The organism is Bradyrhizobium manausense, assembly GCF_018129685.1.
Classification (GTDB): domain Bacteria; phylum Pseudomonadota; class Alphaproteobacteria; order Rhizobiales; family Xanthobacteraceae; genus Bradyrhizobium; species Bradyrhizobium manausense_D.
On record NZ_JAFCLG010000006.1, the window covers coordinates 225,691 to 333,235 of the forward strand.

The following is a 107,545-nucleotide window of genomic DNA, read 5'->3' on the forward strand; positions in this document are numbered from 1 at the left end:
GCGCTTGGACCGGGCGGTCTGACCCGCGAGCGCGCCGGCTTCGAGGTGCGCGACGTGCATCCGACGCATTACGGCCGGATCTGCCCGATCGAGACGCCGGAAGGTCCGAACATCGGTCTGATCAACTCGCTCGCCACCTTCGCGCGCGTGAACAAGTATGGCTTCGTCGAGACCCCTTATCGCAAGGTCAAGGACGGTCGCGTCACCGACGAGGTCGTGTACCTCTCGGCGATGGAAGAAGGCCGCTATTCGGTCGCCCAGGCCAACGTGCCGGTCGATGCCAAGGGCCGCTTCACGGAAGATCTCGTGGTCTGCCGCGCCAGCGGCACCCGCGACGTCGTGCCGCTGGCGCCCGACAAGGTCGACTACATGGACGTGTCGCCGAAGCAGCTCGTTTCGGTCGCAGCAGCCCTGATCCCGTTCCTCGAGAACGACGACGCCAACCGCGCGCTGATGGGCTCGAACATGCAGCGCCAGGCGGTGCCGCTGGTTCGCGCCGAGGCGCCGTTCGTCGGCACCGGCATGGAAGGCGTGGTTGCGCGTGACTCGGGTGCTGCGATCGCGGCGCGCCGTTCGGGCGTGATCGACCAGATCGACGCGACCCGCGTCGTCATCCGCGCTACCGAAGATCTCGATCCGACCAAGTCGGGCGTCGATATCTACCGGCTGATGAAGTACCAGCGCTCGAACCAGTCGACCTGCATCAACCAGCGTCCGCTGGTGAAGGTCGGCGACATCGTCAAGAAGGGCGACATCATCGCCGACGGTCCGTCGACCGATCTCGGTGAACTCGCTCTGGGGCGCAACGTGCTCGTCGCGTTCATGCCGTGGAACGGCTACAACTTCGAAGATTCGATCCTGCTCTCCGAGCGGATCGTGAAGGAGGACGTCTTCACCTCGATCCACATCGAGGAATTCGAAGTGATGGCGCGCGACACCAAGCTCGGACCTGAGGAAATCACCCGCGACATTCCGAACGTCTCGGAAGAAGCGCTGAAGAACCTCGACGAAGCCGGCATCGTCTACATCGGCGCTGAAGTGCGCGCCGGCGACATCCTGGTCGGCAAGATCACGCCGAAGGGCGAAAGCCCGATGACGCCGGAAGAAAAGCTCCTGCGCGCCATCTTCGGCGAAAAGGCCTCCGACGTTCGCGACACCTCGCTCCGCGTGCCTCCGGGCGTGCAGGGCACGATCGTGGAAGTCCGCGTGTTCAATCGCCACGGCGTCGACAAGGACGAACGTGCGCTGGCGATCGAGCGGGAAGAGATCGAGCGTCTGGCCAAGGACCGCGACGACGAACAGGCGATCCTGGACCGCAACGTCTACAACCGTCTTGCCGAGCTCCTCGAGGGACGGCAGGGCATTGCCGGTCCCAAGGGCTTCAAGAAGGACACCAAGATCACCCGTGCGGTGCTCGAGGAGTACCCGAAGTCGCAGTGGTGGCTGTTCGCCTCGCCGAACGACAAGCTGATGGCCGAGATCGAGGCGATGCGGAAGCAGTACGACGAGTCGAAGAAGGGGCTCGAGCAGCGCTTCCTCGACAAGGTCGAGAAGCTTCAGCGCGGTGACGAATTGCCGCCAGGCGTGATGAAGATGGTCAAGGTCTTCGTCGCCGTGAAGCGCAAGATCCAGCCCGGCGACAAGATGGCCGGCCGTCACGGCAACAAGGGCGTGGTGTCGAAGATCGTGCCGATCGAGGACATGCCGTTCCTCGAAGACGGTACGCACGCCGACATCGTGCTCAATCCGCTGGGCGTGCCCTCGCGCATGAACGTCGGACAGATTCTCGAGACGCATCTCGGTTGGGCTTGCGCCGGGCTCGGCAAGCGTATCGGCCAGACGGTCGATGCCTATTTGTCGAGGCAGGACATCAAGCCGCTGAAGGAAACCTTGAAGAAGGTCTATGGCGAGGACGAGACCATCAAGTCGCTCAACGACAACGAGCTGCTTGAACTCGGCCACAATCTGAGCCGCGGCGTGCCGATTGCGACGCCGGTGTTCGATGGTGCCAAGGAGAGCGACATCGAGGAGATGCTGAAGCTCGCGGGTCTGGACGCTTCGGGCCAGTCGACCGTCTATGACGGCCGTACCGGCGACGCGTTCGATCGCAAGGTGACGGTGGGCTACATCTACATGCTCAAGCTGCACCATCTCGTGGACGACAAGATCCACGCGCGTTCGATCGGTCCGTACTCGCTCGTCACCCAGCAGCCGCTGGGCGGCAAGGCGCAGTTCGGCGGACAGCGTTTCGGCGAAATGGAGGTGTGGGCGCTCGAAGCCTACGGCGCGGCCTACACGCTCCAGGAAATGCTGACCGTGAAGTCGGACGACGTCGCCGGCCGTACCAAGGTGTACGAGGCGATCGTGCGCGGCGACGACACCTTCGAGGCCGGTATCCCGGAATCGTTCAACGTGCTGGTCAAGGAAATGCGCTCGCTCGGCCTCAACGTCGACCTGCACAATTCCAAGGTGGGCCCGGCGCCGACGTCGGAAGCGGCCGAGTAACACGACCTTTCATGCCCGGCCTTCGCGGCCGGGCATTGGCGCCCCTCCCGATGCCTTGAGGGCAGGGCGCCCCGCTCAAGTGATTTTCGAATTTGCGGCCGGAGGCGACCGGCACGCGAGGAGAAGACGATGAACCAAGAAATTATGAATCTCTTCAACCCGACGACGCCGGCTCAGGTCTTCGACCAGATCCGGATCTCGATCGCGTCTCCAGAGAAGATTCTGTCCTGGTCCTACGGCGAGATCAAGAAGCCGGAGACCATCAACTACCGCACGTTCAAGCCCGAGCGCGACGGCCTGTTCTGCGCCCGCATCTTCGGGCCGATCAAGGACTACGAGTGCTTGTGCGGCAAGTACAAGCGCATGAAGTACAAGGGCATCATCTGCGAGAAGTGCTCGGTCGAGGTCACGCTGTCGCGCGTCCGGCGCGAGCGCATGGGCCATATCGAGCTCGCGGCTCCTGTCGCCCACATCTGGTTCCTGAAGTCGCTGCCCTCGCGCATCGGCCTCCTGCTCGACATGACGCTGAAGGATCTCGAGCGGATCCTCTACTTCGAATATTACGTCGTGCTGGAGCCGGGCCTCACCGCGCTGAAGGACCGTCAGCTGCTGTCGGAAGACGAGTATCTGAAGGCGCAGGACGAGTACGGCCAGGATTCCTTCACCGCCATGATCGGCGCCGAAGCGATCCGCGAGCTGCTCAAGGGCATGGACCTCGAGAAGCTCGAGCTGTCGCTGCGCGCCGAGATGCAGGAGACCGACTCCGACATCAAGCACAAGAAGCTCGCCAAGCGCCTGAAGATCGTCGAGGCCTTCCGCCACTCCGGCAACAAGCCTGAATGGATGATCCTGACCGTCGTTCCCGTGATCCCGCCGGACCTTCGTCCGCTGGTGCCGCTGGACGGCGGCCGCTTCGCGACCTCCGACCTCAACGACCTCTACCGCCGCGTCATCAACCGCAACAACCGCTTGAAGCGGCTGATGGAGCTGCGCGCGCCGGACATCATCATCCGCAACGAGAAGCGCATGCTTCAGGAAGCGGTCGATGCGCTGTTCGACAACGGCCGCCGCGGCCGCGTCATCACGGGTGCCAACAAGCGCCCGCTGAAGTCGCTCGCCGACATGCTGAAGGGCAAGCAGGGTCGTTTCCGTCAGAACCTGCTCGGCAAGCGCGTCGACTATTCGGGCCGTTCGGTGATCGTGGTCGGTCCCGAGCTGCGCCTGCATCAGTGCGGCCTGCCGAAGAAGATGGCGCTCGAACTGTTCAAGCCGTTCATCTACTCGCGGCTCGACGCCAAGGGCCTGTCCACCACCGTGAAGCAGGCGAAGAAGCTGGTCGAGAAGGAGCGGCCCGAGGTCTGGGACATCCTGGACGAGGTCATCCGCGAGCATCCGGTGCTGCTCAACCGCGCGCCGACGCTGCATCGTCTGGGCATCCAGGCGTTCGAGCCGGTGCTGATCGAGGGCAAGGCGATCCAGCTTCACCCGCTGGTCTGCTCGGCCTTCAACGCCGACTTCGACGGTGACCAGATGGCCGTGCACGTTCCGCTGTCGCTCGAAGCGCAGCTGGAAGCGCGCGTGCTGATGATGTCGACCAACAACATCCTGCATCCGGCGAACGGTCAGCCGATCATCGTGCCGTCGCAGGACATCGTGCTTGGTCTCTACTACGTCTCGATCATGCGCGAAGGCCTGCCCGGCGAGGGCAAGCTGTTCGGCGACATGGCCGAGCTCGAGCACGCCCTGCATGCGAAGGTCATCCACCTCCACACCAAGATCAAGTATCGGTGGGAAGGCATGGACGAGACCGGCAAGATCTCCAAGCGCTGGATCGAAACCACCGCTGGCCGCGTCATGCTCGGCAATCTGCTGCCGAAGAACCCGCGCATCTCGTACGAGATCATCAACAAGCTGATGACCAAGCGCGAGATCTCGGGCGTCATCGACCAGGTCTACCGTCACTGCGGCCAGAAGGAGACTGTGATCTTCTGCGACCGCATCATGGCGCTCGGCTTCTACAACGCGTTCAAGGCCGGCATTTCGTTCGGCAAGGACGACATGGTCGTGCCGCACGGCAAGTGGAAGATCGTCGACACCACCCGTACGCTGGCGAAGGATTTCGAGCAGCAGTACAATGACGGTCTGATCACCCATGGCGAGAAGTACAACAAGGTCGTCGACGCCTGGTCGAAGGCCACGGAGGAAATCGCCAAGGCGATGATGAAGGAGATCTCCGCCACCAAGAAGACGGCGAGCGGAGCCGATGCCGACATCAACTCGATCTACATGATGGCTCACTCCGGTGCCCGCGGTTCGCCGGCCCAGATGCGCCAGCTCGCCGGCATGCGCGGCCTGATGGCCAAGCCCTCGGGTGAGATCATCGAGACGCCGATCATCTCGAACTTCAAGGAAGGCCTCTCGGTTCTCGAGTACTTCAACTCGACCCACGGCGCCCGTAAGGGCCTCGCGGACACCGCGTTGAAGACCGCGAACTCGGGCTACCTGACCCGTCGTCTGGTCGACGTCGCGCAGGACTGCATCATCACGCAGTCGGACTGCGGCACCAAGCTCGGCATCAAGATGCGCGCCATCATCGATGCCGGCACCGTGGTCGCTTCGCTCGGTTCGCGCATCCTCGGACGCACGGCCTGCGAAGACATCCGCGACAGCTCGGGCAAGGTGATCATCAAGCGCGACACGCTGATGGAAGAGAGCCATCTGGACGCCATCCATCAGGGCGGTGTGCAGGAGGTGAAGATCCGCTCGGCGCTGACCTGTGAACTCGTCAACGGCATCTGCGGCAAGTGCTACGGTCGCGACCTCGCCCGCGGCACGCCGGTCAACCACGGCGAAGCGGTCGGCGTCATCGCGGCGCAGTCGATCGGTGAGCCGGGTACCCAGCTGACCATGCGCACCTTCCACATCGGCGGTGCGGCGCAGCTCAACGAGCAGTCGTTCGTCGAAGCCAATTTCGACGGCAAGATCGTGATCCGGAACAAGGCCATCTCCCGCAACAGCGAAGGTCACCTGATCGCGATGGTGCGCAACATGGTGGTGGCGGTGGTCGATGCCGATGGCACCGAGCGCGCGACCCATCGTGTCCAGTACGGCTCGCGTCTGCACGTCGATGAAGGCGACATGGTCAAGCGTGGCCAGCGCATCGTCGAGTGGGATCCGTACACCCGTCCGCTTCTCACCGAAGTGGAAGGCACCATCGGCTTCGAGGATCTGGTCGAAGGCCAGTCGATCTCGGAAACGCTGGACGAGGCGACCGGTATCGCCAAGCGCGTGGTCATTGACTGGCGCTCGACCCGCGGCGGCGCGGATCTGCGTCCGGCCATCGTGGTGAAGGGCAAGGACGGCAAGGTGCTCAAGCTCGCCCGTGGCGGCGATGCCCGCTACATGCTGTCGGTCGACGCCATTCTCTCGGTCGACGTCGGAGCCAAGGTCAATCCGGGCGACATCCTCGCCCGTGTCTCGACCGAAAGCGCCAAGACGCGCGACATCACCGGCGGTCTGCCGCGGGTGGCGGAACTGTTCGAGGCACGGCGTCCGAAGGATGCGGCGATCATTGCCGAAATCGCGGGCACCATCCGTTTCGGACGCGACTACAAGAACAAGCGTCGCATCTCGATCGAGCCGATGGACAAGACCGACGAGCCGCGCGAGTACCTGATCCCGAAGGGCAAGCACATCCACCTTCAGGACGGCGACGTCGTCGAAAAGGGCGACTTCATCGTGGAAGGCAACCCGGCGCCGCACGACATCCTTGCGGTCAAGGGCATCGAGGAGCTCGCGGCCTACCTGGTCAACGAAATCCAGGAAGTCTACCGGCTCCAGGGCGTGCTCATCAACGACAAGCACATCGAGGTGATCGTCCGTCAGATGCTCCAGAAGGTGGAAATCACCGATCAGGGCGACACGGACATGATCTCCGGCGAGCAGGTCGACAAGATCGAGTTCGACGCGCTCAACGAGAAGGCCAAGGAAGAGGGCAAGAAGCCCGCCACGGGTACGCCGGTTCTGCTCGGCATCACCAAGGCGAGCCTGCAGACCCGCTCGTTCTTCTCGGCGGCCTCGTTCCAGGAGACCACCCGCGTCCTCACGGAAGCGGCGGTCAACGGCAAGGTCGACCCGCTCGAGGGTCTCAAGGAGAACGTCATCGTCGGCCGGCTGATCCCGGCGGGCACCGGCGCCTCCATGGCCAAGATCCGCGAAGTCGCGATGAAGCGCGACAAGCTGATCCTGGACGAGCGCGAGAAGCAGCAGTCCGTCGTGGCGCCCGCGCCGGAAGCCGAGCTTCCCGCGCTGCCGCCCGCGGAATAATGGTTCATCCGTAGGAATACCGAGGACAATGAAAAGGCCGGCGAAAGCCGGCCTTTTTGCTGCTTTGTTTGCTTGCTGCGGTGCAGAACCAACCTTTGTTCATCTTCCCTTCAGTCAGAAAAGCGCTTCTGCTAGGGGAGCTTAGACCGGTGGTCCCGTGACGGGGGCAGGGCCGGAGACCACGGAACTGACATGCTTGATCTCGCAATCGTAGGCGGCGGCCCCGGCGGGCTGATGAGCGCCTGGTATCTGAAGCGTAAGCTTGGCGACCTCTGCCGCATCACCATCTATGAGGCCTCCGATCGGCTCGGCGGCAAGATCGTCACGCGCAAATTCGATTCGGCGCCGGCGATGTACGAGGCCGGCGTCGCGGAGATCTACGACTACTCGATGACCGGGCCGGACCCGCTGCGCGAGCTGATCCAGCATTTCGGCCTGCAGACCATTCCGATGGACGCCGAGCAGGTTCAGTTCGGCGGCGAACTGCTCGATGACGTCGCCGGCATGCGCCGCAAATACGGCGCCAAGACCGCGGCCGCGATCGAAGCGTTCCGCAAGCGGTGCGCCGACGAGTTGACGCCGATCGAATATTACGAAGGCGTCGGCGCCCACGACAACGAGAACCCCTGGGCCTACAAGACCGCCGAGCAGGTGCTCGACGAGGAGGTCAAGGACGAGATTGCAAAGCGCTTCTTCAAGGTGATGGCGCGCTCGGACATCGCGACCGAGAGCCACAACACCAATGGCCTGAACGCGCTCAAGAACTATCTGATGGATGTCGACGGCTATATCGGCCTCTATTCCATCCAGAACGGCAACGAGCAGCTGATCGAATGCCTGCAGTCGGAGGTCAACGCCGATATCCAGCTCAATCATCGCGTGCTCACCGTCGGCAAGGCGCCGACCGGTCGCTATCAGCTCAAGATGATGAACGGCAAGGGGCCGGAGACGCGCGATTTCGATCTCGTGCTGGTTTGCCTGCCGCACTCCTGGCTTGCCACGATGGGATGGGAAGGCGAGCAGCTGCGCAAGTCGATGGTCAAGCACGTGGCGTATTTCGACCGTCCGGCGCATTATCTGCGCGTCTCGATCCTGTTCGACGCTCCGTTCTGGGGCGACAAGATTTCCGGCGCCTGGTTCATGTCGGAAGCCTTCGGCGGCTGCTGCGTCTACAACGAGGGCGCGCGCCACGACGTTGGCAAGCACGGCGTCCTGAACTGGCTGATTCCAGGCTCGGATGCGCTGGCGTTCGCCAATCTGTCGGACCAGGAGCTGATCGACGCCGCGCTGAAATCGCTGCCGGCCTCGCTTGGGGATGCGCGTGCGCATTTCATGGAAGGCAAGATCCACCGCTGGCTGTCGTCGGTGAACGCGATCCCGGGCGGACTGCCGGTGCGCGACGTCATGACCAACCACCGGCCCGAGCCGAAGGAACATCCCGGCATCGTCGTGGTCGGCGACTATTTGTTCGACTCCACGCTGAACGGCCTGCTCGACTCCTCGGATGCCGCGACCGACATCATCCTCACCGAGATGATGCGGCTGCGCCGCGAGCAGGAAGGCAAGCCGATTTCCAACAAGATCGACCGCGACTATTTCGAGAATTATCGCGGCCTCGGTCCCTATAGCGAAGCGTGGAGCCACTTCACCGACCCCGACTATTTGACCAAGCTGATCGGCATCGTCTGGGGCAATGCGAAGGGCACCAAGCTCCTGGTTGCGGGCTCCGCCAGCGGCGAGCTGGTCGGCGCGTTGCGTGATCGGGGCATCGATGCCTGGGGCATCGAGAACAATCGCGCGATTCATGCCAAGACGCCGAAGCCGCTGAAGAAGTACAACAAGCTCGGCTCGATCACCGACATGCCGTTCAAGGATGGCAGCTTCGACTACGTTTTCGAGACCAGTCTCTGCCACATTGCCCCGAAACAGGTGGTCCGTGCGATTTGCGAGCTGAACCGCGTGGTCAAGACCGGCCTTGTGTTTGGCTCGATCACGTCGGACATGGCACCAGCGGTGATCGACCGCTATGACCTGTTGCGCGGCGTCAAGAAGCTCGGCACCTGGTGGGAATGGTCCGAACTGTTCTTCGGCAATGGCTTCGATCTGTCGATGCATCGCAAGGACTGCGCCGACGCGCTCTGGACCGCGACGCTCGCCGCCAACAAAGGTCCGGGCCAGTGGTATGCCGACGCCGACAGCCTGCGCTATTCCTTCTTCGACAAGGTCGAGAACGAAGACGACGACTAGCATCCGTGGAGCGGATGAATTCGCCAATTGTTTTGCCGAATTCATCCTGATCGCATAGACTCGGCGGCAGTAGCGACGTTCCGCTATTTCCCTGTTTCTTCTGCGGTCATGCCGGCCGTCAGCATCGGTTGGTTTCATGGCGTCCAGGCCTCTTTCTCCCGACAAACAGAAGCTCGCCGCGCAAGAGGCGGCAGAGCTCGAGGATAAGCTCGCCGCCGGAACCGAGCCCGAGTTGGAAGACGAGGAGGAGGACGAGGACGACGACGAGCTCGGGCTCGACGACGATGATGACGAGGACCTCGTCGTCTTTACGGCGCGCGAAGCCGCCGGCGCGCTTGCGACCATTCTTGGTTTCGTCAAGCCCTTCCTGTCCAACTACAAGCGCATCATGGGTTACGTGGCCTTCGGCGTTCTGGTCGAGACGCTGTTCAACGTCATCATGCCGCTTAGCCTGAAATACCTGATCGACGACGCGCTCGGCGAGGAGGATTTCCAGGCGCTCTACAAGATCCTCGGCGTGCTCGCCACCGCCGGCATCTTCACCTCGATCGTCGCGGTCTGGTATGAGCGCTGGGACGCGCGGCTGGCTGCCTGCATCGTCTCGGACGTCCGCAGGCGCCTGTTCGAGCACGTCCAGGACCTGCCGGCGGCCTATTTCGGCCGCACCAAGCGCGGCGAGATCCTGTCGCGTTTCTCGGTCGACCAGGCCGCATTCGAAGGCTCGGTCAAGACCTTTGCCAACAGCGCTGCGCTGCCGTTCCTGGAATTGATTGCCGGCATCATCCTGATGCTGTTCCTCAACTGGCAGCTCGCGGTGGTCGCGCTGCTGGTGTTCCCGATCACGCTGATCGGCCCGCGTATCCTGACGCCGAAGGCGGTGCAGGCCAATTACGAGCAGAAGCTCAACGAAAGCGCGCTGCTCGGCATGGTGCAGGAGAACGTCGCGGCACAGGCGGTGATCAAGGCGTTCAGCCTGCAGCGCAGGATGTTCGGCTTCTTCAAGTTCCGCAACGACGAGACCCGCGACAGGATCGCCCTGGCCGGGTTCCTGTCGACCATGGTGGAGCGCACGGTCACCATCTCGGTGCTCTTGCTGCATCTCGTGGTGCTGGCGATCGGTGCGTATCTCGCGACCAAGGGCCAGATCACGATCGGCACCTTCGTCACCTTCGAGAGCGCGTTCTGGGAGGTCTCGTACAACATCGCTCACGTGATGCACTTCATCCCGGTGTCGATCTCCTCGGCCGCCGCGATCCGTCACATGCAGGAATTGCTGGACGAGCCCACCCGCGGCGCCGATCGTCCGGGCGCGCCAGATCTGCCGCGCATCACCCACGACATCACCTTCGACCATGTGACGTTCCAGTACGAGGGCGCCCAGACGCCAGTGCTGGACAATCTCAGCCTCAAGCTCAATGTCGGCAAGAGCATTGCCATCGTCGGTCCTTCTGGCTCCGGCAAGAGCACGCTGCTGAATCTGATCCTGCGGCTCTACGTGCCGGACGAAGGGCGCGTCACCATCGACGGTGTCGACGTGCGCAAGGTGACGCTGGAATCGTTGCGGCGGAGCATGGCGGTGGTGTTCCAGGAGAACATGCTGTTCAACATGTCGATCCGCGAGAACATCCGGCTCGGCAAGGAAGGCGCGAGCGACGAGGAGGTGGAGGAGGCCGCAAAGAAGGCGGAGATCCACCGTTACATCATGGGTCTGCCGCAGCGCTATGACACGCCGGTGGGCGAGCGTGGCGACACGTTGTCGGGCGGCCAGCGCCAGCGCATCGCGATCGCGCGCGCGATCATCCGCAATCCGTCCGTGCTGCTGCTCGATGAAGCGACGTCGGCGCTCGATCAAACCACGGAGGCCGCGATCAACCGCACGTTGCTCAAGGTCGCCAAGGGCCGCACCATGATCTGGTCGACCCATCGATTGTCCTCGGTGGTCGAGATGGACGAGATCATCGTGATTTCAGGAGGCCGGGCGATCGAGCGAGGCTCGCATGCCGAATTGCTCGCCAAGGACGGCACCTATCGCAAACTGTGGAACGATCAGACCCACCAGCCTCACAGTGCCGTTGCTCAGGCCGACGACGACAGCGATGATGACGAAGACGATGAGGACGATCTCGACGAGGATGATGAGGACGAGGACGACGAGGAGGAGTGACCGAGGAAGTTCGGCTCCAGCTGGAATACCCCTCCCAACCTCCGCAATAATCCCTGGGTCGACCACGCCATGAAGCGCGCCCAGCGCTGTGCGGTCCAGTAGGGGCTCGTCGCAATCGACACCGATCGGAAGCCGAAGGCTTTCGCCGACGACCATTCGTCGCAGGCCCGCTTGACTGGATCGGCGTAGAAGGCCGCGATCTTGTCCGCATCCATCCCGTCGGACGCAAGCCATTGCGGGATGTGGACGTTGCAGAGCCGCTCGACGTCAGTGAAGACCTTGTCGCAGCCGGTGCCCGCGACCGGGCAGGAGGTGGCGAAGGCATCGCCTGCCAGCACCAGGCCCGGCTGATGGCTGGCATCATTCACATAGAGATCGACCGGGCGGATCTTCACCTCGCCGATGATGTCGAAGGCGCCGGTGATGCGCTTGAGGCGCGGCAGTGCGGCATCCAACGTTTCGGCCGGCGCGCGGCGGAATTCGCGTAGCCAGGGATCGTCGAAGTTGCGATACACGAACAGATTGGCCCGCATTCGCGTGCCGATCGGAAACAGTGTGATGTACGGGATTCGGTCGCTCGGCCGCTCGGAGAAATAGGTCAGCGCCGGGAAGTCGAACGCATTCCGGCCGGCCGGCGCTATGTCGAACCCGATCGCGATCGAATGGCATGCGCTGACGATGTTTCTGATGATGCCGAGCTGATGGCGCAGGCCGACGTTCAGGCCGTTGGCGAGTATGACCAGGCGCGCCGAAATCGTCTCGTCATTGGCCAGCGTGATTCTTTGGCGCTCCCGACTTGTTTCGAGCGATACCGCCTTTGTCCGGACGCACTCGACCGCGTCGGGAATCTCGTCGCGGATCGCATTAACAAGGGAATCGTAGCGGATGTTGAACTGCCGGCTCGGCGCCTTGTCGAGGAGGCGGCCAAATCGTGCGATCCAGTTCTCGCTGGAGAACGTCGCGCGGCGGAGCACTGAGTCGGCGATTCCCGTCCGCTGGAATCGCTCGACCTGGTCGTGACCGCTGAGTTTTTCGACGCGAAAATCGGCCGGATAGGTCTCGTGCGGGTCGATGAGCACCGTTGAAATGCCGGCGCGCCCGAGCATCGCGGCGGCGGTCGAGCCGGCAAGTCCCCCGCCGATGATGGCAATATCGGTGTACCGCATGGCGCTTGTCTCTGCCGGTGGTGGCAGACTGCCGCATCAACAGGAAAAAAAGCCTTAGCGCGAGTTATAAAAGTACATTTTACCCGGGTATAAATTGGTTTTGGGCTGGCGGAGCGGGCGCTTCATTCCCATATCCCGGAGGCGTGGTGAGGCGCCCGGCGGGCAAATTCCAGAGGCGCGCGAAGCGCTTTGTGACTGTGGTTTCGCCTTGACTTGAGCGATTCTCACTTATAGAAAGCGCCTCACTTAACGACAGGCGGTGAGCATCGCCAGCGTCGGAACGGGCCACCCGTTATATCCCAGGGGTCAGATCTCCCAGGGGTCGCAAAGACGGGCACCAACCTCGACGAATGCCGCTCAAACGCTGTCGATCATAGCTAGGCAATGCCAGTGCGATTCTAGTTCTCTTGAGCTTGTTCTCTTGAGATCGAATTCGGATGCATGACCTCAGTGCGCGGGCTGCAGCTTTTTATGCTGGTTGGCCTGAAAACTGCGGTCCTCTGTGGCGTCGTAACGCTTTCCGCTCGGTGATGGAGCGGTTGGCGCAATTTCGCTTTGTGCGGATTGTTCCGTATGAGGTGGCCCGGTCGGGCGGGTAGCACGACAAGAATTTGCGGTCCCGGCAACGGGCTGCGGCAAGACAGCGGATCCGCAAGGGGCCGCGATAACAAAGGGTAAGGCCAGGATGCCGACGATCAACCAGCTGATCGCTCAACCGCGTGAAGTGCAGAAGTCGCGCAAGAAGGTGCCAGCGCTGCAGCAGTCGCCGCAGAAGCGCGGCGTTTGCACGCGTGTCTACACCACGACCCCGAAGAAGCCGAACTCGGCGCTTCGTAAGGTCGCCAAGGTGCGTCTGACCAACGGTTTCGAAGTGATCGGCTACATCCCGGGTGAAGGCCATAACCTTCAGGAGCACTCGGTGGTCATGATCCGCGGCGGCCGCGTCAAGGACTTGCCCGGCGTGCGCTACCACATCCTCCGCGGCGTTCTGGATACCCAGGGCGTCAAGAACCGTAAGCAGCGTCGTTCGAAGTACGGCGCAAAGCGTCCGAAGTAAGCGGGAACCAGCTCCATGTCTCGTCGCCACTCAGCGGAAAAGCGCGAAGTTCTTCCCGATCCGAAGTTCGGGAACATCATCGTCACGAAGTTCATGAACTCGGTGATGTACGCCGGCAAGAAGTCGGTCGCGGAAGGCATCGTCTACGGTGCGTTCGGCATCATCGAATCCAAGACCAAGCAGAACCCGCTCGGCGTGTTCGAGCAGGCGCTCGAGAACGTCATGCCGACGATCGAAGTGCGCTCCCGCCGCGTCGGTGGCGCGACCTACCAGGTTCCGGTCGAAGTTCGCTCGGTGCGCCGTCAGGCGCTGGGCATTCGCTGGCTGATCTCGGCTGCGCGTGAGCGCAACGAGAAGACGATGACGGAGCGGCTTTCGGCGGAGCTCCTGGACGCGTCGAACAACCGCGGGAACGCCGTCAAGAAGCGCGAAGACGTGCACCGGATGGCGGAAGCCAACCGCGCCTTCTCGCACTATCGCTGGTAACGGCGAAACAAACGGACTCGCAAGGAACACCCCCATGCCCCGCCAACATGCCATCGAGGACTACCGTAATTTCGGTATCATGGCGCACATCGACGCCGGCAAGACGACGACGACCGAGCGCATCCTCTATTATACCGGCAAGAGCCACAAGATCGGCGAAGTGCACGAAGGTGCCGCGACGATGGACTGGATGGAGCAGGAGCAGGAGCGTGGCATCACGATCACCTCGGCTGCGACCACCGCGTTCTGGAACGGCAAGCGCCTGAACATCATCGACACTCCCGGCCACGTCGACTTCACCATCGAAGTCGAGCGTTCGCTGCGCGTGCTCGACGGCGCCGTTTGCGTGCTCGACTCGAACCAGGGCGTCGAGCCCCAGACCGAGACCGTCTGGCGCCAGGGCGACAAGTACAAGGTTCCGCGCATCGTCTTCGCCAACAAGATGGACAAGACCGGCGCCGACTTCTTCAAGTGCCTGTCCGACATCGTCGACCGCCTCGGTGCCAAGCCGATCGCGATCCAGCTTCCGATCGGCGCCGAGAACAATTTCAAGGGTCTCGTCGACCTCGTGAAGATGAAGGGCATCGTCTGGAACGACGAGTCCCTCGGCGCGAAGTTCGACTACGTCGACATCCCGGAAGATCTGGTCGAGCAGGCCAAGGAATATCGCGAGAAGATGGTGGAAGCCGCCGTCGAGCTCGACGATGACGCCATGGCCGCCTATCTCGACGGCAAGGAGCCGGACGAGGCGACCCTCAAGCGCCTGATCCGCAAGGCGGTGCTGACCGGCGCATTCTACCCCGTGCTGTGCGGCTCGGCCTTCAAGAACAAGGGCGTGCAGCCGCTGCTCGACGCCGTCGTCGACTATCTGCCGTCGCCGATCGACGTGCCGGCGATCAAGGGCACCGACGACAAGGGCAACGAGGTCGTGCGCAAGGCGGACGACAAGGAGCCGCTGGCTCTGCTCGCGTTCAAGATCATGGACGACCCGTTCGTCGGCACCATCACCTTCTGCCGCATCTACTCCGGCGTTCTGCAGAGCGGCACCGGTGTCGTGAACTCGACTCGCGAAAAGAAAGAGCGCATCGGGCGCATGCTCTTGATGCATGCGAACAACCGCGAGGACATCAAGGAAGCCTATGCCGGCGACATCGTCGCGCTGGCCGGCCTGAAGGAAGCGCGCACCGGTGACACGCTGTGCGATCCCGACAAGCAGGTGATCCTCGAAAAGATGGAATTCCCCGAGCCGGTCATCGAGATCGCGATCGAGCCGAAGTCCAAGGCCGACCAGGAGAAGCTGGGCGTGGCGCTGGCCAAGCTCGCCGCGGAGGATCCGTCCTTCCGCGTGTCGACCGACCAGGAGTCCGGCCAGACCATCCTCAAGGGCATGGGCGAACTCCATCTCGACATCAAGGTCGACATCCTCCGCCGCACCTACAAGGTCGACGCCAACATCGGCGCGCCGCAGGTTGCGTTCCGTGAGCGCGTCACCAAGAAGGCCGAGGTCAAGTACACTCACAAGAAGCAGACCGGCGGTACCGGCCAGTTCGCCGAAGTGTCGATCGTGGTCGAGCCGAACGAGCCCGGCAAGGGCTACGAGTTCGAGTCCAAGATCGTCGGTGGTGCGGTTCCGAAGGAATACATCCCCGGCGTTGAAAAGGGCCTCAACAGCGTGATGAGCTCTGGCGTGGTCGCGGGCTTCCCCGTGGTCGACGTCAAGGTTCAGCTCGTCGACGGCAAGTATCACGACGTCGACTCGTCGGCGCTCGCCTTCGAAATCGCATCGCGCGCGGCTTTCCGCGAAGCGCTGCAGAAGGGCAAGTCCGTCCTGCTCGAGCCGATCATGAAGGTCGAAGTGGTGACCCCGGAAGACTACACCGGCTCGGTCATCGGCGACCTGAATTCGCGGCGCGGTCAGATCCAGGGGCAGGACATGCGCGGCAACGCCAACGTCATCAACGCGATGGTGCCGCTCATGAACATGTTCGGTTACGTGAATAATCTGCGCTCGATGAGCCAGGGTCGCGCAACCTTCACCATGCAGTTCGACCACTACGCAGAAGCGCCGGCCAACGTGTCGGCAGAAGTCCAGAAGAAGTTTGCCTGATTGTCGTCGGTCCAGAGCTGACGATTGAACGGAGAGTCAAATGGCCAAAGCAAAGTTTGAACGTAACAAGCCGCACTGCAACATCGGTACCATCGGTCACGTCGACCATGGCAAGACGTCGCTGACCGCGGCGATCACCAAGGTTCTCGCCGAAGCCGGCGGTGCGACGTTCACCGCGTACGACCAGATCGACAAGGCGCCGGAAGAGAAGGCGCGCGGCATCACCATCTCGACCGCTCACGTCGAGTACGAGACGCCGAACCGTCACTACGCCCACGTCGACTGCCCCGGCCACGCCGACTACGTGAAGAACATGATCACCGGCGCCGCGCAGATGGACGGCGCGATCCTGGTCGTGTCGGCCGCTGACGGCCCGATGCCGCAGACCCGCGAGCACATCCTGCTCGCCCGCCAGGTCGGCGTGCCCGCGTTGGTCGTGTTCCTGAACAAGTGCGACATGGTCGACGATCCGGAGCTGCTCGAGCTCGTCGAGCTCGAAGTCCGCGAGCTGCTCTCGAAGTACGAATTCCCGGGCGACACCATTCCGATCGTCAAGGGCTCGGCGCTCGCCGCTCTCGAAGATTCCAACAAGGCGCTCGGCCACGACGCCATCCTCGAGCTGATGAAGCAGGTCGACGCGTACATCCCGCAGCCGGAGCGTCCGATCGACCAGCCGTTCCTGATGCCGGTTGAAGACGTGTTCTCGATCTCGGGCCGCGGCACCGTCGTGACCGGCCGTGTCGAGCGCGGCATCGTCAAGGTCGGCGAGGAAATCGAGATCGTCGGTCTCCGTGCGACCCAGAAGACCACCGTCACCGGCGTCGAAATGTTCCGCAAGCTGCTCGATCAGGGCCAGGCCGGCGACAACATCGGTGCACTGCTCCGCGGTACCAAGCGCGAAGACGTCGAGCGCGGCCAGGTGCTGTGCAAGCCGGGTTCGGTCAAGCCGCACACCAAGTTCAAGGCTGAGGCTTACATCCTCACCAAGGAAGAGGGCGGTCGCCACACCCCGTTCTTCACCAACTACCGTCCGCAGTTCTACTTCCGCACCACCGACGTGACCGGTGTCGTGCACCTGCCGGAAGGTACCGAGATGGTGATGCCGGGCGACAACATCGCGATGGAAGTGCACCTGATCGTGCCGATCGCGATGGAAGAGAAGCTCCGCTTCGCGATTCGCGAGGGTGGCCGTACCGTCGGCGCCGGCGTCGTCGCTTCGATCATCGAGTAATTACGAGAATAGGGACGGCGAGTAGCGAATGGTCAAATTCGCTATTCGCTATTCGCCACCCAACGAAGAGAGACAACGGCAATGAACGGCCAAAATATTCGCATCCGTCTCAAGGCGTTCGACCATCGTATCCTCGATACGTCGACGCGCGAGATCGTGAACACGGCGAAGCGTACCGGTGCGCAGGTCCGCGGACCCATTCCGCTGCCCACCCGCATCGAGAAGTTCACCGTCAACCGTTCGCCCCACGTCGACAAGAAGAGCCGCGAACAGTTCGAGATGCGCACCCACAAGCGCCTGCTCGACATCGTCGATCCGACCCCGCAGACCGTCGATGCTTTGATGAAGCTCGACCTTGCCGCCGGTGTCGACGTCGAGATCAAGCTCTAAGATTTTGGATCACGTTCGCAGCTTGCGGACAGAAAGAACAGGAAGCACGCCGATGCGCTCCGGAGTGATCGCACAAAAGGTCGGGATGACGCGGGTCTTTACAGAGGCCGGCGAACATATCCCCGTGACCGTGCTGAAGCTCGGCAATTGCCAGGTCATAGGCCACCGCACTGAAGAGAAGAACGGTTACGTTGCCCTCCAGCTTGGTTCTGGCAGCCGCAAGACCGTGTACATGCCCAAGGCAGAGCGCGGCCAGTTCGCGGTCGCCAAGGTCGAGCCGAAGCGGCAGGTCGAGGAGTTCCGCGTCTCCGCGGACGCCATGATCCCCGTGGGTGCCGAGATCCTCGCCGACCACTTCGTCGTCGGCCAGTTCGTCGACGTCACCGGTACTTCGGTCGGTAAGGGCTTTGCCGGCGGTATGAAGCGCTGGAACTTCGGCGGCCTGCGTGCCACGCACGGTGTGTCGGTGTCGCACCGTTCGATCGGTTCGACCGGTGGTCGTCAGGACCCCGGCAAGACCTGGAAGAACAAGAAGATGCCCGGCCACATGGGTGTCGATCGCATCACCACGCTCAACCTGCGCGTCGTTCAGCTCGACGTCGAGCGTGGCCTGATCCTCGTCGAAGGCGCCGTTCCCGGCTCCAAGGGCGGCTGGATTCGTGTGCGCGACGCCGTCAAGAAGCCGCTGCCGAAGGAAGCTCCGAAGCCCGGCAAGTTCAAGGTTGCGGGCGGCGAAGCCGAGGCTGCGGCCCAGCAAGAGGGTGCGTGAGATGGAATTGAAGGTCACCACCCTCGAGGGTAAGGAAGCCGGCTCGGTCCAGCTGTCCGACGCCATTTTCGGTCTCGAGCCGCGCCAGGACATCATTGCACGCTGCGTGCAGTGGCAGCTCAACAAGCGCCAGGCCGGTACGCACAAGGCCAAGGGTCGCGCCGAGATCTGGCGCACCGGCAAGAAGATGTACAAGCAGAAGGGCACCGGCGGTGCGCGTCACGGCTCGGCCCGCGTGCCGCAGTTCCGCGGCGGCGGTCGTGCCTTCGGTCCGGTCGTGCGTTCGCACGCCACCGACCTGCCGAAGAAGGTCCGTGCGCTCGCTCTCAAGCATGCGCTCTCGGCCAAGGCCAAGGACGGCGATCTGCTCGTGATCGACAAGGCCGCGCTGGAAGCCGCCAAGACCAAGGCGCTGCTCGGTCACTTCTCGGGCCTCGGGCTCACCAACGCGCTCATCATCGACGGCGCCGAGCTCAACAATGGCTTTGCAGCTGCGGCCCGCAACATCCCGAACATGGATGTGCTGCCGATCCAGGGCATCAACGTCTATGACATCCTGCGCCGTCAGAAGCTCGTTCTGACCAAGGCCGCCATCGATGCGCTGGAGGCGCGCTTCAAATGACGAAGAACATCGAGGCTCGCCACTACGACGTGATCGTCGCCCCGGTCGTCACCGAAAAGGCGACGCTGGCGTCCGAGCACAACAAGGTTCTGTTCAAGGTGGCCGCGAAGGCGACCAAGCCGCAGATCAAGGAAGCGATCGAGAAGCTCTTCGACGTCAAGGTCAAGAGCGTCAACACGCTGGTCCGCAAGGGCAAGACCAAGGTCTTCCGCGGCAATCTCGGCTCGCAGTCGAACACCAAGCGCGCGATCGTGACCCTCGAAGAGGGTCATCGGATCGACGTGACCACCGGTCTGTAAGGTCGCACGACGATGGCACTGAAGAAATTCAATCCCACGACACCGGGCCAGCGCCAGCTGGTCATGGTCGATCGTTCAGCCCTCTACAAGGGCAAGCCGGTCAAGGCGCTCACCGAAGGCAAGCACTCTTCGGGCGGTCGCAACAACACCGGTCGTATCACCGTGCGCTTCCGCGGCGGCGGTCACAAGCAGACCCTGCGCATCGTCGACTTCAAGCGCGACAAGGTCGATGCTCCCGCGACCGTCGAACGGCTGGAATACGATCCGAACCGCACCGCGTTCATTGCGCTCGTCAAGTACGAAGACGGCACCCAGGCCTATATCCTGGCGCCGCAGCGCCTGGCGGTTGGCGATTCCGTGGTCGCCGGCAACTATGTCGACGTGAAGCCGGGCAACGTCATGCCGCTCGGCAACATGCCGGTCGGCACGATCATCCACAACATCGAGGTCAAGATCGGGAAGGGCGGCCAGCTCGCCCGTTCCGCCGGCACCTACGCCCAGCTCGTCGGTCGCGACCATGACTACGTCATCATCCGCCTGAACTCGGGTGAGCAGCGCCTGGTGCACGGCCGTTGTCGCGGCACGATCGGCGCGGTGTCGAACCCCGATCACATGAACACCTCGATCGGCAAGGCCGGTCGCAACCGCTGGCTCGGCCGCAAGCCGCATAACCGCGGCGTTTCGATGAACCCGATCGACCATCCGCACGGCGGTGGTGAAGGTCGCACCTCGGGCGGTCGTCACCCGGTCACTCCGTGGGGCAAGCCGACCAAGGGCAAGAAGACCCGCTCCAACAAGTCGACCAACAAATTCATTCTCCTAAGCCGCCACAAGCGGAAGAAGTAAGGAACGACGGACATGGTTCGTTCAGTCTGGAAAGGCCCGTTCGTCGAGGGTTCTCTGCTCAAGAAGGCAGATGCCGCCCGTGCGTCCGGCCGTCACGACGTCATCAAGATCTGGAGCCGTCGCTCGACGATCCTGCCGCAATTCGTCGGCCTGACCTTCGGCGTCTACAACGGTCAGAAGCACGTGCCGGTGGCCGTCAACGAGGAAATGGTCGGTCACAAGTTCGGCGAGTTCTCGCCGACCCGGACCTTCCATGGCCACTCCGGCGACAAGAAAGCCAAGAAGGCTTGAGGATTAAACGATGAGCAAACCTAAGCGCGAACGGAGCCTCGCCGAGAACGAGGCCAAGGCGGTCGCCCGGATGCTGCGGGTGAGCCCGCAGAAGCTCAACCTGGTCGCCCAGCTCATTCGCGGCCGGAAGGCTTCCGCTGCGCTCGCCGACCTGCAGTTCTCCCGCAAGCGGATCGCGGTCGACGTGAAGAAGTGCCTGGAATCGGCGATCGCCAACGCCGAGAACAACCACGATCTCGACGTCGATGATCTCGTCGTGGCGCAGGCCTTCGTCGGCAACGGCCTCGTGATGAAGCGTTTTGCCGCCCGCGGCCGTGGCCGCTCGGGCCGTGTCTACAAACCATTTTCGCAGCTGACGATCATTGTTCGTCAGGTCGAAGCCGAAGCAGCAGCGGCTTAAGGGTCGCAGGAGAAAACGATGGGTCAAAAGATCAATCCGATCGGTCTGCGTCTCGGCATCAACCGGACCTGGGATTCCCGCTGGTTCGCCGGCAAGCAGGAATACGGCAAGCTGCTGCACGAGGACGTCAAGATCCGTGAGATCCTGCACAAGGAGCTCAAGCAGGCGGCCGTGGCCCGCATCGTCATCGAGCGCCCGCACAAGAAGTGCCGCGTCACCATCCACTCGGCCCGTCCGGGCGTGGTGATCGGAAAGAAGGGCGCCGACATCGACAAGCTTCGCAAGAAGGTTGCGGACATCACCTCGTCCGACGTCGTCATCAACATCGTCGAAATCCGCAAGCCGGAGCTGGATGCGACGCTGGTGGCCGAGTCGATTGCGCAGCAGCTCGAGCGCCGCGTGGCGTTCCGCCGCGCCATGAAGCGCGCCGTTCAGTCGGCGATGCGTCTTGGCGCCGAAGGCATCCGCATCAATTGCTCGGGTCGTCTGGGCGGTGCGGAAATCGCGCGCATGGAGTGGTACCGCGAAGGTCGCGTGCCGCTGCACACGCTGCGCGCCGACATCGACTACGGCGTTGCGACCGCGTTCACGACCTTCGGCACCTGCGGCGTCAAGGTCTGGATCTTCAAGGGTGAGATCCTCGAGCACGATCCGATGGCCCAGGACAAGAGAATGGCCGAAGGCGAGACCAGCGGCGGTGGTGATCGTGGTGGCCGTGGGCGCCGCGACAACGCTGCGGCCTGATGCCAGCACAGAGAATTTGAGGGCTTAAAGCCATGATGCAACCTAAGAAAACGAAGTTCCGGAAGGCGCATAAGGGCCGCATTCACGGCGTTGCGACTTCGGGCGCGACGTTGGCCTTTGGCCAGTTCGGCCTGAAGGCGACCGAGCCTGAGCGCGTCACCGCGCGCCAGATCGAAGCCGCCCGCCGCGCGCTGACCCGCCACATGAAGCGGGCCGGCCGCGTCTGGATCCGCGTGTTCCCCGACGTTCCGGTGTCGAAGAAGCCGGCCGAAGTCCGCATGGGCTCCGGCAAGGGTTCGCCGGAATTGTGGGTCGCCCGCGTCAAGCCGGGCCGGGTGCTGTTCGAGATCGACGGCGTCAACACCCAGACGGCGCGTGAAGCGCTGACGCTCGCGGCCGCAAAGCTGCCGATCAAGACGCGTTTCGTCGAGCGCATTGCGGAGTAATGGCCATGGCCCAGATGAAGATCGAAGACATCCGCGCGATGAGCCCCGACCAGCAGGACGATGCCGTCCTGAACCTGAAGAAGGAGCGTTTCAACCTGCGCTTCCAGCGTGCCACCGGGCAGCTCGAGAACACCTCGCGCCTGCGCGAGGCCCGGCGGGACATCGCCCGGATCAAGACCGTCGCCGCGCAAGCGCGCGCGAAGAAGAAGTAAGGGGCTAACGGATATGCCGAAACGTACTTTGCAAGGCGTGGTCGTCAGCGACAAGACTGCCAAGACCGTCGTGGTGCGCGTCGATCGCCGCTTCACGCACCCGATCTACAAGAAGACGATCCGCCGTTCGAAGAACTACCACGCGCACGACGAGAACAACGAGTTCAAGCCGGGCGACATGGTCTGGATCGAAGAGACCAAGCCGATTTCGAAGTTGAAGTGCTGGATCGTGATCCGGGGCGAACACAAGAAAAGCGCCTGATCTGTTGGCCTTGGCCGACCGACTTCAGGGAAATGTTGAGCGCCGGCTAGGCTGGCGCAAAGAGAAAGAGGACGAGGTGCATCAATGATTCAGATGCAGACCAACCTCGACGTGGCCGATAATTCTGGCGCACGCCGTGTCATGTGTATCAAGGTGCTCGGAGGCTCCAAGCGCCGCTACGCGACGATCGGCGACATCATTGTCGTCTCGATCAAGGAAGCCATTCCGCGTGGCAAGGTGAAGAAGGGCGACGTGATGAAGGCCGTCGTGGTGCGTGTCCGCAAGGACATCCGCCGCGCTGACGGTTCGGTCATCCGCTTCGACCGCAACGCCGCCGTCCTGATCAACAACCAGGCCGAGCCGGTCGGAACCCGTATCTTCGGGCCCGTTCCGCGCGAGCTGCGCGCGAAGAACCACATGAAGATCATTTCGCTGGCGCCGGAGGTGCTGTGATGGCTGCGAAGATCCGCAAGGGCGACAAGGTCGTCGTGCTGACCGGCCGCGACAAGGGCCGCAGTGGCGAAGTGTTCGAAGTGCGCCCCGAGGCCGGCACGGCGCTCGTGCGCGGCATCAACATGGTCAAGCGTCACCAGAAGCAGACGCAGGCCCAGGAGGGCGGCATCATCTCGAAAGAGGCGCCGATCCAACTGTCCAACATCGCGTATGTCGGCAAGGACGGAAAGCCGACCCGCGTCGGATTCAAGATTCTGGCGGACGGCAAGAAGGTTCGCATCGCCAAGAGCTCGGGAGCTGAGATCGATGGCTGAGACCGCTTACACCCCGCGCCTGCGCGCGGAATACGATGCGAAGATCCGCACGGCGATGACCGAGAAGTTCGGTTATCAGAACGTGATGCAGGTTCCGCGTCTGGACAAGGTCGTGCTGAACATGGGCGTTGGCGATTCCGTCAACGACCGCAAGAAGGCCGAGACCGCCGCTGCCGAGCTGACCCTGATCGCCGGCCAGAAGGCGATCGTGACCTATTCGCGTATCGCGATCGCGACCTTCAAGCTGCGTGAAAACCAGCCGATCGGCTGCAAGGTGACGCTGCGCAAGGCCCGCATGTACGAGTTCATCGATCGCCTGGTGACGGTCGCGCTGCCGCGCGTGCGCGACTTCCGCGGCCTGAACCCGAAGAGCTTTGACGGACGCGGCAACTATTCGCTCGGCATCAAGGAACACATCATTTTCCCCGAGATCGACTTCGACAAGGTCACGGAAGCCCGCGGTATGGACATCACCGTCTGCACCACGGCCAAGACCGACGAAGAGGCGAGGGCCTTGTTGACCGCTTTCAATTTCCCGTTCCGGCAGTGAGACGCTGACCTAAAGCCTCTCAAACGCGGATACCCAGGAGCCAAGCATGGCAAAGAAGAGTTCAATCGAGAAGAACAACCGGCGCAAGCGGATGGCGAAGAACGCCGCCCCGAAGCGCGCGCGGTTGAAGGCGATCATCGCCGACAAGTCGCTGCCGATGGAGGAGCGGTTCGCCGCCACCCTGAAGCTTGCGGAAATGCCGCGCAATTCGTCGGCGACCCGCATCCGTCTGCGTTGCGAGCTGTCGGGCCGTCCGCGCTCGAACTATCGCAAGAACAAGCTGTCCCGTATCGCGCTCCGCGAACTTGGCTCCAAGGGCATGGTCCCGGGCCTCGTGAAGTCGAGCTGGTAAGGAGGGTCGTTTAGATGTCCACGCACGATCCAATCAGCGATCTCATCACCCGCATCCGCAACGCGCAGATGCGCGCCAAGAGCAAGGTCTCGACGCCGGGCTCGAAGATGCGCGAGAACGTCCTCGAAGTGCTCAAGAGCGAGGGCTACATCCGCGGTTACGCGACGCTCGAGCACGCCTCGGGCCGCAGCGAGATCGAGATCGAGCTGAAATATTTCGACGGCGAGCCCGTCATCCGCGAGATCGAACGTGTTTCCAAGCCCGGGCGTCGTGTTTACGCCTCGGTGAAGAACCTGCCGCGGGTCAATAACGGACTCGGTATTTCGGTGTTGTCGACGCCGAAGGGGATCATGGCCGACCACAGTGCGCGTGAAGCGAACGTGGGCGGTGAAGTCCTCTTCACGGTGTTCTGAGAAGGATTTTTGATCCATGTCACGAGTTGGCAAAAAGCCTGTGGCGGTGCCGTCCGGTGTGACCGCGACCGTCGATGGGCAGACCGTCAAGATGAAGGGGCCGAAGGGCCAGCTTCAGTTCGTCGTCCATGACGACGTCGAGGTGAAGCTCGAGAACGGCCAGGTCAAAGTGAACCCGCGGTTCGAGACCAATCGCGCGCGCGCTTTGTACGGCACCGCTCGCGCCCAGGTCGCGAATCTGGTCGAAGGCGTCACCAAGGGTTTCGAGAAGAAGCTCGAAATCACCGGCGTCGGTTACCGCGCCGCGATGCAGGGCAAGAACCTGCAGCTCGCGCTCGGCTACAGCCACGACGTGGTCTACGCGATCCCGGAAGGGATCACGATCACCGTGCCGAAGCCCACCGAGATCACGGTCACCGGCAGCGACATCCAGCGTGTCGGCCAGGTTGCCGCCGAGATCCGCTCCTACCGTCCGCCGGAGCCCTACAAGGGCAAGGGTGTGAAGTATGTGGGCGAATTCATCTTCCGCAAGGAAGGCAAGAAGAAGTAACGGAGCCGGTCATGTCCAAAGCCAAGGTTACCAATGCCCGGCGCAAGCGGAGTGTGCGGCTGAAGCTGCGCCGCTCTGCTGGTGGTCGTCCGCGTCTGTCGGTGTTCCGCTCGTCCAAGCACATCTACGCTCAGGTCATCGACGACCTGAAGGGCGAGACGCTCGCCTCCGCCTCCTCGCTTGAGAAGAACATGCGCGATGGTGGCAAGACCGGCGCCGACATCGATGCAGCAAAGGCGGTCGGCAAGTTGCTGGCCGAGCGCGCCGCCGAGAAGGGCGTCAAGGAAGTCGTGTTCGATCGCGGCAGCTACCTCTACCACGGGCGCGTCAAGGCACTGGCCGACGCTGCGCGTGAGAGCGGGCTGAGCTTCTAACAGAATTTGAGGATTGAGGCGCAAGCCTCTGAAGGATTGGAAAAATGGCAGAACGCGAACAACGTGGTGGACGCGATCAACGCGGCGGCGGGCGTGAGCGCAAGGAGCGCGAGGAGCGCGACAGCGAGTTCGTCGACAAGCTCGTCCACATCAATCGCGTGGCCAAGGTCGTCAAGGGCGGTAAGCGCTTCGGTTTCGCAGCGCTGGTCGTGATCGGCGATCAGAAGGGCCGCGCCGGCTTCGGTCACGGCAAGGCGCGCGAAGTGCCCGAGGCGATCCGCAAGGCCACCGAGTCCGCCAAGCGCAACCTCACCCGCGTGTCGCTGCGCGAGGGCCGCACCCTGCATCACGACATCGCCGGCCGTCACGGCGCGGGCCGTGTCTACCTGCGTGCAGCTCCTGCTGGTACCGGCATCATCGCCGGCGGTCCGATGCGCGCCGTGTTCGAGACGCTCGGCGTCCAGGACGTGGTTGCCAAGTCGATCGGCTCGTCGAACCCGTACAACATGGTTCGCGCGACTTTCGATGCGCTGAAGCACCAGGACTCACCGCGTTCGGTCGCGGCGCGCCGCAACATCAAGGTGTCCACCCTTCAGGGTCGTCGCGTCGGCGGCGATGCCGAGGCGGCTGCGGACTAACCAACGCTTTTCGGAGTAGACCACGATGGCCAAGGCCGCAAAGACGATCAAGCTCGAGCAGACTGGCAGCGCGATCCGCCGCCATCACTCGCAGCGTTCGACGCTGATCGGGCTCAAGCTCAACAAGATCGGCCGCGTTAGCGAACTGCCGGACACCCCGGCCGTCCGCGGCATGATCGAAAAGGTTCACCATCTCGTCCGCATCGTCGACGAGAAGTAAAATTACGCGCATGATCCAGATCATGCGCAAAACACAAGGAGCAGGGCGATGAAGCTCAGCGATATCGCCGACAACGCCGGCTCGCGCAAGAAGCGCATGCGCGTCGGCCGTGGCATCGGTTCGGGCAAGGGCAAGCAGTCCGGCCGCGGCGGCAAGGGCCAGACCGCGCGTTCGGGCGTCCGCATCAAGGGTTTCGAAGGCGGCCAGATGCCGTTGCATCGCCGTCTGCCCAAGCGCGGCTTCAACAATATCTTCCGTGTCGAGTTTGCCGAGATCAATCTCGACCGTCTCCAGGATGCGGTCGATGCCAAGAAGCTCGACGCCGGCAGCGTCGTGAACGTCGAGGCTCTGGTGAAGGCCGGCGTGCTGCGCCGCGCCAAGGGCGGCCTGCGGCTGCTCGGCCGCGGCGAGCTCAAGGCGAAGCTCACAATCGAAGCCCACGGCGCCACCAAGTCCGCGATCGAAGCGGTGGAGAAGGCCGGTGGTTCGGTGAAGATCCTCGCCCCTGCAAAGGAAGAAGGCGAGGCGGCGTAACAACTGCGTCATTGGCCCGCGTCTTGCGGGCCTTTTTCGCATGCGGGACGATGGACTTATCGAAGCCGAAGCCCCAGATAATGTCCGGCGTCCGCTAGAATAGCCCGGCCGCGGGTATCACGGCGCAAAAGGCGGCGGGAGAAAGTCCAATATGGCCTCTGCAGCGGAACAACTGGCAGCCAATCTCAATTTCGGCGCGTTTGCCAAGGCCGACGAACTGAAGAAGCGCATCTGGTTCACCCTGGGTGCGCTGCTCGTTTATCGGCTCGGAACCTACATTCCGTTGCCCGGCATCGATCCCAATATCTGGGAGCAGGTGTTCAAGTCGCAGGCGGGCGGCATCCTCGGCATGTTCAACATGTTTGCCGGCGGCGGTATCCACCGCATGGCGATCTTCGCGCTGAACATCATGCCGTACATCTCGGCCTCGATCATCATCCAGCTCCTCACCACCGTCTCGCCGCAGCTCGAGGCGCTGAAGAAGGAAGGTGAGGCGGGCCGCAAGACGCTGAACCAGTACACCCGCTATCTGACGGTGATCCTGGCCGCGTTCCAGTCCTACGGCATCGCGGTCGGCCTCGAAGGCGCCGGCAACGTCGTCAGCGACCCCGGCATGTTCTTCCGTCTCTCCACCGCGATCACGCTGACCGGCGGCACCATGTTCCTGATGTGGCTGGGTGAGCAGATCACCTCGCGCGGCATCGGCAACGGCATCTCGCTGATCATCCTCTCCGGCATCGTCGCCGAGCTGCCTGCGGCGCTCGCCAATATGCTCGAGCTCGGCCGCCAGGGCGCGATGTCGACCGGGCTGATCCTGGTCGTCATCGTGATGGCGGTCGCCGTGATCGCCTTCATCGTGTTCATGGAGCGCGCCCAGCGCCGGCTGCTGATCCAGTATCCGAAGCGCCAGGTTGGCAACAAGATGTTCGAGGGCCAGTCCTCGCATCTGCCGCTCAAGCTCAACACCTCGGGCGTGATCCCGCCGATCTTCGCGTCGTCGCTGCTGCTGTTGCCGACGACGGTCGCGAACTTCAACGCGGGCAAGGGACCGGAATGGTTCCAGTGGATCACCACCCAGCTCGGCCATGGCCGTCCGCTGTTCCTGGTGCTCTATCTCGCGCTGATCGTGTTCTTCGCCTTCTTCTACACCGCGATCGTCTTTAACCCGACCGAGACCGCGGACAATCTGAAGAAGCATGGCGGCTTCATCCCGGGCATTCGTCCCGGCGAGCGCACCGCGGAATATATCGACTACGTGCTGTCGCGGATCACCGTGCTGGGCGCGATCTACCTGGCGATCGTCTGCTTGATTCCGGAAATTCTGATCTCCTACGCCTCGGTGCCGTTCTACTTCGGCGGCACGTCGCTCTTGATCGTTGTCAGCGTGACCATGGATACGGTGGCGCAGGTTCAGGGCTATCTGCTGGCGCACCAGTATGAAGGCCTGATCCGGAAGTCGAAGCTGCGGGGCCGCCGTAGGTAAGCGCGGCGTCCTGTCGGGCTTCGGGTCCACATCGCCGATTCGCCGCGCGCGCAGCCGCGCGGCGTCCGCGAGGCTCAGGACCATCCGTTCGGTCGCATCGGCAGAACTGCTCTGACCTCGACGCAATCACTGATTTCAAAGGGGTTCTTGGCGTCCGGGCATTTGCTCCCCTATGATATGGGTGGCAGTGCGGCGCTGATTGTGGTTTGCACTATTCTCGATCTTCAAACACAGGTGCGCGACGAATCGCTCACCAATCCGGGGGGCGTACGCCGATGAGAATTATACTTCTGGGACCGCCGGGATCGGGCAAGGGGACCCAGGCGCAGCTGCTGGTGCAGCGCTATGGCATCGTCCAGCTCTCGACCGGCGAGATGTTGCGTGCAGCCGTCGCGGCGGGGACGCCGGTCGGGCTGAAGGCCAAGGAGATCATGGCCAGCGGGGGCCTCGTGCCCGACGAGATCGTGGTGGGAATCATCTCGGACCGGATCGACCAGCCGGACGCGCGGCAAGGCTTCATCCTCGACGGTTTCCCGCGCACCGTGCCGCAGGCCGAGGCGCTGGATGAGCTGCTCAAGCACAAGCACATGAAACTCGATGCCGTGATCGAGCTCCGCGTCAATGAGAGCGCGCTGCTCAGCCGCGTCGAGACCCGTGTCGCCCAGATGCGGGAGCGCGGGGAGGAGGTCCGGGTCGACGACACCCCGGAGGTCCTGACCAAGCGGCTCGCCAGCTACCGCAGCCAGACCGAGCCGCTGATTCACTACTATTCCGAGCGCCGGAAGCTCTCGACCATCGACGGTATGATGGCCATCGACGAGGTGACCCGCGCGATCCACCGCCAGTTGCTGGCGCTGGGCGCTGTCGAGCCCAAGTCGCACGGCAAGTCCCAGGCCAGCGCGGCGAAGCTGGGACCGGCCAAGAAGGGGACCAAGAAGGCCAAAGCGGCCAAAAAGGCGGCGAAAACAGCCAAAAAGGCTGCCAAATCGGCTAAATCCGCCAAAAAAGCCGTAAAGGGCGCCAAGAAGGCCGTCAAGAAGTCAGCCAAGAAAACGGTCAAAAAGACCGTCAAAAAAGCTTCGAAGAAGGGTTCAAAAAAGGTCACGAAAAAGCGAGCCAAACGCTAGCGGCGGTTGACGACAGGCCCCTGAATCCCCTAATAAGCCCCGCATCCAAGTCGGATAGTTTCAAACGATGCCGGGCCCCAGGAAGACCGGGGGTGGGCGTCGTGTTCGCGTTTGTGAACACCTGCCCGAGAAACACAAGCACTTAAAGCCCGATTCCTGACGAGGGATCGGCAACAGGAGAGAAGGCCGTGGCCCGTATTGCCGGCGTGAACATTCCGACCAACAAGCGCGTGCTGATCGCGCTCCAGTACATCCATGGCATCGGCCAGAAGATCGCTGGTGAGATCCTCGAAAAAGTGAAGATCCCCGCGGATCGTCGCGTCAATCAGCTCAGCGACGCTGAAGTGCTCCAGATCCGCGAAGTGATCGACCGCGACTATCTCGTCGAGGGCGATCTGCGTCGTGAAGTCGGTATCAACATCAAGCGTCTGATGGACCTCGGCTGCTATCGCGGCCTGCGTCATCGCCGCGGTCTGCCGGTGCGTGGTCAGCGGACCCACACCAACGCGCGTACGCGCAAGGGTCCGGCCAAGGCCATCGCCGGCAAGAAGAAGTAATTCGCGCGAATGGGTGAGTGGCGAATGGCGAGTGGTCATCCACTCGCTATTCGCCACTCACCATTCGCTTTTTCACAGGTGTAGCCGCTGGCATTACGGCGGCGTTTGAGATCTCTAGGAAAGGTACTCTATGGGCAAGGAAGCCACCCGCGTTCGTCGTCGTGAGCGCAAGAACATCGCCTCCGGCGTCGCGCACGTGAACTCGTCCTTCAACAACACGACCATCACCATCACCGATGCGCAGGGCAACACCATTGCCTGGTCTTCCGCCGGCACGATGGGCTTCAAGGGCTCGCGCAAGTCGACCCCGTATGCCGCGCAGGTCGCCGCTGAAGACGTGTCCAAGAAGGCGCAGGAACACGGCATGCGCACGCTGGAAGTCGAGGTCGCCGGTCCCGGTTCGGGCCGTGAGTCGGCGCTGCGCGCGCTGCAGGCCGCGGGCTTCACCGTCACCTCGATCCGCGACGTGACCACGATCCCGCACAACGGTTGCCGTCCGCGAAAGCGTCGGCGCGTCTGATACGAAGTTGCGGGCGCCGTGTTGCCCGCGATGGTTTTTTAGAAGCCGCGGGTTTGATCTGCGGCCTTTCTCCAACGCCGGTATTTGAATTTTCAAATCGACTGGCCTGTATGGGTGAAACAGTGACGATCCAGAAAAATTGGCAAGAACTGATTCGGCCGAACAAGCTCCAGGTTCAGCCCGGCAGCGACCCCTCGCGCTTTGCGACCATCGTTGCCGAGCCGCTCGAGCGCGGTTTCGGCCAGACGCTCGGCAACGCGCTGCGCCGCATCCTGCTCTCCTCGCTCCAGGGCGCGGCGGTGCAGTCGGTGCACATCGACGGCGTGCTGCACGAGTTCTCCTCGATCGCCGGCGTCCGTGAGGACGTCACCGACATCGTGCTGAACATCAAGGACATCGCGATCAAGATGCAGGGCGAAGGCCCCAAGCGCATGGTCGTGAAGAAGCAGGGCCCTGGCTCGGTCACCGCCGGCGACATCCAGACGGTCGGCGACGTCACCGTGCTGAACCCGGACCTGCAGATCTGCACGCTCGACGAGGGCGCGGAGATCCGTATGGAGTTCACGGTCTCCACCGGCAAGGGCTATGTGCCCGCCGAGCGCAACCGGCCAGAGGACGCGCCGATCGGCCTGATCCCGGTCGACAGCCTGTACTCGCCGGTCCGCAAGGTCTCCTACAAGGTCGAGAACACCCGCGAGGGCCAGATCCTCGACTACGACAAGCTGACCATGACGATCGAGACCAACGGCGCGATCTCGCCGGATGACTCGGTGGCTTACGCCGCCCGCATCCTGCAGGATCAGCTCAACGTGTTCGTCAACTTCGAAGAGCCGCGCAAGGAAGTCGCCCAGGAGATCATCCCGGACCTCGCCTTCAACCCGGCCTTCCTCAAGAAGGTGGACGAGCTCGAGCTGTCGGTGCGTTCTGCCAACTGCTTGAAGAACGACAACATCGTCTACATCGGCGACCTCGTGCAGAAGAGCGAAGCGGAAATGCTCCGCACCCCGAACTTCGGCCGCAAGTCGCTGAACGAGATCAAGGAAGTGCTGGCCCAGATGGGTCTGCACCTCGGCATGGAAGTGCCGGGCTGGCCGCCGGAGAACATCGACGAGCTCGCCAAGCGCTTCGAGGATCACTACTGAGCGAATGGCGAGTAGGGAGTGGCGAATGGGCAGGAACCGTTCGCTACTCACCATTCGCCACTCGCCGACTTGGGCGAACGCAGGCAGCCCACCTGAGCAACATGTCCGACGAACCGTCGCGGCAGTTTCAAGTTAAGGACTAAACACATGCGTCACGGCAAGGTTCATCGGAAGCTCAACCGCACGGCCGAGCATCGCCGCGCGATGTTCGCCAACATGGCGGCTGCGCTGATCAAGCACGAGCAGATCGTCACCACGCTGCCCAAGGCCAAGGAGCTTCGTCCGATCGTCGAGAAGCTCGTCACCCTCGGCAAGAAGGGCGGCCTGTCGATGCGCCGCCAGGCCATCTCCGAGATGCGTGACAAGGACCAGGTCAGGAAGCTGTTCGACGTGCTGGCGCCCCGTTACAAGGATCGCCAGGGCGGCTACACCCGCATCATCAAGGCGGGCTTCCGCTACGGCGACAACGCCGCGATGGCCGTCATCGAATTCGTCGACCGCGACGTCGATGCCAAGGGCCAGGACTCCGGTCCGGTGCAGGCGAAGGAAGCCGAGGCGGCATAAGCCAAATCGCATAGCGTTTCAAAAGCGGCGCCCTCGGGTGCCGCTTTTTTGTATTCTGCAGCCGTGGGGTGAACCATCTCGCCCAACATTGCATCGGATCCCGTGGCGGCCTCGGGCAGTTGAGCGACGACGAAATCAAACGTGCGATTACGCAAGGCGTCGCACGTGACGGTCGCAAGCCCAAGCCGCCGATGGCTTATGCTGGTTACGCCACCATGACGGCCGAGGATCTCGATGCCATCGTCGCGTTTGTCCGAACGCTGCCGCCGCGCGACCAAGGGGTCACGCGTCGGTGAAGGACGATTGAAGCTGCTTCGCAGCGCACGATATCTCCGTCAACATCAATGGAGATAACTCATGAAGATCGACCTTTCCGGCAAGACGGCCCTCGTGACCGGCTCGACCGCCGGCATCGGCCACGCCATCGCCAAGGGCCTTGCCGGTTCCGGCGCGAGCGTCGTGATCAACGGGCGCAGTCAGGACAAGGTCGATGCGGCCGTCCGCAAGCTTGAAGGGGCGGGTGCCAAGGCGCGGGGCATCGCCGCCGATGTCTCCACCGCAGCCGGCTGCAACGCGCTCGTCGCGGCCCTGCCCGAGGTCGATATTCTCATCAACAATGCCGGCATCTTCGAGCCCAAGGGCTTTTTCGAAATTCCGGACGAGGACTGGAGCCGCTTCTTCGAGGTCAACGTGATGAGCGGCGTGCGGCTGTCGCGCGCCTACATGAAGGGCATGCTCAAGCGCAATTGGGGCCGCATCGTCTTCATCTCCTCCGAGTCCGGGCTCAACATTCCCGCCGAGATGATCCACTACGGCATGAGCAAGACGGCCCAGCTCGCAGTCGCTCGCGGCCTCGCGCAGCTCACCCGCGGCACCGGCGTCACGGTGAACTCGGTGCTGCCTGGCCCGACCATGTCCGAGGGTGTCGAGACTTTCGTGAAGGATCTCGCCAGGCAGAACGGCCAATCGTTGGATGAAGCCGCCGCCAATTTCGTCAAGCAGCACCGGCCGAGCTCGCTGATCCAGCGCTTTGCCAGCGTCGATGAGATCGCCAACATGGTGGTTTACGTTGCCTCGAAGGAGGCGTCGGCGACCAATGGCGCGGCGCTGCGCGCGGAAGGCGGCATCGTCAACACCATCGCCTGAGCACCGATGTCAGCCTATGTGATTTCCGAAGTCGAGATGCGCGATCCGGATGGGTTCGAAGCCTACCGTACGCTTGCCGCCAAGACGATCGAACAATATGGCGGCCGCTATCTCGTTCGCGGCGGCAAGCCTGAGCTGGCGGAAGGCAACCTTCCGCCGAAGGCGATCGTCATCGTCGAATTCCCCTCGATGGCGAGACTGAAGCAATGGTATGCCTCGCTGGAATACGCCGAGGCGTTGAAGATCCGCGCCGGCGCGCTGGAGCGGCGGCTGTTGTTCGTCGAGGGCGTGGCTCCGGTCTAGCTGCTCTGCCCATTTGCCACTTCAATTCGAGGCCCGACCGGCTAGAACGGTGGCTCCATGCTCAGGCCGCTCTCGACCCGCCACAAACGCCTGTTCAGGCTGACGTCCGCGCGATGGCAGCGACGGGCGATCTTTCTGCTCGGCGGCATCGGGGTCGGTGCCGCCGCGGTGGCGCTGGCGGAGCTGGCCGATCTCGCGCAGCACGCCTTTACGCTGCTCCTGGCCAGATCGCGCTATGCCGTGCTGGCGGTGACGCCGCTCGGCTTCATGCTGTCCGCCTATCTGACCATTCGCCTGTTTCCGAACGCGCAAGGAAGTGGCATTCCGCAGGCGATTGCCGCGCGGCATCTGACCGATCAGGCGGCGCGCGAGAGCCTGGTCTCGATCCGAATCGCAATCGGCAAGATGATCCTCACTCTGTTCGGGTTGCTGTGCGGAGCCTCCGTCGGGCGGGAGGGGCCGACCGTTCAGGTGGGCGCCTCTATCATGTTCGCGCTCGGCCGTGTCTCGCCACGCCGCCAGCCCGGGTTGATCCTCGCCGGCGCGGCTGCCGGCGTCGCCGCGGCGTTCAACACGCCGCTCGCTGGTATCGTCTTCGGCATCGAGGAGATGAGCCGCGCGTTCGAGACCCGCACATCCAGCCTCATCATCGCAGCCGTCATCGCGGCCGGCCTGACGTCACTCGCGCTGGCCGGCAATTACGCCTATTTCGGCAGCAGCGCGATGTCGCTTTCGCGTGGCACCGACTGGCTGGCCGTTCCGCTCTGTGGCGTGGTCGGCGGCTTCGCCGGCGGCCTGTTCAGCCGCATCGTTATCGCCATGGCGCGCGGCTTCAAGAACCCGCTCGGTCGCGCGATCAAGGGCCATCCGCTCTGGTTCGCCTTCGCCTGCGGCCTCGCTGTCGCGATCTGCGGTCTTGTGTCGGGCGATACGATCTACGGCACCGGCTATGAGCAGGTGAAGACGGCGCTGGAGCATGGCGCTCCGCTGCCGCGCGACTTCGGCCTGCTCAAGCTGCTGGCGACGACCTTTGCTGCGATCAGCGGCATACCGGGCGGCATTTTCTCGCCGTCGCTGGCCGTTGGTGCGGGCATCGGCAGCAATATCGCCGCGTTCTTCCACGACGCGCCGCTCGGTGCGATCATGCTGCTTGGCATGGTCTCGTATTTCGCCGGCGTCGTGCAGGCGCCGATCACCGCCTTTGTGATCGTGACCGAGATGACCGACAATCGCGGCATGGTCGTGCCGTTGATGGCGGCCGCGCTGATCGCGCATTTCGTCTCGCGGATGATCTGCGAGGAGGGCATCTATCACGCGCTTGCAAAGGGCTTCGTCGAGCGGGCAACGCATCCGCGCGAAGGGGAGGTAAGATGAGCCGTTTCTGGAGCAGCTTGACGCATGATCTAAAACCCTACGTTCCGGGCGAGCAGCCCCGCATGGCGGATCTGGTCAAGCTGAACACCAACGAGAATCCGCTCGGTCCGTCGCCGCGTGCGCTGGCGGCGATCCGCGATGCGGCTGCCGATACGCTGCGGCTTTATCCGGATCCGCAGGCAACGGCGCTGCGGGCGAGCCTGGCCGCCTATCACGGCGTGAGACCTGAGCAGGTGTTCGTCGGCAATGGCTCGGACGAGGTGCTGGCGCATGCCTTCGTTGCCCTGCTGAAGCATGATGCGCCGCTGCTGTTTCCCGATATCACCTACAGCTTCTATCCGGTCTATTGCCGCCTGTTCGGCATCGCCCACGAGACCGTGCCGCTCGATCCGGCCATGCGAATTCGCATCGCCGATTACAAACGGCCGGCCGGCGCGATCATCATCCCCAATCCGAACGCGCCGACGGGGATCGCGCTGTCGCGCGCCGAGATCGAGACGTTGCTGAACGAGCATCCGGACGTGCCGGTGGTCGTCGACGAGGCCTATGTCGACTTCGGTGCGGAAACTGCTATTCCGCTGGTCGCCTCGCACCCAAACCTCCTGGTCGTGCAGACCATGTCCAAGTCGCGCGCTTTGGCCGGACTCCGGGTCGGATATGCTGTTGGCGATGCCGACCTGATCGACGCGCTGACGCGCGTGAAGGACAGCTTCAATTCATATCCGCTTGGCCGGCCTGCCCAGGCCGGCGCGATCGCGTCGATCGAGGACGAAGCCTATTTCCAGCAGAGCCGCGTTCGGGTGATCGCGGGCAGGGAGCGGCTGACCCTCGGGCTGAAGCAAGCTGGCTTCGAGGTGCTGCCGTCACTGGCCAACTTCGTGTTCGCGCGCCATCCCGCGTATGAGGGGGCGAAGCTTGCGGCGGCGCTGCGGGAGCAGGCGGTGATCGTGCGCCATTTTTCTGCGGCGCGCATCTCGGACTATTTGCGGATCACTGTGGGCACGGACGAGCAGATCGACCGGCTGTTGTCGGCCTTGTCTCGCATTCTACGATAGCGAAGAAAGGTAGGCACGGCGCAAGCGCCTGTGCCCACCTTACGAGACCCGTCGCCTACCAGCCCTCAAGCACGATCTTGCCGCGCGACTTGCCGCTCTCGAGCAGCGCGTGCGCGCGCTTGAGGTTGGCGGCGTTGATCGTGCCGAAGGTCTGGTCGAGCGTGGTGCGCAGCACGCCCTTGTCGATGAGATCGGCGACGTCGCCCAGCAGATGATGCTGCGCGATCATATCGGGCGTCTGGAACGAGGAGCGCGTGAACATGGATTCCCAGTGCACGGAAACCGCCTTGCCTTTGAAGGCGCTCAGGCTGAATTCCGCGGGATCGTCGATCAGGCCGAACTTGCCCTGCGGCGCCATGAACTCGGCGATCGCCTTGTAGTGCTGCTCGGTGAAGGTGAGGCTTGCCACCAGCGCGACCGGCGGCAGCCTGAGCTTGTCGATCTGCTCCTTCATCGGCTTGCCGTGATCGATCACCGCATGCGCGCCGAGATCGAGACACCACTTTTGCGACTCCGGCCGCGTGGCGGTCGCAACCACGGTGAGCCCGGTGAGGCGGCGTGCGAGCTGGATCAGGATCGAGCCGACACCGCCGGCGCCGCCGGTGATGAGCAGCGTGCGCGGATCGACGCTCTTGCCCGGCACCACGCCGAGACGGTCGAACAGCAATTCCCATGCGGTGATGGAGGTGAGGGGAAGCGCGGCGGCCTGTGCGAATGACAGCGACTTCGGCTTGTTGCCGACGATGCGCTCGTCAACCAGGTGGAATTCGGAATTGGTGCCCTGGCGCAGGATCGAGCCCGCGTAAAACACCTCGTCGCCAGGCTTGAACAGCGTGACCTCGGGGCCGACGGCGTCGACCACGCCGGCGGCGTCATAGCCGAGGATCTTGGTCTCGCCCTCGGGCGGTGCGGCGCGCTTGCGCACCTTGTAATCGACGGGGTTGGCCGAGATCGCTTTCACGGCGACGCGGATGTCGCGTGCCTGCGGCTCGGGTTTGGCGGTTTCAAAATCGATCAGCGCGTCCTGATCGTCGATCGGAAGCGACTTCTTGTAGCCGACGGCCTTCATGGTTTGTCTCCATCAGATGGCGTATTCGCCTGCCGCTCTAACTGTCGCGCTGGCTCTAATTTGGCAAGTACTGTAAATTCAGGGATATAGTCCCTGTTTGGATACCATTGGGAAAACACGCATGAAAAGGCAAGAGTTTACCCGGCGTCCTGGCTGCTCGGTCGAGGCGACGCTGGACCTGATCGACGGCAAATGGAAAGGGGTGATCCTCTTTCACTTGCAGAGCGGCACTCAGCGCTTCGGCGAACTGCGGCGCCGGATGCCTGGCATTACCCAGCGCATGCTGACCAAGCAGCTTCGCGCGCTGGAGGAGGACAAGCTCGTCATCCGCAAGGTCTATGCCGAGGTGCCGCCGCGCGTGGAATATTGCCTCTCCGAGCTTGGCGAGAGCTTGCGGCCGGTGATCGACATTCTGAAAGCCTGGGGCGAGAGCCACCAGCAGCGGCTGTCTTCTGCCCCGCCGCCGGTGACCGTCAGAAAGAAGCGCGCGGCGTAGATGTTCGGGAGCGTACGATACCGCTCCCGAACGAGGTTGCGTCAGAATGCGAACTGCGTGCGCATTGCCACGGCGTCGAAGCTCGAGCCCGTGTTCGCGAATGGGGTGGGCGGGAGCGGTTGCTTGGAGACGGTGCCATGCAAATAGTCGAGCATGAAACGGACGTTGCCGTTGACGTACCAGTTGAGCGCCAGGGTGTAGACGTCCTGTCGTCCGCCGGCGACGCCGGCGGCGGTCGCGATTTGATCGTTCAGGTTCATCGTGGAGAAGCGGGCCGCGATTTCCCAGGCGCCCCAGCCACCGCCGTCGAGCGAGAACGGATGATCGGGCTTGACGCCGCCATAGGCGGCATTGCCCGGGTTGTATTTGCGAGCTTCGCCAGTCAGCACATAGGCTGCCTCGGCATAGCCACCCTGGAAGTTCAGGCTCGACCTGCTGACCGGCGCCGCTGTAGTGTTCGCATTGCGATCGACGTTGAACCAGTAGTATTCGCCCTGGAGGAACAGCGATCCATAGGTTGCTGCGGCTTCCACACCGTAGACCTGAGCGCCCGAGACGTTGGGGATCGCAGGGGTTGCGATCAGTGATGTCGGGTCGATGCGCAGTTCGGGCCGGTCGCTGAGCGCGAGCGTCTGCGTGTTCGCGATCAGGTTTCGTGGCGGCTGGATCAGCCACTCGGCGTCGCCGCCGAGATGCACCGAATAGTTGTTGCCGCTGACGATTTGGCCTGCGACACGGGCGGTTGCGCCGTACTGCTCGCTGGTTCCGTTTGGTACGGCGCTTGACGCCGAATGAATGGCACCCGTCGTTGGGCCGGTCACGTAAGCGCCGGCGTAGAACACGTCGTTGTACCAGCGCGCGCCTGCCGCGGAACGGAAGTCACCAGCCGCGATGTTTTGTGCGATGACGCCGACCGAGGCCCGCTCCATGAAGGGAATGTCGTTGGAGCTCATGGATTCATCCATGGTCCAGGCAATATCCATGATGCCGGCTTCGATCGCCATCTTGCCGCCGAACGGCTTCAGTCCCGTGTAGCTGATGAACGCGTTTTCGATGCCGGATGTGCCTCCGCCGGGCAGCAGTCCGACCGTGGGGGGAACGGCGGGCGGTGTCGCAGCAGCGCCCACGGTGCCGCCAAATCCGTCGGAAGAGCCGCCGAAGTCGTAGATCAGCGCAAAATTCCAGTCTTCGAGGAATTTACCGACGACACCGATGCGCGCGCGCCGGACGTTTTCGCCGCTGTCCAGTTTCTGCGGCGCAGTGCTTGCCGAATTGGGGCGGTAGTCGTAGCCGCCGACGTCCCAGTGCACGCGGCTCGTGATCGCGACGCAGTTCGCGCCATCGGCGGTGCAGATGGTCGGCCGGTTGTTCGGCATCGTTACCACGACGCCGGACGGGGCGACCGGGCCCTTGACCGGAATGGTTGCGTTGGCATTGGCGACAACGGCCTTGGCCTCCGAGCGCGCTTCAGCCTTGGCCTCGGCCTTCGCTTCCTGCCTGGCTTTCGCCGTGGCGGCGGTGTTCGCTGCGGTCTGGTTCTGGAGCTTGTCGAGCTTCTGTTCCAGCATCTTCAACTGCTGCTTCAGAAGCGCGATCTCCTGATCGCTGTTGCTCGCTGATTGTGCCTGGGCCTGCGAGGCCGCCAGCACCCCGGCGAGACCAATCGCCGTGGCCGCCATTCTCGTCCTGCTCATGTCATGACTCCATCCTTTGACCAACTTCCCCAAGTCGCAACGGAGAGCCTAAGAATGATCGATGACTGTCCCGCGACGGCGCGCGCCGGTTGCGCGGTTCCCACTGATGTAAATTCGTCGCAACCGAATCCGCCGGAACGAGAATGCAGGATGATGCGCATCATGCCAATGCACCGCCCAGGCAAATTGCCAATTCGCACGCCGGGCTTGCATGCGGGACACACCGGAAAGAGCCTGAATATTGCCGTCCGGCGCCCTTCTATTGGGCTGCGAACGCGCCTATATTCCGGCGTCTTTTCCAAGAGGTAGGAATGTTTCGAGCGAACCGGACCGCCGTCGTCACGGCATTGTGCATAGGCTTTTCGGCCCACTTCAATCCTGCTGTGGCGCAGGACCGTCGCGTCCCCTCGTCGCCAGCTGAGTTGCGGCTCTCCTATGCGCCAATCGTGCAGCGGGTGCAGCCGGCAGTCGTCAACGTCTATGCCGCGAAGGTGGTGCAGAACCGCAATCCGCTGCTGGACGATCCGATCTTTCGTCGCTTCTTCGGCGGTGGCCAGCAGCAGGAGCAGGTGCAGCGGTCACTGGGTTCGGGCGTGATCGTCGATGCCTCCGGGCTCGTCGTAACCAACGTCCATGTCATCGAAGGCGCCGACCAGGTGAAGGTATCGCTGTCGGACAAGCGCGAGTTCGAAGCCGAGATCGTCTTGAAGGACTCCCGCAGCGATCTTGCGGTGCTCCGCCTGAAGGACACCAAGGAAAAGTTTCCTGCGCTCGAATTCACCAATTCGGACGAACTGATGGTCGGCGACGTCGTGATGGCGATCGGCAATCCCTTCGGCGTCGGCCAGACGGTGACCCACGGCATCATCTCGGCGCTGGCGCGCACGCAGGTCGGCATCACCGACTATCAGTTCTTCATCCAGACTGACGCGGCGATCAATCCCGGCAATTCCGGCGGCGCGCTGGTCGACATGAACGGCAGGCTCGCCGGCATCAACACCGCGATCTATTCGCGCTCGGGCGGCTCGCAGGGCATCGGCTTTGCGATTCCTGCCAACATGGTGCGCGTCGTCGTCGCCTCCGCCAAGGGCGGCGGCAAGGCGGTGAAGCGTCCCTGGCTCGGTGCGAAGCTGCAGGCGGTGACGCCCGAGATCGCCGAGAGCCTCGGTCTGCGCTCGCCCACCGGTGCGCTGGTCGCGAGCGTGGTTCCCAACGGCCCCGCGGCGAAGGCCGGTCTGAAATCCTCAGACCTCATCATTGGAATCGACGGTCAGACCGTCGACGATCCCAACGCGTTCGACTACCGCTTCGCCACCCGTCCGATCGGCGGCAGCGCGCAAATCGACGTGCAGCGCGGCGGCAAGCCGTTGAAGCTCGCGATCGCGCTCGAGACCGCGCCTGATACCGGCCGTAACGAGCTTGTCGTCACCGCGCGCTCGCCGTTCCAGGGCGCAAAGGTCTCGACCATCACGCCTGCTGTGGCCGACGAACTGCATCTCGATGCCGATACCGAAGGTGTCGTCATCACCGACCTCGGCGACGACTCGCCGGCCGCCCAAGTCGGCTTCCAGAAGGGCGACATCATCCTGGCCGTCAACAACCAGAAGATTGGCAAGACCGGCGACCTCGAGAAGGCTGCGGGCGTCAGCCAGCGGATCTGGCGTATCACGCTGGTGCGCGGCGGCCAGCAGATCAACGTCACGCTGGGCGGATGAGTCCAAAGCGACCACAGCAGACGCCAACTCTCTTTGCCGCGGCGGGGCTCGATCACGAAGCCCCGCATCCGCTGCCGGACCGGTTGCGGCCGCGTGCGCTGTCGGAGGTCGTCGGCCAGGATCACATCCTCGGCCCCGACGGTGCGCTGACGCGCATGCTGGAGACGCGCACGCTGGGATCGCTGGTGTTCTGGGGACCGCCCGGCACCGGCAAGACCACGGTGGCGCGGCTGCTCGCCGATGCGACCGATCTGCATTTCGAGCAGATCTCGGCGGTATTCTCCGGCGTCGCTGATCTGAAGAAGGCATTCGATGCCGCGCGTGCCCGCCGCGAGATGGGCAAAGGCACGCTGCTGTTCGTCGACGAGGTGCATCGCTTCAACCGTGCCCAGCAGGATTCGTTTCTGCCCGTCATGGAAGACGGCACCGTCGTCATGGTCGGCGCCACCACGGAGAATCCGTCGTTCGAGCTCAACGCGGCGCTTCTGTCCCGCGCACGGGTGCTGGTGTTTCGCTCGCTTGATGCTGCGGCGATCGAAAAGCTGTTTGCGCATGCCGAGGAGGTCGAGGGCCGCAAGCTGCCGCTCGATGCGGAGGCAAGGGCGGTGCTGGTGCGCATGGCCGATGGCGATGGCCGCGCGTCGCTGACGCTCGCCGAAGAGGTCTGGCGCTCGGCGCGCGCGGACGAGATATTCAATGCCGCGCAGTTGCAGGACATTCTGCAACGCCGCGCCCCGATCTACGACAAGTCGGCCGACGGCCATTACAACCTGATTTCGGCGCTGCATAAATCGGTGCGCGGCTCCGATCCGGACGCCGCGCTCTATTATCTCTGCCGCATGCTCGATGCCGGCGAGGACCCGCTATTCCTGGCCCGCCGCGTCGTGCGCATGGCGGTCGAGGACATCGGCCTTGCCGATCCGCAGGCGCTCGTCATTGCCAATGCGGCCAAGGACGCCTTCGACTTCCTCGGCCATCCCGAAGGCGAGCTTGCGATCGCGCAAGCCGTGGTCTATCTCGCCACCGCGCCGAAATCGAATGCGGTTTATACGGCGTTCGGCACGGCGATGCAGGTGGCAAAACAGGCCGGCTCGCTGCTGCCGCCAAAGCACATCCTCAATTCCCCGACCAAGCTGATGAAGTCGGAAGGCTACGGCGCAGCCTACGAATACGACCACGATGCGCCCGACGCCTTCTCCGGTCAGGACTACTTTCCGGAAGCCCTCGGCCGCCAGACCTTCTACGACCCGCCCGAGCGTGGCTTCGAGCGGGAGATCAGGAAGCGGCTGGATTACTGGGCCAAGCTGCGGAAGGAGCGGGGTGGTTCGCGCTAGAAACGGCCATTTCGCCGTGACGGCAGCCGGCTTTTAGGGTACGCAGGCAACCATGAGCCGCCGCATCAAAAGAACCAATCAAGAGCCCCGTTCGCGCGACGAGCGCAAGGAATCGCGCCCGTTCAAGGCGCGCAGCGCCAAGAAGGCTGGACCGCGTCCGGGCGCCAAGCCTGGTAGCAAGCCGCCGCGCTTTGCGGGCGAGCGCGCCGAGCGTCGTCCACCCAGGGCCGAGGTTGAACGGGTTGCGCCGGAAAAGCCCGTCGAGGCGCTGCTGCCGACCAAGGTGCAAACCGTCAAGGTGACGGCCGACGAGAACAACATGCGCGTCGACCGCTTCCTCGAAGCGCGCTTTCCCGGCCTGTCGTTCTCCCACATCCAGCGCGTCGTCCGCAAAGGTGAGCTGCGTGTCGACGGCAAGCGCGTCGACAGCAAGGATCGGCTGGAGGAGGGTCAGAGCGTCCGCATTCCGCCGCTGAAGCTCGACGCGCCGAAGGTCGTGGGCGAGATCTCGGAAGGCGCGCAGAAGACGCTTGCCGCGCTGAAGGAGATGACGATCTACGAGGACGATGACGTTCTCGTGCTGAACAAGCCGTTCGGGCTTGCGGTGCAGGGCGGCTCCGGCACGACGCGACATATCGACCAGATGCTGGAGGTGATGCGCGATTCCAAGGGCCAGAAGCCACGGCTTGTGCACCGGATCGACAAGGACACGGCGGGCTGCCTGCTGATAGCCAAGACACGCTTCGCCGCATCGCATCTGACCGGCGCGTTCCGCTCGCGCTCGGCACGGAAAACCTATTGGGCGCTGGTGCCGGGTCTGCCGAAGCCGAAGCAGGGGCGCATCTCGACCTTCCTGGCGAAGGAGGAGAGCGAGGACGACACCATCATGCGCATCGCCCAGCACGGCGACGAGGGCGCCAGCCACGCGGTCACCTACTACGCGGTGGTCGAGACCGCCGGCAACAAGCTGACCTGGGTGTCGCTGAAGCCCGTCACGGGCCGCACCCACCAGCTCCGCGCCCATATGGAGCATATCGGCCATCCCATCGTCGGCGATCCCAAATATTTCAACATCGAGAACTGGCAGTTGCCGGGCGGCCTGCAAAACCGGCTGCATCTGCTCGCGCGCCGCATCGTCATCCCGCATCCGCGCGGCGGGGTGATCGACGCCACCGCGCCGCTGCCGCCGCACATGCAGCAGTCGTGGAATCTGCTCGGGCTGGATGCGAGCCGGTTCGATCCGATCGAGAACGCGCCGGAAGAGTAGTCAATTCCGAAACTGTTCCAGAAACATCCGCAGGCTGTCATGCGGGCTCTCGACGTCAGTGATCAGCCAGCCCTCGGGTCCGTTGACCAGGATGAAGTTCAGCACGACCTTGCGGCCGTGATTGTCGAAATTCGCAGCGACATAGGTCTTGTCGTATTGCTTGCGGATAACAGCGATCGTCACAGGGCCGAGCTTCCAGCTCGGGCTTTGCACCAGAAAATCATACGGCTCGCTCCGCGGCGCAGACCACGCCTTGCGCAGGGAAGGGTCGAAGAACTGCCGGGTGGTCGCATCGTCCCGCGGCAGGCCCTTCGACACCTCCGGCGCGCCCGCGCCGTAATAGGCATAGACATTGCGGACCAGCGATTCCGGGGTGCGAAAGCCGGCCTCGGCCGCGGCCAGCCAAAGCCCGGCGAACAGGGCCGCAATACCCCCAAGTTCCCTCATGCCTGCCGTCCGCTTTATCGGCTCCAATTCTTGGCCTAAAACTTCTTGGCCTAAAACGCGCTTACCTTAAAAGCCGATCTTACTTCAAAAAACCGCATTCAGCGGCGGAGACCGAAACCTCACATGCGCGAATTGTTCGAAGAAGCAGCCAGCCAACCCCCGCGGGATCCGCGGGAATCGGCGCGCGCGTCGGCGCGGACGCCGCTGCGCAAGCGCTTCTACAAAGAGGCCGGCGTCGCCGAGACAGAGGGCGGCTTTGCCATCACCCTCGACGGCAAGCCGATCCGCACGCCCTCCGCCCGCCAGGTGGTGATCCCGTCGCGGGCGCTCGCCGATGCCGTGGCCGCCGAATGGGCTGCCCAGGGCGAGACAATCGATCCCGTGACCATGCCGCTGACCCGGATCGCCAACAGCGTGGTCGAGGGCGTGGTCGACCGCGTCGGGCTCGTTATGGACGACCTCGCCAGGTACTTCGAGACCGACCTGCTGTTCTATCGCGCCGGCCACCCGGAAGGGCTGGTCGCGCGCGAGGCCGCGCATTGGGACCCCGTGCTGTTCTGGGCCGCCGAGGCGCTGGGGGCGCATTTCATCCTTTCCGAGGGCATCATCCATGTGAAGCAGCCGGACGAGGCGCTCCGGGTGGCCCGCAGCGCGCTGCCGGAGGATCCTTGGTCGGTTGCCGCCCTCCACGTCGTGACGACCCTGACCGGATCGGCGCTGCTGGCCCTGGCGCTGGCCCATGGCGTGCATGACGCTGCCCAGGTCTGGGCCGCCGCCCATGTCGACGAGGACTGGAACATCGACCAATGGGGCGTGGACGAGGAAGCGGCCGCCCGGCGGGCCATGCGCCTGCGGGATTTCGAGGCCGCCGTGGCCGTACTGACGGCCGTGAAGCCGCCCGCGGCCAAAGGTCCTTAACGAGAGGTTTACGAGGGGCCCCTAGGGTGGGATTCGCGTTCCCCGGGCCCCTGACATGCCGACGCCGATAAGCTCGATCCTTCCAGTGAGTGCCGCCAGCCCTGTGGCTGATGCGGCAACGCCCGATCTCGTGCTTCAGGCCGGCAGCGTGGTCGACGCCAGGGTCGTCAGCGTGCTCGCCGACAATCTGGTGCGGATCGCGATCGCCAATCTGTCGATGGACGTGATGTCCGAGGTCTCGCTGACCCCAGGACAGAATCTCCAGCTCGCGGTCTCGCAGAACAACGGCACCATCAAGCTGGCCATCGTCAACGGAGCAGGCGAGGCGAGCGCCGATCAGGTCGCGCTGACGCCGACGGCGGCCTCGCTGGTGGACAGTCCTTCGCTCGTGCCGTCGGTCAATGCGGCCCGCAATCCCCTGACGCCGGCTGAACAGGTCGCCGTCACCGCAGCCTCGGCCGAGGCGGTCACAAAACAGGGCAGCCTGGCGCCGCTGTTCGCCAATCTGGCGTCAGTCGTCACCGGCAGCGATTTGCCGGCCGGATTGAAGCAGGCCGTGCTGGACGTGCTGGCGCAACAGACACCGCTCGACACCGGCCTCGACGGTGGCGATATCGAATCCGCGTTCCAGAAGTCCGGCCTGTTTCTCGAGGCTTCGCTCGCCTCAGGCGCGACGCCGCCGTCTGGAGCGGTGCCGGATCTGAAGGCCGCGCTGCTCGTGCTCCGCCAGACGCTGGCGGCGACATCAGGCACGCTCGCGACCGCCGCGCCGCAGGCCGCAACGCAAGGCGGGGCACCCGCGCCCAGCCCGTCGGCTGGTCTGCCGAGTGGAGTTTCAGCGCCGCAAGTGGCGGGCGAGGCAGCGCCGGCTGCGTTGCCGTCACGTGGGGCGGTTGCTCAACCCCCACAATGGCCAAGCGAGGTCGCGCTCGCCGCCGCCGTGCTGGCCGACAGCGCTGGCGGAACGCCGCAGGCGCCGGTGCCGCGCGCGATGTCCGCGGGCCTGGCCGCGGCCCTGTTGCAAGAGGTCACGCAAGACCTGCCGCGCCTGACCGGCAATGTGCCTGATGCCACCAAGGCCGTTCCCGACGGCCACGTCTTCGAGACGGCCCTACGCACGACCACGCCGCCGCCGTTCCGCGGCGCGCTGCCGTCGCCGCAAGCGATCGCCTCGCCATCGCTTCCACCAAACGCACCGCTCGCGGCAACCGTGCATCGCCTGATCGACGACACCGATGCGGCGATCGCGCGGCAGACGCTGTTGCAAGTCGCCTCGCTGCCAGACCGCGTCGATGCCAGCGGCCATCGCAGCGATCCGGCCGCGCCACAGTGGAATTTCGAAATTCCGTTTGCGACCCCGCAGGGCACCGCGATGGCCCAGTTCGAGATCTCGCGCGACGGCGGCAACGAAACGCCGGATCCCGCCAAGCGCGCCTGGCGCGCGCGCTTCACGCTCAATGTCGAGCCCGCCGGACCCGTGCATGCGCTGATCACGCTCAATGGCGACAAAACCCTCGTGCGGATGTGGGCCGAGCGGCCCGCGACGGCGCAGCAGCTACGCGCCGGGATTGGCGAGCTCAATCAGGCGCTGACCAAAGCCGAGCTCAAGCCTGGCGATATCATCGTGCGCGACGGCACGCCGCCGCAGCCCGCGCCGGCCCGCGCCGGACACTTCCTGGATCGCGCCACATGAGCGAGGACTCCAAGCTCGCAATCGCGCTGCACTACGAGAAGGGCAGCGGCGCGCCCGTGGTCGTGGCCAAGGGCAAGGGCACGATCGGCGCCAAGATCGTCGAGATTGCCAAGGCCAACGATATCCCGATCGAGGAGAACGAGATTTTGGCGGGCGCGCTCTCCAAGGTCGAACTCGGCGAGGAAATTCCGCCTGATCTCTACAAGGCCGTCGCCGAAGTCCTCGTGTTCGTGCTGCGGCTGTCGGGCCGGGCGCGCTAGATGTGGATGAAATCAAGTCCCCGGTCGGCAGTTCACCTCTCCCTACGGGAGAGGTGATCCGAGTCCGGTGCTCGCAGCGATTCAACCAAGAGTCATCCCAATCCAGAGCGCATCATTCTCTCCCCGCGTCGCTGCGCTCGCAATGACGGAGTCTGCGGAGCCGACGCGGGCCTATCCCAGCTTGAACAACGCCTGCAAAAATTCCACCACGGCTTTCCGCGACTCCGCGGCCGTCGTCGGATTGCCGCCGACATGCGGATTGAGATCGACGCAGGCGTCCTTGTAGGTGAACGGCGCGTTCGTATCGGCATTCATCAGCACGCTGCCGTCGCCTTCCCTGATATGGCAGTTGCGCACCGTCTGCGCATTGGCCGACACGACGACCGTATTGACGCCGAGCAGGCCGCTGTCGAAGCCGTGCGCGCTATCAGGGTATTCGGTCAGCACCACATCGCGGCCCGCGGCCTTGAGCCGTTCGACGAAGGCCTTGCAGCTCTTCACGGGATTATAGTCGTCGGGCGTTCCATGGAAGATGCGGATCGGGCGCGCCGCGACCTCGGTGTCAGTCTGATAGGTCGTCGAGCAATCCGGATAGAACGGGATGTAGGCCGCGAACTGCACGCCGGACTTGTTCCAGAGCCTGTGGAAGCGGTCGAGGCTCGCATAGAGCGTCGCCTGGCCACCGCGCGAAAAACCCATCAGCACGATGCGATCAGGGTCGACGCGCGGATGCTTCGCCAAAATCTCCAGCGAGCGGTAGATGTCGATGATCAGATTGAGCCGGCCGAGCAGGGCCTGGTTCGGCCCCGTGACTGTCAGCCCGCGGCCGGTAAAACCGTCGATCACGAAGGTCGAGATGCCCATGGCGTTGAATTCGCGCACCCAGGCGTCCGTGGTCGGGCCAACGCCGCTCGAGCCGTGCATCAGCACCACGACCGGCATCTTGCCGGTGCCCTGCGCGACGCGGAATTCGCCGGCGACGGTGACCGGCGTGCCGGCCGCCGCATCGCCGCTGAGGAATTGCTGGTCGGAGAGAGTGAGCGACGGAATCGGGAAGATCTCGGTCCTGGCAGGGGCTTCCTTGGGGAGCGATTGCGCGCTGGCGAGCACGGTTGAAGCGCAGAGCGCGATGAGAGCCATGGTGACGCGGAATGCCGTCGGCATCGGATCCTCCCCTTATGATTTTCGGGAAGTAGACCAACGGTCGCGCGCGCTGTCAATTTGCGCGCCGGCGGCTCACGCCTTTTCGGCCGGCTTCTTCGCGGTCAGCGCCTGGTCGATGGCAAAGCCGCCGATCTCGCTCATCGCCTGCGAGATCACGTCGCCCTTCCGCGCAAAGCCGCTGGAGAGATAATCGAACTGCGTTCGCGCCAGCCGCAGCACCTCGATCGGCACGGAGATGACGGTCTCGTTGAAACTATCGACGGAGGCGCGCAATGCATCGAGCTCGGTGGTGAGCTTGCCGATATGGCTTTCCGCATCCTGCATCAGGCCGAGCAGCTTGCCGCGCTCGGTGTCGAAAGCGTCGCGCTCGGCGGCTGCCGCGGCGGTCACGTCCGCAAGCTGCGCCCGCAGCGCCTCGATCTGCCGAACCATGGCGTCGGAGGCGAGCTCGGCGGCTTCGTGCCGTTCGGCATTGCGCGTGCTCTCTTCCTGCGCCTGGTGATAGAGCCGCTCGGCGGACATCGCCCGGTGCGACAGCGACTCGATCAAGCTTGCCGCGCGCAGCAGCATCTCGCCGTTCCGGCCCGACACCATGCTGGCCATTCGCCGCAGGAAGTCGGTGGTCTCGGACGTGCTGTTCGGAGGCAGGGGAACGACCGTGGCGGACATGAGGTGATGCTTGCAGCCGGACGTGATGACCGCCGCCGTACCGACTGAGCTCACGCAACATTCGGCGCCTGATCGAAAGGGGAGCAAGCCTGAATCGCCCGGCCGGGTCAACCGACCTGCACGGGCAAATCGTGCTCATCCCGCTGCTCGTGCCGGGAGTCAGGCCTCTTTTTGCCGGCCGATCCGCCCCAGATGGGTGAAGCCGAAGCCGGCGGAATATTTCAGCCCATAGCCCAGCGCCCGGTCGAAGCCGATATGGGCCAGCCAGATCAAGGCGATGGACAGGGTGAGGGGCGCGGCGAGGCCGAAACCCAGCGTCATCAGGATCACCGGCGCGAGGTAGCTATGGACGGCGTTGTAGACCAGCGCGCCGAATTTGGCGTCCGACAGATAGGCCAGGAAGCTCAGATCGGGGACGAAGAAGAGCAGGGCGTAGACCCACCACGAGCCGTCCCAGGCGACATAGAGCGCCGTCATGGCGGCGAACAGAACGAGCCCCTCCAGCCGCAGCATCATCCTGACCCCGCCGGTCACGTGGCCTGCGTCAACAGCTCTCTCGTCCATCCTCGCCTCCCGGGCAAAACTTTGTAATTCCTTGCGCTTTCACGCTGCGGCAGGGCAGCCCTGCGGCGCCGAAAGCCGCTTCCCGGCTTGCAAAATGCCGTGTTAGAACCCGCATCACTTAAGGCTTAAGAACTGGCGGGAGCAAATGAAACATATCCTGGACGCCCTTGAAGACCGTCGTGCCGGCGCCAAGCTCGGCGGCGGGGAGAAGCGCATCGAGGCGCAGCATGCCCGCGGCAAGCTGACCGCGCGCGAGCGCATCGAGCTGCTGCTCGACAAGGGATCGTTCGAGGAGTTCGACATGTTCGTCGAGCACCGCTCCACCGAGTTCGGCATGGAGAAGAACAAGATCCCCGGCGACGGCGTCGTCACCGGCTGGGGCACCGTCAACGGCCGCAAGACCTTCGTCTTCGCCAAGGACTTCACCGTGTTCGGCGGCTCGCTGTCCGAGACCCACGCGCTGAAGATCACGAAACTTCAGGACATGGCGATGAAGGCGCGGGCGCCCATCATCGGCCTCTATGACGCCGGCGGCGCCCGCATCCAGGAGGGCGTCGCCGCGCTCGCCGGCTATTCCTACGTGTTCCGCCGCAACGTGCTCGCCTCGGGCGTGATCCCGCAGATCTCGGTCATCATGGGCCCCTGCGCCGGCGGCGACGTCTATTCGCCTGCCATGACCGACTTCATCTTCATGGTGAAGAACACCAGCTACATGTTCGTCACCGGCCCCGACGTGGTGAAGACCGTCACCAACGAGGTTGTCACCGCCGAAGAGCTCGGCGGCGCCAGCGTGCACGCCACGCGCTCCTCGATCGCTGACGGTGCCTTCGAGAACGACGTCGAGACGCTTCTGCAGATGCGGCGCCTGATCGACTTCCTGCCGTCGAACAATACCGACGGCGTGCCGGAATGGCCGAGCTTCGACGACACCGCCCGTATCGACATGTCGTTGGATACGCTGATCCCCGACAATCCGAACAAGCCCTACGACATGAAGGAACTGATCCTCAAGGTCGTGGACGAGGGCGATTTCTTCGAGATCGCGGAAGCCTTCGCCAAGAACATCGTTACCGGCTTTGGCCGCATCGCCGGCCGCACCGTCGGCTTCGTCGCCAACCAGCCGATGGTGCTGGCCGGCGTGCTCGACAGCGATGCGTCGCGCAAGGCCGCGCGCTTTGTTCGGTTTTGCGATGCCTTCAACATCCCGATCGTCACCTTCGTCGACGTGCCGGGCTTCCTGCCCGGCACGAGCCAAGAATATGGCGGCCTGATCAAGCATGGCGCCAAGCTGCTGTTCGCCTATTCGCAGTGCACCGTGCCGCTGGTGACCATCATCACCCGCAAGGCCTATGGCGGCGCCTTCGACGTCATGGCGTCGAAGGAAATCGGCGCCGACATGAACTACGCCTGGCCGACCGCACAGATCGCCGTCATGGGCGCCAAGGGCGCGGTCGAGATTATCTTCCGCAGCGACATCGGCGACCCCGACAAGATCGCCGCCCGCACCAAGGAATACGAAGACCGCTTCCTGTCACCCTTCATCGCCGCCGAGCGCGGCTATATCGACGACGTCATCATGCCGCACTCGACCCGCAAGCGGATCGCGCGCGCGCTGGCAATGCTGAAGGACAAGAAGGTGGAAGCGCCGGCGAAGAAGCACGACAATCTGCCGTTGTGAGATGAGCATAGGGCGGATATCGAAGCGTAATCCGCCCACCTTTTCGACGATGCTTGCGGCGGATTACGGCTGCGCCTAATCCGCCCTACAATCCGGATCCGGCGCACGTAATCCCATGACCTCAGACGATCCGACCGACGAAATCTCCGATATCGAAGACCGGATCGAGCGGCTCGCCGCGATCGCCGAACGGTGCCGGAAGTACATCCTGGCTTCCAAGATCGCGATCGGAAGCGGTGCGGCGCTGCTGTTGGTCACCATCCTCGGCCTGTTTGGGTTTGGACAGACCGCCGCGCTCGGGTCGATCGCGTTGATCCTCGGCGGCATCGTCTCGGTCGGCTCGAACATCAGCACGCTGCGGCAGACGGACGATGCGATCGGCATGGCCGAGGCGCGCCGGTCGGCGTTGATCGGCAGGATCGATTTGCGTGTGGTCGCCGATACGCCGATGAAGCTGGTGTAGCGCGCGGCCTCATGCGGCCGTCTTGACGTTCAGAGCCTGCAACTCCGCGCGGCATTCGGCGGCGAAGGCCTGAAGCCGTTCCGCGGCTTGCCGGTCGAGGATCGCCTTCGCCAGGCGCTCGGCGCGGGCGACTTGCTCTCTGAGATAATCGATGCGGGCCATGTGTCACCTTCCGCCAGAAAAACCTATGGCGATAATTTGAGGCAAATTGCTTCGTTCCAGCGGCCTTGAGCCTATGGCTAACCCGGGGTTAACAATGTGCGGTGGGTCACATCCCGCGTGCCTTATCCGCTGCCGCGAAATGGGCCATCTGATCCGCATGGGCCTTGGCGAAGGCCGGGCGGCCAGTCGCACGCGCGACGTAGGCGCGGCAGGCGGGACTGTCCGCCAGTCCGTCGAAACCATCGGCCACCCGCAGCACATCCGCCATCAGGATGTCGGCGACGGAGAACGTGCCCGCCAGCCATTCGCGCGCCGCCAGCACCGGCTCGAGACGCATGAGGCGCAGCTTGAGGAAGTCGTCGACGAATTTCCACGCCGCGGTGTCGCTCGGGTGTTTCATGAACTTCGACATCGTCCAGGGCAGGCTTGCCATCTCCACCGAATTGAGCGCGCCGAACACCCATTCCGTCGCCTCAGCGCGGCCGCGCGGATCTGATGGCAGCAGCCGATCGCTGAGCCCGCCGAGATGCAGCAGGATCGCGCCGCTCTCGAAGATCGAGATGTCGCCATCGGTGAGCCACGGCACCTGGCCGAACGGCTGGTGCGCCAGATGCGCAGGACCACGGTCGTCGAACGGCGTGCTGGCGACGCGATAGGGCAAGCCGGCCTCTTCGAGCGCCCAGCGCACCCTGAGGTCGCGGACATAGCCGCGCGGCGGCGGGGGAACCCAGTCATACGTGATCAAGGTGAGGTTGGGCATGCTCTGTCTCCGTGCTGTCTCGGGCCTAGGACGGATGGAGGCGGCGCGTTCCGACATGAGCGACACTTTTTTGTGGGGTGGATTAGCCGAAGGCGTAATCCGCCGACGCCTGTCTCGCCGGATGGAGGCGTTGGCGGATTACGCTTCGCTAATTCGCCCTATCACCGCGGTGCCCAAATCGAATCCCGGCTTACCGACACGCCGGATAGCCGAAGCGCTTGATGATCTCGCTTCCCGAGATCGGATGGAACGCGAAGGTGTCCATGAAATGGTTGTCTGTGACGTATTGGCGCAAGGCGGCGTTGTAGGTGCTGAGCATCTGTTGCGTGGAAGAGGCGCTGATGATTCCTTTCTGCATGTTTCCGCCGGCGTGAAACAGCAGTGTCGCGCCCGGCGAGACGCAAACGTTGCGGATCGACAGGAACATGGTGCAGGCGGATTGACAGTGGCTGTCGATGCGGAAGCGTTCGCCGGAGGCATTGTACTGCTGGATCACGTTCAGGAACTGCCCAAACGCGTAGGCATCGCGGGCGCCGTAGCCCATGCGGAGCGACGAGACGGAGCCATCGGCGTGGGCCTGATGTCCCGCCAGAAAAAACCCAAGCGTACCCAACGCGCGCGCCAATCGCAGCCATCGCTTCATATGATTCTCCTGAAATCGATTGGTGAAAATTGATGTTGATGTTTTGCCTTTACAGCCCGAGCTTCGCCAGCTTGCCTTGCTTGGCAGCTTCCACTGCGCGCTCCGCATCTTCAGGCAACAGCGTCCGCTCCGCGACCTGCCGCGCCGCCTCGCGCTTCACCGCGGCCACATAAGCCCCGTCATCGGCATAACGCTCGGCAATCGACGGCCTGGGATCGTGCACCTCTTTCCGCGCCGCTTCCGTCGGTGCGAACGGCACGACGGCGCCTTGCAGCGGATAGAGCGCGGTCGGGCCAAAGCCTTGCGCGCGCGGATTCCAGGCGGTGTAGGTCGCGCGGGGCACGGCGAGCGCAAGCTGGCGAATGCCCGCGATGGCCATGCCGTCGTCGTCCGCCTTCGGCACGAACACGGGATAGCGTCCGATTTCCTTGGGCGGCAGCACGCTCTGGTCGGAGAAGGCGGCCAGCGTATGGATTCCGGCATAGGGCAGGCCGGGGATGTCGGTCGGCACGGCGCCTTGCGCCGATACCAGCGTGCCATGGGCGCGCATGGGGACGCGGCTTGCGGGCGGCCTCGTGCCGTCGCTGATCCAGGCGTTGAGGTCGGTGAGCAGCGCGCGCATCGGCATGCCCGCATGCATCGGGTTCTGCGGCAGCGACATCGCAGGCAGGCCCTTCTTCATCACGTCAGCGGCCTCGGCGAAATGCGGCGTGCCCGCGATCATGTAGGCGCGGATGTTGTCGGGGAGGTCGAGGTGATTGCCGGCCAAATCAGTCACCAGCAGCGAGGCGTGCGAGGCCCACCATTCGTGCTCGCTATCGGTCTGCATCACCTTCGGGCAGGTGGCCGAGAGCGAGCAGCGACGCAGCAGGCCGTCGGTCTCGCCGGAATAGGGATCGCTCAGCGTCGCATAAGTGAAGGGGAACAGATCGGCCTGCCACGCCGGATCCTGCATGTGGCGCGGATTGCGGCCGGGCTGGCCGAAGCGGACATTGGTCGCCATCCGCCGTGTGCCGGCGACGTGGGGCATCAGGCCGTCGAACACCGTGCGGCCCTGGAGATCCTCGTTGAAGCCGAGATAGAGAAAGTCGCGCAGGAAGCGGCCGGATTGCGAGACGCCGAACCCGATGGCGCGGCTGACCGAGGGGTGCAGGCCGTCGAGCAGCGGGTTGGCTGGCGTCTCGTCGTGACGAAGGAAGCTGACGACGTCGCGCACGGCCGCAAAACCCATGCCGAGCGGCACGGGATCTCGCGCGGTGTAGGTGATCTCGTATAGCGCGCCCGCATCAAAACCGTCAGGCCGGGTGATTTCCACCGTGGTGGGATCGACCAGCTTCGCCGAGAGGCCGGGCGGTGTCTGCCTTGCATTGGCCCAGGCCGCGCGCACGGTGACATTGAGATTGGCGGGATCGGCGGCTGGCCAGGTCAGCGTGGCGCGTGCGGGGCTCGTCGTGTTGTCGAAGATGACTTCTTCACGCGCGGGGCCGGCAATGTTCTTGATGACAGGCGCGGACATCGCCAATTGTCCCGGCTTGGACGGGATATCGCCCTGCCAGCCGACCCAGACCATCGTGTAGCCTTGCCGGTGCAGGAAGCCGATGCCGGCATCCTCGGCCTTGTCGGCAATGTTGGCGCCGGGCTGGGCTGAATCATCGAACAATTGCGGCGCAAGCTTGCGGCCGCGATTGGGCACGTCAAGCAGCAGCGTGCCATTGCCGTGCGTGGGGTCGGTCGGCCTGAGGATCACGACGTCGGCGATGGCCTCGACCTTGCTATCGGCATTGCGCGGCGCCAGCGCAAGATCGGTGATGACGGCGTTGCGGTCATCGGCCGGGTTGAGCGCGAAGGTCGCGCGGGCGGTGATGCGCTCATAGGTGCCGACAGTGCCGAAGCCGCGGCCGGCAAAGGCCGGCACGCGTTCGGTGATGTCGAAGCGGACGATCTCGGCGCGCGCGGCAAGGGGGAGGACGCAAGCGATCGCGATGACGCCCGTGATGGTCTTGCGCATGGCCCGTCCTTCCCTGATGTCGCGCGATCATGTTCCGTCGCGCGGGCTCTTTGTTGCGGGCAATATAACCGGCACTGCTGCGGCCAAACAACAGGAGGAAATCCGATGCCCGCTGCCTATTTCGTCGTCCGCGCCATCGATGCGCTGAAGCAGCTCGTCGCAGATTTCAACCGTGACTGGCCCGAGGTGGAACGCTCGCGCGAGACGCTGGTGCAGGAGTTTGGGACGTAGCGCGCATCCCTGTCACCTTTGCAATGAACCTGAACGCGCGATTCAGCCGCAGTTCATCTCGCGGGCCCGACACTTCCTCTGCATCACGCGATCGATGAATCAGAGGACAAGTCATGGAGCGCCGGAACTTTTTGAAACTTGCATTCGGTGTCGCGGCGGGAGCTGCCGTGTTCACCACCGTCGCACAGGCCGCGCCGCTGGCGCCGCAGGTGCTCGGCCATGGCGGCGTGCCGCTCGCCAATCCGGACGCTCATCCCGCGGTTACCAGCGGCGAGGAGGCCGCCCAGCTCAAGCCCGAGCAGGTGCGCTGGGGCCATGGGCACTGGCATCACCGCCACTGGGGCTGGCGCCGTCGTCATTGGGGCTGGCATCGTCGCTGGCACCATCATCGGCATTGGCGCCGCTGGTGACGACGGCCCGACTGAAAAAGGGGATCTCGCGATCCCCTTTTTGCTATCGCGTCCATAATGAAAACGGCCGCGCGGGCTCATCCTGCGCGGCCGTTTCGCAAGCGAAAATTATCAGATCGGGCGGCAGCGGCCGTAGTACCAGCGGAAGCCATAGGGGCACACGCGCGGGCGCACCACGACGACCGGCGGGGCGACCACGACGGGCGCGGGGGCCACGACAACAGGACCACCCATCGGACGGCAGCCGCCATAGGGGCCGCGATACCAGCCCGGGCCGCAACCACCGGCGGCGCTGGCCGCCTCGCTGAAGCCAACGACCGCGCTGGCGAGCATCACCGCGGCGAACAGATATTTCATGTGATCTTCCTTCTCGTCCTTGGGCAAGTTTGTAGGGGAGGCGCTAGGGGAAAGCTCTTCGATGATTTGGCGCTTGCGGCGCACAATGAATCAATAGGCACGATTCGTCACATTCATTATGTGCCGTCACGTCGCGATCCAAACCTGCCAATCATGACCTGAATGCGGCATGAACATCTCCCGCGTGCGGCCTCGCGCGACACGAGATGGCGCAGGAGCCCATCCGTGCGCCGTCACGCCGCTGGCGTGATCAGTCCTTCCCGTTTCCAAACAGCGCCGCAAATTGCTTCTCGCCGGTCCGGGTGAAATTCACCACGCGGCTGCCGGGCGTGGCGTCGCGCGCGGCCCATTTCAGCTCGGCAAAACGCCGCATCATCGCAGCGCCAAGGGTGCCGGCGAGATGGTGGCGCCGCTCGCTCCAGTCGAGGCAGGCCTTGCACACCGGGCGGCGCGGATGGCTGAGCATGTCGGGCGAGATCTGCAGGTGCCTGGCGAGGAAGCGCTCGCCTTCCGCCGTCAGCTCGATCTCCTGCTTTTTCTGCTTGACCAGGTTTCGCTCGCGCAGGGAGTCCAGCATCTGCACGCCGAGGTCGCCGGCGAGGTGGTCGTAGCAGATCCGCGCGCGCCGCAGTGCCGGGTCCTTCGGCCCGGTGCGCACGCGCATGTGGCCGGTGCGCGCGGCAAGGCCTGCAAGTCCCTCGAGCACGCCGGCGACGTCGTCGTCGGTGAGGCGATAGTAGCGGTGGCGGCCCTGCTTCTCCGGTTCGACCAACCCGCCGGCCTCGAGTTTGGCAAGATGCGAGCTCGCGGTCTGCGGCGTGATGCCGGCCTCCTGCGCGAGCTCGCTTGCGGTGAGCGCGCGTCCATTCATCAGCGCCGTGAGCATATTGGCGCGGGCGGGGTCGCCGACCAGAGCGGCGACCATGGCGATGTCGGGTCCTGATTTCATGCTTCGATGGTAGCCGAAGCATCGTGGCCGGGCAAGCGCGTAGCGTGGTGCTGCAAACACGTCATTGCGAGCGAAGCGAAGCCATCCAGATGCTTCAGCGGCGACGGTGTCGCTCGCGCTTGTCGCAATGACGCAGGACAACAGGAGAGCCCATCATGTCAGTCACCGTCTTCATCCGCTACCAGCTCGATCCCTTCAAGCGCGTGCAATTCGAGGAATATTCGAAGCGCTGGCTTGCCATCATTCCGAAATGCGGTGGCGACCTCATCGGCTATTTCATGCCGCATGAGGGCACCAACAACATCGCCTTCGCTCTGATCACCTTCGAGAGCCTGGCTGCCTACGAGGCCTATCGTGCGCGGCTGCGGCAGGATGCAGAAGGCATGGCAAACTTTCATTTCGCGGAGGAGAACAAATTCATTCTCGCGGAAGAGCGCACGTTTTTGCGCAAGGTGGTCATGGACTAGCGCCGTGCCGCGGGCATGCCTATGTCTGCGCGGCCAACAAGGGAGAGAAACATGCATGTGACGACCGCGGACAAGCGCGCAACGTTCAGGAAGCTGCACGAGAACGGCTGCTTCATCCTGCCCAATCCGGTCGACGTCGGTGGGGCGAAAGCCTTGCAGCATCTCGGTTTCAAGGCGATTGCCTCGTCGAGCGCAGGCTTTGCCTGGACCATCGGCAAGGCCGACAACCGCGTCACCGTCGACGATGTCTGTCAGCATCTGGCAGCATTGAGCTCGTCGGTCGACATTCCCGTCAATGCGGATTTCGAGGGCGGTTTTGCGGTCGAGCCGGACGAGGTCGCCGAGAATGTCGAACGCGGTGTGCGCACCGGCGTCGCGGGCCTCTCGATCGAGGACTCCACTGGCGACAAAAACAAGCCGCTCTATGATCGCGCGCTCGCGGTCGAGCGCATCCAGGCGTCGCGCAAGGCGATCGGCGACAGCGGCGCGCTGCTGGTCGGCCGCTGCGAAGCGTATCTCTGGGGTATCACTGATCTGAAGCTCGTCATCGACCGGCTCACCGCCTACGCCGACGCCGGCGCCGATTGTCTCTATGCGCCGGGCTTGAAAACGCGCGAAGACATCGCCGCGGTGGTGAAGGCTGTTCACCCCAAGCCGTTCAATCTGCTGATCGGCGCGTCCGGCCTGTCGTTGAGGGAGGCCGAGGATCTCGGCGTGCGCCGGATCAGCGTCGGCGGCTCGCTCGCCCGTGCAGCCTGGGGCGGGTTCATGCGCGCGGCGAAGGAGATGGCGGAGAAGGGGACGTTTGGCGAGCTTGCCAGCGGCTATCCCGGCGGCGAGCTCAACAAGATGTTTGGCTAAAACGAGAAGCGGCGGGATCTTTCAATCCCGCCGCTGTTGCTTGTTCTGGCAAGTCGTTACTTTGTGCGGTCGGTCTGCGGAGCGGGATCAGGCTTCGCCGCAGGCGTATCAGCCGGAACCGCCGGCTTGCTCGGCGCGGCACCCGTGGTCACGCCGGGCGCGGTGTTGTTGCGGGGCGTCACGTCACGCATGCCGGGAGGCGCGGCCGGATTGGTGACCGGAGCCGTCTGCTGCGCGGTCTGCGTCGCAGGCGTATTGCTCGCCTGGTTGCCGGTGCTGGAGTTGTTCAAGCCATAGAACACGGCGCCCAGAACCAGGGCGATTGCCACCGCGAACAGCGCGATCTTGCCGCTGGAGGCGGGGCCTTCGCCGAGCTCAGGATCGACCTGAAGGTCGCCATCCCGGCGCGCCGCGCGAAGGTACTCATCGTCGGCGAGGTTGGCGCGGTAGGGATCGTTCGGAAAACGGTCGTCAGCCATCTTTCGGTCTCCTCGATGATTGAGCCAAGACAACCCTTAGCTGCGAGATTCTGTTCCTGTCTCCCTTATGCTTTCGTCGCATGTTGCCCGCGCCGGAATCGGGAACCTGTTCCTTCAGGCGTTCCGCGAGTAGGTTCCAGCCACCGACAGGAGGGAACGCGGCGATGTGGAGCCTGCCACCAACGGATACCGTGCTGCATTTCCTCTCGTTAGTTGCCGTGGCCGCGCAGGGCATGACCGCTGCGCTCGCGGCCGGGCGCCGCAGCATGGATTGGCTTGGCGTCTGCTTCCTCGGCTGCATCACCGCGCTTGGCGGCGGCACGCTGCGCGATCTCTTCCTCGGGCATTATCCGCTGGCCTGGGTGCAGAACCCGGTCTATCTCGCGCTCGCCGGCGGCGCGGCCTTCCTCACCATCCTGTTCGCGCGCCTCGTGCACCGGCTCAAGCTCGCCTTCATCGTGCTCGATGCGATCGGCCTGGTCGTTTTCACCATGACCGGTTGCGACATCGCCTGGCAGATGGATGCCTCGCTGACGATCGTGATCGTCTCGGGCATGGTCACCGGCTGCGCCGGCGGCGTGCTCCGCGACGTGCTCTGCAACGACGTGCCGCTGCTGTTTCGGTCCGAGCTCTATGCCAGCGTCTCGGTCGTGACGGGCTTGTTCTACGCCACCGCGTTCGGCCTCGAACTCAACGCGGAGCTCTGGACCATCCTGACCTTCGTGCTCGGCATCAGCTTCCGCCTGCTCGCGGTGCGCTACAAATGGGAGATGCCGAAATTCGTGTTCACGGGGGATGAGGAGAAGTAGGTCGCTTTCTTCGCCTCTCCAGTTTCCACTGTGTCATGGCCGGGCTTGACCCGGCCATCCACGTCTTGTTCACGGCACGAAGAACGTGGATGCCCGGGACAAGCCCGGGCATGACGACCTCTCGGGACTAGGGGATTAATCCTTGCTGCCGCGCCTTCGCGACCTGCGCAGGTGTCACCAGCGGGCCGGCATTGCCCCAGGAATTGCGGATGTAGTTCGACACCGCCGCGATCTCCTCGTCCGACAATTTTTTGGCGTAGCCGGGCATCTCGCCGGTGTTCGGCGCCCGCGGCGTCGTCACGGTGTGCGCGCCGTCGAGGATGACGCGCAGGGTGGACGACGGGTTGATCGATTGCAGCAGCGCGTTGCCCGGCAATGGCGGATAGATGCGCGGCGCGCCGGAGCCGTCGGCCTCATGGCAGGCGATGCAGAATTTCGCGTAGACCGCCTGGCCCGCTTTCATCTCGGCCTCGTCAGGCGGCGTCACCTTCGGTTCGCGCCGCACCGGCGGCATGTCTTTCAGATACGTCGCGATCGCGCGCACATCGGCGTCGCTCATCTTCGCGGTCGAGTTGACGATCACTTCGGCCATCGGTCCGCCGGCATGGCTTTTGGCATTGCGGCCGCTCTGCAGATATTCGGCGATGTCCTGCGCGGTCCACGACTGTAACCCCGTGCGCGCGGCGCCATCGAGGCGCGGCGCATACCATCCGCCGACCTCGCTGCCGGCGAGCGCCTGCGCGGTCTTGTCCGCACCAAGCAAGTTCTTGGGCGTGTGACATGCGCCGCAATGGCCGAGCCCGGTGACGAGATAGCCGCCCCTGTTCCACGCCGCGCTCTTGCTCTGGTCCGGCTCGAACAGGCCAGGCGTGAAGAACAGCAGGTTCCAGCCGCGCATCAGGAAGCGGTAGTTGAGGGGCCAGCGCAGCTCCGGCGGCTTGTTGCGGCTGACGACGGGCGCGAGCGTGCCGAGATAGGCGCGGATCGCCAGCGTGTCGTCCTTCGTCATCCGCGTGAAGTAGGGATAGGGAAAGGCCGGGTAGTACAGCGATCCGTCAGGCGCGGTGCCGGTACGCACGGCGCGGGTGAAATCGGCATCCGTCCAGGCGCCGATCCCGGTGTCGCGGTCGGGCGTGAGGTTCGGGGCATAGATCGCACCGAACGGCGTGTCGATGCGCTTGCCCCCGGCGAAGGGCTTGGCGGGATCGGCGGTGTGGCAGCCGGCGCAATCGCCGGCCTCGACCAGCGCCTTGCCGTAGGCGATCAGCTCAGGCGACGGCTCGGCGGCGAGAGCGGCACGCGCAACCGCACTGCACAAGAGCCCAACAGCCAGAATCGTCCGCATCGAATGCCTTCTCCTGCGCCCCTCGATCGACAGCCGGATTATAGCGGCGTCATGTCGTTTCGCGACGGCGGGGGTATGGTGACACAAATTGAAAATCGCCAATGCCTTTCCGGCCACGAAATTGCGTTTTTTTCCCGTCGCCACGGAAGGTCCAGATTTGTGATGCGCCGCGCTAAATATCCGACATAGAGTGGCAGAGATGGTCGGCGCGACCTAGCTAAAAACAGCGGGCAAGCAACGGCTTAAGCAGCCAAACGCTCAAAAGGGCGGAAGAGGACAAGAATGGGCATCAACCAGGGTCCGATCAGTCTCGATCAGAAATACACCCAGGATACCGGCCATATCTTCACGACGGGTATCCAGGCGCTGGTCCGTCTGCCCATGGCCCAGATCAGGCGCGACCGCGCCGCGGGGCTGAACACCGCGGGCTTCATCTCCGGCTATCGCGGCTCGCCGCTCGGCGGCTATGACCAGCAGCTCTTCGCCGCGCGCAAGCATCTCGAGCAGTACAACATCAAATTCCAGCCCGGCGTGAACGAGGACCTGGCGGCGACGGCCGTCTGGGGCTCGCAGCAGCTCAACCTCTCGCCCGGCGCCAAGTACGACGGCGTGGTCGGCATCTGGTACGGCAAGGGCCCCGGCGTCGACCGCTGCGGCGACGTCTTCCGTCACGGCAATGCGGCCGGCTCCGCCAAGAACGGCGGTGTGCTGTGCCTCGCCGGCGACGACCACGGCGCAAAATCCTCGACCGTCCCGCATCAGTCGGACCACGCCTTCATCTCAGCGTTGATGCCGTACCTCTATCCCTCGAGCATCCACGAGATGATCGAGATGGGCCTGCTCGGCATCGCGATGTCGCGCTATTCCGGCTGCTGGGTCGGCATGAAGGTCATCACCGAGACGGTGGAGACCACTGCCGAGATCGACCTCACCGACGAGATGAAGCCCTTCATCATCCCCTCCGATTTCGAGCTGCCGCCCGGCGGGCTCAATCTGCGCTGGCCCGACGACCGCTTCGAGCAGGACCGCCGCCTGCAGGACTACAAGGGCTTTGCCGCGATCGCCTTCGCGCGCGCCAACAAGGTCAACCGCGTCACCATGGATTCGCCGAACGCCCGTTTCGGCATCATGGCGTCGGGCAAGAGCTACGAGGACGTCCGCCAGGCGCTGCGCGAACTCGGCATCACCGAGGAGGTCGCCGCCAGGATCGGCCTCAGGCTCTACAAGATCGGCATGCCCTGGCCGCTGGAGCCGGAAGGCGTGCGCCAGTTCGCCGTCGGCCTCGAAGAGATCTTCATCATCGAGGAACGCCGCGAGATCGTCGAGAACCAGGTCAAGCAGGAGCTGTTCAACTGGCGCGACGACGTCCGCCCGCGCATCGTCGGCAAGATGGACGAGCACGACAAGCGCTTCCTGACCTTCGCCGCCGAGCTTAGCGTCGCCTCGCTCGCGACTTCGCTCACCGAGCGACTGCTTCGACTTGATCTCAACCCTGAAATTGCGGAGATGCTCCGCGCCAAGGCCGACTGGTTCAACGGCCGCCAGGCGTCCCAGATGATCCCGACGGCGCCCGTCTCCCGCACCCCGTATTTCTGCTCCGGCTGCCCCCACAACACCTCGACCAAGGTCCCCGAAGGCAGCCGCGCGCTCGCCGGCATCGGCTGTCACTTCATGGCGCTGTGGATGGACCGCTCGACCGAGACGTTCACGCATATGGGCGGCGAGGGCGTGCCGTGGGTCGGCATCGCGCCCTTCACCAACGAGAACCACATCTTCGCCAATCTCGGCGACGGTACCTATTTCCACTCCGGCCTTCTCGCCATCCGCCAGGCGGTCGCCTCCAAGACCAACATCACCTACAAGATCCTCTACAACGACGCCGTCGCGATGACCGGCGGCCAGCGTCACGACGGCGATCTCTCGCCGCAGCAGATCACCTTCCAGCTCCACGCCGAAGGCATTCGCGAGATCTACCTGGTCTCCGAGGCGCCCGACGCCTATCCGGCCGACACCATCGCGCCCGGCGTGAAGAAATATCACCGCGACGAGCTCGACCACGTCATGAAGATGTGCCGGGACTACAAGGGCACCTCGGCCATCGTGTTCGTGCAGACCTGCGCCGCCGAAAAACGCCGCCGTCGCAAGCGCGGCCTGATGGAAGATCCGGCGCGCCGCGTCATGATCAACCCGGCGGTCTGCGAAGGCTGCGGCGACTGCTCGGTGCAATCGAACTGTATCTCGGTCGAGCCGCTGGAAACCGAGTTCGGCCGCAAGCGCGCCATCAACCAGTCGTCCTGCAACAAGGACTATTCATGTGTGAAGGGCTTCTGCCCGTCCTTCGTCACCGTCGACGGCGGCAAGCCGCGCCACCGTGCGCCGGCGGAGCTTGCCGACATCGGCGAACTGCCGGAACCGGCAACGCGGCCGACACTCGACAAGCCCTACAACATCGCGGTCGGCGGCGTTGGCGGCACCGGCGTGCTCACCATCGGCGCGCTGCTCGGCATGGCCGCTCACATCGAGGGCAAGGCCTCGATGATCCTCGACATGTCCGGCCTCGCCCAGAAGGGCGGCGCGGTGCTCAGCCATGTGAGGCTGTCGGATCATCCCGCCGAGGTAACCTGCTCGCGCATCGTCACCGGTACAGCCGACGTCGTGCTCGCCGCCGACGAGGTGGTCGCGGTCGCCAAGGACACGATCTCGCTGTGCGACACCAGCCGCACCCGCGGCATCATCAACAGCCACGTCATCCCGACCGCCGATTTCGTGCTGAACCGCGACTTCAATTTCCAGACGCGCAAGCTGAACGGATTGCTGGAGACGGCGCTGCACAAGGACTCCGTCTTCTTCGACTTCACCACGCCGGCCGAACAACTGCTGGGCGATGCCATCGCCACCAACATGATGATGATGGGCTACGCCTATCAAAAGGGCCTGTTCCCGCTGTCGGCGGAATCGATCGAGCAGGCGATCGAGATCAATGGCGTCTCGATCAAGATGAACAAGGAAGCCTTCCGCCTCGGCCGCCTCGCGGTCGCCGATCCCGCGCGTCTCGCCGAGATGCTGAAGGGAACGGACGAGGCTGTTGCGCCCAAGAGCCTGGAGGCGATGACGCTCGACGAGATCATCGAGCATCGCGCCACGCATCTCACCGCCTACCAGAACGGCCGTCTCGCCAAGCGTTACCGCAAGCTCGTCGACCAGGTCCGTGACGCAGCGGTGAAGGGCGGCTACGGCGATGCGCTGCCGCGCGCGGTTGCGATCAACTACGCCAAACTGCTCGCCTACAAGGACGAATACGAGGTTGCGCGGCTCTTTACCGACGGCGCCTTCGCCAAGCAGCTCCAAGACCAGTTCGAGGGCGACTACACGTTCAGCTTCAACCTCGCCCCGCCGATCCTCAGCCGCGGCGTCGATGCGCTGGGCCGTCCGAAGAAGCGCGCCTTCGGCCCGTGGATGCTGAAATTGTTCGGCGTGCTCGCCAAATTCAAGTTCCTGCGCGGCACGCCGCTCGACATCTTCGGCTACAGCGCCGACCGCAAGCTCGAGCGGGACCTGATCGTGGGCTACGAGAAGGATGTCGCCACCGTGCTCGGCCTGCTGTCGCCGGTCACGATCGACACGTCGGTCGAGCTGCTCTCGCTGCCCGACCGCATCCGCGGCTACGGTCCGGTGAAGGAGAAAGCGGTCGCGGACGCCAAGGCCCGCTACGCCCAGCTGGCTGCGGACCTGGCGAGCCCGCCGCCTGCGCCAAGGCAGATCGCAGCGGAGTAGCGAGATCTCGTAGGGTGGGCAAAGGCGCACTTGCGCCGTGCCCACCATCTTCATCGGGGTGCGTAAGAGGGGGCACGCTCCGCTTTGCCCACCCTGCGAATTCCCCTTTGAAATCAAGCAACGTTTTACTGTGCATGAGGTTGTTTTCAGCCAATCCGGGTATTTCGGTAAAACGAAATCGCTTGTGCCGTCGGGCAAAACACCTTTATTGTTTGGCCTGCCGAGCCCGTCCGTTTCGGCCGGTGCTGAGTTGAATCATGGATCCTGTTTATCGCGTGGTGACACAATTGCCGCTCACCGAGCTATGGCGCGGCGAGGGCGCTTTGGATGTGCGACGAGCCGAAGATGTGAGCGAGGTCGACATTAAGCTGCTCCTCCGGAACGGTTCGACCTTTGTGGTGGCAGACGTTGGAAAACCGTTGATGTGGATCCCTGAGGTCGATCGCTTTGCCTTCTGGAAGGCTGAGGTGAAAGACCGCTTGGTTTCTTCGGGTACCCGTTCTTTCCGTCTCGATGATTACGTGGGCGGCTATTGCTACACCGCGACGGTTTGGCGGAGCACGTCTGCTGCGCCAGTCATAGTCTTAGAAATGCATCACTAGCCTTGTTACCGATATGCCGCGTGAGACCACTTGCGCACACCCGCTACCCTCTCGCGGGGCGGAATATTTCCGCGCTTGCCAACCGGGCCAGTGCGGTTCAGAAAAAAGCGCCAAGAAAAAACGCGAGCGGAGACCTGAAGTTTTGACCATCAAGGGCAAAGCCTACATTGCCGGGATCTACGAACACCCGACCCGGCATGCGCCGGACAAATCCACCGCCCAGCTTCACGCCGAGGTCGCCAAGGGCGCGATCGAGGATGCCGGGATCAGCAAGGACGACGTCGACGGCTATTTCTGCGCGGGCGACGCGCCCGGCGGCGCCTGGCCGATGGTCGACTATCTCGGGCTCAACACCAAAAAGCTCCGCCACGTCGATTCCACCGAGACCGGCGGCTGCTCCTACATCATCCACCTCGGCCATGCGGCCGAAGCCATCGCGGCGGGCAAGTGCTCGATCGCGCTGATCACGCTCGCCGGCAAGCCGCGCACTGGTGCGATGCCGCCGCGTGCGGCCGGCGCGGAAGCCGATTTCGAATCCGCTTATGGCGCGACCACGCACAATGCCTATGGCATGTGTGCCATGCGCCATATGCACGACTATGGCACCACGAGCGAGCAGCTCGCCTGGATCAAGGTCGCGGCCTCGCATCACGCGCAATACAATCCGAATGCGATGCTCAAGGACGTCGTTACCGTCGAGGACGTGCTGAACTCGCCGATGATCTCCGATCCGCTGCATCGCATGGATTGCTGCGTCGTCTCCGATGGCGGCGGCGCGCTGATCGTGACGACGCCCGAGATTGCCAGGAGCCTGAAGAAGCCGCAGGTACGCCTGATCGGCCATGGCGAGGCGATGAAGGGTCCACGCGGCGGCAAGGATCTCGATCTCACCTATTCCGCCGGCATCTGGTCCGGCCCGCGCGCGTTCGAGGAAGCCGGCATCACGCCGAAGGACATCAAATACGCCTCGATCTACGACAGCTTCACCATCACCGTCTTGATGCAGCTCGAAGACCTCGGCTTCTGCAAGAAGGGCGAGGGCGGCAGGTTCGTCGCCGACGGCAATCTGATTTCCGGCGTCGGCAAGCTGCCGTTCAACACCGATGGCGGCGGCCTCTGCAGCAACCATCCCGTCAATCGCGGCGGCATGACCAAGATCATCGAGGCTGTGCGGCAGCTGCGCGGCGAGGCGCATCCGAAGGTGCAGGTTCCGAATTGCGATCTCGCCATCGCCCATGGCACCGGCGGCCTTCTGGGCGTTCGCCATGCCGCCTCGACCGCCATTCTGGAGCGCGTGTGATGAGTGAAGCGAAAAAATATTCTGCCCCGATCACGAACCCCGAGACCGCTGCGTTCTGGGACGCAGCCAGCCGCGGCAAGTTCATGATTAAGCGCTGCACCGCGTGCGGCGAGGCGCATTACTTCCCGCGTTCGATCTGCCCGTTCTGCTACTCCGACAAGACGGTGTGGGAGGAAGCGTCGGGCGAGGGCACGATCTACACGTATAGCCTGATGCGGAAGTCGCCGACCGGTCCTTATGCCATCGGCTACGTCACGCTGATGGAGGGACCGTCGGTGCAGACCAACTTCGTCGACTGCGATCTGGAGAAGCTCAAGATCGGCCAGAAGGTGAAGGTGGTGTTCAAGCCGACCGACGGCGCCCCGCTGCCATTCTTTACGGTGGCCTAGTTCTTCCTTCCCCCCTTGCGGAGGAAGGTGGCGCGAAGCGCCGGATGAGGGGTCTCGTTCCGCAGAGAGATTATTCAATGCGGAAGCAACCCCTCACCCAAACGAGCTTGCCGCACGGCTCTCGCAGCCCTCGCCCACAAGGGGAGAGGGCACGTTGACTGGCGGCGGCGCATAAGAATCCGGGAGGAAACCAACAAGATGTCCGCCAGATACGAAGAACTCAAAAGCCTCAAGAACATCGGCCAGAAATACGCCTACACCGATCGCGAAGTGATGCTCTACGCCTATGGCATCGGTCTCGGCGCCGATCCGATGGACGAGAACGAGCTCGCCTTCGTCAACGAGGGCACGCTGACGCCGCGTCCGCTCAAGGTGGTGCCGACCTTCGCGTCCGTCGCGGCTTGGGGCTCGGGCCCGGGCGAGATGAACCTCAACCGCGTGATGGTGGTCGACGGCGAGCGAGACATCACCTTCCATCAACCGCTGCCGGTTGCCGCCAACATCACCGCCGATTCCTCCGTGCTCGAGGTCTACGACAAGGGCGAGGGCAAAGGCGTCGTCATCAGCCATCAGACCGTGCTGAAGAACGAGAAGGGCGAGAAGCTTGCGACACTCGTCGCCTCGCGCTTCGCCCGAGGGGATGGCGGCTTTGGTGGGCCGAACCTGACGCAGCCCGATCCGCACAAGATTCCCTCGCGCGCGCCCGACAGAACCATCGATATCACCACGCGCCCCGACCAGGCGTTGGTCTATCGCCTCTGCGGCGACCGCAATCCGCTGCACTCGGATCCAGAGTTTGCGAAGAAGGCCGGCTTCCCGCGCCCGATCCTGCACGGCATGTGCACATACGGCATCACCTGCCGCGGCGTGCTGCAGACCTATGCCGATTACGACGCCTCAGCCTTCCGCCAGCACGTCGCGCGGTTCTCGTCGCCGGTTTATCCCGGGGAGACCGTGACCATGGACCTCTGGAAGGATGGCAATGTGATCTCGTTCGAAGCGAGGGTGAACTCGCGCGGAGTCACGGTGATCAAGAACGGCAAGACGGTGCTGGGTTAAGCGGTCCGCATGCGCCGCTCTGAGTTATTTTCGTCATGCCCGCGCTTGTCCCGGGCATCCACGTTCTTTCGTGCAGTTGGCGACCAGGTTCGTGGATGGCCGGACAAGCCCGGCCATGACGGAGCAAGAAAACAAAAGAACAGGGAGAAGCCACTATGGGACTACTCGACGGCAAGGTTGCGCTGATCACCGGCGCGGGCGGGGGGCTGGGTGAGGCCTACGCAAAGTTGTTCGCGCGGGAAGGGGCCTCGGTCGTCGTCAACGATCTCGGCGGGCCGCGCGATGGCTCCGGCGCCGACAAATCGATGGCGCAGCTTGTGGTGGACGCGATCAAGGCCGAAGGCGGCAAGGCGGTCGCCAACGGCGCCGACATCTCCACCATGAAGGGCGGCCAGTCGGTGTTCGACGACGCCATCAAGCATTTCGGCCGCGCCGACATCCTGGTCAACAACGCCGGCATCTTGCGCGATCAGACCTTCGCCAAGGCCAGCGAGGCCGATTGGGACAAGGTCATCAAGGTGCATCTGAAAGGCACCTTTTGTTGCACCATGCCGGTGTTTCGCTGGATGCGGGAAAACGGCGGCGGCGTCATCGTCAACACCTCCTCGACATCAGGCCTGATCGGCAATTTCGGCCAGAGCAATTACGGCGCCGCCAAAGGCGGCATCTGGGGCCTGTCCAACGTGCTGGCGATCGAGGGCCGCAAGTACAATATCCGGATCTGGACGCTGGCCCCGGGGGCCCTGACCCGCATGACCGCAGACCTGCCCCGCTATAAGGAGAACCCCGGCGCGGCGCTGGGGCCGGACGGGATCGCGCCGGCCGTGCTATACATGGTCAGCGATTTGTCGGGCGACCAGACCGGCAAGGTGCTGGGTGTGTCCGGGCCTCGCGGCGTGCGCGAAATGCGGATGATGGAGATGGAAGGCTGGAAACCGCCGCACACGGGCTGGAACGCCCAGGACATCGTTGAGCATGCCAAGGAGATCTTCTTCTCCGAGGAGCAGATCAAGATGGGTGCGCGGAGGTTTTAGCCACACTGTCGTTCCGGGGCGACGGGATCGCGCGAAGCGCGACCCGGAGAGCCCGGAATCCATAGCCACGAACCGGGGTTATGGATTCCGGGCCTGGCCCTTCGGGCCATCCCGGAATGACGAAGAGAGAGAGACAAGGATAGACGATGAAACTGACCGCCGACGCCAAGGGCACCTTCGCAATCGCGCCGACGCCGTTTCACGACGACGGACGGATCGACGAGCGCTCGATCGACCGCCTCACCGATTTCTACGAGGAGGTCGGCTGCGATGGCGTCACGGTGCTGGGCATCCTGGGTGAGGCGCCGAAGTTGGACGCCGCCGAGGCCGAGCAGGTGGCGGTGCGCTACGTCAAGCGCGCCAAGACAATGCAGGTGATCGTCGGCGTCTCGGCACCGGGCTTTGCCACCATGCGATCGCTGGCCAGGGCCTCGATGGACGCGGGTGCTGCCGGCGTCATGATCGCGCCGCCGCCTAGCTTGCGGACTGACGACCAGATCGTTGGCTATTTCAAGCAGGCGGCCGAGGCGATCGGCCCTGATGTGCCCTGGGTGCTGCAGGACTACCCGCTGACCTTGCAGGTCGTGTTCACGCCCGCCGTGATCCGCAAGATCGTGATGGAGAATCCGAACTGCGTGATGCTCAAGCACGAGGATTGGCCGGGCCTCGAGAAGATCTCGACTTTGCGCGGCTTCCAGAAGGACGGCTCGCTCCGCCCGCTCTCGATCCTTTGCGGCAATGGCGGCACCTTCCTTGACTTCGAGATGGAGCGCGGGGCCGACGGCGCCATGACCGGCTACGCGTTCCCCGAGCTCTTGATCGACGTCGTCAATCTCTCCAAGGCCGGCAAGCGCGACGCGGCGCATGATCTGTTCGACGCGCATCTGCCGCTGATTCGCTACGAGCAGCAGCCGGGCGTTGGCCTGACCGTCCGCAAATACGTGCTGCAGAAGCGCGGCATCATCGCCTCCAGCGCGCAGCGCAAGCCGGGCGCGACGATGACGGCGACGGCGAAGGCCGAGGTCGACTATCTGCTGTCGCGCGTCGCCCGTGTCGACAAGCGCGCCAATCTCGGTCCGCAATCCAGCGCTGCAGGTTAGCTGAATGCCCGAGACATCAGCATCACGCCCGGCCTCGACGATCCTCCTGCTCCGCGATGGCGCAAAGGAAGTGGAGATCTTCATGATGGTTCGCCATCACCAGATCGAGTTCAATTCGGGTGCGCTGGTGTTTCCGGGCGGCAGCGTCGATGCTGGCGATCAGGAGATCGTCAAGCGGTCCGACCTGTATTCCGGCGGCGAGGGCCTGAGTGAATCGGATCGCGGTTTTCGGATCGCCGCGATCCGCGAGACCTTCGAGGAGAGCGGCATTTTGCTGGCGCGTTCGAAGGGCTCGAACACGCCTGTTGATGCGAAGCGCGCCGGCGAGATCGCCGATGCGCATCGCGTGGCGCTCAACGAGCACAAGATCAGCTTCCTGAGCATTCTGGCCGACAACGATCTCCTGCTCGCGCTCGATACGCTCGTGCCCTACGCACACTGGATCACGCCGGAGGGCATGCCGAAGCGGTTCGATACCTGGTTCTTCCTGGCCGCCGCGCCGCCCGACCAGCTCGGCGCGCATGACGGACGGGAGTCAACCGACTCGATCTGGCTGTCCGCACGCGAGGCGGTGGAGGGCGGGGAGAGCGGCCGCTTCAAGCTGCCGTTTCCGACCACGCGCAATCTGATCCGGCTGGCGAAGCAACCGACGGTGAAATCGGCGCTCGACCATGCCAGGAGCCTGTCGATCGTCACGGTGGTGCCGGTCATGACGAAAACCGAAAGTGGCCGTCAGCTTCGCATTCCCCGCGAGGCCGGTTACGACGGCGAGGTGTTCGAGGTCGGCGCCGTCGGCTGATATACTTCGACATTGAACGAAGTATCGGCACCTGCGGACGCGCTAGGTTCCGTCCATCGCGGAAATGGACGGGATGGCCAATGGACACCAGGCAGGACACCAACCTTGCCATCGAACTGACGCTGCTGGTCGCGCTCGCAACGCTCTGGGGCGGCTCCTACACCTTCATCAAGCTCGGCGTCGCCACGATCCCGCCCGTCACGCTGATCGCTGCGCGCACGACGGTCGCGGGCCTGTTGCTGCTCGCGATCATGCGGGCGAGGGGCATCAGGATGCCCACAGACGCTGCGACCTGGCGGCGCTTCGCGTTCCAGGCCGTGCTCAACAGCGTGATCCCCTGGACGCTGATCGCCTGGGGCGAGCGCCATGTCGATGCTGCGCTCGCCACCATCCTCAATTCGGCGGGCCCGATCTTCACCTTTCTGCTCACGGCAATCGTCACCCGCCATGAGGCGACGACCCCGCGAAAACTGTTTGGCGTGGTCGCCGGCATGGCCGGCATCCTGCTGATCGTCGGCGTCGATGCATTTCATGACATCGGCAGCGGCCTCGTTGCGGAAGCCGCCATCGTCGCGGCCACCGTCTGCTACGCCTGCGCCGCGATCTTCGGCCGCAGCTTCAAGGGCCTCGATCCGATGGCGCCGGCTGCCGGTTCGTTACTTGCAGGCGCTTCTGTGCTGATCCCAGCCTCGCTCGTCGTCGAGCGGCCCTGGACGCTGTCGCCTTCGCTGAGCTCCATCCTGGCGCTGCTCGCGCTTGCGGTGTTCTCGACCGCGGCCGCCTTCGCGATCTACTTCCGCCTGATCCAGACCCTCGGCTCGGTCGGTACCACCGCCCAGGCTTATCTCCGCGTCCCCATCGGGGTCGCGATCAGCGTCGCCTGTCTTGGCGAAAGCCTGAGCCAGACCGCCTGGATCGGCCTTGCCTGCGTCGTCCTCGGGGTCGCCGCCATGGCGATCCCGGCCCGGTGGCCGGCCGTCGCTAAACCCTCATGAAAACAGCCCTATAAGGCCGGCCGAGCCATGTTCCCCCCGAGGGGTGATACATCGTATATTAAGGGGATATGGAGTCCGGTTCCGCCCCAATGTCCGTCGAAACGCCACCGAAGCCGCCGTCGAAGCGATCGTTTTCGCTGTCGATCGGCCAGACGACGTTCGGCAGCTTTATCCTGGTCCTGGCGGTGATCATCGTCACCTCGGCCGCCAGCGTGATCGCGATCCGGCATATTGATGCCACCTTCGCCGAGCTTCAGCGGTTGCAAAGCGTCGGCGATCTCGCCGAGGACATCGATCGCCGCATGAACGATCTGCGGCTTGCCGCGCGTGACTTCGTCACCGATCCCGGCGCCGGCATCCAGTTCAGGCAGGTCGGCGAGGCCGCCTCGACGCTGAGCGACATCCTCAAGAAAACCCGTATCGACCTTGCCCCCGAGCAGCAGGACATGATCGACGGCGTCTCCGAACGCCTGGCGACCTACCGCAGCGGGCTGGATAGGATCTCGACCCTGATCGATCGCCGCGCGCAGCTGCTGGCGGGCTTGCCGCCGCTTCGCGACCAGTTCGATGCGGCGGTCTCCGAAAGCGGTGACCGCGATCTCGCCGCGCGCCTGTCGGAGGCGCAGAGCCGGATCGCACTCGGGCTGCTCGCGCGCAATCCCTCCGCCGCAGAGCAGGCCGCGCAGGGCATGCGGGTGATGGAGATCGCGGATAGCAGATTGAAATCGGCCGTGAACAACTACGCCGATGCCATCATTGCGGTCGCCGTCCGCGAACGACAGATCGCCGATATCGACCGCGAGGTGTTGGGCACCGAGGGCCGGCTGATTGGCCGGGTCACAGAATTGCTTCGCGACGTCAGCGACCGCCGCGGCCACGTGCTGTCGCGCGACTTTGCCCGCACGCTTGCCGAGGCACGCTGGCAGAGCATCGTGCTCGGCAGCATGGGCGTGCTGATCGGCATCCTTGCCGCAGGATTTGTGGTGAGGCGCACGGTGCGTCCGCTGGCCCAGATCGCGCGCTCCATTCGCGCTCTTGCGGCGGGTGAGAAGAAGACCTCGATCCCGTCGGCCGATCTCAACAACGAGATCGGCGATATCGCTCGCGCCGCAGAAGTCTTCCGCCGCGCGCTGGAGGAGGCCGATACGGCGCGGGAGGCGGCGGTGCGCGCGCTCACCGAGCAGCGGTTGGCCGAAGAGAGCTATCGCAAGCTGTTCGAGGGTTCGGTCGACGGCATCTACGTGACGACGCCGGCGGGCGATCTGCTCAATGCCAATCCGGCGCTTGCGCGGATGATGGGCTATGACAACCCGCAGCATCTGATCGACAGCATCAACGACATCGCCCACACCATCTACGTCCATCCCGAGGCGCGCGAGGAATACCAGCGGCTGATGCACCGCGACGGTATTGTGCGCGAGTTCGAATACCAGGTGCGCCAGCGCAACGGCAACATCCTCTGGCTCTCGGACAGCGCCACCGGTGTGCGGGACGAGCACGGCACGATCGTCCGCTACGAGGGCACGCTGCGCGACATTACCGACCAGAAGCGGGCGGAAGACGCCATCGCCGAAGGCCGGCGCCTGCTCCAGCAGGTCATTGACACCGTGCCCGCCGTGATCAACGTGAAGGATCGCGACCTCCGTTACGTGCTGATGAACCGCTACATGGCCGGCATCTTCGGCATCGAGCCCGACGATGCGATTGGCCGCACGACAGCCGATCTGATGTCGCGCTATGGCGCGGCCAAGACCGACGAGAACGACAAGAATGTGCTGAGGCTTCGCAAGGGGCTCGGATTTTACGAGGAGGAGTACAAGGACTCCTCCGGCAACATGCGGCAATGGCTGGTCAACAAGCTGCCGCTGCTCGATGCCGAGGGCGAGATCGAGCGGATCGTCACCGTCGCGCTCGACATTGGTGAGCGCAAACGCGGCGAGCAGGAGATGCGGAAGGCCAAGGATGCCGCCGAGACCGCGCTGCGCAATCTGCGCGAGACGCAGGCCTCGCTGATCGAGGCGGAGAAGCTCGCCGCGCTCGGCCGCCTCGTCGCCGGCGTCGCGCACGAGGTCAACAATCCGGTCGGCATCAGCCTGACGGTCGCCTCGGCGCTGGAACGCAAGACGGCGATGTTCAGCGCCGAGGTCGAACGCGGCGAGCTTCGCCGCTCGACGCTCAACGACTATCTGAGCACCAGCCGCGATGCGTCCTCGCAACTCGTCTCCAACCTCAACCGCGCAGCAGAGCTGATCCAGTCGTTCAAGCAGGTCGCGGCCGATCGCAACTATTCCGACCAGCGCACCTTCGATCTCGCCGACCTCACCGAGCAGGTGGTGATGAGCCTGCGCCCGGGGCTGCGCAAGCAGAACCTGACGCTCAACGTCGAGTGCCAGCCCAATCTGACCATGAACAGCTATCCCGGTCCGTACGGCCAGGTGCTGACCAATCTGTTTCTGAATTCGGTGGCGCACGCTTTCCCGGACGGACGTCCGGGGACCATCGACATCCAGGTGCGCGAATCCGGCAAGGACAATGTCGAGGTCATCGTCTCCGACAATGGCTGCGGCATGAGCCTCGACGTACGCCGCCGCGCCTTCGATCCTTTTTTCACGACGCGGCGCGATCAGGGTGGCACCGGCCTCGGACTGCACATTGTCTACAGCATTGTCACCAACCGGCTCGGCGGGCGGCTCGACCTCGATTCCGAGCCGGGCGGCGGCACGCGCATCCAGATGATCCTGCCGCGCACAGCGCCGCTGGAGCAGGCTGCCGAATAGCTCGGTGCTAGTCGGCCTCTGCGAGTTTGTGCAGGGTCGCGCCGAAAATCAGGCTGGCCTTGCCGACCAGCGCCGTGCCGGTCATCTCCGCGCGGGTGTCCGTGTAGGTTCCACTGACGCCGATGCCGACCGGGGCGGGGCCGCCGAACAGCGGATTGTCATCCCCCCGCGGCGAGGTGTGCCGTTGCACCAGCACTTCACCCTTGAACGTGTGGTCGTCTTTCACCACGTAGCTGCCGGTGTAATAGAGGTAGGCATCGCCGCCAAGGATCTTGCCGTCGCGAAAAAGAATCACGCCGCTGCCCTTGCCAACTCGACCATCGAGCAGGCTCACGTGAATTGAATAGAGGCCGTTCTTCATAACGTCCCGTTGGCCGGCCGCCATCGCCCAATGGCGCAACCGGTGAAGCTTTTATGCCAAAGCTCAATCCCTCGCGCAACGCAGCAGTTTCGCCTGTAGCGGTGTCCCACCGGCACGCGAACCGTAATAGTCCCGGCTTGCGCGTGACGCAGACATGACGGTCTCATCATGCAGCGAGGCCAGTCGTTGCGAATCGGAGTTGGCCCGCGAAATGCATAATCATTGTTGCACTGGCCGCGGGGTGCTGGAGCAAGACAAACGTGAGCAACTGGATCGATTCCGGCGGCGATGAGCCGCGTCTGTACAGTGTGCGTCCCACGATTTACGATAAACAGCGACGGCGGTTCGGCTGTCTCCTACGGTGGCGAAGCGCGGCAGGCCTTTCTTGCGCGCTGGCGCTGTTCGCGCTCGTTGCCCCATATGGGCACGCACGCGACCGCGGTCAGTTCGTCAACACCAGTGCCGAGCTGAAGGCCTGGTTCGACGGCTTGCGCAGCGGCAAGGGGCCATGCTGCTCAGACGCCGATGGCTCAGCGATCTCGGACTCCGACTGGGAGAGCAAGGACGGGCACTATCGTGTCCGGATCCCGCGCCTCGGCTACGTCATCGATGGCAGAGAGCAGGAGCTCGTCTGGGTCGAGGTGCCGGAGGAGGCCGTGATCTCGGAGCCCAACCGGGTCGGACGTACCATGGTATGGCCGATGTACGGCTACATGGGCGTCACGATCCGCTGCTTCATGCCCGGCAGCATGACCTAGGCGGAAAGCGGCCTGCGACCTCAGGTGTATTTTTTGTCGCGCTCGAGCAGTTCGACGGAGATGCCCTCGGGGCCGCGGATGAAGCAGATGCGCACCCCGGGCCGGATCGTGGTCGGTTCGCGCGTGAACACCACGCCCTTGGCCTTGATCTCGGCCGCCACGGCGTCGATGTCCTTGACCGTGAGCCCGAAATGGTCGAGGCCTTGATGGGGATGCGGCGGCGGAGGGCTGACAGGGCTGTCGCCTTTGAGCGGCGCGATGAATATCCTCGCGCCGCCCAAATTCACATCGATGCGTCCTGGTGCGCGCACGATCTCGCCACCGAGGACGTCGCGCAGCCAGCCCGCAGTCGCTTCCGGATCAGGGCTGCGCAGATGGATGTGATCCCAGGTGACGACGACTGGCATTTCGATTCCTCCCGATGGTCCTTGCGATGTTGCAGCGCATGTTAGCGATCCCCGTCGACGATCGCTACCATTGCTCCCAGCTGAGATTTTGCGGTCGCGGGAACCTTGGTGAGGCTCGCGGATTGAAGGAAGAGCGGGTAACGCACCTATGAGATCAGGGCTACGCCGGATTGGACATGGACGTTTCGTCGGGAACGGTGAGGAACGGCAACGGGTCCAGCCGGCAGCGAGGGTTTGGCTCAAGCCAAGCGTGTTGTGGCTGCTGGCCGCGGGCACGGTCGGTGCCGCTCTCTGGTTGCTGATGCCGTCTTCCGAAGGCAACCTCGCGCAAAACCAGCCTGTGAAAGTGGCGCTGGCAAGTGTCGATCCGGCTCCCATGGTGTCAGCCTCATATTTTCCCCCGGGTGAAGCCGCCGGCCTCGACCGGATGAAGATTTCGTCACAGACTTGGCGTCGCGGCGGGCTCGGCTCGAAGGCGCTGGTGACCTTTACCGTGCGAAATGACAATGACTATGCCGTAAAAGATGTCGAGATCGTCTGCGCCTTCACGCGGCGCAACGGGAGCCACCTCACTGACCGCAGCCGGGTGATATCCGACATGGTCGGCATCAAGAGCCGCAAGACGTTTGCACGTATCCCCATCGGTTTCGTCAATGTAAACGCCGAGCAAGCGAAGTGTTCGCTGGTCACGGCGCGGCGCGCCTAAAGGGCCACACATTGCGCTAGCGGAAAAGTTACCGTTCTTGTCCCTTGCTTGCCCCTTGGCCAAAATTCTTGGCGTCGCCAGTTGAACCAAAGGCTGGGCGTAGGAACCAATTAAAGGATCGCCGGTTAAGGCGAGGTGCCCACGCGGGGATGCGGGGGGCGGAGCGCAAGTGAATGCCCATCTTTCGGTATTTCATGTTCGTCGGTGGAGCGTTGCTCGCACTGTTGTTTGCGGCGGATTTCGTCTGGCCGGCAACGCCGGTTGCGCAGACCGTTGGGGTGGCAAGCTACGACCAGCCACTGATCCGCATCCGGTCCGATCGCCATCTGCCTGATCGGATTGTGCTGGATACCAGCCAGCCGACGATTGCAGCCCCCGTGACGAAGACGGCTGCCGTCGCGGCTCCCCAGCCGGCGATGCAAGCTGACGCGCTGGCTGACATGTCTGCCAAGCCGCGGGTGCGCGAGACGTTCGCCCAGTTTACGCCGAAGGCCGACGCGGCCGCGGCCAGGAAGGCCGAAGCCAAGCCGCAGGCTCCGTCCGAGGTTGCTCAGGCTCAGCCGCAGCAGCAGGTCCAGGCTCCCGCTCAACCGAAGCGCAAGGTCGCCCGGGCGCATCCGGCACCGCAGCATGCCCAGCCGATGATGCTGGTGGCACAGCAGCCGCATTTCGGCCTGTTCAACACCACCTGGTGATAGGGCTCTTGACCCGTCTCGAAATGAGGCGGGAAGGGCTTTTTATTGTCTGGCCTCTCTGCTAATTCGACCCGATCCGAACGTCGTCAATGTGCTGGCTTGCCAGCGTACGGTCGAGGCCGTTCGGTTTGTGGCCCATACCCGGGGCAGGCGCTCGTAGCTCAGCTGGATAGAGCATCGGATTTCGATTCCGAGGGTCGGAGGTTCGAATCCTTCCGAGCGCGCCACTTGCGTACAAAACTGCGAACGCCGGGATTCGCGTTTTGGCCGCCGGCAATAGCCTGCTCCAGCGTGGCCCTGTCACCCACGATCCGAATGGCTCGGTCGTCAACCTCTACCCGCTCCACCACCGACCTGATGTAGGCCTTCCGGAAGGGGATTGGCCCCGAGGCAATATTTTCGCGCATAAGGCTGCCGAAGCGCTCAATTGCCCGGGCATCGATGGCATGGGCCCTTGGGCGCGTCTTAATGCGCTCCAGGGCATCTTTCGCCCGGTCGCGCTCGACCTTGAGGGCCGCGATACGGTCCTTCAGGATGTCATCCATCTCGGTCAGGCCGTTCTCCACCATCGCGTAGAGGCGCTTCAGCTTGTCTTCAGCGGCAGTTTGTTCTGACCGGAGGGTGGAGACACGCTGATCAACCTCGGCTGCCTGCTCCGACCTGCGCTCGGCAAGCTTGCCGAGGATGGTCTTCAGCCGCTCCGGCTGGAACAGCCGTTCGGCGAGATTCTCGACGACAATGGTGTCCAGCTTGTCCATCGGGACGGAGCGCCCTTTGCAGCCGGTCTTGCCCTGCCGTGCACAGGTTGAGCAAGTGTAATATTTGTGGACCTTTCCGGTTGACGACGTCCCCGTCCGCAGCGTCATAGCTCCGTCGCATCCAGCGCAGGTAGCGATGCCGGTTAGCAGGATGGGTCCCGTCACGACGCGGGGCGAGGTCACCCTGGGATCCCGCGTCTTGAGAGCTGCGGCCACAGTCTCGAATTCCGCGCTCGGAATAATCACCGGCACCTCGACTGTGACGTGCTCATGCGCGGGCTTCTGCTTCAGCGTCCTAGAGTCGCGCTTGTTGAAGACCCACTGGCCCATGTAGATCGGATTGGACAAGATGCCGTGGACGGTGGCCACGCCGAAACGAGCACCGCGGCGGGTGCGGTAGCCGCGCTCGTTGAGCCAGGACGTCAGCTTTTTCACGCCCAGAGGCCCCGACGTACCGTCGCCCTGCCGATAGAGGCGGAAGATCAGTTTGACCGTTTCGGCTTCGACTGCATCGATGGCCAGCTTCTTTTTGATGCGCGCGCCACGCTTTTCGACCTCGACGCTTTTGTAGCCGAGAGGGATGGGTGAGCCATTGTAGAATCCCTGGCGAGCGTTCTCAATGAGGGCTTTGCGGACGTGTTTGCCATTTTCGCGCGACTGGTATTCGTCAAAAAGTCCGATGATTTGTCGCATCATGACTTGCGCGGGATCGTCGCCCAGCTCTTGCGTAATGGAGACCAGCCGCACGCCCGCCTTGGCGAGCTTGCGGATATACATCTCCATGGTGAAACCGTCGCGAAAAAAGCGGCTGAATGCGTAAACGACGATGACATCGTAGGGATGGTCGTCATCGCATGCTCGCTCAATCATCTTCTGAAATTCCGGGCGATTGTCGTCGGTCGCCGTCGCGCCCTGCTCGACGAACTCCCCCGCCAACTCCCACCCCTTCCGCTCACAATAGGCCTGAACGGCCCGCATCTGCGACGGAATGGTTAATTCGACTTCGACCTGTCGTGAAGTTGAGGCTCTGTAATACCCACAGGCCCGCTGGGCCGCGCTTTCACCGGTGACGCTTGCGGAGGAAGTCTTGGATCGACGTACGCGGGACTTTGTCATCTTGCACCTTTTCGATAGGGGATTTTCGCAGCTGTCTGGACCAAAGAAAAGCCCCCAGATGCCTCGCATCAAACACAGACTTAACCGCTGGCAGCGTGGCAACATATTGCGGTCAAGACTGCTGCCGGCGCTCTGCTGCAAGCGCCGGCAGACATGCCGCTAAAGGAAGGTAAATTCGATCACGTCCCCTTCGGCGCTTAAGGCGATGCTGATGCAAGCCTCGCCATGCAAGTATCCCATGCACAGCAGTAAGCCACCGAATTCGGTCCAGCGAGTGATGATTCCGTTGCGCTGGATTGCGGCGGCGCGGTCTCGATCGGCGCCAACCACGAGTACACTGAACGGGTGATCAACATTTCCCCGCCATAAAATGCGATCTAGCGGCTGCGAGAAATCGATCGCAGTGCCGGTCACCAACAAGATGATCTGATTGATGAACAAGGTCTCGACAACGGGATCAAGCGACATCAAGCGCAAAAAATATTCCATAGTGACCTCCGGATGCCGCTTTCTGCTACGCGCTGAGAACATCTTGTTCTCATCTCCCACGCGCCAACGGCACGCGCAGATCATGGGCCACGAAGATGCGCTCCACTTTGGATGCCAAAAAGGAATGCAAGTCGCCGCTTCGGCTTCCAAGTGAGGGGAATTCATCATTAGGAGTTAGTACCAATCACACGACCGCTGACGAGCCGGAAAGACGCCCGAGCGGACCGGACTTCGGGTGCGTCACGGGCCATTTCTCGATCTACATTGTCGCGGCGAGCTGATCAGCGGTCACTCGCATGCAATCTTCGAAGCCGCCCCGCGTGATTACGGTGCTGTATGTTCCTGGCGCCCTATTCTTGGCGAGCAATTCAACGCGAATCAGCGATCCTCTTCTAAACCATCTAGCTCGAGCTGAGTTAGTGCCGATGCTTCCTTCTAGATGCCGGCATGAGCAAACGCGGACGCGTATGCGATAGGTCGCAACGAGGCCGCGCGGCGGCAGCACTTTTGGTGAAGCCCGCTCGCGCTCAGGAATGCAACGCCGACCCGGCATGATTGGCTAGTTCGTCAAGCGAATGGTTTCCCCACGCGTCCTTACTCGTTTGAGGACCATCGGTCTTCGGTGCTCGGCCTCTGAGGATGGACGGTATCGCCGGGAGATAAAGGGCGTAGGGCCCCGATCGCTTCCCGCAACGGCTAGTCAGGTCATTTTCCCCGCCGCCATGCGGCTCCTCGCGCAAGTCAAAATAACCCTCCGTCGCCGTCCTCCGCTGCGCTTCGTCCTCCGGTGCAGGTCGATCGCCTCCCGGCGCAAGCGCCGCCATCGAGGCCGCAATCACGCGAGCCCGACGGCAAACGGAGAGACGATCATGTCGACCAACCGGACGCACCGGCCTGAATCAACCAGTCGCGGCAGCGCTGCCTCATTCAGCGAGGAGCTTAGTACAAACCCGCACATGGACGTCTACCAGCGCGTCACCGATAAAATCATCCGCGAGCTCGAGAAAGGAACGCGCAGCTGGATCAAGCCTTGGACTTCATCTCCGGGTCAGGCTGCGCCAGGCCGACCCCTGCGCCACGATGGAATACCATATCGAGGCATCAATGTTCTTATCCTATGGTCTGAAGCAATGGAGCGCGGCTTTGCGTCCACGACTTGGATGACTTATCGTCAGGCCAAGGCGCTGGGCTCTCAAGTCCGCAAAGGGGAGCATGGCGCCACAATTGTCTACGCCAAGTCGATCGAATTGGCCGAAGACGATCCTTCAGCAAACGAAGAAACCGTCCGCCGTATCCCGCTGCTGCGTGCTTACACGGTGTTCAACGTTGAGCAAATTGAAGGCCTTCCCACTCCGACCGAGCGAGCCCAGACCATCGAGCCAATCTCCTCGAGGATCGACAGTGTCGATACCTTTATCGCCGCGACCACCGCCAAGATTGTCCACCGGGGAAATCGAGCCTGCTATCTTCCCTCGGCGGACCATATCGAAATGCCGCCCTATCGTCAGTTTATCGATACGCCAACTTCAAGCGCAGCCCAAGGTTATTATGCGACCCTGCTTCATGAACTCATCCATTATGCCGCCTTCCGGATTATGCCGCGCCGATGTGCCTTCCCGTGGACTGGTGAGCAGCATCGGCGCGGCATGTCGGCATAATCAGAGCGCCTCAAGGAAGGCGAGCAGCTTGTCGTCGGGGCGGTAACGGCCAAGCGGCGCTTTGACCGGCTGTGTTCGCGCCATTGCCTTTTCCTTCAGCTGGATGTCGGCGTGGATGTACATCTGCGTGGTCTCGACCGATTCATGGCCAAGCCAGAGCGCGATGACGGTACGGTCGACGCCGTTCTGCAGGAGCTGCATTGCCGCGCTGTGGCGAAGCACGTGCGGCGTGACGCGCTTCTTCTTGAGTGACGGGCATTTCCCGGCCGCCACGATCACGTGCGTGCGCACGATCTGCTCGACGGCGTCACGGCTCAGCCGCTGATTGCGATTGCTAACGAAGACCGGATCGGTCACCGCGCCGCTGCGCTCGGCGAGCCATTCGCGGAGCACCTTGGCGCTGTCCTTGCGGATCGGTGTTGCCCGCTCCTTGCGCCCTTTGCCCATGCACCTGACGTGCGCGCTCGTGCCGAGCACGATATCGCCGCACGACAGGCTGATCAGCTCCGAGACGCGTAATCCGGTCTGTAGCGCGAGCGCCAGCAGCGCCCGATCGCGACGGCCGTGCCACGTCGAGAGATCCGGTGCTTGGATTAAGGCCTCGATCTCGGCGCGCGTCAGATAGTCGATCGCGCGTTTCTCGTGGCGCTTAGCGGGCATGGCCAGGACGCGCTGGCAGTGGTGCAGGAGCTGCGGCTCGTTCACAGCCACATACTTGAAGAACGAACGGATCGCCGACAAACGGGTATTCCGGCTGCGAGCACTGTTGCCGCGCGCGCTCTCGATGTCAGCCAGGAACAGGCCGATCAGGTCGGCGTCGATGTCGACCACCTGCAGCTCCGTCGGCGGCCGTCGAAGCTGATCGGCCGCGTATTTGAGCAGCAGCCGGAACGTGTCACGGTAGCTCAAGACCGTGTTCGGGCTTGCCTTCAACTGAGTTCCGAGGCGCTCGGTGAAGAAGCGTTGCAGATAGGTGGGAAGCGGATGCGTCTTCATCGTGCACCGCCTTTCCTCGGAGCATTCTCGGCGAGGGAGCGCTCCGCCCGCTTCGAGGCGAGCTGCAGCAACTCCGGTACTGCCTCAATGTACCAGTACGTGTGATCTGGCTTCACATGGCCGAGATAGGTGCTGAGCCTGAACATCTCCCGATCCGGGTCGAGCCCCTTGCGGTACCAGCCCATGATGGTACGGACGGCGAACGTGTGACGCAGATCGTGGATGCGCGGTCCACGCCCGTGCTTGCAGAAGCGCTGTGCCTCGCGCAGTCCCATGTCCTGGGAGACGATCGCGAAGTTGTAGCGTGCGCTGCAGTCGGTCGGCCGCCGGCCATCGTCGTTGCAGAAGAACGCCCCCGTTCTGACCCCGAGAAGTCGAATGCATTCGGCGCGGTAGGCCGCAAGACGGTTGACAGTGCTTGGCGCGATCGGCACGAAGCGGGCCTTGCCGTTCTTGCCACGCTTCACCGTGATCACGCCGGCGTCGAGATCGACATCGTCGTCGTCGAGTTTCAAGGCTTCGTTGATGCGCAACCCGGTGACGGCGATGAGCCCGAATAGGGTCGAGAAGCTCCAGCCTCGCAGGCCATAGTGCGACCGCAGCTTGGCGGCGCGTGCAACCACTGTCGCAACCTCTTTGTCGGAGTAGATGTAGGGCCGTGGCCGTTGCCATTTGACCGGGATAAGTCCGGGCGGCGGCACCTCGGTTCGTTCGTCATGTCCTTTCAGCCATCTGGCAAAGCCACGCACCATGCCCAGCCGATGTGCCCACGTGTTGTTGTTGGCCGTGCCGAACGCGGCCTTCCAACGCAGGAACAGATCGACCGTGATGTGATCGACGGCCTCGCGATCGGCGAAGGCGGCGAACACGCGCAAGACGCGTTCTTCGAAGGTCATGTCGAAGCCAAGACTGCGCCGGACGGCGAGGTAGTCCGCGAGTTGCTGCGAGAGCGTCGTCATGCCCGACCTCCCTCGACCGGCCAGGCGCGCGCGATCGAGCGCAGCCCCTCAATATCGTGCTTGGCGTAAATGGCCGTCGATGCACGCGAGCGATGCCGCAACACGTCGCCGATCTCGTCGAGCGAGGCACCCTTGCGTAGCATGTCAGTCGCCAGGCTGTGGCGCAGCAAATGCGAGCCAATGTACTTCTGCGGCGGCCGCAGCCCGGTCTCCTTGAATGCCGCGCGCAGCACCGTATTCAGGATCTGCGCATCGAGGAACGGCCGATGCGGCACCTTGTGAGAGACGAACAAGGTGCGCGACGATCCACGCCGACCATTCCGGACGTAATCGACGATGGCCTTGCCGGCGTCCTCGGGCAGCGGCATGCGGTCGTGCCGCTTGCCCTTGCCCCGGATCAGGATCGTGCCGGCCCGCCAGTCGATATCGTCGAGTTGGATTGAGATAACCTCCGGCGCGCGCAGGCCGAGGCGAGCCAGAATCATCAACATCGCGTAGTTGCGCCGACCGATGGCGTCCGGCGCCCAGACTGCATCGATCAGCCGCTCAATCTCTTCCGGCTTCAATGATCGCGGCAGGTGCGACGCGCGTCCTGTCGCTACGCGCGGAAGGCTGCTCGCCAGATCGCGCTTCGTTTTCCCACTCCAGAACAGGAAGCGGAACAGGCTGCGCAAGTGCGTCGGCGGAGTCTTGTCCCGGTACGATATCTTCCGGCCCATGACATCGCACAGGAACTTCACGATGTCAGCCGGCGTGATGTCGTTGAGGTTGCCGAGCTTCTCGCCGAAGCGGAACGTCATGAAGCGATCGAGGAACCGCACGCAGTGGTAGATCGTCGCCTCGGTCAGCCCTCGCTGCTCGCGAAGATAGACCTCGTACTCTGCTTGCAGGCGTTCGAGCGCCGTCGGCACCTTCTTCGTCGGCTTAGGTCGCTCGGCAACACCGGCCTCGACCAAAGCATCTATGAAGCGTTCCACGCAGTATATCTTCTTATTGTATTCGTTTGGGTATTTCCCTTTGAGTGCTACAGCGCGAACCTTCGACAGCATCTGGCCGACAAGCTGGCCATGGCCGAGACCTCGGCGGGCGACCTCCTGGCAGAACAGAGCCATTGCTCCAGCGTAGGTTCGCATCGTCGCAGGCGCATAGCCTTGATCGGCGAGTTTCTGCAGGAACGGCGTGCAGTAGGGCCGCAGCCAATCTGGCGAGACGTCGGCTGCTGTAGGTTTCTTAACTGTCCAGGGCATGGTGCTTCCTTCCGTTGATTGGAAGGAGCAAAGGCCCACGACCTGGGCAGAGCACGCGAGGCGAGCCGACGTGATTCCTGTGCAAAACTCACGACCCAGCAGCTATTTCGCAGTGCCAACCAATGGTCACCGTCCCGCCCGTTTTGCTGCTGAGGACCACATACGGAAAAGCTTCACGCGTCTCCTCGTCCATCGGAAAGAAGCTCGCGTAGTTCCTGCAACGTGATGTCCTGAGGCGTGCCCAATGTTGGCGGTGGTCGTGAACAAATGATCGGGCTGAGCACAGTCCGATTATGCCGACATGCGGCGCCGATGCTGCTCACCAGTCCACGGGAAGGCACATCGGCGCGGCATAATCCGGAAGGCGGCATAATGAACGTTATGCCGATATCGGCATAACGGCCATTGGACGGCGCCGACGCATCGCTGCGACCGCAATCTAGGTAAGCGCTTTGGCGATAATGCTTATGCGCGTGAAGAGCTCGCAGAGATCGGTGCGGCGTTCCTCTGTGCCGATCTTGGCGTCGCGTTGGAACCAAGACCGGACCACGCCGCCTACCTCTCCAGTTGGTTAACCGTACTCAAATCCGACAAACGGGCGATCTTTACCGCTGCTGCACAGGCACAAGGGGCGGTCGATTGGCTTGCCGCCAAGAGCGGCTCCGGCTGAGGCGGCGACTGTCCAGCAGACGATGCTGACTGATTGTCTTCACCACACGTCCTCGCCTGTGTTATTGTTGATCAGGTTGGGCAACATTCTTCCGAGTGTTGGGGCCAGCGCTCCAGGTCTTAACTCTGTCGAGCGGACAGCCGGCGCGCACTCGCGTCGCTATACTCTGTATCGGCTGTATCAAAACCGAGGGCGCGGGCATCCCACCGTTGGAGCCGAAAAGTCATTGCAGTGAGCGCCGGCGTGAATTCCGCGCCGGCGCTCTTTACTGGTTAGACGGTCAGGACGGCCACGCGCAACGTGGGCCTGGCATCAACGTAGATCCGAAGCCGATCGATGCCATCGACGCGACCGATAAGGCTGGAAGGACGACCGTCGATGTCGATGTTGCTGAACTGAACGCGACCAGCATTCAGCTCGTCGAGGAGGGCCAGCAACGCGCTCCATTCGACGAGATCAACATAAGCGTCAATCGGGGGATACTCGCCAACGCTGATATTGACGATGCTGCGAAAACTTTGTGGGTCAGGCAGTCCCTCCTTCGTATGGCTCAGTACCAACAGGGCGATTCGCAACGCCAGCTCGTGACTGCCGGCAATCAGTTCGATCAAACTGTAAGGGCTCATTTGAAACTCCTCAGTGGGATGGGGGAAGGGTTAGGAGCGGAGGAAGGGCGGCCTATTCCGGCGGCCCCCTCGCTTGCGGCCCGCAAGCTCGACCGAGCAGGTGATCGATTTCCTGGCCGAGGTAGAGCTCGATTGCTTCGAGTTCTCGATCGTTGACCAGATCAAGGCCGATCGAGATTAGCGAAACCCGGTAGCTGCCATCGCGCTGCGCGCTCTTTTTGCTACCGTTCCTCCGCTCGTCTTCTTCAAGCCGGCGGCGGACTGCCCTTCTTCGATCCGACATGGCAACCTCCTCGATGAGGCGCCATTGGAACGCAGAAACAACGCATCCACTTTGGAAGCCAAAAAATGTCGTCGACTCGGGTCGAGGCTAAGTCGGTTTTAGTGCTGCTCCGCTCGCGTACCTCGGCGTCCTATTGGCCTTGTCGAATGTTTCATTCGCAACGCGTCGAGATCCGTTTCGCTTGCCAGTCTTGGCTGCTTGGCTGATCGCAACGATAAGATTTGAGAGAAATTCGAAACGCCTCGCCGTTCATACAACCGTGCCGTCAATGTCGACCTGCTCCTCTTCGCACCGCGTCGGCTTCTCCATCGTCGGTAGGCCGCTAAGCGGCTCGGCGTAGCGGCAATTACCGCGCGTCAACCACGTCACTCAAAAACCAATGTCGGACGAGGCTAGTAACTGATCGTCAAGCGGCGCAATGAGACATCGAGATGCAAGACCGATGTTTCAAAAGGGCGCGGGGAAAATTACTTTGACGACCTGGTTTTACGCTGATCCACATTTTTTCCACGCGTCGCCAGACAAGGCGGACGGCATCATTCGAATGTGCAACCGACCCTTTGCGACCGGTCGTGAGATGAACGAGGCGATGGCTGCGTCGTGGCGTAAACTTGTCAGGCCCGACGATGAAATCATTGTGGCCGGCGACTTCGCTCATCGAGCCGATCCGCCCGCGCTTCGCAAACTGTTCGAAAGCCTACCAGGACGCAAACATCTGGTGGTCGGGAACCACGACGATGAAGTCACAAAGGGCCTCGGATGGACATCGGTCCGTGACGTTGCATACGAGGTCATCGAAAGCACCAAGTGCGTCATCTGCCATTACCCATGGACGACCTGGCCCAGATCTCACAAGCCGACCACGTTGATGTTGTACGGGCATCACCACGGCAAGCTCCGGGGTAACCAACAGTCGGCGGACATCGGCGTCGATGTTATGGGCATCGCCCCGGTCCGGCTCTCTGCCATCAAGGCCTATCTAGCGACATTGTCGCCGCGGGTGGATCGGGAGAGCGACGATCTTGAGAATAGGGAGTGACGTCGTGGTTCGTATTAATCTGGTTTCTGACTTGCATGTTGACATCGCATACAACGACCTTGACAGCATGCCGCAGGTCGATGCGGACGTGACCGTGGTCGCCGGCGATGCCGCCGCGCCCGGCACGCTGGCTTTGCGGCGTGTCCGGGAGCTGTATCCCAATCGTGGGAGACCTCTAATCTACGTTCCCGGAAATCACGATTTCTATTCCTTTCACGACAAGTCCTGTTCGGAGCTCAAGACAACGTGGGAGCAGCAGCGGGCGCGGATGCCCGAGGTCGCGGAGGAGCTTGGAATCATTCTGCTCGATGATTCTTCCGACGAGATCGGAGGCGTCTTGTTTGTCGGCGCTACGCTCTGGACGGATTTCATGACTAGGCCGCCGTACGTTATGTTTGATGACGCGGTACGCGCGGCCACGAAACAGATGAATGATTATCGGGCAATAAAGACAGGCGCCGGCAGGTCGAGGGACCGGCTTCGCCCCGGCCAGACGATCGACGCTCACAAGGCTTCGGTCACGTTCATTGAGAGGGCTCTCGCGAAACGTCCCGCCGGCCAGGAGGCCGTTGTCGTCACGCACATGGCACCGTCGCCGCGCTCGCTGCTCCGCTGGCCAACGATCTCAGATCTGGACTGGTGCTACGCAAGCGACGTCGAACGACTTATGACAGGCGACGCCGCGCCGAATCTTTGGCTGCACGGTCATGTGCACAGCAATCACGACTACTCGGTGGGGCGGACGCGAGTCGTCAGCAACCCACGCGGCTATCCGGCTCCCCGCGGTAAGCGCGAAAATCCCGACTTCGATCCGTCCAAGGTCGTCGAGGTGAAAGGGAAACCTCCTCTCGAAATGGCGGCTTCGGAACGCCAGCAGACAATGGCAGACATTGCCGTGGCAAGTGAGCCGCTGATGGCGTAAGGCTGTCGGTGCTGCCTAATACCCAGCACAAGCTTGCTTGACCCACATACCGACGTGCCGCAAGCGAACTGCGGAGACGGCAGCCGGCCGATGTGCGTTCATACTCAAGAGACGTTCTCTGCTCTGGCCTAGTCGCTGAAATACTTAGATCTAGGAGCGAAGAGAGACATCTTCGTGTACGGCAGCTACGGGCCGGCACCGTACGGGCTGAAGCAGATCGGATCGCTGCGCTTTCTTTTCGTTGCCGAGGATCCTTTCTGCATCGCAAGCTGTTTGATCCAAACGGCATCGCAGCTTCGTTCAGCAAGCAACATTGCCTCCGGTTTCAGACGAGAGAGTAGTTTTCCGGCAAGTCGAACGTCATGGGCCTCACCGGGGCCCAGCGCCAGCCGCAATGGCAGACCATTGGCATCGACCACCGCATGGATTGCGCTGGTCAAGCCGCCGCGGGACCTTCCCATCGTGATTGGCGCTAGTTCCTTGCGATTCAGGCTCTATGCTGATGCACGCGGACAATGGGAGTGTCCATCATCATCTGGGTAGCAGCATCATCGGCAGTGGCAAGCGTTCCTATGATGCGGCTTAGACGCCGGCCCGCCGCCACCTGACGAAGCGGTTATTGCAAGTGGTGTATGTCCCAAACGCCGCCGGCAGATCACGCCAGGGGGCTCCTGATCGAAGGCCCCAGAAGATGCCGTTCGGGACGCGTCTGTCGTTCGCCCGGGGGACGCCACGCGGCTTGTTCGGCAGCATCGGCTTCATAGCGGTCCGTCCATAGAGAGTGCACCGCCTCGGTCGGCAGAGCTGTTCACGATGTTGGTTGACGATATTTCGGTGGTGCGCGCATTGATCCAGACCGTGCAGACGTCGTTTCGCTGGCGCCGAGATTATAAGCTCGCTTTGGTGACGGCACAAAGCCCCCTCACGATGGAGGGCCAGCGCGGAGAAGCCGCACTGGCGCGTTGTTTTTACCAGAAGACAACGAGCACTTCCTGCGTTGCGACATTAGCGGACACGTCGAACCGACCGCCAGGCAGGTATGCTACGAACATGCGTGGCTCGCTGTTCCAGCAGCCAGAGTCGAGGAGTGCGAGATCCCCGCGGATTTGTGCCCAATCGGAGCGGAAGAATTCCGCGCGGAAGTTCGTGTTGCCGGTCGGACCTGGAACTTCCGCGAAGGCGTGACTGAACCTGAACGTGCGCTCCGGCCTCTCGTTCAAATGTCTGCAAATGATCTCGATAACGGTGCGGAGAAGCTTTTCTCCGAACACCAGATCCTCGCAAGCCTTGGAGATTACGTTGGCAACGTGGTTGCACATGATGTGATGCCTTTCTGCTCTTTTGAGCTTATGGGTGAAAACAGAAGGAGGTCGAAGTCAGCTCGCGAGATCTGATGTTCAATTTTTCCTTCGAAGCAGCATTCAAGCGCAGAAATCTCGTGTGCACTTTGAATGCCGAAAATTGGGTTTCTTCCGTCGTTCTGGCATCCAAAGTTCATCGGTCCTTTCTCTCAGAAAATCGGCCTCCGCTCATGGAGGCCAAGATGGTCGCAAGTATCGGCAAGGGGACGGTCGCCCAATATTATCTGAGGCGAACTGAATACTATCTGACGGGCAAAGAGCCGGCCGGTATTTGGCTGAGCAACTCGGCCACCCTCGGTATCAAGGTCGGGCAAACAGTCGAAGCCGATCTTTTCGAAAAGCTGCACGCCGGCGTCGGCCCTGATGGACGGTTGCTCATCACCAACGACGGCGGCAAAGAGCGAGTGCCAGGCTTCGATCTGACGCTAAGCGCGCCTAAATCCGTGAGCATTGCTTTCGCGCTTGCTGATGCCGAAATGCGTGCGGCGATCGAACAGGTGCAGCTGGACGCCTGCAAGGCGGTAATTGCCATGCTGAACCGCGAGGCCGCGTTCACGCGGCGCGGCAAGAACGGCGTCATCATCGAGAAGACTTCGCTCATCGTGGCCGCGTTTCAGCATGGCGAGGCACGGCCCGCTCCCCATAGCGATGGGCGCGTCACGGCTGACATGGATCTGCATAGTCATCTATGCGTGGTTAACGCAGGCGAAAGACCGCTTGGTGAAGGCAAGCGCGTGCCGACGTGGGGAGCGCTTGACGCTCGTCCGTTGTTCAAAGCCAAAATGCTCGCTGGCAGCGTGTATCACCTGGCACTTTCTTCGGGGCTGCAAAAGCTTGGGTTTCAGATCGAGGTGACGGGTAAGAATGGAATCTTCGAGCTGGTAACGGATGTCGGTCCAGCAGTCAGTGCTGACGCAAAACGTTATTTTTCGGCGCGCCGGAACAAGCTCGAGGAGCGTCTTGCAGAATACGACCTGGTGACCGGCGAGGCGCAGGAGCTCGCTGCCGCCGTTGTCAAGGCGACGCGCTTGTCCAAGGCTTCCGATGATCGCGACCGCTTCGCTATCTGGCACGAACAGGCCCAGGAGCAAGGCATCGATGTCGAGCATTTCATCGGGCAGATCCGAACCGGTCGCGCATTGTCCGATCACGAGCGAGAGGCCTTGATTGCGCAGCGGATGGCCGAGATCCCCAATGCGCTCACCGAGAACGAGTCGGTGTTCGAGCGGCGTCACTTGATGGCGGCCGTCGCCAGTGGCTTGGTGGGAACGGGGGCTGCTGCTGATCGCGTTAATGGCGAAATGGAACGCCTGATGGCTTCTGCTCGGGTCGTCCAGCTCGGACGGGACATCCACGGTCATGGCCTGTATTCGACGCCTGAGATGGTCGCCATCGAGAAGAACCTGCTAAAGGCCGCGCGCACGCTCGTGCAGCGTCGTTGGACCGAAATTGACCGAAAGAAAATTGAAAGCGAATGCGATCGCCGCGGCCTGTCCGACGAACAGCGCTCCGCAGCGCTGGCCGCAACGGATGGGCGATCACTGGCCATCGTTGAGGGCGCCGCCGGATCGGGAAAGACCACCATGCTCAAAGTTGTGGTCGATTCCTACGCCCGTTCTGCCGGCAAGACCGTGATCGGAGCTGCGACCTCCCACAGAACCGCAGCTATGCTGAGGTCCGAACTCGACATCGATGCCACTGCCATCGATCGCTTGTTGGCCCAAATCGAATCCGGACAGCATGTTCTGGATCGCAACACCGTGCTTCTGATTGACGAATGCGGCCAAGTCGGCTCGAAAAAAATGAATGAGTTGCTCATCGCAGTGGAACGGGCGAGCGCAAAACTCGTTTTAGTAGGTGATAGGGAGCAATTGCAACCTATAAGTGCAGGGCCCGCGTTGAAGATTCTTTCTACGATTTTGCCGCCTACGCGTGTCGACACGATCGTTCGCCAACGCGAGGAATGGGCGCGTGAAGCAGCGCAAGCGTTCGCAAAAGGAAATGCAGCGGCCGGTTTGCAGGCCTACGAGGAGCGAGGTCTTCTGATCGGTTGCGCAGGGGCGGGGGCCACCATTCAAGCGGCTGTAGACCGTTACATGCACGAGCAGCGGCAGGCGCCCAACAAGCCGCATTTGCTGATTGCGAAGTCAAACAAGACTGTCCGAGCGCTCAATGCCGAGATCCGCTCGCGGCTGCGAGCGGCCGGCCGTCTCACGGGGCCTGATCACGTCATCACCGCGGGCAACGCTTCTGGCCAAAATTTCCGGCTCCATCTCGCTGTTGGCGACAAAATCCGGTTTGGTATCCGCCAGGACAAGATCGGAAACGGTGTCATCAACGGTACGGTTGGCCGGATCGATGAGATCGAAGAACTCGATGGCACGCACTTGCTGATCCGGGCGACGGTTGAGGGCAAAAGAGTAGAGTTCTCGACCGAAGCGTTGGCGGATAAGGCGGGTCGGGTTCGCTTGAGTCATGACCTCGCCGTCACCGCCTACAGCAGCCAGGGCCTGACCGCTGAGACCGCTACGGTCGTGCTTGGGGCGGAATTCGACCGACACGAGGCTTACGTCGCTATGTCACGTGCACGAGGCAATGCTCGCGTCTTTTATGACCAGGCGCTCCTTTCCGCTCAGGCCAAAAACGAGCGCGACCTCGCGTCAAGACAGCAAGAGCCTGCGGAAAGTACCGATATGGCCTATCTTGCTGCGAGGCTCTCGCGGGCCAATCTGAAGACGTCGACACTTGCTCTAAGCAGGGATGCGGATCTGTCGCGGGAGCTAACCGGTCGCAGCCGCGGCATCGATCTTTCGTTGTAGCGGCCCATCAGCAGCTGACACATGCGCTTGCTCGGAACGAGTCATTCGGATCGAGCCGTTTGCACGCGGAGAAGAAAACGGCGTCCGACCATTAGCCTTCCGGATCCGCCACCCTTGGGCACTAGCACGACCGGCACCGATTCAATCCGGATGTTACGAGCTGATTGCGCAAATCTCCTTTCGAAAGAGCGCAAGTTCTCCGCCAGGACGACCTCTCAATAGGCCGTTTCTATCGCGGCGCGCGGCGCTGTCAAAGCCGTTCGCTTCCGTGCGTTGCGTGTGCAGCTCGCGCCACGTTGGGGGACCTGACGGTCCGCTTTGACAGCTCCGCTTGAACGCCTCGATCGAAAGCGGCCATCGAGGACGCCAATGGGGCGAACTCAGAATCGAAAGGAGCTTTCCATGAGCAACCAGTCCGCTTCATCTCGTCCGACCCACCGCATCTACGCTGTGACCATGAACGGCAATCAGAAAATCTGGCGCGCGATCGGCGCACTCTGGCCTCACAGCGATGGCAAGGGCTTCAATCACAAGCTCGATTGCCTTCCGCTCAACGGCGCCGAGATCGTGATTCGCCTCATCGAGGCCGATACTCAGGAGGGCGCGCGATAGCGCGCCCTTTTTCTAATCCCAATGGGAGCGGCCTTGCGCCGGATGCTACGGCGCCGGGCTAAATGAAAGGCGATTTTCGGACACTGCAGCCAGAATATCACTTAAATTCAGCAGCTTAGTTAGTTGGCGGTCCGCTTTTTGGCATTCAAAGAGCAGGGCCCTGAAGCATGGCACGCTTCAAGCGAAGTTGGCGATCCCGTCAACGCCGCGAAAGGAGCTAAGCCATGTCTGACAAGTTTCCGGTCAAACCGCCATTCTTGGGTGTCACCGCCGCCAAGAAGGGTGGTGTCGGCAAGACACACCTGATGGCGACCATCGCCGATCTCCTGGCGCTGAATGGATATCCGTTCACTGCGTTCCAGGCCGACGACAAAAAGCGTCTAGCGACGCTCATCGGCGCCAAGGTCGTTGACCTGCGCCCCAACCCTGATCTCGTGATGAACGATCCCGCGCTCGTGCGCCGCTCGTTCACGCCTCTCTACACCGCCGCGAGCAAGGCGATGTCCATCGGCCACAGCGTGCTGTTCGACATCGGCGCCGACGAGGTCGAGAACGCGGCCAACTTCCTCAAAGAGGTCGACATCGACGAGGACCTCGCCAGTTGGAAGTTGCCGGCCTTCGCGTTCGTGCTGGTGCAGGCCGAGACCGACGCCATCGCCTCAGCCGCTGAGACGATCCGCCGGTTCCGCGAGGCGATTCCGAGCGCGCGCATCGTGCTGGTGGAAAACCTCATGGACCGCGGTTCGCTGGAGAATCTGCGCAACAGCGGTCCTGCTCGCCAGCAGTTCGAGCGCGAGCTCAAGCCGCTGCTCGCCGGCGTCGAGCGGATCACTATGCCGGCGATTCTCGCCGACTTCTGGGAGCCGTACGAAAACGCGGGCTTGCGCTTCTTGAAGGCGTTGGCGATGGAGCCGCAGGAAGCGGCGCGGCGGCTGGGCATGGAGGTCGGCGACGTCAAGATCGCTCGGCGCGCTGTCGCCGTGTTCTTCCGCGACATGCACCGGAGCTTGTCGCAACTGATCGTGCTGCCAAAGGGAGGTGCGTAATGAGCACCGAGCACAATAATAAGTCGGCCGAGACGCCGGCTTCGATCCCTGCGGTGAGTGAGCTCGAGAAGGAGCGGCAGCAAGAAATCGGGAATCAGGTCCGCGCAGCCGTTGGCAGGATCTTGACGAAGCGCGGCTCGGTCAGCGCCGCCCAACTAGCGAAATGGGGACCGGATGGCACGGAGTTTTTCTTCCGTGTTCTACGCAAGGGTATCGACAAACAGATGTCGAAACTTGCGCCCGCGTTATCCGTTCCGCCGGCAAAATCGGCGAAGGGGCGGGGCGAAACCGTCAAGACGAAGGCGCGCACCGAACCTGTTGAGGCGAACGAGACACAGGCTGCGACGCTGCCGGTGTCGTTGGATCGCAACTGGACCGATCAGCAGCGCAATCTCCGCCCGATGCGGGCTCGCGCCATCCTGCACGGCCTGATCGTCGCCGCCATCCTCTTCGTCGGCGCTGCGATGTCCATGCAGCTATTGGACGCGCTGGCATCGTTCATCCTTCAACAACTTCAGAACTGGATCTAGAAAATGGTCGCAATTCCCAAGATCAAGGACGGCCTTGAGCTTATCCGCTCGCCTGACGAAGGGATCTACGTCGGTTGCATCGTGTTTTTGCTGTCCTTCGGGCCGCTGCTCGCGTTGCTGTTGACACTGCCCGCGACTGATGCGCCCTTCTCATGGTTTGACTGGGGCAGCCACCTGGCGAGCTTGCGTCATCCAGACCGCTGGATCTCTTTCTTGGCAGCAGGTTGGCGGCGGGCCATCTTGGCTTTTGGAATCGGCGTGGTCGCGGCCCATTTCGCGCGCATGGTCGCCCGAGACGAAGCTTCCTTGACGGAACCATTCCTCACTCCGGATCCGCGCCAACCGCGTATCTACTACGATTACGATGCCCGCCGCAGGTTGCGCAATCGCTTCCGGCGGGAAGCGGGACGTTTCGCGCGCGAGGGATTTTGGCTCGCGCCGCACCTCAACTTGCCATTCGAATTGGAAAGCCGCTTCATGATGATCTTTGGTGCTTCAGGCCATGGCAAGTCGAACCTTGTCCGCGCCTACGCGACGCAGATGGTGGAGCGTGGCGACCTCCTCATGATGCACTGTAATAAGGGTGACGTGACGCGGTCCTTCGATCTCAACTCGATCGTCTTGATTTCGCCTGCCCATCGCGACGGCTGGGCCTGGGACATCGCGGCCGACATCAACGGCCCCGCTGCTGCTGCCGATTTTGCGACCGATATGGTCCCGGGATCGGAACAGAGCTTCTGGTCCGATAGCGCTCGCTTATTGTTGACGGACATCATTTGCACGGTCGCCGAGGAGAAGGGCGTGGATTGGGGAGCGCGCGACCTGATCGAGGCGATTTTGTCAGATCCCAACGATCTTCGTCAGCGGATCGAGGCGCTCGACCTCAGCGCAAGTCCACTGCTGCGGACGGGCGACGATGGTGAGAACAAGACCGTGCTCAGCATCATGGCCACGCTCCTGAGCGCCGCCATGACAAGCCTTCGCCCCATGGCCTATGCCTGGTCGACCGTGCCGCAGACGAAGCGCTTCTCGGTCACTGGCTGGCTGTCGAGAGACTATACCGGCCCCAAGATCGTCATCGTGCAGACCTCGCCGAACTTCCGGGCGATGTCGACGGTCGTTTGCGGCGGTATCCTACGGCGGGTTTGCAAGGAACTCTCGGACCCCTCGGTCGAAATCGATACCAGCCGGCGTGTTAGCATGGTGCTGGACGAACTCTACTCTCTTGGCAGGATCGAAGGCTTCGCCCGCACCCTCTCCGTTGCGCGCGAAAAGGGCATGGTTTGCATCGTTGCGCTCCAATCGGAAAGCCAGTTGAAACCGTATCAGGAGGAGGAGCAGATCTTGCTCGGTTTGTTCCAGATCAAGATCTTCAGCCGCCTCACCGCTGGGCCCGACACTGAATGGGCCGAGAAGATGATCGGCTACCGGGATATCCGCTGGTTGGCTCCCAACGACACCCCGGCCAAGGATGACAAGCGGCAGTCCGTCGGCGAAACCGACCGCAAGCCCGTCGTGAGTGCCACCGAGTTCGCCGGTGAGCTGGGCGTGTTCGGCGAGACCGAGGATGACCGGATCGTGCGAGCAGTCGTGCACTATGCCGGCCATGCCTATCGGTTCGACTGGCCGCTCACGACCTGGACAATCCGTGGGAAAGGATTCGTGCCGGCGGCATGGACGCGGTTCACGGTCCGCCCGAACCCGGTGGCCAAGAACGCGAAGGGTACCGCTATCGGTCCGGTCCCAAAGCGGCGGATCCCGTGACAGAGCTACGAGGGAATGCGCTGCCGTTGCGCTACGACGGCAGCGCTTTTTTGAGCACCAAGCCGGATCTTCTCGGCACGTCCGACTAGGTGTCTCACCTAAGGTCAGACTGTGAATCCGTGGTGATGGCGGACAACGTCCGCCCTTCGTTTCCAGTGATCAATTTGATGGACCGGAAGGCACAACATTGGACCGCGCAAGGCGATAGTACGAGCCGTTGCCCGACATCGAGGCGCGCGCAACGTTTCCTCCGTGATCCAATCATATCGCACACTGATAGGCTTGGCTTCTTCGAAGCCGCGATAGTCGAAGCGCGGAAGCTTATTGGGGGCTCTGACCAAGGGCGCAAAGAAGCCTTTCGAACGCTGCAGCAGGAGGCGCCAGACCTCCATCGGAAATTGGCCAAGCAGCACATTCTGACCCGCTTCAATGTCGGCCCAGCCGATGCAAAGGCAACGCGCGATGGATTTGCCAAAGGTTTGCTGTCCCGTCCGCTTGAGGGTACCGATCCAATGCGCGAGCGCGATCAGATGCGAGCCGGACTGGAAGAATTCATGTTCGTTGTCCGCGCCCAGATCAATCGTGCTGCCATGCAGTGCTGCGAGTATGTACTCCTGCAAGGTCACTTCGTGTTTGATCTCTTTGGGATCGGGGCGCTGACCGATCGAGCTCTGAATATTCTCGGCGTGCTCGTCCAATTCGCTTGCTAACAGCTCGGACCAGCTTTGCGCTTCCTTGATCTTTTTAGGCAGTTTCGTCACGCCGGTTGGACCGGCGTGATCGTCCTTCTCTCGCTTAAGCTGTTTGAGAGCCAGACTCCAATCTTGTTTGGACTTCAGCAGCCAGCAGATCTTTCGCTGTGCGACCACGACCTGGCTGAACCAGGTGAGAATCGCGTCCCCCGTGTCTGAGGCATTATTCGTTAACCGAGGATCGTTGCCTTCGAAGATCTGATACGCGTTTGCGAGTTCAAAGGCCATCTGCTCCTGCGCGAGGTCGTTCTGGTCGGAGAACAAGGTTTGATATTCTCGCCGACCGTGTTCGGCCACGGTCCCTGGAGCCACGGCGTAGGCAATATGCACGATACGCTTCTTCACCGACTGCCCGCCAAGCAAGATGCCCTCGTGCTCAATTAGCGGAATAGTTGCTTCGGTTTTGTTCTTGCCCACGTCTGCAGCCGTGCGGCAGCCCATGATCGGCGCCATCGCTTCAAAAAGCCGATCCCGTTCTTTTTCTAGAGGAGCGCGAGTCCATAGTCCCAACGACGTTCCGCCTTCGAGTAGCATACGGCCCCAATGATGAGCGTTGATGCGCAGAACGTCGATATTATGGCTTGCAACCAGGAGGTGGGCACGGCGTCCCGAATTCTTTTCCCGATGCTCGACGTCGATCACATAGCCAAACTCGGTAAAGTGCTTTTCCGTGTCGGGAAAAAGCGACATGCTACGGTAGGTCAACGAATCCGCACTGATCGGACGCAGCTCGACATCCCGGCCTACATACTTCGACTTCGCCGCCGCGAGATGTTTGGTCAATTGTCGGCGCGAGGCCGCCGTTGAAAACTTTGCAGGGTTATAGAACAGCTGGATGGTATAATAGGGATTGGAAGGATCCAGATCCCGCTGCTCGACGTGGCTAAAGTCTTCGACGGTATCGAGGCCGTAAAGGCGCGAGAAATATTGGTCACGCTGCAACCGGGCTGCTTCGAGCTGCCGTCCCAACTCTTTGAATGTCACTTCTTCTCTCCTGTTGGCCCAATTTTATTGAGGCGCGCCAGGGCTGCCTCGATCTCATTGCCGGAGACATCTTGCGGGCCAGTCGCTTCTGGATCGCTTGGCGCCACCGAGGCCGGCGCGGACGGTAAATCCGTAACTAGCGGAGGGGCATCGACCTTCGCCCGCGCGGGCCCGGCTTTCGCGTGGCGCCGCGCCTTTTGTTCAGTAGAAGCCGTCCTCTTTCCGACACGGGCATACGCCACCCGGAGCTGATCTGATGAAATGAGGCTCCCGTCGGCTCGAAGGGCCCCTGCGCGCATGAGCAGTTGCGATATGCCTCCCCAGGTCATCCCAAGCTCCCGGAGCTCTGTGAAGGCGTCGGCATGACGGGCGACGACCCGATCCAACGGGACGTGCTCGTCGCCTACGATCAGCTGCTCGGTGAAATCTGCAGCCCAGGACTTTGGATTGATTGGCATGGGCTCCAACCTAGCGAGCCCGACTTGAGGAAATTTCAATCAGTGGAGAGCAATTTGAAGCAAAAACGAAAATGCTCTCTAGTGCTACAGTAAGGAACGAAGTGCTCTATCCACACCTGTGCATCTGTGGATGACACCCACATGGCAAGAACTTTTTCGACGTTGCAGCATTTGGTCGTTGCGGTCATCTGTCCGGCCTCATGATGCGGATCATATGAGCCGCGGGCCTTAATGGCTGTCCGCTGATTTGGCCCCAATCATCGTTGACGGATTCGAAGTCCGTGCACAGATTCCATGGGTTGGACGACGGCCGACGCTTTTGCAGAATAGCGCTCGTCCCTAAACCAGTTATTTCGAGGCACTGATGTTCAAAGTCAAAAAATCCGCGACCACCATCCAGACAAATCTTGCCGCGATTTTCGTTTCGATGGAGCTTTCACGTTCAACCTGGCTAATTACGTCGCTGCTGCCCGGGAACGGCGAGAAGATGTCGAAACATACTATAGCGGCAGGCAACATCGCCGGCCTATTCGATCTGTTCCTAAAGCTACGAGAAAGAAGCCAAGCTAAAACCGGGCGGACGCATCCGATCATCACGATTCAGGAGGCCGGGCTCGATGGTTTCTGGATTCACCGCGCGTTGGTGAAGGAGGGGATCGAGAGCCACATCGTGGATCCGGCCTCGGTCGCGACAGCACGCAAACATCGGCGCGTGAAGACTGATCGTATCGATGGCGAGACGCTGCTGCGGGTTCTGTTGGCCTTCAAGAGAGGAGAGCCGCGCGTTTGCGCGATGGTACGGGCCATCTCCTGCGAGGATGAAGACCGGCGGCGGATTGGCCGGGAACGCAAGGCGCTGATGGTCGAACGCGTCGCACATGTCAATCGCATCAAGGGTCTGCTGTTTTCGCAAGGCATTGCCGGCTACGAACCACTCCGTAGAGATCGTCGACTGCGGCTTGAACAGTTGCAAACGGGAGATGGGCGCGCACTGCCAAAGTACATGAGAACCCAGATCGGTCGGGAACTGGACCGGCTGGAATTGGTCATCGAGCAGATTAAGGCGGTCGAGGATGAGCGTGACGCGTTCATCGAAGCGCAGAGCGCTGACAAGACGAAGCCGTCGCCGGTCACGATGCTGCTTGAGATCAAAGGGCTCGGCGCCGAGTTTGTCAACATCCTATGGGCGGAGGGACTGTTCCGACATTTTGATAATCGTCGTCAAGTCGCGGCCTATGCCGGGCTGGTGCCTACACCCTGGCAGAGCGGTTCAATCAAACGCGAGCAAGGTGTTTCAAAGGCGGGCAATTCAAGATTGCGAACAACGCTGATCCAGATGTCCTGGCTATGGCTGCGAAACCAGCCGGCTTCAGCATTGGCGAAATGGTTCAAGGCACGCGTCGAACGCAATGGCGGACGCATGAAGAAAACGACTATTGTCGCGCTGGCGCGCAAGCTGCTCGTAGCCCTTTGGAAATACGTGACCTCTGGAGTCGAGATAGAAGGCGCCGTTATGAAAAACGCATAATGGTCCCTCGCGTCACGCTCTTCTGAAATCCACCAAGGCATCATGAACCTTGGCGGATCCAGATAGACGAACCGACCCCGAACCTTGGCTAACGGCCGTTGCACAGGATGGTATCGTCATCTGGGCTCAGCCCGCCGCAAGCGGAATGTTGGTACGCCACGCAGGCGACCGAATGTGAGGTTGATCAGGCTCAGCAAAACGAGCCGCGTCACGCAATTGAGCCCAAATCTGGAGCCGAAATTTTCGAGGAGGGAGCAGATATGTCGTAATTGTCTTGACGCAGGCAATCCCATGTGAGGTACGGGATGTCCCAATCATCGGTTTGTCGACCGGATGCCATTACGTCGTCGTCGCTCCTACCAATTCGTGTGATCGTTGTGTTCGATATCTATATTGCAAGCCTCAATTCATTGCCAAGCCACTTTCATGCTATCCCGAGTGGCCTTTGTCGGAAGGATCCGCCACGCCGCATGATGGCCCAGACAATGCGCGCAAGCTTGTTTGCAACCGCGACCGTCACCACGCGCGCCGGCCTTCGCGCCAGCAACGCGTTTACCCACCCGGCGAATTCAGGTTTGTTGCGGGCGTAACGGACCACGGCGGTGGCGCCGAGCACGAGTAGGCGTCGCAAGTAGGGCTCGCCTTTCTTCGAGATCCGACCGAGATGCACTTTGCCGCCAGTCCCGTTTTGTTGTGGCACCAGACCGATCCAGGCCGCAAAGTGACGCCCGGACTTGAACGCGCTGGCGTCGACGACGGTCGCAACCATCGCGGTGGCCGTAATCACGCCGATGCCGGGTATCGATGCCAGCCTCAAGCTCATTTCGTTCGCACGGTGACGAGCCATAAGCGTTCGCTCGATCGCCGTTATTTTCGCTTGCAAGTCCTCAATCTGCATCATGATCAATTCAGCGCAGGCCCGAGCCGGCTCAGGGAGCACAGAGTTGTCGGTATTCTGAGCCAGCGCGTGAAGTTCCGGGATGCGCCAGATACCTTGTGGTGCGATCAAGCCAAATTCGGCGAGCTGGCCCCGTAAGGAATTGACCAACATGGTACGCTGGCGCACGAACAGGTCGCGGGTCCGGTGCAGCATTAGGATCGATTGCTGTTCAGCGCCCTTAACCGGGACGAACCGCATTGTCGGCCTGGTCACGGCCTCGCAGATCGCCTCTGCATCGACCTCGTCGTTCTTCCCGCGTTTGACGTAGGGTTTCACGTAAGCCGCCGGCATCAGTCGGACATCATGGCCGAGCGCTGCCAGCTCACGGCCCCAATAGTGGGCGGTCCCGCACGCCTCCATGCCGACCAGGCAGGGTGGAAGTTTCTCGAAAAAAGCCCTCAGTTCCGAGCGCCGAAGTTTCTTGCGTATGATGACTTTGCCCGCAGCGTCCACGCCATGCACTTGAAAAATGTGTTTGGCGAGATCTAGGCCGATGGTGGTAGGATGCATTGTGGATGACTCCTCTCTCTGTTGCCTCGGCAACACTCTGGCACATTTGATGCCGTCGAGTGGGTGTCATCCACACCATCATCTGTGATGCAGATATTACAACAGTGCCGCATGCCTACTCCGATGCCATCTTGCTAACCGGCACAGGGGACAAGAATTGTTCGTCACATCGCCGTCGACGCCGAAACTCGAACGAACTATCTACCTGCTTTGCTCTTCCTTTCGGAGGCCGTCATCCAGCCATATGCGCAGCCTCTCGATAACAGGGTCGCGGGAACGTTCGGGCCTGATGTGAAGATAGTATCCATTTAGCTTAACATTAGTTCTTAGGAGCTCGACAAGGTTTCCGCCATCGATCTCCTGAGCAACGGTCAAGCGAGAAGCCAACGCGATGCCCTGGCCCGCCAAGGCGGCGTCGATTGCCATGTTAGCGTCCCACAGCATGGGCCCGCTCAGCGCGCCTCGCAGCTTGTAGCCGGCGCCTTTGAACCAGCTTGTCCATTGGTGCCGGCTCTCCTCATGGATCAAGGGCAGCCTGGACAGCTCGGTTAAGTCCTTCGGCTGCCCGTTTCTCTTGATCCAGACCTTGCTTGCAACCGGAAACACCCTCGGACTGATCAACCAGGTTGCGCCCGCGGGCAAGTCGCCTCTTGAACCAAAGCCGATCATCACGTCTGCTTCTGACTTCGAGAAGTCCGGCAACCGATCGATTGCTCTGAGGACAATGTCTGCCCCAGCTAGAGTACGTTCGATTTCAGATAGGCGTGGTGCGAGCCAGCGAGTTGCCAGGCCCGGCATCGCCCAGATACGCAACATGCCCTTGCGCGTGCGCGGGCGTAGCTCGACAGCCGCAGCCGCGATGATTTGAAATGCCTCGGATACAGCTCGATGAAAAATCGCGCCTTCCTGTGTCAGCAGGGTGCCCCGCGGCCCAGTCTCAAGCAGCTTGCGTCCTGCCCAAGCCTCGAGGTTTCGAACGTGACGACTGATGACGGTGTGGCTCACGCCAATATCGTCAGCAGCCTTCCGCATGCTTCCGGCTCGCGCCGCCGCCTCGAATGCTCTCACCATGACCAGGGGTGGCATCCTGGGCGATTCGACGAGGACATCGTCCGCAGGATTGGTTTTCGGCATGGGATTCGTACGTGACTTCATCGGCTCGCTCTTGCCCTTCAGTGGAGACTGTAGTGCACCACTGCGATCGAAATCAAGGAGCGGGGGGCCGACGCAGGACGAGCGAGCGCCCGCTATATGAGCATCGCCCTCGCAACGTCGCGCGACTCCCGATCTCCGAAGGCGCAGCCTCCGATGCAATCTCGGCGAGCGCAACGGTGGTGCTTTTCATGAACCACTGCGTCGTAATTAAAACAATACCGGCAGAGCAATGAAGGAGGATAGCTTTCTCCGAATCTAGGAGGAAACTGGCTCGTGTCCAATAGCGCTCTACTTCAGTCCCGTCGCGCCGCCGCAGTACCACGTGGGCTCTCTTCCGCATTTCCCGTTTTTGCTGCTCGCGCGGAAAATTCAGAACTATGGGACACGAACGGCCGTCGCTACATCGATTTCGCCGGCGGCATAGCGGTCCTGAACACGGGGCACAGACATCCGGCGGTTCTGAAGGCGGTTGAAACTCAATTGGCCGCCTACACTCATACGGCGTTTCAGGTCGTCCCTTACGAGCCCTACGTAGAGCTCTGCGAACGGCTCAATGAACTTGCTCCCTTCAAAGAGAGCGCCAAGAGCATCTTGTTTTCGACCGGCGCGGAGGCGGTCGAGAACGCGGTGAAGATTGCGCGTGCGCATACGCGCCGCACGGACGTGATAGCCTTTACTGGTGGCTTCCATGGTCGCACTCTCATGACAAGTGCATTGACGGGAAAGATCGCCCCCTACAAGAAGAAGTTTGGCCCCATGCCGGCCGGGGTCTGGCATGTACCCTTTCCGGTGCCGCAGCACGGAGTTTCGGTCGCTGATGCCTTAAAGGCGATCGACTACCTGTTTCGTGCCGACGTTGATCCGGTGAACGTTGCGGCGATCATCATCGAGCCGGTTCAGGGCGAAGGTGGCTTTCATCCGGCCCCAACTGAACTGCTGGCCGCGCTCCGACGCATCTGTGACGACAATGGTATCGTACTGATCGCCGATGAAGTGCAGACTGGATTTGGGCGCACCGGCAAGATGTTCGGCATTGAGCATTCCGGTGTCGAACCTGACCTCGTTACGGTAGCGAAATCGCTCGCCGGCGGGTTTCCGCTGTCCGGCGTAATCGGGCGGTCGGCCATCATGGATGCCCCCGAGCCCGGTGGTCTCGGCGGCACGTACGCCGGCAGTCCGATCGCGTGCGCGGCTGCGCTTGCAGTTCTCGACGTAATCGTCGACGAAAGGCTGATCGATCGTGCCAACCGACTAGGTGCATTGATGACGGACGAACTTCAGCAGATCGCCCGGCGTAACGATACGATCCCAATCGGCTTTGTTCGTGGTCCAGGCGCGATGATCGCATTCGATGTTCTGAAGTCGCCCGGGGAAGCGGAGCCCGATCCCGACGGGACAAAACGCGTGATTCAGGAGGCCTTGAAACAGGGGCTGATTCTCCTGGCCTGTGGCGTACACGCCAACACCATCCGACTGCTGATGCCGCTGACGATATCAGACGCCCTTCTGATCGAGGGGCTTGGCAAGCTTCAAAACGCGCTCGTCAACGCTCGCTGAGTAGACGCTTATGCCGAATTTGATACCGCTCGTCGAACAGCTTTCGGATTGTTCGCTCCTGAAGTCGCAGGCCTATATCAACGGTCAATTCGTCGGTGCCGCCGACACTGCGGTCAAGAATCCCGCGAACGGACAGGTGATTGCGGCTGTGCCCAATTTCGGCGCCCAGGAGACGACGGCCGCAGTCGATGCTGCTGCCGTTGCCTTTGGCCCCTGGGCGGCGAAAACCTGCAAGGAGCGGAGCTCGATCCTGCGTCGCTGGTTCGATCTCGTAATAGCCGCACGCGAGGATCTCGCGATCATTCTCACGAGCGAGCAGGGCAAGCCGCTCGGCGAGGCGCGAGGAGAGATTGATTACGCGGCGGCCTATATCGAATACTATGCGGAAGAGGCAAAGCGGGTTCTTGGCGAGCTCCTTCCCTCGCATCGTGCGGATGCGCGGATTTTAGTGCAGCGGCGCCCGATCGGAGTCGTGGCGGCCATTACGCCCTGGAATTTTCCCGCCGCCATGATCACTCGGAAGATCGCGCCTGCGCTGGCGGCTGGCTGTGCCGTCGTGGTGAAGCCCGCGCCGGAAACACCGCTCACGGCGCTCGCTCTGGCCGAGCTCGCCCATCGCGCCGGGTTTCCAGCCGGAACGGTGAATGTGATCACTGGAGATGCCAAGGCCATTGGCTCGGTTCTTACGGGACATCCGGCGGTGCGGCTCGTGGGGTTCACGGGCTCCACTGCGGTCGGAAAGCTGCTGATGGCTCAAGCGGCGACGACTGTTAAGAAAGTAGCCCTCGAACTCGGTGGCAATGCGCCGTTCGTTGTTTTCGACGACGCCGATCTCGATGCTGCTGTCGAAGGCACGCTGGTTTCAAAGTATCGAAATATGGGACAGACATGCGTCTGCACCAACCGGATCTACGTCCAGGACGGTATTCACGATGCTTACGTAAAGAAACTGGCTGCCAAAGTCGCTAAGCTGCGCGTTGGCGATGGGCTCGATCCGAATGTCGAGCAGGGACCTCTCATCAACGAAAGGGCATTGTCTAAGGTGCAGGCGCACCTTGACGATGCCGTGGCCAAGGGCGCCTCGATTGTGGTCGGTGGTCAGCGTCACGCCCTTGGCGGGACCTTTTTTGAGCCGACGGTGCTTCAAGGCGCGACGGACGCGATGCTGCTCGCGCAAGAAGAGACGTTCGGTCCGATTGCCCCCATATTTCGTTTCAAGAGCGAGGACGAGGTTGTCGCGGCCGCCAATAGCTCGACGTCGGGGCTTGCCGCCTACTTCTACTCCCGTGACGTCGGTCGCATCTTCCGTGTCCTCGAGCAGCTCGACTTCGGCATGGTCGGGATCAACACCGGCCTGATTTCAACCGAACTCGCGCCATTCGGCGGCGTGAAAGAGAGCGGGAACTCCCGCGAGGGATCGCATCACGGGATTCTCGAATTTACTGAACTGAAATACGCCTGTCTTGCGCTCTCGGCTTGAGCAACTGGCTTCTGTAGCCGAGTGAGGGGGCCGGCGTTCACTGAGGCCTGAACGCCGGATCGCGTCCTACGATGCGATCCGCCCTCTCCCTGCGGGAGGGGCGAACCTCGGCCTGCATCGATTCAACCAAAACTCATCCCGCTTTAGGAGCCTCGTCGAAGCCGGTACGATGACGGTTCGGGTTCGGAGCCTCGTCGCTTTCCGATGTTTAGAAAGTCGGTGGGGTGTTTACCCACAGCAGCACGCAAACATTGTGGCCGGGATTTCGCCAGGAGTGTTTCCACGTGCTCTTGAAATAGATGCTCTCGCCTTGCCGCAGATGATGACTTCGACTGTCTTCGAGCGTGATGTCGAATTCACCGAGCAGCACGTAGACGAATTCCTCGCCATCGTGACTGTATGAACCGTGGCTGCCAACCCCCGGTTCGATATACCAGCGCTGGCAGTCCATCATCTCGCGACCACTTCCCAATTGCTCAACGCGCAGTCCTTTTCCCAGTGTCGGAAGCACCGAGCCGCCATGTTCTCGAATGACGATCTCGGAGCCTGAATTGGATGACTGACCGGACATCAGGGATGTCAGCGTTACCCCGTAAAAGGCTGCAAGTGACTTCGCCTCGGGGATATGCACACCGAGGGAGGTGCGTTCGATGGACGCAAGCACAGAGGCACTGATGCCCGTCTTCTCCGCGACCTCGCGAAGCGTAAGTTTCGCCGCCTGCCGAAGGGCCCGCAACTTCGTACCGACCGCCTCGGCTATCGGCTCGGGATTTGGCTCAGATGACTGGTCTTCAGCCGATATATTGCCGGCCAGCGTCGCCTTCACCGCCGCAATGCTGAGACCCTGAATGGTTCGCAGACGCTTGATGTTGGTTGCCTGCTTGACGTGATCTTCGGTGAACAGTCGGTAGCCGGTCGGAGAGATGTCCGGTTGCAACAAACCTCGGTCACCCCAAAGCCTGAGAGTTGAGATCGGCACACCGGTCAGGCGGCTCACATCCGAGATTTTCAGTTCGCGCTTTCTCTGATGCTTCACGACGGTTCCTCGCTGCGGGTACGCATTCCAATCGACTTCGGCCTCGATACTTTCTCTCCGGATGTCCGCAGTGGCGGCGTTCATCCGAATCGGACCACCCGAGCGTAAATCACAGAGGCGGAAAGGTCTTCAATGACGACAGCCGTGCCCGGACCAGCCGAAACTCCGAAAGCAAATGCACGTCTTTCGGCAATGGTTTGACCGAGGTCTTTTCGGTTCGCGCACTGAAAATACCAAGTGGCTTCCAAGGCGGCGTCAACCGAAGACCCCGTGGGTCGGTCAAAATCCCCCGGGTATGGTCACTTGAAACTCCCCCACTCGATAATCGCGGTCAGCGCCGCTG

Annotated in this window: 108 protein-coding genes, 1 tRNA gene and 3 pseudogenes (1 of these 112 cut by a window edge); 82 read left to right on the forward strand and 30 right to left on the reverse strand. The window is 62.6% G+C overall.

The genetic code is table 11. The annotated features are described in order from the left end of the window. From rpoB to JQ621_RS17600, 4 genes are all read left to right on the forward strand, one after another. Positions 1–2,505: the 3' portion of a DNA-directed RNA polymerase subunit beta gene (gene rpoB, locus JQ621_RS17585; protein WP_212235933.1), read on the forward strand. The gene continues 1,620 nt to the left of window position 1, outside the view; only the last 2,505 of its 4,125 coding nucleotides appear in the window; its start codon lies beyond the left edge, outside the window; it ends in the stop codon at positions 2,503–2,505. Positions 2,506–2,634: 129 nt separating this feature from the next. Further along, on the forward strand, positions 2,635–6,831 hold the full coding sequence (gene rpoC / locus JQ621_RS17590) for a DNA-directed RNA polymerase subunit beta' (RefSeq protein ID WP_212235934.1): 4,197 nt from the start codon (positions 2,635–2,637) through the stop codon (positions 6,829–6,831). Between the two features lie 192 nt (positions 6,832–7,023). Continuing rightward, positions 7,024–9,078 carry an FAD-dependent oxidoreductase gene (locus JQ621_RS17595; protein ID WP_212235935.1) on the forward strand — a complete coding sequence of 685 codons (2,055 nt, stop codon included), beginning with the start codon at positions 7,024–7,026 and terminating at the stop codon, positions 9,076–9,078. 136 nt (positions 9,079–9,214) lie between these two features. Then, positions 9,215–11,242: an ABC transporter ATP-binding protein gene (locus JQ621_RS17600; RefSeq protein ID WP_212235936.1), complete on the forward strand. Its 2,028-nt coding sequence runs from the start codon at positions 9,215–9,217 to the stop codon at positions 11,240–11,242. Here JQ621_RS17600 and JQ621_RS17605 read toward each other — a convergent pair. After that, positions 11,155–12,408: an FAD-dependent oxidoreductase gene (locus JQ621_RS17605; RefSeq protein WP_212235937.1), complete on the reverse strand. Its 1,254-nt coding sequence runs from the start codon at positions 12,406–12,408 to the stop codon at positions 11,155–11,157. The two genes, JQ621_RS17600 and JQ621_RS17605, sit on opposite strands and share 88 nt — an antisense overlap. A gap of 685 nt (positions 12,409–13,093) precedes the next feature. Here JQ621_RS17605 and rpsL point away from each other — a divergent pair. The 36 genes from rpsL to hisC all read left to right on the forward strand — a co-directional run bounded on the left by rpsL (position 13,094) and on the right by hisC (position 36,239). After that, entirely contained in the window at positions 13,094–13,465 is a 372-nt protein-coding gene (gene rpsL, locus JQ621_RS17610; RefSeq protein WP_007603006.1) for a 30S ribosomal protein S12, read from the forward strand. Positions 13,466–13,480: 15 nt separating this feature from the next. Further along, positions 13,481–13,951 carry a 30S ribosomal protein S7 gene (rpsG, locus tag JQ621_RS17615; protein ID WP_212235938.1) on the forward strand — a complete coding sequence of 157 codons (471 nt, stop codon included), beginning with the start codon at positions 13,481–13,483 and terminating at the stop codon, positions 13,949–13,951. A 34-nt stretch (positions 13,952–13,985) separates the two neighbouring features. Continuing rightward, on the forward strand, positions 13,986–16,058 hold the full coding sequence (gene fusA, locus JQ621_RS17620; protein ID WP_212235939.1) for an elongation factor G: 2,073 nt from the start codon (positions 13,986–13,988) through the stop codon (positions 16,056–16,058). Between the two features lie 40 nt (positions 16,059–16,098). Then, positions 16,099–17,289, forward strand: a complete 1,191-nt coding sequence (tuf, locus tag JQ621_RS17625; protein WP_212235940.1) for an elongation factor Tu — start codon at positions 16,099–16,101, stop codon at positions 17,287–17,289. An 81-nt stretch (positions 17,290–17,370) separates the two neighbouring features. Then, entirely contained in the window at positions 17,371–17,679 is a 309-nt protein-coding gene (gene rpsJ / locus JQ621_RS17630; protein WP_002712302.1) for a 30S ribosomal protein S10, read from the forward strand. Positions 17,680–17,731: 52 nt separating this feature from the next. Next, positions 17,732–18,448, forward strand: coding sequence for a 50S ribosomal protein L3 (gene rplC / locus JQ621_RS17635; RefSeq protein WP_212235941.1), 717 nt, complete (start codon positions 17,732–17,734; stop codon positions 18,446–18,448). A 1-nt stretch (position 18,449) separates the two neighbouring features. Next, the gene (gene rplD / locus JQ621_RS17640) at positions 18,450–19,070 is read left to right on the forward strand and encodes a 50S ribosomal protein L4 (protein WP_011088150.1); all 621 of its coding nucleotides are present in this window, start codon (positions 18,450–18,452) and stop codon (positions 19,068–19,070) included. Beyond that, positions 19,067–19,369 carry a 50S ribosomal protein L23 gene (locus JQ621_RS17645; RefSeq protein ID WP_027535292.1) on the forward strand — a complete coding sequence of 101 codons (303 nt, stop codon included), beginning with the start codon at positions 19,067–19,069 and terminating at the stop codon, positions 19,367–19,369. Before rplD ends, JQ621_RS17645 begins: the two co-directional genes overlap by 4 nt. Before the next feature lie 12 nt (positions 19,370–19,381). After that, positions 19,382–20,215 carry a 50S ribosomal protein L2 gene (gene rplB, locus JQ621_RS17650; RefSeq protein WP_028152985.1) on the forward strand — a complete coding sequence of 278 codons (834 nt, stop codon included), beginning with the start codon at positions 19,382–19,384 and terminating at the stop codon, positions 20,213–20,215. Between the two features lie 12 nt (positions 20,216–20,227). Next, on the forward strand, positions 20,228–20,506 hold the full coding sequence (gene rpsS, locus JQ621_RS17655; protein WP_008136357.1) for a 30S ribosomal protein S19: 279 nt from the start codon (positions 20,228–20,230) through the stop codon (positions 20,504–20,506). 10 nt (positions 20,507–20,516) lie between these two features. Continuing rightward, positions 20,517–20,906: a 50S ribosomal protein L22 gene (gene rplV, locus JQ621_RS17660; RefSeq protein WP_057745488.1), complete on the forward strand. Its 390-nt coding sequence runs from the start codon at positions 20,517–20,519 to the stop codon at positions 20,904–20,906. An 18-nt stretch (positions 20,907–20,924) separates the two neighbouring features. Further along, positions 20,925–21,650 (forward strand): 30S ribosomal protein S3, encoded by a 726-nt coding sequence (gene rpsC / locus JQ621_RS17665; protein WP_129268065.1) that lies wholly within the window; start codon positions 20,925–20,927, stop codon positions 21,648–21,650. Between the two features lie 32 nt (positions 21,651–21,682). After that, positions 21,683–22,096: a 50S ribosomal protein L16 gene (rplP, locus tag JQ621_RS17670; RefSeq protein ID WP_027535296.1), complete on the forward strand. Its 414-nt coding sequence runs from the start codon at positions 21,683–21,685 to the stop codon at positions 22,094–22,096. A 5-nt stretch (positions 22,097–22,101) separates the two neighbouring features. Then, the gene (rpmC, locus tag JQ621_RS17675) at positions 22,102–22,308 is read left to right on the forward strand and encodes a 50S ribosomal protein L29 (protein ID WP_027535297.1); all 207 of its coding nucleotides are present in this window, start codon (positions 22,102–22,104) and stop codon (positions 22,306–22,308) included. Positions 22,309–22,321: 13 nt separating this feature from the next. After that, entirely contained in the window at positions 22,322–22,570 is a 249-nt protein-coding gene (gene rpsQ / locus JQ621_RS17680) for a 30S ribosomal protein S17 (RefSeq protein WP_057745481.1), read from the forward strand. Positions 22,571–22,654: 84 nt separating this feature from the next. After that, positions 22,655–23,023: a 50S ribosomal protein L14 gene (gene rplN / locus JQ621_RS17685; protein ID WP_008549246.1), complete on the forward strand. Its 369-nt coding sequence runs from the start codon at positions 22,655–22,657 to the stop codon at positions 23,021–23,023. Beyond that, entirely contained in the window at positions 23,023–23,337 is a 315-nt protein-coding gene (gene rplX, locus JQ621_RS17690) for a 50S ribosomal protein L24 (RefSeq protein WP_212235942.1), read from the forward strand. The genes rplN and rplX overlap by 1 nt, the downstream gene beginning before the upstream one ends. After that, entirely contained in the window at positions 23,330–23,887 is a 558-nt protein-coding gene (rplE, locus tag JQ621_RS17695) for a 50S ribosomal protein L5 (RefSeq protein ID WP_212235943.1), read from the forward strand. Before rplX ends, rplE begins: the two co-directional genes overlap by 8 nt. 46 nt (positions 23,888–23,933) lie before the next feature. Beyond that, positions 23,934–24,239: a 30S ribosomal protein S14 gene (gene rpsN / locus JQ621_RS17700; protein WP_212235944.1), complete on the forward strand. Its 306-nt coding sequence runs from the start codon at positions 23,934–23,936 to the stop codon at positions 24,237–24,239. A gap of 14 nt (positions 24,240–24,253) precedes the next feature. Then, positions 24,254–24,652 carry a 30S ribosomal protein S8 gene (rpsH, locus tag JQ621_RS17705; RefSeq protein WP_195803904.1) on the forward strand — a complete coding sequence of 133 codons (399 nt, stop codon included), beginning with the start codon at positions 24,254–24,256 and terminating at the stop codon, positions 24,650–24,652. 16 nt (positions 24,653–24,668) lie between these two features. Further along, the gene (gene rplF, locus JQ621_RS17710; protein ID WP_212235945.1) at positions 24,669–25,202 is read left to right on the forward strand and encodes a 50S ribosomal protein L6; all 534 of its coding nucleotides are present in this window, start codon (positions 24,669–24,671) and stop codon (positions 25,200–25,202) included. 11 nt (positions 25,203–25,213) lie between these two features. Continuing rightward, entirely contained in the window at positions 25,214–25,576 is a 363-nt protein-coding gene (gene rplR, locus JQ621_RS17715; protein ID WP_212235946.1) for a 50S ribosomal protein L18, read from the forward strand. Between the two features lie 44 nt (positions 25,577–25,620). Beyond that, positions 25,621–26,214, forward strand: a complete 594-nt coding sequence (gene rpsE, locus JQ621_RS17720) for a 30S ribosomal protein S5 (protein WP_194482266.1) — start codon at positions 25,621–25,623, stop codon at positions 26,212–26,214. 25 nt (positions 26,215–26,239) lie between these two features. Then, positions 26,240–26,434, forward strand: a complete 195-nt coding sequence (rpmD, locus tag JQ621_RS17725) for a 50S ribosomal protein L30 (RefSeq protein ID WP_063682061.1) — start codon at positions 26,240–26,242, stop codon at positions 26,432–26,434. Between the two features lie 48 nt (positions 26,435–26,482). Continuing rightward, complete coding sequence (gene rplO / locus JQ621_RS17730) at positions 26,483–26,968, forward strand: 50S ribosomal protein L15 (protein ID WP_212235947.1); 486 nt, start codon at positions 26,483–26,485, stop codon at positions 26,966–26,968. 151 nt (positions 26,969–27,119) lie between these two features. After that, a complete protein-coding gene (gene secY, locus JQ621_RS17735) occupies positions 27,120–28,451 on the forward strand; it encodes a preprotein translocase subunit SecY (protein ID WP_092228451.1) in 1,332 nt (443 codons plus the stop codon). A gap of 275 nt (positions 28,452–28,726) precedes the next feature. After that, positions 28,727–29,578, forward strand: coding sequence for an adenylate kinase (locus JQ621_RS17740; RefSeq protein WP_212235948.1), 852 nt, complete (start codon positions 28,727–28,729; stop codon positions 29,576–29,578). A 188-nt stretch (positions 29,579–29,766) separates the two neighbouring features. Beyond that, the gene (rpsM, locus tag JQ621_RS17745) at positions 29,767–30,135 is read left to right on the forward strand and encodes a 30S ribosomal protein S13 (protein ID WP_200293113.1); all 369 of its coding nucleotides are present in this window, start codon (positions 29,767–29,769) and stop codon (positions 30,133–30,135) included. A 130-nt stretch (positions 30,136–30,265) separates the two neighbouring features. After that, the gene (rpsK, locus tag JQ621_RS17750) at positions 30,266–30,655 is read left to right on the forward strand and encodes a 30S ribosomal protein S11 (RefSeq protein ID WP_007603045.1); all 390 of its coding nucleotides are present in this window, start codon (positions 30,266–30,268) and stop codon (positions 30,653–30,655) included. A 110-nt stretch (positions 30,656–30,765) separates the two neighbouring features. Then, on the forward strand, positions 30,766–31,797 hold the full coding sequence (locus JQ621_RS17755) for a DNA-directed RNA polymerase subunit alpha (protein ID WP_212235949.1): 1,032 nt from the start codon (positions 30,766–30,768) through the stop codon (positions 31,795–31,797). 147 nt (positions 31,798–31,944) lie between these two features. Continuing rightward, positions 31,945–32,361, forward strand: a complete 417-nt coding sequence (rplQ, locus tag JQ621_RS17760) for a 50S ribosomal protein L17 (protein WP_027535312.1) — start codon at positions 31,945–31,947, stop codon at positions 32,359–32,361. Positions 32,362–32,429: 68 nt separating this feature from the next. Continuing rightward, positions 32,430–32,657, forward strand: a complete 228-nt coding sequence (locus JQ621_RS17765) for a cytochrome c (RefSeq protein WP_249125356.1) — start codon at positions 32,430–32,432, stop codon at positions 32,655–32,657. A gap of 61 nt (positions 32,658–32,718) precedes the next feature. Next, positions 32,719–33,507: an SDR family NAD(P)-dependent oxidoreductase gene (locus tag JQ621_RS17770; RefSeq protein ID WP_212235950.1), complete on the forward strand. Its 789-nt coding sequence runs from the start codon at positions 32,719–32,721 to the stop codon at positions 33,505–33,507. A 6-nt stretch (positions 33,508–33,513) separates the two neighbouring features. Further along, positions 33,514–33,810: a DUF1330 domain-containing protein gene (locus JQ621_RS17775; protein WP_212235951.1), complete on the forward strand. Its 297-nt coding sequence runs from the start codon at positions 33,514–33,516 to the stop codon at positions 33,808–33,810. Between the two features lie 57 nt (positions 33,811–33,867). Further along, positions 33,868–35,184 (forward strand): chloride channel protein, encoded by a 1,317-nt coding sequence (locus JQ621_RS17780; protein ID WP_212235952.1) that lies wholly within the window; start codon positions 33,868–33,870, stop codon positions 35,182–35,184. Then, the gene (hisC, locus tag JQ621_RS17785) at positions 35,181–36,239 is read left to right on the forward strand and encodes a histidinol-phosphate transaminase (protein WP_212235953.1); all 1,059 of its coding nucleotides are present in this window, start codon (positions 35,181–35,183) and stop codon (positions 36,237–36,239) included. The genes JQ621_RS17780 and hisC overlap by 4 nt, the downstream gene beginning before the upstream one ends. A 55-nt stretch (positions 36,240–36,294) precedes the next feature. On the opposite strand, the gene JQ621_RS17790 is transcribed toward hisC, so the two are convergent. After that, on the reverse strand, positions 36,295–37,308 hold the full coding sequence (locus JQ621_RS17790; RefSeq protein WP_212235954.1) for a zinc-binding alcohol dehydrogenase family protein: 1,014 nt from the start codon (positions 37,306–37,308) through the stop codon (positions 36,295–36,297). Positions 37,309–37,429: 121 nt separating this feature from the next. On the opposite strand from JQ621_RS17790, the gene JQ621_RS17795 reads away from it, so the two are divergent. Continuing rightward, positions 37,430–37,804, forward strand: a complete 375-nt coding sequence (locus JQ621_RS17795) for a winged helix-turn-helix transcriptional regulator (protein WP_212235955.1) — start codon at positions 37,430–37,432, stop codon at positions 37,802–37,804. A gap of 41 nt (positions 37,805–37,845) precedes the next feature. Here JQ621_RS17795 and JQ621_RS17800 read toward each other — a convergent pair whose 3' ends face one another. Further along, complete coding sequence (locus tag JQ621_RS17800; protein WP_212235956.1) at positions 37,846–39,498, reverse strand: OprO/OprP family phosphate-selective porin; 1,653 nt, start codon at positions 39,496–39,498, stop codon at positions 37,846–37,848. A 311-nt stretch (positions 39,499–39,809) separates the two neighbouring features. Here JQ621_RS17800 and JQ621_RS17805 point away from each other — a divergent pair, with 311 nt between their 5' ends. The 3 genes from JQ621_RS17805 to JQ621_RS17815 are packed head-to-tail and all read left to right on the forward strand — an operon-like array spanning position 39,810 to position 43,814. Then, positions 39,810–41,213, forward strand: a complete 1,404-nt coding sequence (locus JQ621_RS17805; protein ID WP_212235957.1) for a DegQ family serine endoprotease — start codon at positions 39,810–39,812, stop codon at positions 41,211–41,213. Beyond that, complete coding sequence (locus tag JQ621_RS17810; protein ID WP_212235958.1) at positions 41,210–42,547, forward strand: replication-associated recombination protein A; 1,338 nt, start codon at positions 41,210–41,212, stop codon at positions 42,545–42,547. Before JQ621_RS17805 ends, JQ621_RS17810 begins: the two co-directional genes overlap by 4 nt. Before the next feature lie 52 nt (positions 42,548–42,599). Continuing rightward, the gene (locus tag JQ621_RS17815; RefSeq protein WP_212235959.1) at positions 42,600–43,814 is read left to right on the forward strand and encodes an RluA family pseudouridine synthase; all 1,215 of its coding nucleotides are present in this window, start codon (positions 42,600–42,602) and stop codon (positions 43,812–43,814) included. Here the strand turns inward: JQ621_RS17815 and JQ621_RS17820 are convergent, their stop codons facing one another. Then, a complete protein-coding gene (locus JQ621_RS17820) occupies positions 43,815–44,261 on the reverse strand; it encodes a hypothetical protein (protein WP_212235960.1) in 447 nt (148 codons plus the stop codon). A gap of 123 nt (positions 44,262–44,384) precedes the next feature. On the opposite strand from JQ621_RS17820, the gene JQ621_RS17825 reads away from it, so the two are divergent. The 3 genes from JQ621_RS17825 to JQ621_RS17835 are packed head-to-tail and all read left to right on the forward strand — an operon-like array spanning position 44,385 to position 47,132. Continuing rightward, positions 44,385–45,179 (forward strand): ATP12 family chaperone protein, encoded by a 795-nt coding sequence (locus JQ621_RS17825; RefSeq protein ID WP_212235961.1) that lies wholly within the window; start codon positions 44,385–44,387, stop codon positions 45,177–45,179. 55 nt (positions 45,180–45,234) lie between these two features. Next, entirely contained in the window at positions 45,235–46,872 is a 1,638-nt protein-coding gene (gene fliK, locus JQ621_RS17830; protein WP_212235962.1) for a flagellar hook-length control protein FliK, read from the forward strand. Beyond that, positions 46,869–47,132, forward strand: a complete 264-nt coding sequence (locus tag JQ621_RS17835; RefSeq protein ID WP_212235963.1) for an EscU/YscU/HrcU family type III secretion system export apparatus switch protein — start codon at positions 46,869–46,871, stop codon at positions 47,130–47,132. The genes fliK and JQ621_RS17835 overlap by 4 nt, the downstream gene beginning before the upstream one ends. Positions 47,133–47,303: 171 nt before the next feature. On the opposite strand, the gene JQ621_RS17840 is transcribed toward JQ621_RS17835, so the two are convergent. The 3 genes from JQ621_RS17840 to JQ621_RS17850 form a co-directional block, all read right to left on the reverse strand. Beyond that, positions 47,304–48,296, reverse strand: a complete 993-nt coding sequence (locus tag JQ621_RS17840; RefSeq protein WP_212235964.1) for a dienelactone hydrolase family protein — start codon at positions 48,294–48,296, stop codon at positions 47,304–47,306. 72 nt (positions 48,297–48,368) lie between these two features. Then, a complete protein-coding gene (locus tag JQ621_RS17845) occupies positions 48,369–48,965 on the reverse strand; it encodes a hypothetical protein (RefSeq protein WP_212236033.1) in 597 nt (198 codons plus the stop codon). 159 nt (positions 48,966–49,124) lie between these two features. Then, positions 49,125–49,529: a DUF4260 domain-containing protein gene (locus tag JQ621_RS17850; protein ID WP_212235965.1), complete on the reverse strand. Its 405-nt coding sequence runs from the start codon at positions 49,527–49,529 to the stop codon at positions 49,125–49,127. Between the two features lie 145 nt (positions 49,530–49,674). On the opposite strand from JQ621_RS17850, the gene JQ621_RS17855 reads away from it, so the two are divergent. Beyond that, positions 49,675–51,207 (forward strand): acyl-CoA carboxylase subunit beta, encoded by a 1,533-nt coding sequence (locus JQ621_RS17855; RefSeq protein WP_212235966.1) that lies wholly within the window; start codon positions 49,675–49,677, stop codon positions 51,205–51,207. Between the two features lie 115 nt (positions 51,208–51,322). Next, positions 51,323–51,670, forward strand: coding sequence for a hypothetical protein (locus JQ621_RS17860; RefSeq protein ID WP_212235967.1), 348 nt, complete (start codon positions 51,323–51,325; stop codon positions 51,668–51,670). 9 nt (positions 51,671–51,679) lie between these two features. Here JQ621_RS17860 and JQ621_RS17865 read toward each other — a convergent pair whose 3' ends face one another. The 4 genes from JQ621_RS17865 to JQ621_RS17880 form a co-directional block, all read right to left on the reverse strand. Beyond that, positions 51,680–51,832 carry a hypothetical protein gene (locus JQ621_RS17865; protein WP_212235968.1) on the reverse strand — a complete coding sequence of 51 codons (153 nt, stop codon included), beginning with the start codon at positions 51,830–51,832 and terminating at the stop codon, positions 51,680–51,682. 106 nt (positions 51,833–51,938) lie between these two features. Beyond that, positions 51,939–52,592 carry a glutathione S-transferase family protein gene (locus JQ621_RS17870; protein ID WP_212235969.1) on the reverse strand — a complete coding sequence of 218 codons (654 nt, stop codon included), beginning with the start codon at positions 52,590–52,592 and terminating at the stop codon, positions 51,939–51,941. Positions 52,593–52,782: 190 nt separating this feature from the next. Then, positions 52,783–53,235: a hypothetical protein gene (locus tag JQ621_RS17875; protein WP_212235970.1), complete on the reverse strand. Its 453-nt coding sequence runs from the start codon at positions 53,233–53,235 to the stop codon at positions 52,783–52,785. A gap of 49 nt (positions 53,236–53,284) precedes the next feature. Next, a complete protein-coding gene (locus JQ621_RS17880; protein ID WP_212235971.1) occupies positions 53,285–55,243 on the reverse strand; it encodes an alpha/beta hydrolase domain-containing protein in 1,959 nt (652 codons plus the stop codon). Between the two features lie 105 nt (positions 55,244–55,348). On the opposite strand from JQ621_RS17880, the gene JQ621_RS35780 reads away from it, so the two are divergent. Together JQ621_RS35780 and JQ621_RS17885 are read left to right on the forward strand one after the other, a co-directional pair. Next, positions 55,349–55,474: a hypothetical protein gene (locus JQ621_RS35780; protein WP_283813199.1), complete on the forward strand. Its 126-nt coding sequence runs from the start codon at positions 55,349–55,351 to the stop codon at positions 55,472–55,474. Positions 55,475–55,587: 113 nt separating this feature from the next. After that, complete coding sequence (locus JQ621_RS17885) at positions 55,588–55,884, forward strand: twin-arginine translocation signal domain-containing protein (RefSeq protein ID WP_212235972.1); 297 nt, start codon at positions 55,588–55,590, stop codon at positions 55,882–55,884. Between the two features lie 111 nt (positions 55,885–55,995). Here JQ621_RS17885 and JQ621_RS17890 read toward each other — a convergent pair whose 3' ends face one another. Further along, complete coding sequence (locus tag JQ621_RS17890; protein ID WP_212235973.1) at positions 55,996–56,241, reverse strand: GCG_CRPN prefix-to-repeats domain-containing protein; 246 nt, start codon at positions 56,239–56,241, stop codon at positions 55,996–55,998. A 250-nt stretch (positions 56,242–56,491) separates the two neighbouring features. Beyond that, on the reverse strand, positions 56,492–57,190 hold the full coding sequence (locus tag JQ621_RS17895) for an ArsR family transcriptional regulator (protein WP_212235974.1): 699 nt from the start codon (positions 57,188–57,190) through the stop codon (positions 56,492–56,494). Between the two features lie 155 nt (positions 57,191–57,345). Between JQ621_RS17895 and JQ621_RS17900 the strand changes: the two genes are divergently transcribed. Together JQ621_RS17900 and JQ621_RS17905 are read left to right on the forward strand one after the other, a co-directional pair. Further along, positions 57,346–57,657, forward strand: a complete 312-nt coding sequence (locus tag JQ621_RS17900) for an NIPSNAP family protein (RefSeq protein ID WP_212235975.1) — start codon at positions 57,346–57,348, stop codon at positions 57,655–57,657. Positions 57,658–57,708: 51 nt separating this feature from the next. Beyond that, complete coding sequence (locus JQ621_RS17905; protein ID WP_212235976.1) at positions 57,709–58,518, forward strand: isocitrate lyase/PEP mutase family protein; 810 nt, start codon at positions 57,709–57,711, stop codon at positions 58,516–58,518. A gap of 56 nt (positions 58,519–58,574) precedes the next feature. Here the strand turns inward: JQ621_RS17905 and JQ621_RS17910 are convergent, their stop codons facing one another. Continuing rightward, a complete protein-coding gene (locus JQ621_RS17910) occupies positions 58,575–58,997 on the reverse strand; it encodes a hypothetical protein (RefSeq protein WP_212235977.1) in 423 nt (140 codons plus the stop codon). 164 nt (positions 58,998–59,161) lie between these two features. Between JQ621_RS17910 and JQ621_RS17915 the strand changes: the two genes are divergently transcribed. Continuing rightward, positions 59,162–59,806, forward strand: a complete 645-nt coding sequence (locus JQ621_RS17915; RefSeq protein ID WP_212235978.1) for a trimeric intracellular cation channel family protein — start codon at positions 59,162–59,164, stop codon at positions 59,804–59,806. Positions 59,807–59,933: 127 nt separating this feature from the next. Here JQ621_RS17915 and JQ621_RS17920 read toward each other — a convergent pair whose 3' ends face one another. Next, positions 59,934–61,151, reverse strand: a complete 1,218-nt coding sequence (locus tag JQ621_RS17920; protein WP_212235979.1) for a c-type cytochrome — start codon at positions 61,149–61,151, stop codon at positions 59,934–59,936. A gap of 282 nt (positions 61,152–61,433) precedes the next feature. Here JQ621_RS17920 and JQ621_RS17925 point away from each other — a divergent pair, with 282 nt between their 5' ends. The 10 genes from JQ621_RS17925 (at position 61,434) to JQ621_RS17970 (ending at position 74,980) form a co-directional block, all read left to right on the forward strand. After that, positions 61,434–64,925, forward strand: coding sequence for an indolepyruvate ferredoxin oxidoreductase family protein (locus JQ621_RS17925; protein WP_212235980.1), 3,492 nt, complete (start codon positions 61,434–61,436; stop codon positions 64,923–64,925). A 257-nt stretch (positions 64,926–65,182) separates the two neighbouring features. Continuing rightward, the gene (locus tag JQ621_RS17930; RefSeq protein WP_212235981.1) at positions 65,183–65,527 is read left to right on the forward strand and encodes a hypothetical protein; all 345 of its coding nucleotides are present in this window, start codon (positions 65,183–65,185) and stop codon (positions 65,525–65,527) included. 142 nt (positions 65,528–65,669) lie between these two features. Beyond that, positions 65,670–66,827, forward strand: a complete 1,158-nt coding sequence (locus JQ621_RS17935) for a thiolase domain-containing protein (protein WP_212235982.1) — start codon at positions 65,670–65,672, stop codon at positions 66,825–66,827. After that, on the forward strand, positions 66,827–67,216 hold the full coding sequence (locus tag JQ621_RS17940; protein WP_212235983.1) for a Zn-ribbon domain-containing OB-fold protein: 390 nt from the start codon (positions 66,827–66,829) through the stop codon (positions 67,214–67,216). Before JQ621_RS17935 ends, JQ621_RS17940 begins: the two co-directional genes overlap by 1 nt. Before the next feature lie 198 nt (positions 67,217–67,414). Then, positions 67,415–68,275: a MaoC family dehydratase gene (locus JQ621_RS17945; RefSeq protein ID WP_212235984.1), complete on the forward strand. Its 861-nt coding sequence runs from the start codon at positions 67,415–67,417 to the stop codon at positions 68,273–68,275. Positions 68,276–68,430: 155 nt separating this feature from the next. Then, positions 68,431–69,309 carry an SDR family oxidoreductase gene (locus tag JQ621_RS17950; protein WP_212235985.1) on the forward strand — a complete coding sequence of 293 codons (879 nt, stop codon included), beginning with the start codon at positions 68,431–68,433 and terminating at the stop codon, positions 69,307–69,309. 146 nt (positions 69,310–69,455) lie between these two features. Beyond that, on the forward strand, positions 69,456–70,409 hold the full coding sequence (locus JQ621_RS17955; protein ID WP_212235986.1) for a dihydrodipicolinate synthase family protein: 954 nt from the start codon (positions 69,456–69,458) through the stop codon (positions 70,407–70,409). Positions 70,410–70,413: 4 nt separating this feature from the next. Continuing rightward, the gene (locus JQ621_RS17960) at positions 70,414–71,208 is read left to right on the forward strand and encodes an NUDIX hydrolase (protein ID WP_212235987.1); all 795 of its coding nucleotides are present in this window, start codon (positions 70,414–70,416) and stop codon (positions 71,206–71,208) included. 80 nt (positions 71,209–71,288) lie between these two features. Further along, positions 71,289–72,203 (forward strand): DMT family transporter, encoded by a 915-nt coding sequence (locus JQ621_RS17965; RefSeq protein WP_212235988.1) that lies wholly within the window; start codon positions 71,289–71,291, stop codon positions 72,201–72,203. A gap of 89 nt (positions 72,204–72,292) precedes the next feature. Further along, positions 72,293–74,980, forward strand: a complete 2,688-nt coding sequence (locus tag JQ621_RS17970; RefSeq protein ID WP_212235989.1) for a PAS domain S-box protein — start codon at positions 72,293–72,295, stop codon at positions 74,978–74,980. A 7-nt stretch (positions 74,981–74,987) separates the two neighbouring features. Here the strand turns inward: JQ621_RS17970 and JQ621_RS17975 are convergent, their stop codons facing one another. Beyond that, positions 74,988–75,341, reverse strand: coding sequence for a GrlR family regulatory protein (locus tag JQ621_RS17975; protein WP_200473625.1), 354 nt, complete (start codon positions 75,339–75,341; stop codon positions 74,988–74,990). A 260-nt stretch (positions 75,342–75,601) separates the two neighbouring features. Between JQ621_RS17975 and JQ621_RS17980 the strand changes: the two genes are divergently transcribed. After that, the gene (locus tag JQ621_RS17980; RefSeq protein WP_212235990.1) at positions 75,602–76,099 is read left to right on the forward strand and encodes a hypothetical protein; all 498 of its coding nucleotides are present in this window, start codon (positions 75,602–75,604) and stop codon (positions 76,097–76,099) included. Positions 76,100–76,119: 20 nt separating this feature from the next. Here the strand turns inward: JQ621_RS17980 and JQ621_RS17985 are convergent, their stop codons facing one another. Continuing rightward, complete coding sequence (locus JQ621_RS17985) at positions 76,120–76,506, reverse strand: VOC family protein (RefSeq protein WP_212235991.1); 387 nt, start codon at positions 76,504–76,506, stop codon at positions 76,120–76,122. A gap of 250 nt (positions 76,507–76,756) precedes the next feature. Here JQ621_RS17985 and JQ621_RS17990 point away from each other — a divergent pair, with 250 nt between their 5' ends. The 4 genes from JQ621_RS17990 to JQ621_RS35470 all read left to right on the forward strand — a co-directional run bounded on the left by JQ621_RS17990 (position 76,757) and on the right by JQ621_RS35470 (position 78,521). Beyond that, on the forward strand, positions 76,757–77,212 hold the full coding sequence (locus tag JQ621_RS17990; protein WP_409334232.1) for a hypothetical protein: 456 nt from the start codon (positions 76,757–76,759) through the stop codon (positions 77,210–77,212). Positions 77,213–77,385: 173 nt separating this feature from the next. Then, complete coding sequence (locus JQ621_RS17995; protein ID WP_212235993.1) at positions 77,386–77,907, forward strand: hypothetical protein; 522 nt, start codon at positions 77,386–77,388, stop codon at positions 77,905–77,907. 150 nt (positions 77,908–78,057) lie between these two features. Then, positions 78,058–78,134 (forward strand) — tRNA-Arg (locus JQ621_RS18000). A gap of 36 nt (positions 78,135–78,170) precedes the next feature. Then, entirely contained in the window at positions 78,171–78,521 is a 351-nt protein-coding gene (locus JQ621_RS35470; RefSeq protein ID WP_249125357.1) for a hypothetical protein, read from the forward strand. Between the two features lie 120 nt (positions 78,522–78,641). Here JQ621_RS35470 and JQ621_RS18005 read toward each other — a convergent pair. Then, positions 78,642–79,886 (reverse strand): annotated as a pseudogene (locus JQ621_RS18005) (recombinase family protein); the annotation flags it as partial. Positions 79,887–79,940: 54 nt separating this feature from the next. Then, positions 79,941–80,270, reverse strand: coding sequence for a hypothetical protein (locus JQ621_RS18010; RefSeq protein WP_212235994.1), 330 nt, complete (start codon positions 80,268–80,270; stop codon positions 79,941–79,943). A gap of 869 nt (positions 80,271–81,139) precedes the next feature. Here JQ621_RS18010 and JQ621_RS18015 point away from each other — a divergent pair. Beyond that, positions 81,140–81,928, forward strand: a complete 789-nt coding sequence (locus JQ621_RS18015; RefSeq protein WP_212235995.1) for an ArdC family protein — start codon at positions 81,140–81,142, stop codon at positions 81,926–81,928. Here the strand turns inward: JQ621_RS18015 and JQ621_RS18020 are convergent, their stop codons facing one another. The 3 genes from JQ621_RS18020 to JQ621_RS18030 are packed head-to-tail and all read right to left on the reverse strand — an operon-like array spanning position 81,929 to position 85,130. Beyond that, positions 81,929–82,924: a tyrosine-type recombinase/integrase gene (locus JQ621_RS18020; protein WP_212235996.1), complete on the reverse strand. Its 996-nt coding sequence runs from the start codon at positions 82,922–82,924 to the stop codon at positions 81,929–81,931. It lies immediately after the preceding gene. After that, positions 82,921–83,883 carry a tyrosine-type recombinase/integrase gene (locus JQ621_RS18025; protein ID WP_212235997.1) on the reverse strand — a complete coding sequence of 321 codons (963 nt, stop codon included), beginning with the start codon at positions 83,881–83,883 and terminating at the stop codon, positions 82,921–82,923. Before JQ621_RS18025 ends, JQ621_RS18020 begins: the two co-directional genes overlap by 4 nt. Further along, complete coding sequence (locus JQ621_RS18030; RefSeq protein ID WP_212235998.1) at positions 83,880–85,130, reverse strand: site-specific integrase; 1,251 nt, start codon at positions 85,128–85,130, stop codon at positions 83,880–83,882. The genes JQ621_RS18025 and JQ621_RS18030 overlap by 4 nt, the downstream gene beginning before the upstream one ends. Before the next feature lie 403 nt (positions 85,131–85,533). On the opposite strand from JQ621_RS18030, the pseudogene JQ621_RS18035 reads away from it, so the two are divergent. After that, positions 85,534–85,800: pseudogene (locus JQ621_RS18035) on the forward strand (zincin-like metallopeptidase domain-containing protein); the annotation flags it as partial. 272 nt (positions 85,801–86,072) lie between these two features. Here the strand turns inward: JQ621_RS18035 and JQ621_RS18040 are convergent. Both JQ621_RS18040 and JQ621_RS18045 read right to left on the reverse strand, forming a co-directional pair. Beyond that, on the reverse strand, positions 86,073–86,426 hold the full coding sequence (locus tag JQ621_RS18040; protein ID WP_212235999.1) for a hypothetical protein: 354 nt from the start codon (positions 86,424–86,426) through the stop codon (positions 86,073–86,075). Positions 86,427–86,478: 52 nt separating this feature from the next. After that, a complete protein-coding gene (locus tag JQ621_RS18045) occupies positions 86,479–86,709 on the reverse strand; it encodes a hypothetical protein (RefSeq protein ID WP_212236000.1) in 231 nt (76 codons plus the stop codon). 442 nt (positions 86,710–87,151) lie between these two features. Here JQ621_RS18045 and JQ621_RS18050 point away from each other — a divergent pair, with 442 nt between their 5' ends. Both JQ621_RS18050 and JQ621_RS18055 read left to right on the forward strand, forming a co-directional pair. Next, positions 87,152–87,748, forward strand: coding sequence for a metallophosphoesterase (locus tag JQ621_RS18050; protein WP_212236001.1), 597 nt, complete (start codon positions 87,152–87,154; stop codon positions 87,746–87,748). 4 nt (positions 87,749–87,752) lie between these two features. Further along, the gene (locus JQ621_RS18055; protein ID WP_212236002.1) at positions 87,753–88,670 is read left to right on the forward strand and encodes a metallophosphoesterase; all 918 of its coding nucleotides are present in this window, start codon (positions 87,753–87,755) and stop codon (positions 88,668–88,670) included. 200 nt (positions 88,671–88,870) lie between these two features. Here the strand turns inward: JQ621_RS18055 and JQ621_RS35475 are convergent. Next, positions 88,871–89,432 (reverse strand): annotated as a pseudogene (locus JQ621_RS35475) (IS5 family transposase); the annotation flags it as partial. Between the two features lie 200 nt (positions 89,433–89,632). Between JQ621_RS35475 and JQ621_RS18070 the strand changes: the two are divergent. The 6 genes from JQ621_RS18070 to JQ621_RS18095 all read left to right on the forward strand — a co-directional run bounded on the left by JQ621_RS18070 (position 89,633) and on the right by JQ621_RS18095 (position 96,802). Beyond that, entirely contained in the window at positions 89,633–90,064 is a 432-nt protein-coding gene (locus tag JQ621_RS18070) for a hypothetical protein (protein WP_212236004.1), read from the forward strand. Beyond that, positions 90,064–92,850, forward strand: coding sequence for a MobF family relaxase (gene mobF / locus JQ621_RS18075; protein WP_212236005.1), 2,787 nt, complete (start codon positions 90,064–90,066; stop codon positions 92,848–92,850). The genes JQ621_RS18070 and mobF overlap by 1 nt, the downstream gene beginning before the upstream one ends. Before the next feature lie 402 nt (positions 92,851–93,252). Next, positions 93,253–93,462, forward strand: a complete 210-nt coding sequence (locus tag JQ621_RS18080; RefSeq protein WP_212236006.1) for a hypothetical protein — start codon at positions 93,253–93,255, stop codon at positions 93,460–93,462. Positions 93,463–93,686: 224 nt separating this feature from the next. After that, the gene (locus JQ621_RS18085) at positions 93,687–94,508 is read left to right on the forward strand and encodes a nucleotide-binding protein (protein WP_212236007.1); all 822 of its coding nucleotides are present in this window, start codon (positions 93,687–93,689) and stop codon (positions 94,506–94,508) included. Next, a complete protein-coding gene (locus tag JQ621_RS18090; protein ID WP_212236008.1) occupies positions 94,508–95,038 on the forward strand; it encodes a hypothetical protein in 531 nt (176 codons plus the stop codon). Before JQ621_RS18085 ends, JQ621_RS18090 begins: the two co-directional genes overlap by 1 nt. Before the next feature lie 3 nt (positions 95,039–95,041). Further along, a complete protein-coding gene (locus JQ621_RS18095; protein ID WP_212236009.1) occupies positions 95,042–96,802 on the forward strand; it encodes a type IV secretion system DNA-binding domain-containing protein in 1,761 nt (586 codons plus the stop codon). A 104-nt stretch (positions 96,803–96,906) separates the two neighbouring features. Here JQ621_RS18095 and JQ621_RS18100 read toward each other — a convergent pair whose 3' ends face one another. Together JQ621_RS18100 and JQ621_RS18105 are read right to left on the reverse strand one after the other, a co-directional pair. Further along, a complete protein-coding gene (locus JQ621_RS18100; protein ID WP_212236010.1) occupies positions 96,907–98,538 on the reverse strand; it encodes a hypothetical protein in 1,632 nt (543 codons plus the stop codon). Then, the gene (locus JQ621_RS18105) at positions 98,535–98,996 is read right to left on the reverse strand and encodes a hypothetical protein (protein ID WP_212236011.1); all 462 of its coding nucleotides are present in this window, start codon (positions 98,994–98,996) and stop codon (positions 98,535–98,537) included. The genes JQ621_RS18100 and JQ621_RS18105 overlap by 4 nt, the downstream gene beginning before the upstream one ends. A gap of 364 nt (positions 98,997–99,360) precedes the next feature. On the opposite strand from JQ621_RS18105, the gene JQ621_RS18110 reads away from it, so the two are divergent. Beyond that, on the forward strand, positions 99,361–100,524 hold the full coding sequence (locus JQ621_RS18110) for an IS110 family RNA-guided transposase (RefSeq protein ID WP_212236012.1): 1,164 nt from the start codon (positions 99,361–99,363) through the stop codon (positions 100,522–100,524). Between the two features lie 424 nt (positions 100,525–100,948). Here JQ621_RS18110 and JQ621_RS18115 read toward each other — a convergent pair whose 3' ends face one another. Together JQ621_RS18115 and JQ621_RS18120 are read right to left on the reverse strand one after the other, a co-directional pair. Continuing rightward, complete coding sequence (locus tag JQ621_RS18115; RefSeq protein WP_212236013.1) at positions 100,949–101,974, reverse strand: IS110 family RNA-guided transposase; 1,026 nt, start codon at positions 101,972–101,974, stop codon at positions 100,949–100,951. Positions 101,975–102,175: 201 nt separating this feature from the next. After that, positions 102,176–103,129: a LysR substrate-binding domain-containing protein gene (locus JQ621_RS18120; protein ID WP_212236014.1), complete on the reverse strand. Its 954-nt coding sequence runs from the start codon at positions 103,127–103,129 to the stop codon at positions 102,176–102,178. A gap of 273 nt (positions 103,130–103,402) precedes the next feature. Between JQ621_RS18120 and gabT the strand changes: the two genes are divergently transcribed. Then, entirely contained in the window at positions 103,403–104,686 is a 1,284-nt protein-coding gene (gabT, locus tag JQ621_RS18125; RefSeq protein ID WP_212236015.1) for a 4-aminobutyrate--2-oxoglutarate transaminase, read from the forward strand. A gap of 10 nt (positions 104,687–104,696) precedes the next feature. Beyond that, on the forward strand, positions 104,697–106,166 hold the full coding sequence (locus tag JQ621_RS18130; RefSeq protein WP_212236016.1) for an NAD-dependent succinate-semialdehyde dehydrogenase: 1,470 nt from the start codon (positions 104,697–104,699) through the stop codon (positions 106,164–106,166). Positions 106,167–106,374: 208 nt separating this feature from the next. Here JQ621_RS18130 and JQ621_RS18135 read toward each other — a convergent pair whose 3' ends face one another. Further along, on the reverse strand, positions 106,375–107,286 hold the full coding sequence (locus tag JQ621_RS18135) for a MerR family transcriptional regulator (protein ID WP_212236017.1): 912 nt from the start codon (positions 107,284–107,286) through the stop codon (positions 106,375–106,377). Between the last annotated feature and the right edge of the window lie 259 nt (positions 107,287–107,545).

Coding starts and splice junctions, on each gene's coding strand:
- rpoC (WP_212235934.1), top strand. CDS start 2,635: ATGAACCAAGAAATTATGAATCTCTTCAACCCGACGACGCCGGCTCAG.
- JQ621_RS17595 (WP_212235935.1), top strand. CDS start 7,024: ATGCTTGATCTCGCAATCGTAGGCGGCGGCCCCGGCGGGCTGATGAGC.
- JQ621_RS17600 (WP_212235936.1), top strand. CDS start 9,215: ATGGCGTCCAGGCCTCTTTCTCCCGACAAACAGAAGCTCGCCGCGCAA.
- JQ621_RS17605 (WP_212235937.1), bottom strand. CDS start 12,408: ATGCGGTACACCGATATTGCCATCATCGGCGGGGGACTTGCCGGCTCG.
- rpsL (WP_007603006.1), top strand. CDS start 13,094: ATGCCGACGATCAACCAGCTGATCGCTCAACCGCGTGAAGTGCAGAAG.
- rpsG (WP_212235938.1), top strand. CDS start 13,481: ATGTCTCGTCGCCACTCAGCGGAAAAGCGCGAAGTTCTTCCCGATCCG.
- fusA (WP_212235939.1), top strand. CDS start 13,986: ATGCCCCGCCAACATGCCATCGAGGACTACCGTAATTTCGGTATCATG.
- tuf (WP_212235940.1), top strand. CDS start 16,099: ATGGCCAAAGCAAAGTTTGAACGTAACAAGCCGCACTGCAACATCGGT.
- rpsJ (WP_002712302.1), top strand. CDS start 17,371: ATGAACGGCCAAAATATTCGCATCCGTCTCAAGGCGTTCGACCATCGT.
- rplC (WP_212235941.1), top strand. CDS start 17,732: ATGCGCTCCGGAGTGATCGCACAAAAGGTCGGGATGACGCGGGTCTTT.
- rplD (WP_011088150.1), top strand. CDS start 18,450: ATGGAATTGAAGGTCACCACCCTCGAGGGTAAGGAAGCCGGCTCGGTC.
- JQ621_RS17645 (WP_027535292.1), top strand. CDS start 19,067: ATGACGAAGAACATCGAGGCTCGCCACTACGACGTGATCGTCGCCCCG.
- rplB (WP_028152985.1), top strand. CDS start 19,382: ATGGCACTGAAGAAATTCAATCCCACGACACCGGGCCAGCGCCAGCTG.
- rpsS (WP_008136357.1), top strand. CDS start 20,228: ATGGTTCGTTCAGTCTGGAAAGGCCCGTTCGTCGAGGGTTCTCTGCTC.
- rplV (WP_057745488.1), top strand. CDS start 20,517: ATGAGCAAACCTAAGCGCGAACGGAGCCTCGCCGAGAACGAGGCCAAG.
- rpsC (WP_129268065.1), top strand. CDS start 20,925: ATGGGTCAAAAGATCAATCCGATCGGTCTGCGTCTCGGCATCAACCGG.
- rplP (WP_027535296.1), top strand. CDS start 21,683: ATGATGCAACCTAAGAAAACGAAGTTCCGGAAGGCGCATAAGGGCCGC.
- rpmC (WP_027535297.1), top strand. CDS start 22,102: ATGGCCCAGATGAAGATCGAAGACATCCGCGCGATGAGCCCCGACCAG.
- rpsQ (WP_057745481.1), top strand. CDS start 22,322: ATGCCGAAACGTACTTTGCAAGGCGTGGTCGTCAGCGACAAGACTGCC.
- rplN (WP_008549246.1), top strand. CDS start 22,655: ATGATTCAGATGCAGACCAACCTCGACGTGGCCGATAATTCTGGCGCA.
- rplX (WP_212235942.1), top strand. CDS start 23,023: ATGGCTGCGAAGATCCGCAAGGGCGACAAGGTCGTCGTGCTGACCGGC.
- rplE (WP_212235943.1), top strand. CDS start 23,330: ATGGCTGAGACCGCTTACACCCCGCGCCTGCGCGCGGAATACGATGCG.
- rpsN (WP_212235944.1), top strand. CDS start 23,934: ATGGCAAAGAAGAGTTCAATCGAGAAGAACAACCGGCGCAAGCGGATG.
- rpsH (WP_195803904.1), top strand. CDS start 24,254: ATGTCCACGCACGATCCAATCAGCGATCTCATCACCCGCATCCGCAAC.
- rplF (WP_212235945.1), top strand. CDS start 24,669: ATGTCACGAGTTGGCAAAAAGCCTGTGGCGGTGCCGTCCGGTGTGACC.
- rplR (WP_212235946.1), top strand. CDS start 25,214: ATGTCCAAAGCCAAGGTTACCAATGCCCGGCGCAAGCGGAGTGTGCGG.
- rpsE (WP_194482266.1), top strand. CDS start 25,621: ATGGCAGAACGCGAACAACGTGGTGGACGCGATCAACGCGGCGGCGGG.
- rpmD (WP_063682061.1), top strand. CDS start 26,240: ATGGCCAAGGCCGCAAAGACGATCAAGCTCGAGCAGACTGGCAGCGCG.
- rplO (WP_212235947.1), top strand. CDS start 26,483: ATGAAGCTCAGCGATATCGCCGACAACGCCGGCTCGCGCAAGAAGCGC.
- secY (WP_092228451.1), top strand. CDS start 27,120: ATGGCCTCTGCAGCGGAACAACTGGCAGCCAATCTCAATTTCGGCGCG.
- JQ621_RS17740 (WP_212235948.1), top strand. CDS start 28,727: ATGAGAATTATACTTCTGGGACCGCCGGGATCGGGCAAGGGGACCCAG.
- rpsK (WP_007603045.1), top strand. CDS start 30,266: ATGGGCAAGGAAGCCACCCGCGTTCGTCGTCGTGAGCGCAAGAACATC.
- JQ621_RS17755 (WP_212235949.1), top strand. CDS start 30,766: ATGGGTGAAACAGTGACGATCCAGAAAAATTGGCAAGAACTGATTCGG.
- rplQ (WP_027535312.1), top strand. CDS start 31,945: ATGCGTCACGGCAAGGTTCATCGGAAGCTCAACCGCACGGCCGAGCAT.
- JQ621_RS17770 (WP_212235950.1), top strand. CDS start 32,719: ATGAAGATCGACCTTTCCGGCAAGACGGCCCTCGTGACCGGCTCGACC.
- JQ621_RS17775 (WP_212235951.1), top strand. CDS start 33,514: ATGTCAGCCTATGTGATTTCCGAAGTCGAGATGCGCGATCCGGATGGG.
- JQ621_RS17780 (WP_212235952.1), top strand. CDS start 33,868: ATGCTCAGGCCGCTCTCGACCCGCCACAAACGCCTGTTCAGGCTGACG.
- hisC (WP_212235953.1), top strand. CDS start 35,181: ATGAGCCGTTTCTGGAGCAGCTTGACGCATGATCTAAAACCCTACGTT.
- JQ621_RS17790 (WP_212235954.1), bottom strand. CDS start 37,308: ATGAAGGCCGTCGGCTACAAGAAGTCGCTTCCGATCGACGATCAGGAC.
- JQ621_RS17795 (WP_212235955.1), top strand. CDS start 37,430: ATGAAAAGGCAAGAGTTTACCCGGCGTCCTGGCTGCTCGGTCGAGGCG.
- JQ621_RS17800 (WP_212235956.1), bottom strand. CDS start 39,498: ATGAGCAGGACGAGAATGGCGGCCACGGCGATTGGTCTCGCCGGGGTG.
- JQ621_RS17805 (WP_212235957.1), top strand. CDS start 39,810: ATGTTTCGAGCGAACCGGACCGCCGTCGTCACGGCATTGTGCATAGGC.
- JQ621_RS17810 (WP_212235958.1), top strand. CDS start 41,210: ATGAGTCCAAAGCGACCACAGCAGACGCCAACTCTCTTTGCCGCGGCG.
- JQ621_RS17815 (WP_212235959.1), top strand. CDS start 42,600: ATGAGCCGCCGCATCAAAAGAACCAATCAAGAGCCCCGTTCGCGCGAC.
- JQ621_RS17820 (WP_212235960.1), bottom strand. CDS start 44,261: ATGAGGGAACTTGGGGGTATTGCGGCCCTGTTCGCCGGGCTTTGGCTG.
- JQ621_RS17825 (WP_212235961.1), top strand. CDS start 44,385: ATGCGCGAATTGTTCGAAGAAGCAGCCAGCCAACCCCCGCGGGATCCG.
- fliK (WP_212235962.1), top strand. CDS start 45,235: ATGCCGACGCCGATAAGCTCGATCCTTCCAGTGAGTGCCGCCAGCCCT.
- JQ621_RS17835 (WP_212235963.1), top strand. CDS start 46,869: ATGAGCGAGGACTCCAAGCTCGCAATCGCGCTGCACTACGAGAAGGGC.
- JQ621_RS17840 (WP_212235964.1), bottom strand. CDS start 48,296: ATGCCGACGGCATTCCGCGTCACCATGGCTCTCATCGCGCTCTGCGCT.
- JQ621_RS17845 (WP_212236033.1), bottom strand. CDS start 48,965: ATGTCCGCCACGGTCGTTCCCCTGCCTCCGAACAGCACGTCCGAGACC.
- JQ621_RS17850 (WP_212235965.1), bottom strand. CDS start 49,529: ATGGACGAGAGAGCTGTTGACGCAGGCCACGTGACCGGCGGGGTCAGG.
- JQ621_RS17855 (WP_212235966.1), top strand. CDS start 49,675: ATGAAACATATCCTGGACGCCCTTGAAGACCGTCGTGCCGGCGCCAAG.
- JQ621_RS17860 (WP_212235967.1), top strand. CDS start 51,323: ATGACCTCAGACGATCCGACCGACGAAATCTCCGATATCGAAGACCGG.
- JQ621_RS17865 (WP_212235968.1), bottom strand. CDS start 51,832: ATGGCCCGCATCGATTATCTCAGAGAGCAAGTCGCCCGCGCCGAGCGC.
- JQ621_RS17870 (WP_212235969.1), bottom strand. CDS start 52,592: ATGCCCAACCTCACCTTGATCACGTATGACTGGGTTCCCCCGCCGCCG.
- JQ621_RS17875 (WP_212235970.1), bottom strand. CDS start 53,235: ATGAAGCGATGGCTGCGATTGGCGCGCGCGTTGGGTACGCTTGGGTTT.
- JQ621_RS17880 (WP_212235971.1), bottom strand. CDS start 55,243: ATGCGCAAGACCATCACGGGCGTCATCGCGATCGCTTGCGTCCTCCCC.
- JQ621_RS35780 (WP_283813199.1), top strand. CDS start 55,349: ATGCCCGCTGCCTATTTCGTCGTCCGCGCCATCGATGCGCTGAAGCAG.
- JQ621_RS17885 (WP_212235972.1), top strand. CDS start 55,588: ATGGAGCGCCGGAACTTTTTGAAACTTGCATTCGGTGTCGCGGCGGGA.
- JQ621_RS17890 (WP_212235973.1), bottom strand. CDS start 56,241: ATGAAATATCTGTTCGCCGCGGTGATGCTCGCCAGCGCGGTCGTTGGC.
- JQ621_RS17895 (WP_212235974.1), bottom strand. CDS start 57,190: ATGAAATCAGGACCCGACATCGCCATGGTCGCCGCTCTGGTCGGCGAC.
- JQ621_RS17900 (WP_212235975.1), top strand. CDS start 57,346: ATGTCAGTCACCGTCTTCATCCGCTACCAGCTCGATCCCTTCAAGCGC.
- JQ621_RS17905 (WP_212235976.1), top strand. CDS start 57,709: ATGCATGTGACGACCGCGGACAAGCGCGCAACGTTCAGGAAGCTGCAC.
- JQ621_RS17910 (WP_212235977.1), bottom strand. CDS start 58,997: ATGGCTGACGACCGTTTTCCGAACGATCCCTACCGCGCCAACCTCGCC.
- JQ621_RS17915 (WP_212235978.1), top strand. CDS start 59,162: ATGTGGAGCCTGCCACCAACGGATACCGTGCTGCATTTCCTCTCGTTA.
- JQ621_RS17920 (WP_212235979.1), bottom strand. CDS start 61,151: ATGCGGACGATTCTGGCTGTTGGGCTCTTGTGCAGTGCGGTTGCGCGT.
- JQ621_RS17925 (WP_212235980.1), top strand. CDS start 61,434: ATGGGCATCAACCAGGGTCCGATCAGTCTCGATCAGAAATACACCCAG.
- JQ621_RS17930 (WP_212235981.1), top strand. CDS start 65,183: ATGGATCCTGTTTATCGCGTGGTGACACAATTGCCGCTCACCGAGCTA.
- JQ621_RS17940 (WP_212235983.1), top strand. CDS start 66,827: ATGAGTGAAGCGAAAAAATATTCTGCCCCGATCACGAACCCCGAGACC.
- JQ621_RS17945 (WP_212235984.1), top strand. CDS start 67,415: ATGTCCGCCAGATACGAAGAACTCAAAAGCCTCAAGAACATCGGCCAG.
- JQ621_RS17950 (WP_212235985.1), top strand. CDS start 68,431: ATGGGACTACTCGACGGCAAGGTTGCGCTGATCACCGGCGCGGGCGGG.
- JQ621_RS17955 (WP_212235986.1), top strand. CDS start 69,456: ATGAAACTGACCGCCGACGCCAAGGGCACCTTCGCAATCGCGCCGACG.
- JQ621_RS17960 (WP_212235987.1), top strand. CDS start 70,414: ATGCCCGAGACATCAGCATCACGCCCGGCCTCGACGATCCTCCTGCTC.
- JQ621_RS17965 (WP_212235988.1), top strand. CDS start 71,289: ATGGACACCAGGCAGGACACCAACCTTGCCATCGAACTGACGCTGCTG.
- JQ621_RS17970 (WP_212235989.1), top strand. CDS start 72,293: ATGTCCGTCGAAACGCCACCGAAGCCGCCGTCGAAGCGATCGTTTTCG.
- JQ621_RS17975 (WP_200473625.1), bottom strand. CDS start 75,341: ATGAAGAACGGCCTCTATTCAATTCACGTGAGCCTGCTCGATGGTCGA.
- JQ621_RS17985 (WP_212235991.1), bottom strand. CDS start 76,506: ATGCCAGTCGTCGTCACCTGGGATCACATCCATCTGCGCAGCCCTGAT.
- JQ621_RS17995 (WP_212235993.1), top strand. CDS start 77,386: ATGCCCATCTTTCGGTATTTCATGTTCGTCGGTGGAGCGTTGCTCGCA.
- JQ621_RS18010 (WP_212235994.1), bottom strand. CDS start 80,270: ATGGAATATTTTTTGCGCTTGATGTCGCTTGATCCCGTTGTCGAGACC.
- JQ621_RS18015 (WP_212235995.1), top strand. CDS start 81,140: ATGTCGACCAACCGGACGCACCGGCCTGAATCAACCAGTCGCGGCAGC.
- JQ621_RS18020 (WP_212235996.1), bottom strand. CDS start 82,924: ATGAAGACGCATCCGCTTCCCACCTATCTGCAACGCTTCTTCACCGAG.
- JQ621_RS18025 (WP_212235997.1), bottom strand. CDS start 83,883: ATGACGACGCTCTCGCAGCAACTCGCGGACTACCTCGCCGTCCGGCGC.
- JQ621_RS18030 (WP_212235998.1), bottom strand. CDS start 85,130: ATGCCCTGGACAGTTAAGAAACCTACAGCAGCCGACGTCTCGCCAGAT.
- JQ621_RS18040 (WP_212235999.1), bottom strand. CDS start 86,426: ATGAGCCCTTACAGTTTGATCGAACTGATTGCCGGCAGTCACGAGCTG.
- JQ621_RS18045 (WP_212236000.1), bottom strand. CDS start 86,709: ATGTCGGATCGAAGAAGGGCAGTCCGCCGCCGGCTTGAAGAAGACGAG.
- JQ621_RS18050 (WP_212236001.1), top strand. CDS start 87,152: ATGTTTCAAAAGGGCGCGGGGAAAATTACTTTGACGACCTGGTTTTAC.
- mobF (WP_212236005.1), top strand. CDS start 90,064: ATGTTCAATTTTTCCTTCGAAGCAGCATTCAAGCGCAGAAATCTCGTG.
- JQ621_RS18080 (WP_212236006.1), top strand. CDS start 93,253: ATGAGCAACCAGTCCGCTTCATCTCGTCCGACCCACCGCATCTACGCT.
- JQ621_RS18085 (WP_212236007.1), top strand. CDS start 93,687: ATGTCTGACAAGTTTCCGGTCAAACCGCCATTCTTGGGTGTCACCGCC.
- JQ621_RS18090 (WP_212236008.1), top strand. CDS start 94,508: ATGAGCACCGAGCACAATAATAAGTCGGCCGAGACGCCGGCTTCGATC.
- JQ621_RS18095 (WP_212236009.1), top strand. CDS start 95,042: ATGGTCGCAATTCCCAAGATCAAGGACGGCCTTGAGCTTATCCGCTCG.
- JQ621_RS18105 (WP_212236011.1), bottom strand. CDS start 98,996: ATGCCAATCAATCCAAAGTCCTGGGCTGCAGATTTCACCGAGCAGCTG.
- JQ621_RS18110 (WP_212236012.1), top strand. CDS start 99,361: ATGTTCAAAGTCAAAAAATCCGCGACCACCATCCAGACAAATCTTGCC.
- JQ621_RS18115 (WP_212236013.1), bottom strand. CDS start 101,974: ATGCATCCTACCACCATCGGCCTAGATCTCGCCAAACACATTTTTCAA.
- JQ621_RS18120 (WP_212236014.1), bottom strand. CDS start 103,129: ATGAAGTCACGTACGAATCCCATGCCGAAAACCAATCCTGCGGACGAT.
- JQ621_RS18130 (WP_212236016.1), top strand. CDS start 104,697: ATGCCGAATTTGATACCGCTCGTCGAACAGCTTTCGGATTGTTCGCTC.
- JQ621_RS18135 (WP_212236017.1), bottom strand. CDS start 107,286: ATGAACGCCGCCACTGCGGACATCCGGAGAGAAAGTATCGAGGCCGAA.